General features: G+C 59.9%; 112 protein-coding genes and 2 tRNA genes (2 of these 114 only partly in view). 52 read left to right on the top strand and 62 right to left on the bottom strand.

Annotated elements, in window-relative coordinates; translation table 11 throughout:
- Window positions 1–169: the 3' portion of a methylmalonyl-CoA mutase family protein gene (locus BM399_RS03575; protein WP_092864301.1), read on the top strand. Its footprint begins 1,706 nt before the window's first position; the window shows 169 of its 1,875 coding nt (coding positions 1,707–1,875); the start codon falls outside the window, past its left edge; its stop codon occupies window positions 167–169.
- A 60-nt stretch (window positions 170–229) separates the two neighbouring features.
- Here BM399_RS03575 and BM399_RS03570 read toward each other — a convergent pair whose 3' ends face one another.
- From BM399_RS03570 to BM399_RS03555, 4 genes are all read right to left on the bottom strand, one after another.
- Window positions 230–1,039, bottom strand: coding sequence for a hypothetical protein (locus tag BM399_RS03570; RefSeq protein WP_092864298.1), 810 nt, complete (start codon window positions 1,037–1,039; stop codon window positions 230–232).
- 326 nt (window positions 1,040–1,365) lie between these two features.
- Window positions 1,366–1,569 carry a hypothetical protein gene (locus BM399_RS03565; protein WP_092864295.1) on the bottom strand — a complete coding sequence of 68 codons (204 nt, stop codon included), beginning with the start codon at window positions 1,567–1,569 and terminating at the stop codon, window positions 1,366–1,368.
- Between the two features lie 137 nt (window positions 1,570–1,706).
- Window positions 1,707–1,976, bottom strand: coding sequence for a hypothetical protein (locus tag BM399_RS03560; RefSeq protein ID WP_092866234.1), 270 nt, complete (start codon window positions 1,974–1,976; stop codon window positions 1,707–1,709).
- 91 nt (window positions 1,977–2,067) lie between these two features.
- On the bottom strand, window positions 2,068–2,967 hold the full coding sequence (locus tag BM399_RS03555) for a DUF817 domain-containing protein (protein WP_092864292.1): 900 nt from the start codon (window positions 2,965–2,967) through the stop codon (window positions 2,068–2,070).
- Between the two features lie 175 nt (window positions 2,968–3,142).
- Here BM399_RS03555 and BM399_RS03550 point away from each other — a divergent pair, with 175 nt between their 5' ends.
- The 3 genes from BM399_RS03550 (at window position 3,143) to BM399_RS03540 (ending at window position 6,272) form a co-directional block, all read left to right on the top strand.
- Window positions 3,143–3,652, top strand: a complete 510-nt coding sequence (locus BM399_RS03550) for a hypothetical protein (protein WP_143111320.1) — start codon at window positions 3,143–3,145, stop codon at window positions 3,650–3,652.
- A gap of 205 nt (window positions 3,653–3,857) precedes the next feature.
- Window positions 3,858–6,032 carry a methylmalonyl-CoA mutase gene (gene scpA, locus BM399_RS03545; RefSeq protein ID WP_092864286.1) on the top strand — a complete coding sequence of 725 codons (2,175 nt, stop codon included), beginning with the start codon at window positions 3,858–3,860 and terminating at the stop codon, window positions 6,030–6,032.
- Between the two features lie 33 nt (window positions 6,033–6,065).
- Entirely contained in the window at window positions 6,066–6,272 is a 207-nt protein-coding gene (locus tag BM399_RS03540; RefSeq protein ID WP_092864283.1) for a hypothetical protein, read from the top strand.
- 204 nt (window positions 6,273–6,476) lie between these two features.
- Here the strand turns inward: BM399_RS03540 and BM399_RS03535 are convergent, their stop codons facing one another.
- Window positions 6,477–7,064, bottom strand: a complete 588-nt coding sequence (locus BM399_RS03535; protein ID WP_177228034.1) for an HdeA/HdeB family chaperone — start codon at window positions 7,062–7,064, stop codon at window positions 6,477–6,479.
- 322 nt (window positions 7,065–7,386) lie between these two features.
- A complete protein-coding gene (locus BM399_RS03530) occupies window positions 7,387–7,821 on the bottom strand; it encodes a hypothetical protein (RefSeq protein WP_092864277.1) in 435 nt (144 codons plus the stop codon).
- A 302-nt stretch (window positions 7,822–8,123) separates the two neighbouring features.
- Here BM399_RS03530 and pip (BM399_RS03525) point away from each other — a divergent pair, with 302 nt between their 5' ends.
- A complete protein-coding gene (gene pip / locus BM399_RS03525) occupies window positions 8,124–9,077 on the top strand; it encodes a prolyl aminopeptidase (protein ID WP_244531046.1) in 954 nt (317 codons plus the stop codon).
- Between the two features lie 323 nt (window positions 9,078–9,400).
- A complete protein-coding gene (locus BM399_RS03520; protein ID WP_092864274.1) occupies window positions 9,401–11,245 on the top strand; it encodes a DEAD/DEAH box helicase in 1,845 nt (614 codons plus the stop codon).
- 153 nt (window positions 11,246–11,398) lie between these two features.
- On the opposite strand, the gene BM399_RS03515 is transcribed toward BM399_RS03520, so the two are convergent.
- The 5 genes from BM399_RS03515 to BM399_RS03490 form a co-directional block, all read right to left on the bottom strand.
- Window positions 11,399–12,025 (bottom strand): Spy/CpxP family protein refolding chaperone, encoded by a 627-nt coding sequence (locus BM399_RS03515; RefSeq protein ID WP_092864271.1) that lies wholly within the window; start codon window positions 12,023–12,025, stop codon window positions 11,399–11,401.
- A gap of 173 nt (window positions 12,026–12,198) precedes the next feature.
- Window positions 12,199–12,714: a hypothetical protein gene (locus tag BM399_RS03510; RefSeq protein WP_143111319.1), complete on the bottom strand. Its 516-nt coding sequence runs from the start codon at window positions 12,712–12,714 to the stop codon at window positions 12,199–12,201.
- Between the two features lie 363 nt (window positions 12,715–13,077).
- The gene (locus BM399_RS03500) at window positions 13,078–13,911 is read right to left on the bottom strand and encodes an HlyD family secretion protein (RefSeq protein ID WP_244531045.1); all 834 of its coding nucleotides are present in this window, start codon (window positions 13,909–13,911) and stop codon (window positions 13,078–13,080) included.
- A gap of 190 nt (window positions 13,912–14,101) precedes the next feature.
- Entirely contained in the window at window positions 14,102–14,320 is a 219-nt protein-coding gene (locus BM399_RS03495; RefSeq protein ID WP_092864259.1) for a DUF1656 domain-containing protein, read from the bottom strand.
- Entirely contained in the window at window positions 14,317–16,305 is a 1,989-nt protein-coding gene (locus BM399_RS03490; protein WP_092864257.1) for an FUSC family protein, read from the bottom strand. Before BM399_RS03490 ends, BM399_RS03495 begins: the two co-directional genes overlap by 4 nt.
- Window positions 16,306–16,766: 461 nt before the next feature.
- Between BM399_RS03490 and BM399_RS03485 the strand changes: the two genes are divergently transcribed.
- Both BM399_RS03485 and BM399_RS03480 read left to right on the top strand, forming a co-directional pair.
- Window positions 16,767–17,204, top strand: coding sequence for a CBS domain-containing protein (locus BM399_RS03485; RefSeq protein WP_177228033.1), 438 nt, complete (start codon window positions 16,767–16,769; stop codon window positions 17,202–17,204).
- Window positions 17,205–17,416: 212 nt separating this feature from the next.
- Window positions 17,417–18,550, top strand: a complete 1,134-nt coding sequence (locus BM399_RS03480) for an MFS transporter (RefSeq protein ID WP_092864254.1) — start codon at window positions 17,417–17,419, stop codon at window positions 18,548–18,550.
- A gap of 34 nt (window positions 18,551–18,584) precedes the next feature.
- Here BM399_RS03480 and BM399_RS03475 read toward each other — a convergent pair whose 3' ends face one another.
- Window positions 18,585–19,676 carry a glycosyltransferase gene (locus BM399_RS03475; protein ID WP_092864251.1) on the bottom strand — a complete coding sequence of 364 codons (1,092 nt, stop codon included), beginning with the start codon at window positions 19,674–19,676 and terminating at the stop codon, window positions 18,585–18,587.
- An 815-nt stretch (window positions 19,677–20,491) separates the two neighbouring features.
- Here BM399_RS03475 and BM399_RS03465 point away from each other — a divergent pair.
- From BM399_RS03465 to BM399_RS03455, 3 genes are all read left to right on the top strand, one after another.
- A complete protein-coding gene (locus BM399_RS03465; protein ID WP_092864245.1) occupies window positions 20,492–21,454 on the top strand; it encodes an NAD-dependent epimerase/dehydratase family protein in 963 nt (320 codons plus the stop codon).
- Window positions 21,455–21,586: 132 nt separating this feature from the next.
- Window positions 21,587–22,138: an isoprenylcysteine carboxyl methyltransferase family protein gene (locus BM399_RS03460; RefSeq protein WP_092864242.1), complete on the top strand. Its 552-nt coding sequence runs from the start codon at window positions 21,587–21,589 to the stop codon at window positions 22,136–22,138.
- Window positions 22,113–23,282, top strand: coding sequence for an NAD(P)/FAD-dependent oxidoreductase (locus tag BM399_RS03455; protein ID WP_092864239.1), 1,170 nt, complete (start codon window positions 22,113–22,115; stop codon window positions 23,280–23,282). Before BM399_RS03460 ends, BM399_RS03455 begins: the two co-directional genes overlap by 26 nt.
- Here BM399_RS03455 and BM399_RS03450 read toward each other — a convergent pair.
- Both BM399_RS03450 and BM399_RS03445 read right to left on the bottom strand, forming a co-directional pair.
- Window positions 23,279–24,385, bottom strand: a complete 1,107-nt coding sequence (locus BM399_RS03450) for a type III polyketide synthase (RefSeq protein ID WP_092864236.1) — start codon at window positions 24,383–24,385, stop codon at window positions 23,279–23,281. The genes BM399_RS03455 and BM399_RS03450 overlap by 4 nt on opposite strands.
- A 286-nt stretch (window positions 24,386–24,671) precedes the next feature.
- Window positions 24,672–25,031 carry a copper resistance CopC family protein gene (locus BM399_RS03445; RefSeq protein ID WP_092866225.1) on the bottom strand — a complete coding sequence of 120 codons (360 nt, stop codon included), beginning with the start codon at window positions 25,029–25,031 and terminating at the stop codon, window positions 24,672–24,674.
- Window positions 25,032–25,584: 553 nt separating this feature from the next.
- On the opposite strand from BM399_RS03445, the gene BM399_RS03440 reads away from it, so the two are divergent.
- Window positions 25,585–26,040 carry a VOC family protein gene (locus tag BM399_RS03440; protein WP_092866222.1) on the top strand — a complete coding sequence of 152 codons (456 nt, stop codon included), beginning with the start codon at window positions 25,585–25,587 and terminating at the stop codon, window positions 26,038–26,040.
- A gap of 518 nt (window positions 26,041–26,558) precedes the next feature.
- The gene (locus BM399_RS03435) at window positions 26,559–28,385 is read left to right on the top strand and encodes a methanol/ethanol family PQQ-dependent dehydrogenase (RefSeq protein WP_092864233.1); all 1,827 of its coding nucleotides are present in this window, start codon (window positions 26,559–26,561) and stop codon (window positions 28,383–28,385) included.
- Window positions 28,386–28,557: 172 nt separating this feature from the next.
- Here the strand turns inward: BM399_RS03435 and BM399_RS03430 are convergent.
- Window positions 28,558–28,647: transfer RNA gene (locus BM399_RS03430), tRNA-Ser, on the bottom strand.
- A gap of 130 nt (window positions 28,648–28,777) precedes the next feature.
- On the opposite strand from BM399_RS03430, the gene BM399_RS03425 reads away from it, so the two are divergent.
- Both BM399_RS03425 and msrA read left to right on the top strand, forming a co-directional pair.
- Entirely contained in the window at window positions 28,778–29,272 is a 495-nt protein-coding gene (locus tag BM399_RS03425) for a hypothetical protein (RefSeq protein WP_092864230.1), read from the top strand.
- Between the two features lie 101 nt (window positions 29,273–29,373).
- Window positions 29,374–30,027: a peptide-methionine (S)-S-oxide reductase MsrA gene (gene msrA, locus BM399_RS03420; RefSeq protein WP_092864228.1), complete on the top strand. Its 654-nt coding sequence runs from the start codon at window positions 29,374–29,376 to the stop codon at window positions 30,025–30,027.
- A gap of 110 nt (window positions 30,028–30,137) precedes the next feature.
- On the opposite strand, the gene mepA is transcribed toward msrA, so the two are convergent.
- A complete protein-coding gene (mepA, locus tag BM399_RS03415) occupies window positions 30,138–31,670 on the bottom strand; it encodes a penicillin-insensitive murein endopeptidase (protein ID WP_092866219.1) in 1,533 nt (510 codons plus the stop codon).
- 143 nt (window positions 31,671–31,813) lie between these two features.
- Between mepA and BM399_RS03410 the strand changes: the two genes are divergently transcribed.
- Complete coding sequence (locus BM399_RS03410; protein ID WP_143111317.1) at window positions 31,814–32,524, top strand: alpha/beta family hydrolase; 711 nt, start codon at window positions 31,814–31,816, stop codon at window positions 32,522–32,524.
- Window positions 32,525–32,615: 91 nt separating this feature from the next.
- The gene (locus tag BM399_RS03405) at window positions 32,616–34,268 is read left to right on the top strand and encodes a lysine--tRNA ligase (protein ID WP_092866213.1); all 1,653 of its coding nucleotides are present in this window, start codon (window positions 32,616–32,618) and stop codon (window positions 34,266–34,268) included.
- Between the two features lie 42 nt (window positions 34,269–34,310).
- Here the strand turns inward: BM399_RS03405 and BM399_RS03400 are convergent, their stop codons facing one another.
- Window positions 34,311–36,086, bottom strand: coding sequence for a DUF262 domain-containing protein (locus BM399_RS03400; protein ID WP_244531044.1), 1,776 nt, complete (start codon window positions 36,084–36,086; stop codon window positions 34,311–34,313).
- Window positions 36,087–36,272: 186 nt separating this feature from the next.
- Here BM399_RS03400 and BM399_RS03395 point away from each other — a divergent pair, with 186 nt between their 5' ends.
- The 4 genes from BM399_RS03395 (at window position 36,273) to pdeM (ending at window position 41,179) form a co-directional block, all read left to right on the top strand.
- Window positions 36,273–36,626 carry a DUF952 domain-containing protein gene (locus BM399_RS03395; protein WP_092864226.1) on the top strand — a complete coding sequence of 118 codons (354 nt, stop codon included), beginning with the start codon at window positions 36,273–36,275 and terminating at the stop codon, window positions 36,624–36,626.
- On the top strand, window positions 36,611–37,708 hold the full coding sequence (locus BM399_RS03390; RefSeq protein ID WP_092864223.1) for a quinone-dependent dihydroorotate dehydrogenase: 1,098 nt from the start codon (window positions 36,611–36,613) through the stop codon (window positions 37,706–37,708). Before BM399_RS03395 ends, BM399_RS03390 begins: the two co-directional genes overlap by 16 nt.
- Window positions 37,709–37,907: 199 nt before the next feature.
- Window positions 37,908–40,460: a ligase-associated DNA damage response DEXH box helicase gene (locus BM399_RS03385; protein WP_143111316.1), complete on the top strand. Its 2,553-nt coding sequence runs from the start codon at window positions 37,908–37,910 to the stop codon at window positions 40,458–40,460.
- Window positions 40,457–41,179: a ligase-associated DNA damage response endonuclease PdeM gene (pdeM, locus tag BM399_RS03380; RefSeq protein WP_092864220.1), complete on the top strand. Its 723-nt coding sequence runs from the start codon at window positions 40,457–40,459 to the stop codon at window positions 41,177–41,179. Before BM399_RS03385 ends, pdeM begins: the two co-directional genes overlap by 4 nt.
- Window positions 41,180–41,181: 2 nt before the next feature.
- On the opposite strand, the gene BM399_RS03375 is transcribed toward pdeM, so the two are convergent.
- The 3 genes from BM399_RS03375 to BM399_RS03365 form a co-directional block, all read right to left on the bottom strand.
- On the bottom strand, window positions 41,182–41,985 hold the full coding sequence (locus BM399_RS03375) for a TIGR02186 family protein (RefSeq protein ID WP_244531043.1): 804 nt from the start codon (window positions 41,983–41,985) through the stop codon (window positions 41,182–41,184).
- Window positions 41,982–42,908, bottom strand: coding sequence for a sulfite exporter TauE/SafE family protein (locus BM399_RS03370; protein ID WP_092864217.1), 927 nt, complete (start codon window positions 42,906–42,908; stop codon window positions 41,982–41,984). The genes BM399_RS03375 and BM399_RS03370 overlap by 4 nt, the downstream gene beginning before the upstream one ends.
- 192 nt (window positions 42,909–43,100) lie before the next feature.
- On the bottom strand, window positions 43,101–45,986 hold the full coding sequence (locus BM399_RS03365) for a tetratricopeptide repeat protein (RefSeq protein ID WP_143111315.1): 2,886 nt from the start codon (window positions 45,984–45,986) through the stop codon (window positions 43,101–43,103).
- A 363-nt stretch (window positions 45,987–46,349) separates the two neighbouring features.
- Here BM399_RS03365 and BM399_RS03360 point away from each other — a divergent pair, with 363 nt between their 5' ends.
- On the top strand, window positions 46,350–46,985 hold the full coding sequence (locus tag BM399_RS03360; protein ID WP_143111314.1) for a hypothetical protein: 636 nt from the start codon (window positions 46,350–46,352) through the stop codon (window positions 46,983–46,985).
- 45 nt (window positions 46,986–47,030) lie between these two features.
- Here the strand turns inward: BM399_RS03360 and pip (BM399_RS03355) are convergent, their stop codons facing one another.
- From pip (BM399_RS03355) to BM399_RS03345, 3 genes are all read right to left on the bottom strand, one after another.
- The gene (gene pip, locus BM399_RS03355; RefSeq protein WP_092864208.1) at window positions 47,031–48,002 is read right to left on the bottom strand and encodes a prolyl aminopeptidase; all 972 of its coding nucleotides are present in this window, start codon (window positions 48,000–48,002) and stop codon (window positions 47,031–47,033) included.
- Between the two features lie 69 nt (window positions 48,003–48,071).
- A complete protein-coding gene (locus BM399_RS03350; RefSeq protein WP_092864205.1) occupies window positions 48,072–49,910 on the bottom strand; it encodes a solute symporter family protein in 1,839 nt (612 codons plus the stop codon).
- 8 nt (window positions 49,911–49,918) lie between these two features.
- Entirely contained in the window at window positions 49,919–50,179 is a 261-nt protein-coding gene (locus tag BM399_RS03345; protein WP_092864202.1) for a DUF4212 domain-containing protein, read from the bottom strand.
- 283 nt (window positions 50,180–50,462) lie between these two features.
- Between BM399_RS03345 and mscL the strand changes: the two genes are divergently transcribed.
- Window positions 50,463–50,852 (top strand): large-conductance mechanosensitive channel protein MscL, encoded by a 390-nt coding sequence (mscL, locus tag BM399_RS03335; protein WP_092864196.1) that lies wholly within the window; start codon window positions 50,463–50,465, stop codon window positions 50,850–50,852.
- 79 nt (window positions 50,853–50,931) lie between these two features.
- Here the strand turns inward: mscL and BM399_RS03330 are convergent, their stop codons facing one another.
- The 3 genes from BM399_RS03330 to BM399_RS03320 all read right to left on the bottom strand — a co-directional run bounded on the left by BM399_RS03330 (window position 50,932) and on the right by BM399_RS03320 (window position 52,931).
- Window positions 50,932–51,249: a hypothetical protein gene (locus BM399_RS03330; protein ID WP_092864193.1), complete on the bottom strand. Its 318-nt coding sequence runs from the start codon at window positions 51,247–51,249 to the stop codon at window positions 50,932–50,934.
- Between the two features lie 186 nt (window positions 51,250–51,435).
- On the bottom strand, window positions 51,436–51,918 hold the full coding sequence (locus tag BM399_RS03325) for a CYTH domain-containing protein (RefSeq protein ID WP_092864190.1): 483 nt from the start codon (window positions 51,916–51,918) through the stop codon (window positions 51,436–51,438).
- Between the two features lie 149 nt (window positions 51,919–52,067).
- Complete coding sequence (locus tag BM399_RS03320) at window positions 52,068–52,931, bottom strand: aldo/keto reductase family oxidoreductase (protein ID WP_092864187.1); 864 nt, start codon at window positions 52,929–52,931, stop codon at window positions 52,068–52,070.
- A 294-nt stretch (window positions 52,932–53,225) separates the two neighbouring features.
- On the opposite strand from BM399_RS03320, the gene BM399_RS03315 reads away from it, so the two are divergent.
- A complete protein-coding gene (locus BM399_RS03315; RefSeq protein ID WP_092864184.1) occupies window positions 53,226–53,945 on the top strand; it encodes a hypothetical protein in 720 nt (239 codons plus the stop codon).
- A gap of 50 nt (window positions 53,946–53,995) precedes the next feature.
- Here BM399_RS03315 and BM399_RS03310 read toward each other — a convergent pair whose 3' ends face one another.
- Window positions 53,996–54,457, bottom strand: a complete 462-nt coding sequence (locus BM399_RS03310) for a hypothetical protein (RefSeq protein ID WP_143111313.1) — start codon at window positions 54,455–54,457, stop codon at window positions 53,996–53,998.
- A gap of 385 nt (window positions 54,458–54,842) precedes the next feature.
- Between BM399_RS03310 and BM399_RS03305 the strand changes: the two genes are divergently transcribed.
- Together BM399_RS03305 and BM399_RS03300 are read left to right on the top strand one after the other, a co-directional pair.
- Window positions 54,843–54,916: transfer RNA gene (locus BM399_RS03305), tRNA-Gly, on the top strand.
- Between the two features lie 297 nt (window positions 54,917–55,213).
- Complete coding sequence (locus tag BM399_RS03300) at window positions 55,214–56,881, top strand: NAD-dependent malic enzyme (RefSeq protein ID WP_092864177.1); 1,668 nt, start codon at window positions 55,214–55,216, stop codon at window positions 56,879–56,881.
- Between the two features lie 106 nt (window positions 56,882–56,987).
- On the opposite strand, the gene BM399_RS03295 is transcribed toward BM399_RS03300, so the two are convergent.
- The 6 genes from BM399_RS03295 to BM399_RS03270 form a co-directional block, all read right to left on the bottom strand.
- Window positions 56,988–57,377 (bottom strand): tautomerase family protein, encoded by a 390-nt coding sequence (locus tag BM399_RS03295; RefSeq protein WP_092866204.1) that lies wholly within the window; start codon window positions 57,375–57,377, stop codon window positions 56,988–56,990.
- Window positions 57,378–57,609: 232 nt separating this feature from the next.
- Window positions 57,610–57,972, bottom strand: coding sequence for a YybH family protein (locus BM399_RS03290; RefSeq protein WP_092866202.1), 363 nt, complete (start codon window positions 57,970–57,972; stop codon window positions 57,610–57,612).
- A 57-nt stretch (window positions 57,973–58,029) separates the two neighbouring features.
- Window positions 58,030–58,533 (bottom strand): SRPBCC family protein, encoded by a 504-nt coding sequence (locus tag BM399_RS03285; RefSeq protein ID WP_092864174.1) that lies wholly within the window; start codon window positions 58,531–58,533, stop codon window positions 58,030–58,032.
- Between the two features lie 53 nt (window positions 58,534–58,586).
- Window positions 58,587–60,959: a xanthine dehydrogenase family protein molybdopterin-binding subunit gene (locus BM399_RS03280; protein ID WP_092864171.1), complete on the bottom strand. Its 2,373-nt coding sequence runs from the start codon at window positions 60,957–60,959 to the stop codon at window positions 58,587–58,589.
- Window positions 60,956–61,450 (bottom strand): (2Fe-2S)-binding protein, encoded by a 495-nt coding sequence (locus tag BM399_RS03275; protein WP_092864168.1) that lies wholly within the window; start codon window positions 61,448–61,450, stop codon window positions 60,956–60,958. The genes BM399_RS03280 and BM399_RS03275 overlap by 4 nt, the downstream gene beginning before the upstream one ends.
- A complete protein-coding gene (locus tag BM399_RS03270; protein WP_092864165.1) occupies window positions 61,447–62,310 on the bottom strand; it encodes an FAD binding domain-containing protein in 864 nt (287 codons plus the stop codon). The genes BM399_RS03275 and BM399_RS03270 overlap by 4 nt, the downstream gene beginning before the upstream one ends.
- 247 nt (window positions 62,311–62,557) lie before the next feature.
- Here BM399_RS03270 and BM399_RS03265 point away from each other — a divergent pair, with 247 nt between their 5' ends.
- Complete coding sequence (locus tag BM399_RS03265; RefSeq protein ID WP_425284050.1) at window positions 62,558–63,322, top strand: TetR/AcrR family transcriptional regulator; 765 nt, start codon at window positions 62,558–62,560, stop codon at window positions 63,320–63,322.
- 33 nt (window positions 63,323–63,355) lie between these two features.
- Here BM399_RS03265 and BM399_RS03260 read toward each other — a convergent pair whose 3' ends face one another.
- Both BM399_RS03260 and BM399_RS03255 read right to left on the bottom strand, forming a co-directional pair.
- Window positions 63,356–64,003 (bottom strand): response regulator, encoded by a 648-nt coding sequence (locus BM399_RS03260; protein WP_092864162.1) that lies wholly within the window; start codon window positions 64,001–64,003, stop codon window positions 63,356–63,358.
- A gap of 2 nt (window positions 64,004–64,005) precedes the next feature.
- Window positions 64,006–65,370 (bottom strand): sensor histidine kinase, encoded by a 1,365-nt coding sequence (locus BM399_RS03255; RefSeq protein WP_092864159.1) that lies wholly within the window; start codon window positions 65,368–65,370, stop codon window positions 64,006–64,008.
- A gap of 186 nt (window positions 65,371–65,556) precedes the next feature.
- Between BM399_RS03255 and BM399_RS03250 the strand changes: the two genes are divergently transcribed.
- From BM399_RS03250 to BM399_RS03210, 9 genes are all read left to right on the top strand, one after another.
- On the top strand, window positions 65,557–66,114 hold the full coding sequence (locus BM399_RS03250) for a DUF3280 domain-containing protein (protein WP_244531042.1): 558 nt from the start codon (window positions 65,557–65,559) through the stop codon (window positions 66,112–66,114).
- A 62-nt stretch (window positions 66,115–66,176) separates the two neighbouring features.
- Window positions 66,177–66,956, top strand: a complete 780-nt coding sequence (locus BM399_RS03245; RefSeq protein ID WP_177228032.1) for a pentapeptide repeat-containing protein — start codon at window positions 66,177–66,179, stop codon at window positions 66,954–66,956.
- 36 nt (window positions 66,957–66,992) lie between these two features.
- A complete protein-coding gene (locus BM399_RS03240; RefSeq protein ID WP_092864153.1) occupies window positions 66,993–68,819 on the top strand; it encodes a pyrroloquinoline quinone-dependent dehydrogenase in 1,827 nt (608 codons plus the stop codon).
- Between the two features lie 177 nt (window positions 68,820–68,996).
- Window positions 68,997–69,578: a cupin domain-containing protein gene (locus BM399_RS03235; protein ID WP_177228031.1), complete on the top strand. Its 582-nt coding sequence runs from the start codon at window positions 68,997–68,999 to the stop codon at window positions 69,576–69,578.
- A gap of 169 nt (window positions 69,579–69,747) precedes the next feature.
- Window positions 69,748–70,047, top strand: a complete 300-nt coding sequence (locus tag BM399_RS03230; protein WP_092864150.1) for a hypothetical protein — start codon at window positions 69,748–69,750, stop codon at window positions 70,045–70,047.
- Between the two features lie 121 nt (window positions 70,048–70,168).
- Window positions 70,169–70,738 carry an HdeD family acid-resistance protein gene (locus BM399_RS03225; RefSeq protein WP_092864147.1) on the top strand — a complete coding sequence of 190 codons (570 nt, stop codon included), beginning with the start codon at window positions 70,169–70,171 and terminating at the stop codon, window positions 70,736–70,738.
- Window positions 70,739–70,807: 69 nt separating this feature from the next.
- Window positions 70,808–71,860 (top strand): patatin-like phospholipase family protein, encoded by a 1,053-nt coding sequence (locus BM399_RS03220; protein ID WP_092864144.1) that lies wholly within the window; start codon window positions 70,808–70,810, stop codon window positions 71,858–71,860.
- A gap of 4 nt (window positions 71,861–71,864) precedes the next feature.
- Window positions 71,865–73,316, top strand: a complete 1,452-nt coding sequence (locus BM399_RS03215) for a GntP family permease (RefSeq protein ID WP_092864141.1) — start codon at window positions 71,865–71,867, stop codon at window positions 73,314–73,316.
- A 56-nt stretch (window positions 73,317–73,372) separates the two neighbouring features.
- Window positions 73,373–75,139, top strand: coding sequence for a metallophosphoesterase family protein (locus BM399_RS03210; RefSeq protein ID WP_092864138.1), 1,767 nt, complete (start codon window positions 73,373–73,375; stop codon window positions 75,137–75,139).
- On the opposite strand, the gene BM399_RS03205 is transcribed toward BM399_RS03210, so the two are convergent.
- From BM399_RS03205 to BM399_RS03190, 4 genes are all read right to left on the bottom strand, one after another.
- Window positions 75,126–76,196: an AI-2E family transporter gene (locus tag BM399_RS03205; RefSeq protein WP_342028735.1), complete on the bottom strand. Its 1,071-nt coding sequence runs from the start codon at window positions 76,194–76,196 to the stop codon at window positions 75,126–75,128. The genes BM399_RS03210 and BM399_RS03205 overlap by 14 nt on opposite strands.
- Before the next feature lie 125 nt (window positions 76,197–76,321).
- A complete protein-coding gene (locus tag BM399_RS03200; protein WP_092864132.1) occupies window positions 76,322–76,540 on the bottom strand; it encodes a hypothetical protein in 219 nt (72 codons plus the stop codon).
- A gap of 326 nt (window positions 76,541–76,866) precedes the next feature.
- A complete protein-coding gene (locus tag BM399_RS03195) occupies window positions 76,867–77,694 on the bottom strand; it encodes a transglutaminase-like domain-containing protein (RefSeq protein ID WP_092864129.1) in 828 nt (275 codons plus the stop codon).
- A gap of 35 nt (window positions 77,695–77,729) precedes the next feature.
- A complete protein-coding gene (locus tag BM399_RS03190) occupies window positions 77,730–77,957 on the bottom strand; it encodes a hypothetical protein (protein ID WP_092864126.1) in 228 nt (75 codons plus the stop codon).
- Between BM399_RS03190 and BM399_RS21465 the strand changes: the two genes are divergently transcribed.
- Complete coding sequence (locus tag BM399_RS21465; RefSeq protein WP_280140518.1) at window positions 77,956–78,081, top strand: hypothetical protein; 126 nt, start codon at window positions 77,956–77,958, stop codon at window positions 78,079–78,081. The two genes, BM399_RS03190 and BM399_RS21465, sit on opposite strands and share 2 nt — an antisense overlap.
- 81 nt (window positions 78,082–78,162) lie before the next feature.
- On the opposite strand, the gene BM399_RS03185 is transcribed toward BM399_RS21465, so the two are convergent.
- Window positions 78,163–78,408, bottom strand: coding sequence for a hypothetical protein (locus tag BM399_RS03185; protein ID WP_092864124.1), 246 nt, complete (start codon window positions 78,406–78,408; stop codon window positions 78,163–78,165).
- A 386-nt stretch (window positions 78,409–78,794) separates the two neighbouring features.
- Between BM399_RS03185 and BM399_RS03180 the strand changes: the two genes are divergently transcribed.
- The 4 genes from BM399_RS03180 (at window position 78,795) to BM399_RS03165 (ending at window position 82,467) form a co-directional block, all read left to right on the top strand.
- A complete protein-coding gene (locus BM399_RS03180; RefSeq protein WP_177228030.1) occupies window positions 78,795–79,067 on the top strand; it encodes a hypothetical protein in 273 nt (90 codons plus the stop codon).
- 16 nt (window positions 79,068–79,083) lie between these two features.
- A complete protein-coding gene (locus tag BM399_RS03175) occupies window positions 79,084–79,281 on the top strand; it encodes a hypothetical protein (protein WP_092864121.1) in 198 nt (65 codons plus the stop codon).
- 370 nt (window positions 79,282–79,651) lie between these two features.
- Window positions 79,652–80,881 carry a D-arabinono-1,4-lactone oxidase gene (locus BM399_RS03170; RefSeq protein ID WP_177228029.1) on the top strand — a complete coding sequence of 410 codons (1,230 nt, stop codon included), beginning with the start codon at window positions 79,652–79,654 and terminating at the stop codon, window positions 80,879–80,881.
- 98 nt (window positions 80,882–80,979) lie between these two features.
- Window positions 80,980–82,467, top strand: coding sequence for an aldehyde dehydrogenase family protein (locus BM399_RS03165; RefSeq protein WP_092864115.1), 1,488 nt, complete (start codon window positions 80,980–80,982; stop codon window positions 82,465–82,467).
- A 36-nt stretch (window positions 82,468–82,503) separates the two neighbouring features.
- Here the strand turns inward: BM399_RS03165 and BM399_RS03160 are convergent, their stop codons facing one another.
- From BM399_RS03160 to BM399_RS03120, 9 genes are all read right to left on the bottom strand, one after another.
- Entirely contained in the window at window positions 82,504–83,952 is a 1,449-nt protein-coding gene (locus BM399_RS03160) for an NAD-dependent succinate-semialdehyde dehydrogenase (protein WP_092864112.1), read from the bottom strand.
- A gap of 9 nt (window positions 83,953–83,961) precedes the next feature.
- The gene (locus BM399_RS03155) at window positions 83,962–84,768 is read right to left on the bottom strand and encodes an alpha/beta fold hydrolase (protein ID WP_092864109.1); all 807 of its coding nucleotides are present in this window, start codon (window positions 84,766–84,768) and stop codon (window positions 83,962–83,964) included.
- Between the two features lie 10 nt (window positions 84,769–84,778).
- Complete coding sequence (locus BM399_RS03150) at window positions 84,779–84,988, bottom strand: tautomerase family protein (RefSeq protein ID WP_092864106.1); 210 nt, start codon at window positions 84,986–84,988, stop codon at window positions 84,779–84,781.
- Between the two features lie 42 nt (window positions 84,989–85,030).
- Entirely contained in the window at window positions 85,031–85,402 is a 372-nt protein-coding gene (locus BM399_RS21460) for a tautomerase family protein (protein ID WP_280140517.1), read from the bottom strand.
- Window positions 85,290–86,363 (bottom strand): flavin reductase family protein, encoded by a 1,074-nt coding sequence (locus BM399_RS03140; protein ID WP_092864101.1) that lies wholly within the window; start codon window positions 86,361–86,363, stop codon window positions 85,290–85,292. Before BM399_RS03140 ends, BM399_RS21460 begins: the two co-directional genes overlap by 113 nt.
- Complete coding sequence (locus BM399_RS03135) at window positions 86,360–88,402, bottom strand: ABC transporter permease (RefSeq protein WP_092864097.1); 2,043 nt, start codon at window positions 88,400–88,402, stop codon at window positions 86,360–86,362. The genes BM399_RS03140 and BM399_RS03135 overlap by 4 nt, the downstream gene beginning before the upstream one ends.
- Window positions 88,395–89,618 (bottom strand): quaternary amine ABC transporter ATP-binding protein, encoded by a 1,224-nt coding sequence (locus tag BM399_RS03130; protein WP_244531041.1) that lies wholly within the window; start codon window positions 89,616–89,618, stop codon window positions 88,395–88,397. The genes BM399_RS03135 and BM399_RS03130 overlap by 8 nt, the downstream gene beginning before the upstream one ends.
- 41 nt (window positions 89,619–89,659) lie before the next feature.
- A complete protein-coding gene (locus BM399_RS03125) occupies window positions 89,660–90,628 on the bottom strand; it encodes an ABC transporter substrate-binding protein (RefSeq protein ID WP_092864094.1) in 969 nt (322 codons plus the stop codon).
- A gap of 336 nt (window positions 90,629–90,964) precedes the next feature.
- Window positions 90,965–92,026, bottom strand: a complete 1,062-nt coding sequence (locus BM399_RS03120) for an LLM class flavin-dependent oxidoreductase (protein ID WP_092864091.1) — start codon at window positions 92,024–92,026, stop codon at window positions 90,965–90,967.
- Window positions 92,027–92,189: 163 nt separating this feature from the next.
- Here BM399_RS03120 and BM399_RS03115 point away from each other — a divergent pair, with 163 nt between their 5' ends.
- From BM399_RS03115 to BM399_RS20845, 3 genes are all read left to right on the top strand, one after another.
- A complete protein-coding gene (locus tag BM399_RS03115) occupies window positions 92,190–93,113 on the top strand; it encodes a LysR family transcriptional regulator (protein WP_092864088.1) in 924 nt (307 codons plus the stop codon).
- Between the two features lie 173 nt (window positions 93,114–93,286).
- Window positions 93,287–93,736, top strand: coding sequence for a hypothetical protein (locus BM399_RS03110; RefSeq protein ID WP_092864085.1), 450 nt, complete (start codon window positions 93,287–93,289; stop codon window positions 93,734–93,736).
- A gap of 1,128 nt (window positions 93,737–94,864) precedes the next feature.
- Entirely contained in the window at window positions 94,865–95,152 is a 288-nt protein-coding gene (locus BM399_RS20845) for a hypothetical protein (RefSeq protein ID WP_143111312.1), read from the top strand.
- Between the two features lie 132 nt (window positions 95,153–95,284).
- On the opposite strand, the gene BM399_RS21050 is transcribed toward BM399_RS20845, so the two are convergent.
- From BM399_RS21050 to BM399_RS03095, 3 genes are all read right to left on the bottom strand, one after another.
- Window positions 95,285–95,569 (bottom strand): hypothetical protein, encoded by a 285-nt coding sequence (locus tag BM399_RS21050; RefSeq protein ID WP_177228027.1) that lies wholly within the window; start codon window positions 95,567–95,569, stop codon window positions 95,285–95,287.
- 179 nt (window positions 95,570–95,748) lie between these two features.
- Window positions 95,749–95,979 (bottom strand): hypothetical protein, encoded by a 231-nt coding sequence (locus BM399_RS03100; RefSeq protein ID WP_092864083.1) that lies wholly within the window; start codon window positions 95,977–95,979, stop codon window positions 95,749–95,751.
- 16 nt (window positions 95,980–95,995) lie between these two features.
- Window positions 95,996–96,361: a hypothetical protein gene (locus BM399_RS03095; RefSeq protein WP_143111311.1), complete on the bottom strand. Its 366-nt coding sequence runs from the start codon at window positions 96,359–96,361 to the stop codon at window positions 95,996–95,998.
- Window positions 96,362–96,716: 355 nt separating this feature from the next.
- Between BM399_RS03095 and BM399_RS03090 the strand changes: the two genes are divergently transcribed.
- The 4 genes from BM399_RS03090 to BM399_RS03075 all read left to right on the top strand — a co-directional run bounded on the left by BM399_RS03090 (window position 96,717) and on the right by BM399_RS03075 (window position 98,848).
- On the top strand, window positions 96,717–96,911 hold the full coding sequence (locus tag BM399_RS03090; protein ID WP_092864077.1) for a hypothetical protein: 195 nt from the start codon (window positions 96,717–96,719) through the stop codon (window positions 96,909–96,911).
- A 194-nt stretch (window positions 96,912–97,105) separates the two neighbouring features.
- Window positions 97,106–97,330 (top strand): hypothetical protein, encoded by a 225-nt coding sequence (locus BM399_RS20840; protein WP_143111310.1) that lies wholly within the window; start codon window positions 97,106–97,108, stop codon window positions 97,328–97,330.
- Window positions 97,331–97,801: 471 nt separating this feature from the next.
- Window positions 97,802–97,948 (top strand): hypothetical protein, encoded by a 147-nt coding sequence (locus BM399_RS21045; RefSeq protein WP_177228026.1) that lies wholly within the window; start codon window positions 97,802–97,804, stop codon window positions 97,946–97,948.
- A 162-nt stretch (window positions 97,949–98,110) separates the two neighbouring features.
- Window positions 98,111–98,848, top strand: a complete 738-nt coding sequence (locus tag BM399_RS03075) for a lysophospholipid acyltransferase family protein (RefSeq protein ID WP_092864067.1) — start codon at window positions 98,111–98,113, stop codon at window positions 98,846–98,848.
- A 15-nt stretch (window positions 98,849–98,863) separates the two neighbouring features.
- Here the strand turns inward: BM399_RS03075 and BM399_RS03070 are convergent, their stop codons facing one another.
- Entirely contained in the window at window positions 98,864–100,066 is a 1,203-nt protein-coding gene (locus tag BM399_RS03070) for a class I SAM-dependent methyltransferase (protein WP_425284049.1), read from the bottom strand.
- 213 nt (window positions 100,067–100,279) lie between these two features.
- Between BM399_RS03070 and BM399_RS03065 the strand changes: the two genes are divergently transcribed.
- On the top strand, window positions 100,280–100,633 hold the full coding sequence (locus BM399_RS03065) for a DUF3175 domain-containing protein (protein ID WP_092864061.1): 354 nt from the start codon (window positions 100,280–100,282) through the stop codon (window positions 100,631–100,633).
- Window positions 100,634–100,663: 30 nt separating this feature from the next.
- Here the strand turns inward: BM399_RS03065 and BM399_RS03060 are convergent, their stop codons facing one another.
- Entirely contained in the window at window positions 100,664–102,181 is a 1,518-nt protein-coding gene (locus BM399_RS03060) for a glycosyltransferase (protein ID WP_092864058.1), read from the bottom strand.
- 140 nt (window positions 102,182–102,321) lie between these two features.
- On the opposite strand from BM399_RS03060, the gene BM399_RS03055 reads away from it, so the two are divergent.
- Complete coding sequence (locus BM399_RS03055; RefSeq protein WP_244531040.1) at window positions 102,322–103,176, top strand: ABC transporter substrate-binding protein; 855 nt, start codon at window positions 102,322–102,324, stop codon at window positions 103,174–103,176.
- Between the two features lie 99 nt (window positions 103,177–103,275).
- Window positions 103,276–104,649, top strand: a complete 1,374-nt coding sequence (locus tag BM399_RS03050; RefSeq protein ID WP_092864052.1) for a glycoside hydrolase family 3 N-terminal domain-containing protein — start codon at window positions 103,276–103,278, stop codon at window positions 104,647–104,649.
- Between the two features lie 36 nt (window positions 104,650–104,685).
- On the opposite strand, the gene BM399_RS03045 is transcribed toward BM399_RS03050, so the two are convergent.
- Entirely contained in the window at window positions 104,686–105,228 is a 543-nt protein-coding gene (locus BM399_RS03045) for a DUF4440 domain-containing protein (RefSeq protein ID WP_092864049.1), read from the bottom strand.
- Window positions 105,229–105,537: 309 nt separating this feature from the next.
- On the opposite strand from BM399_RS03045, the gene rpsU reads away from it, so the two are divergent.
- Window positions 105,538–105,921 (top strand): 30S ribosomal protein S21, encoded by a 384-nt coding sequence (gene rpsU / locus BM399_RS03040; protein ID WP_092864046.1) that lies wholly within the window; start codon window positions 105,538–105,540, stop codon window positions 105,919–105,921.
- Window positions 105,922–106,012: 91 nt separating this feature from the next.
- Here the strand turns inward: rpsU and BM399_RS03035 are convergent, their stop codons facing one another.
- From BM399_RS03035 to BM399_RS03005, 7 genes are all read right to left on the bottom strand, one after another.
- Entirely contained in the window at window positions 106,013–106,831 is an 819-nt protein-coding gene (locus BM399_RS03035; RefSeq protein WP_177228025.1) for an alpha/beta hydrolase, read from the bottom strand.
- A 12-nt stretch (window positions 106,832–106,843) separates the two neighbouring features.
- Complete coding sequence (locus tag BM399_RS03030) at window positions 106,844–108,232, bottom strand: YiiX/YebB-like N1pC/P60 family cysteine hydrolase (protein ID WP_092864043.1); 1,389 nt, start codon at window positions 108,230–108,232, stop codon at window positions 106,844–106,846.
- A gap of 125 nt (window positions 108,233–108,357) precedes the next feature.
- Entirely contained in the window at window positions 108,358–109,776 is a 1,419-nt protein-coding gene (locus tag BM399_RS03025; protein ID WP_092864040.1) for an NAD(P)(+) transhydrogenase (Re/Si-specific) subunit beta, read from the bottom strand.
- Between the two features lie 69 nt (window positions 109,777–109,845).
- On the bottom strand, window positions 109,846–110,310 hold the full coding sequence (locus BM399_RS03020) for a proton-translocating transhydrogenase family protein (RefSeq protein ID WP_092864037.1): 465 nt from the start codon (window positions 110,308–110,310) through the stop codon (window positions 109,846–109,848).
- Window positions 110,311–110,416: 106 nt separating this feature from the next.
- Complete coding sequence (locus BM399_RS03015) at window positions 110,417–111,556, bottom strand: Re/Si-specific NAD(P)(+) transhydrogenase subunit alpha (RefSeq protein ID WP_092864034.1); 1,140 nt, start codon at window positions 111,554–111,556, stop codon at window positions 110,417–110,419.
- A 110-nt stretch (window positions 111,557–111,666) separates the two neighbouring features.
- Window positions 111,667–111,810 (bottom strand): aa3-type cytochrome c oxidase subunit IV, encoded by a 144-nt coding sequence (locus tag BM399_RS03010; protein ID WP_092864031.1) that lies wholly within the window; start codon window positions 111,808–111,810, stop codon window positions 111,667–111,669.
- A gap of 170 nt (window positions 111,811–111,980) precedes the next feature.
- A protein-coding gene (locus BM399_RS03005) for a potassium transporter Kup (protein ID WP_092864028.1) crosses the window boundary here: on the bottom strand, window positions 111,981–112,422 show its 3' portion. Its footprint extends 1,475 nt past the window's final position; the window shows 442 of its 1,917 coding nt (coding positions 1,476–1,917); the start codon falls outside the window, past its right edge — the gene reads right to left on this strand; it ends in the stop codon at window positions 111,981–111,983.

Genomic DNA, 112,422 nt, shown 5'->3' with positions numbered 1-112,422 from the left:
CGCACCGGCAGCACAAGCGTTGAAGGCCGCGGGCGCCAAGTTCGTCTTGATGGCGGGACGGCCGGGCGAGCAGGAAGCCGCACTCAAATCGGCGGGCGTCGATCAGTTCCTGTTCGCAGGAGCCGACGCCGTGGCGACCCTCAAGGGTCTACAAGAAAAGCTGAGCTAGATCGCATCGGGAATTCGATAAGCAGAGACACGGCCGCAGAGCATTGCGGCCGTTGCTCTGTCAGCACCCGCAGAACGGCCCGAAACATTTCCGTTCGCCCTTCGCGCAGGTCGAGATCAACGGCTCCATCGACTGGCCGGGAATTCCGATTTGGAATTGTTGTTTCTCGATGTCGCCATTATAGGCGCCATCCGGCGCGTTCGCCGAATTGACCATCGGAGGCGCCGCAGCCGTTGCCAAGCGCCGGTTCGCGGCCTTATTGGCGCTCTTTTTCTTTGAGGGCTTCGCGGAAGGCGGGAACAGCGCCGCAGCATCATCCGGCTCGGCCATGCCGAGACCCATAGCGGGGCGGAAGCGCTTCTCCGCGCGCGGGCGGCTGGCGGTCGAAGGATTGCTCTCGGTCGCGGTCGCCTCAGTCTGCTGATGTTCCGCCTCGGCGGCTGGCACTTCCGCGGCTTCCGGCACGACAGTGATGACCTTCACAGGATCGGCGAGAGATTCTGCGGGCCTTTCAACCGGATCGGAAACCGGAGCCGCAAGGCTCAGCGCGCTTTCGATGATGGCCGGCGTTTGCCGGACCTGATGCAGGTCGACGTGCTGGACCTCGGAAGCCAAGGCAAATTTGGCGCTCAACGCTTCGGCCGCGGTACGATCCGACAGGCGGTTCGCCTCGGCGAACTGCTCGGTGGCGAGCACGAATTGGCTGAAGTTCAAGATCGGCACGAACTCCGGAACCGTAACGGCTTCTTGCGCCGTCTGTCGAATTCCGTCGGCCGCATCTGCGTTGGTTACGGGCCCGAATTTTGTCGGAGCGGAAAACGACGACGCAAAGATCGCGCCTCCGACGACGATGAAAGTCCTGAATTTCACGACGCATACCCCACGCGATACATGGGAGCACTCGTCGACTCCGGCCCGCACCGGTGCCGCGGCACCCTTTTACAAAAAAGCGAAAGAGGCTGGAAGCTCGCTTCCATAACCCCCCATTCCCCAACGACAATTGAACGTGCAACCAAGGCAGGACAATGGCCGCGCCACGTGCTCTGTTTGAGCGCAACACACTTGGCTTCAAGGCCGCATCGAACACAAAAAATGCCGGCTCCGATGAAGAGCCGGCAAAGTTGCACCGGAGAAGAGCCAAGAAAAGAAGCGAGGGAAGAAGCAAGCACGGAAAAAGTTTGCTGCGCAAGAACCCGCTATTCGCGGGCCGATGTCGCGAGCACGGCCATGATGCCGAGCATCGGAATGGAGGCCATCACCGAGATGGTGGCAATCGCATATTCGTTGCCGCCTTCGGTCAACGGCGAGAGAAGCGCCTGCGCATCGGGGAGAGCGGCGACCACGACAGTCGCAACCGTTGTGATTGCCGCGGCGGCGGATGCAATGACGATGCCCGACATGATCGTGATCCTCTCGAATGGCTGAAGACCGGCTGGGGTCTGATGAGAGGAAGAATGCGCGAAGCTCGCGGCCGTCGCTGTTCCGCCCGGAACACCTATCGAGGGACACGCAATCGGGTGACGCAGAATGCCGGAAATTACTTGTCGAGCTTTTCGATCTTGGCCGCCATGTCGGGCACGACCGTCATGCGGTAGGAACCGTTCTCGCAGGTGAGGATCCACACTTCCTCATTGGGTCGCGAAGCCGAGTCGTTCTTTTCGGCGCCCTGCGGCTTGTCGCAAGTAAAACCTTGAGTGCGAACCTGAGCGGCAAGATCGCTGGCGGCCAGTCCCGCCGCCGACGCATTCGTTGCAACGACGCCGACACCAAAGAGCAAAGCCGCTGCGAAATAGTGTGATTGAGCCATGGAATCCGCTCCGAACATGAGTGCCGTATTCTACGGCGAAGCGCTCCGGCAGAATGGCGCCACCCGAATTCGAGGTAAATAATTCACTTAGCTATTCCGAAGCTACCACAGCATTCGGCCGGTTGATCCACGCAACAAGCGTGTATGAAATAAGCATCAACAGAAACCACGATCCGAGCTTGCCGATCCCGACGAGTTCCCAGCCATGCCGCTGGTGGGGATAGGCCCAGGCCGCCGTGAACGTCCCGATATTCTCCGCAAACCAGATGAAAACCGCGACGAGAAGAAGCCCGACCAACAGCGGCATGTGCCGGTGCACCTTCCAGATCTTGTAGTAGACCGTGCACGGCCCGATGAGGATGATCGCCGCCGCAAAAAGGATGGGCCGCGCATCCCAAATGTAATGGTGTCCGAAGAAGTTCGCATAGATCGCCACGCTCAGGATACCGAGCGCCCAAACCGGCGGATACCGCGTAAATCGAAAATCGAAAAGGCGCCAGCACCGGGCAATATATGAGCCGATCGCGGCATACATAAATCCGGTGAAGAGCGGCACGCCGCCAATGCGGAGAATACTGGGCTCCGGATAAAGCCACGACCCGACGGACGTCTTGAAAACTTCCATCACCGTGCCGACGACATGGAAGACGCAAATGACCTTGACCTCGTCCATCGTTTCGAGCTTGAAAACGACCATCAGAATTTGAATGAGCACGGCTGCGATGACGAGGAAATCGTAGCGGGCGAGTTCTGCGCCTTTCGGATAGAAAAAATGGGTGGCGATCAGAAGCGTCAGCATCAGCGCGCCGAAAAGGCAGGCCCACGCCTGCTTGACGCCAAATCGAACGAACTCGTAGGCGAAGTGAGCTGCCGGACCTCGCGCCTCAGCAGCCTCTCCAAGCTCGGCTTCCCAATCGATAAAGCGCGCTAAGGGAGCCCAGAGCCGGGCCGCACTCGTCTTATGGTTCCTGTCGGGGACCTTGCGTTGCATGTCTGACCTTGGATGAGGCGGCAGGGCGGGTTTGGACATCATGCCGACGTTTGTGGCATTCTCGTTTCCGAAAGCGGCCCGCAGAAATGTCTTCGGATTAACGCCGCGGTTCCTCAATCCCGCCATCGGCATGCACATCGGCTAACGCTGACGGGAACCATCACAGGATGTCGTCATGGCCCCTTCTCCGACGCCGAGCCCTCGAAGAGCTTCGCTGTTGCGGCTGACGGCGATGGGACTGCTGAGCTCCATCATTTCCGCGCTCATCGCCGCGTCGACGGTGCTGGCGCTCTCCGACTACCAATCTTACAAGAACCCAATCGCCGGACAGGCCGCGGGATCGCCCTTCCAGAACTATGCCGATGATCTCCAGAGCGCGCTCATCGCGGCGTTTCTCTGGTACATTCCCGTCGGCACGTTCGTCTTCCCTCCGCTTGCGAAGTTTCTGGGCGCGAGCACGGGCAGCGGCGCAGTGAGATTGCTGAAGTTCGCGATGCTGGCAGCGCTCGTTTGGCTTCTAGTTGGCGAAGCAATCTACCTCGTCCTATCGCCCCTCGCCCCAGCGCCGCCCGGCGTTCAGACCCACGACCTGATAATGGCAGCCCTGAGCGGGGTGCTTTTCGCGGTCATCTACGACCTGCTTCTCCGCCGGAGGGACTACCTGCTCGGCCAAAGGTCCCGTTGAAGCGCCACTTTCCGGCGCCGGCGGCCGGCTCACCCGTAGGGGAGTCGCCGGCGCCAAACAAAAACTCCGGCCGGCTCCGCGCAGCGGAGTCGCCCGGCGCAAAGATAGAAAGTCGCACGGCGATTGTCTGAGCACCCGGTTTTGCCGTACCGTGCCCCGAACCACTCCAGGAACAATCCTCTCATACCGGATCAGTGCCCCTACAATGACCGCGATCCCGAATTTCGCACAGGTACCCCTCGACCCTCCCGCCACCGGTAAACCGGCCGCGAAGGCCGCCGCCCCGGAGGCGCCCGTCTGGGAAACGCCCGAAGGGATCCCGGTGAAGCCGGTCTTCACCGATGCCGACACGGCTGGTCTGGATTTCATCGACGGATTGCCGGGCATCGCGCCCTACGTCCGCGGCCCCTACCCGGCGATGTACGCGCTTCAGCCCTGGACCATCCGCCAATACGCCGGCTTCTCGACGGCTGAGGATTCCAACGCCTTCTATCGGCGCAACATCGCGGCGGGCCAAAAGGGCCTCTCGATCGCGTTCGACCTCGCGACCCATCGCGGCTACGATTCCGATCACCCGCGCGTCAAAGGCGACGTCGGCATGGCGGGCGTCGCGATCGACTCTATTTACGACATGCGCGTTCTCTTCGACGGCATTCCGCTGCAGGACATGACCGTCTCGATGACGATGAACGGCGCTGTGCTGCCCATCCTCGCGCTCTTCATCGTCGCGGGCGAGGAACAGGGCGTCTCGCCACAAAAGCTCGCCGGAACCATTCAGAACGACATTCTGAAAGAGTTCATGGTGCGCAACACCTACATCTACCCGCCCGCGCCCTCGATGCGCATCGTCTCGGACATCTTCGCCTACACCAGCGCGAACATGCCGAAGTTCAACTCGATCTCGATTTCCGGCTACCACATGCAGGAAGCGGGCGCGACGGCCGACCTCGAACTCGGCTACACGATCGCCGACGGCATCGAATACGCACGCGCAGGCGTCGCGGCCGGTCTCGATATCGACGCCTTCGCTCCGCGCCTGTCGTTCTTCTGGGCGATCGGCATGAATTACTTCATGGAAATCGCCAAGATGCGCGCCGCGCGTCTGCTCTGGGCGAAGCTGATCAAGGACGAATTCAATCCGAAGGACGCACGCTCCCTGTCGCTGCGCACGCATTCGCAGACGTCGGGGTGGTCGCTGACCGCGCAGGATATCTTCAACAACGCGACGCGCACGTGCCTAGAGGCGATGGCCGCAACGCAGGGCCACACGCAGTCGCTCCACACGAACGGCCTCGATGAAGCGATTGCATTGCCGACCGACTTCTCGGCTCGCATCGCCCGCAACACCCAGTTGCTGTTGCAGCAGGAAAGCGGCACCACCCGCACAATCGACCCGTGGGGCGGCAGCCACTACGTCGAACGGTTGACGTACGAACTTGCCAAGAAAGCCCTCACCCACATCGAGGAAATCGAAGAGCAGGGCGGCATGGCGAAGGCGATTGCCGCGGGCATCCCGAAGCTCCGGATCGAAGAAGCCGCCGCCCGCACGCAGGCCCGCATCGACAGCGGCCGCCAGACGATCACCGGCATCAACAAGTATAAAATTCAGGGCGACCGCGAGGTCAACTTCCTCAAGGTCGACAACCGCGCCGTGCGCGAAGCCCAGCTTGCGAAACTCGACCGCCTGCGCAGCGAACGCGACGAGGCCGATGTCGAAGCAGCCCTCAACGCGTTGACGGAAGGCGCGAAGGGCAACGCCAACCTGCTCGATCTCGCTGTGCAAGCAGCCCGCAAGAAGGCGACCGTCGGCGAGATCTCCTACGCGCTCGAACAGGTCTTCACCCGCCACAAGGCCGAAATCCGCGCCATCAGCGGCGTCTATAAGAAGGAAGCGGCGATGAACCCGAGCGTTGATCGCGTCAAGAAGCTGGTCGAAGCGTTCGACAAGAACGACGGCCGCCGGCCGCGCATTCTGATAGCGAAGCTCGGCCAGGACGGTCACGATCGCGGCCAGAAGGTCATCGCATCCGCGTTCGCCGATCTGGGCTTCGACGTCGATATCGGACCGCTGTTCGCAACGGCCGACGAAGCGGCCCGCCAGGCCGTCGAAAACGACGTGCACGTCGTCGGCGTGTCGTCGCTGACCGCCGGGCACTTGACGCTTGTGCCTGAGTTGAAAGCGGCGCTCGACAAGGAAGGCCGCGGCGATATCATGATCGTCGTCGGCGGCGTCATCCCGCCGTCTGACTACGACGAGCTGTTCCGCTCCGGCGCGAAGGCCGTGTTCGGCCCCGGCACCAACATCCCGGAAGCCGCAGCCGACCTCGTCGAGAAGCTCAACGCCCAGCTCGGCTACGCCGACAAGCAAGCAGCGGAGTAGTCGCCGCTTTTTCTCTTACAAAAGGTACCTATCATGGCTTTCGACCAGATCAAGCTGGAGATCTCGCGGCTTCTCACCGAGATGCAGAACGAGCCCCAGGATAGGCACGAAATCTATCTCTCGCTGAGAGAAAAGCTGAGCCAGATCAAAGCAACCGGCATGCCCCTTCCCGAGGACCTCGTGAAGCTCGAACACGAGCTCGAAGAAGAATTCGCCAGCGAACAGCGAGACGGGGAATAAGCCGGTATCACCCTAAACCGCCGGCCTCGTCGAAAAGCTGAACGCTCAGTTGGGATACGCTGGCAAGCAGGCGGTGGAATGAAAGAACAGCTCATTCATTCCCACCGTCATCCCGGCGAAGGCCGGGATCTAGCCAAGCCTCAGCATGGAATTGCCAATCGTTGGCTGGGTGTCGACCTAACCCAGCATTGAAGCTTTGAAGCCCTACTCTCCATCCCCTTCTTCACTCATGAATTTTTCGCTCGCGGTGAAGAGGCCCATCTGGGGATTCTCGGCGCAGTAGGTCGCCATCTTGCTGACGCTCTCGCTGAACTTGTCCATGTCGATGACCGTGCTCTTGGCAACGCTCGCGTGATAGCCCGCGAGCCACATCAGGATTTGGCCGAGCCCTTCGGTCTCGTCTTCCTTCGTGGTATTGACGGCCTCGCACTTCAGGATCGCAAGGTCGATGGCTTTGGACGTCTGGTCCTCGGCATTCTCACCCATGAATTTCTCGGATGCCGACATGACGCCGACGGTTGGGTTCTGCCCGCAGAACTCCGTCGTCTGACTGAATTCCTTCGACAGGTTGTCGAAGTCGACGACCGTGCCCTGCTCGGCGGTCGCCTGATAGCCAGCCATCCAATAGAGAACGACGGTCGCGCCATACACCGAAGCTTTCTCGGACGACGCAGCTGTTTCAATGAGGTCATGACAGGTCAGCGTCGACGCGTCGATCGTCTCGGCCGAAGCTGAATTGAAGGATGTTGCGAGCAACAGCGCAGCTGTAACCGCGCTCAAAAGAGTGCGCATGGAGGAAGCTCCGAATATGACGATGTGAGATAGACGACGAGGCATGGTCGCTGAAGTTTCACCTCGCGCTACGGACCGGACCCGCGTTGCGGCATGTCCCCGAGTGCGAATCAGCGATGAGATCAAAATACAACAAAATCCATGCCCAGCGCGTGTGAGAAATGCACCGGCCGAGCGTAATCGTGCCCAACTCTGGTCAGCCGGGCGGCAGCACGCTGGATTTCAGAGGACGAGATTTCAAAGGATGAGAAAGTGGGGCGGCAGTCGCCCAACGAACGGCGCGCAAACCTCGCGCGCCGCTGTCGCTTGATATCTTTCCGGCTCAGCGCTTGCTGAGATTGAAAACAGCCGTACCCGCTTCGCCCGAAAGCCGAACGTACCCGCTGCGGCCGTTGACGGTGATGCGGATCTGGCCGCCGGTATTGTATTGCTGATTGAAGAAGCTTCCGACGTAGCTATTTGCACCGACCCTGTTCAGCTCGGCAGACTGGTCGACCCTGGCTGAGGCGGTGGCGCACGAAGCCGACATAATGTAGCTCGTCGCGCCGGTCTTTGCGAAGTGCGCCCGGCATCTCGCGCCTTCCTTGGTGCCGGAAGAAAAGCTGATCGAGCCATTCCCGGCCCATGTCCCGACGAGCGCCGCAGAGTCTGCTGCGTGCGCAGCAGTTAAGCCCGCGAAACTCATGCCCAGGGCTGCTGCCAGCGTTACGCCTATCGCCGATGCACGGTGCGTATTCAGAAGTTCGCGCTGGACCATATTTTACTCCATTGAGATCGGCGGATGATCTTCATAACGCTCCACAATCCATTTTGTGGCGTGGGGGACGTAGGTATCGTGTCGAATTTCGTCAATTAGTCGGAACCTGGAAACCAGGGGTTTCGTGACGACGGACTGTCCGGCTATATGACGCATAAAAATCGCCTTCGGGACGCCGCAATTCCGGAACCTCGCATGCGCACCGTGACGGTCGTACGACGATCGGCGGAAGATCCGGTTGTCATTCCGTTTGCGATGGTTGCGAGCTTCTTACCCGCCAAACTTGCCGTTTATGAAAAAGCATGCTCAGCAAAGTGACGATGAAGACTCTACCCGAATCGTTCCGTCCTTTCGATGCCCGCATGCTGAGCGTCGGCGACGGCCATTGGATTTATGTTGAGGAAGTCGGAACGAAGGGCGGCCGCCCTATTGTTTTTCTCCACGGCGGTCCGGGAAGCGGCTCCCAGGCCCTGCATCGAACGCTGTTCGACCCCGCCCGAGATCACGTCTTCCTCATCGATCAGCGCGGCGCCGGCCGCAGCCATCCCTACCTTTCCTGCAAAGCCAACACGACGGCGGATCTGATCGCCGACCTCGAAATGGTTCGCGAACACTTCGCCATTGCGAAGTGGATGCTCGTCGGCGGCTCCTGGGGGTCGACCCTGGCCATCGCTTACGCCGAGCGCCATCCCGAACGCGTTTCGAGCCTCGTTCTGCGCGCACTCTTTCTGGGTACGGACGAAGAGGTTCGATGGGCCTTCGTCGATGGACCCAGGATCTTCCGGCCCGAAATGTTCGAGGCATTTTGTAATCACCTTCCGCCGGATGAGCGGAAAGATCCCCTGGCGGCCTATGTCAAACGCCTGACCGATCCGGACCGGGCCATACAGGCACCATCCGCACACGTCTGGTTCGCCTACGAACGCGCCCTTTCCGAACTCGCCCCGAAAAATACGGCTCTGCCCGACAACGTTCCGAGCGACGCCCGCTTGCCGCCGACGTCGATCATCGAGGCGCACTACATCAAGAACAGCTTCTTCCTCGAGCCGGGAGAGCTTCTATCGAATGCGCACCGCCTCGCCGGCATCCCCGGCACCATCATCCAGGGCCGCTACGACCTTCTGTGCCCACCGAAAAACGCCTACGCGTTGGCGGCCGCGTGGCCCGGGGCACGGCTGGAAATCATCGATCATGCCGGACATTCGATGACCGAGCCGGGCGTCATGGATGCCATGCGCCGGGCGATTAACGATTGAGACGTTTAATGGCGGATAATCGTGGACCGCACCCCGCGCCCGCTCCCCAGAAGGCCGCAAACGGGTGCTAACCTTCCGCGGCAGAGGCGCACGCGCGACCCGAACTGCTTGACTTTTAATACAAACACAGTGATACAGCGCCCATTGCTCTTCGATGGCGCTCGGGTCCTCGTGCCACTACAAGCGGTTCAATCACCGCGCTCGACCCTGCATTGAGATCAATCCTTATAGACAAGGCCGCACCCCGACAGCGCCGGTGTGGGCCATGGGACAAACCCCGGCACAGGATGCACGGGGCGAGAAGCCCTTGGGACTCTTTCACTTTGACAACACAGACTTTCGAGGAATTCGGTTTTGCCGAGCCTCTTTCGCGTGCCCTGACGCAGTGCGGGTACACGACACCGACTCCTATTCAGGTGCAGGCACTTCCGCCGCAGCTGGCAGGCCGCGACCTCCTCGGCATGGCCGAGACGGGCTCAGGTAAAACCGCAACATTCCTTCTTCCTATCCTCAACAAGATTGCGACCGACGCAATCGAGCCGGGCTGGAAGCAAGTCGTTGCCCTCATTCTCGCGCCGACCCGCGAGCTTGCCGTCCAGATCGACCAGGAAGTGGCAAAACTCTCGCGCAACATGAACATCCGCCGTGCCGTCGTTCTTGGCGGCGTCAGCAAAGGCCCGCAGATCAACGCGCTGAAGCGCGGTGTTCACGTCCTCGTGGCGACGCCGGGCCGTCTGCTCGATCACGTCAACATGCGAAGCTGCGATCTTTCCGGCGTGCAGACGCTGGTCATCGACGAAGCCGACCGCATGTTCGACATGGGCTTCATCCGCGACATCAACAAGATCGTATCGCTGATCCCGCAGAAGCGTCGTACCGCGCTGTTCTCGGCAACGATGCCGACCGAGATCAAGAAGTTCGCCTACGACATCCTGCACGACCCCTACCGCGTCGACCTCTCGTCGAAGACCATCGTCGTCGATCGCATCGACCAGAAGGTCATGATGGTCCGCTCGGCTGAGAAGCAGAGCCGCCTGCACACGATCCTCGCCGACGAAGAAGCCAAGCGCGTCATCGTCTTCACACGCACGAAGCGTGGCGCGGACCGCGTCGCCGACCGGCTCGGCATGGCGGGCATCAGCTCGTCCGCCTTCCACGGCAACAAGGCCCAGAACGCCCGTCAGCGCGCGCTGAACGACTTCACGCTGGGTCATATCCGCGTTCTCGTGGCGACCGACATCGCCGCCCGCGGTATCGACGTTTCGAACATCACGCATGTCGTCAACTTCGACATGCCGCTCGACCCCGAAACCTACGTGCATCGCGTCGGCCGTACGGCGCGCAAGGGTACGACAGGCATTGCGATCTCGCTTTGCGATCCGTCAGAGCGTGGCGAAATCCGCGCCATCGAGAAGATGATGAAGCAGCCGATCGTCGTCATGGACGATATCGGCGGCGAAGTTCTGCCGATGCCGGAACGCCGGCGGGATGACGACGCTCCGCGCCGTGAGGGTGCCCCTCGTGGCGGTCGTGGTGGCGCAGGCCATCGTGGTGGCGGTTCCCGCCCGAACCATCAGGCGGGCGCAGGCCGGCCCCGGTCCGAGCGCCCCTCCGGCGATCGTGATCGCTCAAATGGCGATCGCTCCGGCGATCGTCCGAACTTCGCGGCTTCACGCAGACCCTACACGCCTGCTGGCGCAAGCGATGCGCCCGCTGGTGCAGGCGCTGCCACATTCGGCGCCGCTGACCGCCCGCACAAGCCGCGTTCGCCGGAACGTCCCCATCAGGACGGCCCCCATCGCGGTCCGCGCCGCTCGCCCGATCAGCGCCCGGATCACCGAGCTGATCACCGCTCGGGCCCGCATCGCTCCGGCGACCAGCGCCCAGCTGAGCATCGTTTCGGTGAACGCCGCGGCGAGCACCGTCCGGATGCGCGTCCCGCACGCCATGCCGACGGAGCAGCACGCCCCGATCGCGGCCACGCACCGGCCGGACGTCATCGTGACGACGCCGGTCACACAAAGCGCGAGGGCGGACATGGACCGAGAAAGCCTCATAATGGCGCCGGCGAAGGCCGTCCGTCGTGGCATAGCGGCAGCGGTTCGGACGCGCCCAAGTTCATGAAACGGCGCGACGACAGTCGCGACCGCGATCGGACTGCAAGCTAAAAAAACTTCGGCCTTGGCGGCCCGCTCTCCGGACGGGAGCAGCCAAGGCCAACACAAAAAGCCCGACAGAAAAAGCCCGGCCCATAAAAAAGGCCGGGCTTATTTGTGCCCGGCCAAGTTGGAAAAGAGGAAGTCGGCTAGTCGAGCTGAGCCTCAGCCCTTCTTGTCGGGCGTAGGGGCTCCATGATCCTGGTCATCGTCGTCGTCATGCATCTGCGGGCCGCCTTTGCCGCCGTGGTCGGACCAGCCGCCATGACGGCCGCCAGGCCCCCATCCGCCGGCAAACTTGTGGCCATGATGACCACCCGGCATGAGTTGTCTCAGCAGCGGACGCAGCGCATCTTTCTGTTCATCGGACAGCGAAGCGTAGAACGGTGAGAACGCGGTCGCGAACGCCTTCATGCGGTCGGCGCGTTCCGTCATTCTCTCGCTCATCTTCTGGAAGCGGTCGGCAAGATCGGGACGCTTTTGCTCGCCACCCTTCTCTTGCTCGGCCTTGCGCTCTTCGCGCTTCTTCTTCCACTCTTCCATCCGGGCTTCGTGAGCTTTGAACCCTTCGCGAACCTGCGTTTCGACCGGAGCCCATAGCTTCTCCTGGTCCGGCGTGAGCTGAAGCGCGGCTTTCACCATCGCCAGTTTGCCCTCTTGGAGCCGGGCGCGAGTGTCGGGCGTCATCTGCCGCCAACCGGCGTTATCCGCCGACTTTGCAATGGCCACCGTTGCGGGAACTGCGACGACAGCCGCGAGCGCGATCCATGTGCCGCGCGATAAATTCTTCATGGGCGTTCTCCTTCGGCCGGGGATAGGCAAAAAATGCTGCCGGCCGTCGGGAATAACAACGGAGACCTATTCGTGATCCGTCGGCGCCCCGCGGATTACATCATCGCAATTATTCAGCTGAACAAGCTGAACAAAATGAACAAATCGAGGGAAATTGGCGAGTTCGCCCGGCGTCAGTTGGTTCGGCTTCCGTCCGCCCGGTTGATGACAGCGGGCGCATGCGGATCTTGCGACGGCATCAACTGCGTGTCTGCCGAAGCAGCCTTGCCTGGCTTCGCCGAGCGGTCGATCTTCTGACCGGGATTTTGCATCGGACCGGATACTGATGATTGCGAGGCGACCGGGATGCGAACGGGCTTATCGGCAGGCTGCGCATAGACGACGCGGTCGCGGTCGGAGAAGCATCCGGCCACGCAGATCACCAGATCTTCGTTCGGGCGCGACGCGATCAGCTTCCGTATGAAAGCATTGTCGGGTCCCGTGCGGTTTGGCGAACCCATCCCATCCTCGGGAACAGTGTTGAGATTGTTCGCTGTATTTTGCGGATCGGCGGCCGGTCCGGCCGGTGCAAGCTGCGAACCTTCAGCCGACGCACTTTCCATTTCGGCGTCTTCGGCGAGTGCCCCGGTCAGCGGCATGGCAAGAAGGATAGCCAGGGCGGCGGGACCCCACGACCGCGAACAACGCATCACAGATGACTCCAAAACTGAACAGATTTCGAACAACTGTGCCGTAGCGGAGTAAACAAAGGCTTACTCTCTGACCTGCGTGGCGGGGATCATGGAACGCGCCGAACAAAAGAAGAGCCGTATGCCCCTCTAGTCGTCGAGAAGACCGTTCGACCTGTGGCCCCGTTGAAAATTCACAACGGTGATCGTCCTCCCCCGCCGATCCTGGATCTCACTCGCGCGCTGTTGGCGTCGTGCATACCGCTCCGCCAATTCCTTACTCGAAGCAATTCTCAGTTTCTGGGCGATGCTTTGCGAAAATGGCGACATGGAACTGGTCCTCGGAGTTTGCCGGACAACGGCAGCAACCGACCGCAGTTCCATCTATTTTGAAATAAATAGCCGAATGTCGAACAACGGGCGCCGTATGAAGCTAGCGGGTTGCTCTTTCGGTTCGATCTCGATCGTTGCCGTCATGCCGATGACAAGGCGCAGATCCTTCGGGACCTTGTCGAAATGAATCCGCACGGGAACACGTTGCGCCAGTCTCACCCAGGTGAAGATCGGATTGACGTTCGCGAGCCCGCTGGTACCGGGCGTCGCATTGGACACCACGATACCGCGAGCAACGCTGTCGACGCGTCCGTATAAGACCTTGTTATAGCCGAGCAGCCAGATCTTCGCTGTATCGCCGTCGCGGATTTGATTGACCGCCGTCTCTTCGAAATAGCCGTCGAGCCAGAACGAATCCGCGTCGACGATGGACATGACCTGCTGCCCAGCCGTCGCATAATCGCCTTGCCGTATCAGAAGGTTCGTAATCCATCCGTTCACCGGCGATCTGAGCTCGGTGCGCTCGAGGTTGATGTTCGCCTGTGTAAGGTTTGCATTGCGCTGCGCAAGCGCGGCTTCAGCCATCTCCGCTGCCGAGGTATACGTTTGTTTCTCTTCGACCGAAGTCGCCAGATCGGTCAGACGATTCCGTCGCGCTTGCTGCGCGTTCTTGTTTTCTAGATCGGCCTGGGCCTGCTCGATGGCCGCCTTGGCGAGATCCACCGCAACATGGTAGTCGCGTGGATCGATCTTCATCAGCAATTCGCCCTTATGGACGTATTGATTGTCCTTGACGGGAAGTTCGATCACCTTGCCGGAAACCTCCGGCGCCAGCCGCACGACGTAGGCACGCACCGTACCGTCGCGCGTCCATGGCCTCCCCATATAATTTTGCCACAAGATCCACACGGCCCCCGCGGCGACTGCAGCGAAGGATAGCGTCGCAAGTATCGGCAGCACCCGAAGCCGCCTCTTTATCGACGGCGGATCATAGACAGTTGTCGTCTCACGGCCGGCTGGCTTGGTCGGTGGCAACTTCCGGGTAGTTGATGCGATCTCCGGCATGATGCCGAACCTAGTTATAGATTCTAAGGTTTCCAAAGATCAGGACGGTGGCCGTCAGGACGATCAGAAATACCGAAAACTCCAAGAGAGCCGGATGCCACACGTGTCGCAACCATCCGAACTCTGCCGCGATGACGCGCAATCCCATCGTAATCGCGAAGGCCAGCACCATCAGTGGCACAAACGGCGAAATAAGAACGCCCTCGATGTTGATTTCGACGAATCTCATGACGGCTGGCTTCCGAAATAATCGCCCTGGCGGTCTACGGCCTCCGATATGGCGAGCAGCATCGCCCGCGCTCGCATCCGCCCGCGCATGCCGGGTTGTTCATCCGGGATCGACGCGATCTCCTTGTCAAGCTCTGCCAATGTATGCTGAAGCCTCGGTAAATCTCCGGCGGCCAATGCGTCGAGAATGTCCGAAATTTCCGCGCCGATCCGGCGATCCACCGCCAAGTGCCGCAATCGAATGACCTGCACGCCGACCGTCAGTGCAGCCGCCAACCGCGATCGCTGAACCGGCTCGCAGTCTGGAGGTAGCGCGGCCAACCGCGAGTACATGCGCCCCTGCCACTGCATGAACGTCCAGCGTCGTCGTCCTGCAGCCAGACGCCGAAGGTCGCGAATGGATAGGTCGACCAGACGCTGCGCCCGGACTTTTGGAGACGGTTGAGGTATGAGCACCAGCGTAACCGCTCCCGTCGCGCAGCCGGCCAGAAGACTGGAAGCCGTATTCAGATAGACCTGCGGATCGAAAACCATCACGTTGGTTGGCGCAACGAGCGGTATGAAATTGACCGTTGCAGCGATGGCGTAAGGCGCGAAAGACGGCAAGGTAGATAACGCCCCACACGGTATAAGCACGATTGATAAGATGAGACTCAGTGCCAGAAACGTCTCGTGATTGATCAGAGCCGTGAACTTGAGCACGCCGCCAATCACCGCCATGACCAGCGTCCCGATTATCAGCCCCAACGCGGCTTTGGCGGACCCATCCAATATTGGCGCAAACAGCATGATCGACACCGCTGCGAACGTCACGGCGAAAAGTCCGTCCGGCCATTGAGAGATGATCCAATAGATGACCACCACTCCGACGCCGATGAAGACGCGCACGGCATTGATGAGAGCCGGAAGATAATCGGCGACAACGATGCTCGGAATCCGGAAAACATCCCGCGCATGCGCCGGATCGGACAATAGTGCGAGCCCGTTAGCTGCAGATTCGAGACCGGACGCGACTTCTGCACTCGCGTCTGCGGCAAGCCGCAACGACGCATCGTCAGTCTTGACGGCCATGAACTTGCGGACCAGCAGCGCTTCAGCATCGCGATCGCGCGCCAACCCGCGGCTCCACTCGGGAGGAAGCATGTCCGAGATCGCCGCCACGACGCGATGCGCTTCGGCCTGAGAAAGCGAGCGCAGATGCGTCTCCACGACGCGCGCGCCAGAAACTGCTGTATACAGGCCATCCAGCGCGACCCGGAGTATGGCTCTCCTCTGCATGATTTCCGCCGACTCGCCTGCCGCCTGATCGACGACCGGAACGAGAGCCGATATTCGCTTTACGAGAATGCGCCTCGTCTCAGGAGCCGTGGCGTTCCACGGGTCGGCAAGTATGCCTTCGAAATGCTGAGCAATCTCTTCAATGAGCTGCGACAACAGCATTCGCAATCGCTGAGGCGAGTCGCCGAGATCTGTCAGCGCGATCACCAGCGTTCCGCTGACGATCCCTAAGCTGATTTCTGAAGCGCGATTGATGGCGATGAAGAAGATCTGATCGGGATTCGGAATGGAATAGTTGGCGATAATGATGAGCGTATAACCCGCCAGCAACGCTCCATAGGATGCAAAGTTCTTCAACAACGTCGAAACGAAAGAGCATGCCGCGGCCCAGACGAGCATTCCGAACAGAAATCCGAAACGGTCCTGCGGAAAGATAGCCGTAAGCACCACCGCAGCAACCGCACCGACGAGCGTTCCGACCAACCGAAACACGCCTTTGAGCAGCGACGAACCGACGATCGGCTGGCAAACGATCGCGGCCGACGTTCCGGCCCAGTAAGGCGTATCGAGCTGGAGATAGAATGCCGCAAAGAGCGCCAGGCACACCGCCGTCGCCAATCGCAAACCGAAGAACAACGGCGGCCTTGCGGCGACAAGGACGTTCGTAAAACCGCTACCAGATCTTTCCTCACCGACCGAGGCTGTCATGGCAGTCCTTCGACATCGAGCCCCGTGGAGAACCGAGTGGACCGGACGAGCGACAACTGAGGAGAATTTCCGCTTCAGTTGTTAAGGGACTGTACTTTACGCGATCGCCTCGCAGGTTTGCATCAAATCGTTCGAAACGACGGCGCGCTGTCCGGCTATCATGCGGGCGTTGAACGCGGCGCCGGCTGATCGGGAAGGAAGCGAAGCGCTAAGCCTTTGCCGGCGCCTCCGCACCCACATTATTTATTCATTGCCGAAAATCGAAAGTATGTTGCGGCCGTCTCCAAACGCAATCAGATCGCATGCCGACGATCCGATTGCATCGGCGTTTCCCATCACAAATAAGTTGTCGGATTCGAGCGTAGCAAACTCTTGACCTTCACCCGCGATGAGGTCCCACTAGCGCTATCAGGTCTCTGCGGTGTCGATTATTGACACCGGCGCAAACCCGGAGGCGCGCCATGCTTGTTGCAAACATTTTGGAGGTGAAGGGGACCGAAGTGATGACGGTGCGCCCTACCGATACCGTCCGCAACGTCGCTCGCCGGCTCGTCCAGGAAAACGTGGGCGCTCTGGTCGTGAGTTCGGGCGGCAGCACCCTCGACGGCATCATTTCCGAACGAGATATTTCCCGCGGCGTCGCTATGCACGGTGAAAACGTCTGCACATTGCGCGTATCCGATATCATGACCGAGGGCGTCGTGACTTGCGCGCCGGACGATGCCATTTCGGACACGGCCCGAATGATGACGGAGCGCCGGATAAGGCACATCCCCGTGAAAGACGGCACGCGCATCGTCGGCATCATCAGCATCGGCGACATCTTGAAATACCGCCTCGACGAAGTGATGCTCGAGACGCGCGTGCTCCGCGATATCGCGATGGTGATAAACCGCTGAGCGCCTCGTCGCCGTGGCGAGGCTGCATGCCGCAACCTTGAAGCTCAGCACCCGACATCGAGATTCAGATTGAGCAACCTCGTGCCGAACGCACTCCCCCGGGATAACCCGCCGCAAGGAAAAAGAAATGAGGTTCCCCTAAAAGAGCTGAGCGATTCTCAGATACCTCATCCGGCGGCCCGGGTGCGACGAAACAAGGCAACACGGCAGTAATGTCCGCATCCGCACCCGGCAGAAAAGAACAATTTTCGACACGAGCTGCATTCTTCGTCTCCGGATTCACCCTCGCCGCCTGGGCGCCGCTCGTGCCTTACGTGAAAGATCGGAGCGAACTGAGCGACGCGGCCTTGGGCCTTCTTCTATTGTGCCTCGGCGCCGGTTCCGTCATCGCAATGCCATTAGCGGGCGTCTTGTCGAAGCGATACGGCTGTCGGCCGGTGATCCTGTTGGGCGCACTTTGCATCGTAGTGTCGCTGCCGGTTCTCGCACTAACGTCATCCGTTCCCTTGCTCGTCGTCATGCTTTTTATTTTCGGCTCAGGCCAGGGAACGCTCGATTGCGTGATGAACATCCAAGCAATCATCGTCGAGCGGGAAAGTGGCCGTGCAATGATGTCCGGCTTCCACGGCCTGTTTAGCGTGGGTGGACTAGCCGGCGTCGGCGTTATGACCCTCCTGCTTTCTTCGGGAGCAACACCGTTCATGGCCGCAATGACCGTTGTGGTCGTCGCAGTCGCAGCGATGGCTGCAGCAGCGCCCTATCTTCTGCCTTACGGCGCCGAAGGTGACGGCTCTGCCTTCGCAATCCCACATGGCGTCGTGCTGCTCATCGCCCTTCTCTGCTTCGTCATGTTTCTGGCGGAGGGCGCAGTCCTGGACTGGAGCGCGGTCTTCATGACCGACAATCGGAACGTCGATCCATCGATTGGCGGCGCAGCTTATGCCGCTTTTGCGCTTGCGATGACCATTGGCCGATTGACGGGTGACGCCGTCGTCGAACGGATCGGACGCAGAGTTGTACTGCTTGCGGGTCCGCTTTGCGCCGCTGTCGGCCTGCTTATCGTAACGCTGGTGCCGTACGCGTGGGCAACGATCCTCGGCTTTGGTCTTGTCGGCATCGGCAGCGCGAATGTTGTTCCGATCTTTTTCACGGCGATCGGACAGCAGACGACGATGCCCGAGCATATCGCCGTGCCGGCCGTGACTATGATCGGTTACTTCGGCATCCTTACGGGCCCTGCGGCCATCGGCTTCGTTGCGCAAGTCATCGGTCTGCCCATGGCGTTCGCCGCAGTCGCGATCCTCGTTATCGGCGTCGCCGTCGGCGGCCGTTGGCTGCGGGTCTGATCGACGAGCGTCGTACTCCCCAAGCGCCGCATCATCACGCGCGGCGCGGCCGTGCCTCTCCGGGGCGCGAGCTCTCAAGCATCCGCCGGAAGAATTTGCTATCGGCCACGCGGCATTGCACGAACGCGGAATACGTCGCGAACGCGGTCCGAAAATGCAAATCCATGAGCGACGTCCAAGCGGCCTTCCTCAAGAGAGCGTATCGGTTGCGCCGGCTTTGACCGAGATAACGCTCTTTCGCGAGCGCCGATATGGCGCGCGCCGCAGCGACTGTCATCGCTGCGCGGCGCTTCTCGAATATCGCATCGATAGCGTGATACGCCGTCCCGAGGTCCTGCATGATCGTGCCATGTTCGCCTGTCCGCGACATGAGTTCCTCGAAATTGGGAATTCCTGAAAGTCCATCACATGGGTCTGTGCCCGAGCGCGCCCTCTCCCGGGCAGCGTAGAGAGCAAGATCGCGGGAGAACGATTGGCGGGATCGAAACTGCTCCGACACCGCCTTCGCATGCACGCGGTGGTGCACGAACACATCCGCAAGGTTCTCAATGGGATGTCGCTCCGACAATCGCAGCCAGAGATCGAAATCCTCGGCATGCTCGAATGGTGCGCGGTAGGCGCCGCAAGCGAGCACGGCATCCTTCCTCATGACGACCGAGGGGTGAGACACGACGCAACGGCCGTGCTCATAGAGCTGCCTCCGCACCTCGCGACTGGTCAGCGGAAAGTTGGATGTATCCCCGGTCGGGAAACCGTCCGCGTCGATCAACAGCACTTGCGAGCCGACCGCAGCCACCTTTGGCGAGCGCTCGAGACAAGCGATTTGCGCCTTCAATCGACCGGGAAGGGAAACATCGTCGGCATCCATCCGCGCGACGAGCGCCGTCTCAGCGGCATTCAATCCGCCATTGAGGGCTCTTACGATCCCGAGCGGCGGCTGATGAATGATCTGGAGCCTTCCATTCCAGCGCAAATCGGAGAGTATGGAAGCAGTGCGATCGTTCGATCCGTCGTTGATGACGATCAGCTTGTTTATGAATTCCGCGTCCGGAACCAAGCTGGAAATGGCGCGAGCAATATATTTTTCGCCGTTTCGTACCGGCATGATCACATCGATTTTTGGCATTATCCCATCCCCAAAATCGTCATGGCTATTCAAGACATGCGATGTCGCATCGCCGAAAAATCCGCCGAACGGCGTGACGCACTTTGACTAAGGAGAACTTCAGTTACGCAACTGAGACCGGCCGCCGGCAATCGGCTGCGAAGGGATCAACGAATATTCAAGGGACCGTCCATGTTGCGCGTGCGACTGCGAGCTCAATGATGCTCCGTGATGAGGCGCGCGCCTCTGGCCTTACGAATGAATTTCGCACCGATGCGTCTCCGCACGAGCCAATATTAAGACAGTATATTTTTCAGGTGCACAGAACGCGCAAATAGCCCGCTCTGAAGTCTATGAAAAAATCGATGATCAAATATTCAGATTGCGAAGCATGTACGCACACGATCAATGCATCCGTCCTATCGGAAAGATCCGCATGCGTCCATGTTTTGGCGACTCACCCCCAAGACAATCGTCTCTTCGTCAACAGCACTTTTGCGACCGCGCTACGCGAGCGGCAGATCGACTCCGTTCGATGGCAACCGGGCGGTGATGTTCCCATTTAATTGGCAACCGGAATTTGATACCCGACCGGTGCACTCGGCGAGCAAAACGCCGCCTGTCATGAGCCTCGTTGCTTGAGACCCTTCCCTCACCCTTGCACGCCATCCCGGCATGCCGCTGGCAATCGTCACGTCGATCCGGACGAAAAACCTGCCCGCAACGTCAGGGACCCGGAAAAAGAGCGACGGCAGCGCCCGTGGTTCCGTAGTAAATGTGCGTGTGTCCGATACTTTCGCACCGTGAGGCGAACGGCGGTGGCTAACTTGGCTTCAATGCCGGCCCAAAAAATATTCATCGCAGGCGCAAGCGGCTTCGTCGGCACCTATGTCCTTCGCGCCGCTTTGGCCGCGGGCCACGAAGTCGACGCGCTGACCCGATCAAAAATCCACGCCGCTGCGCTTCGCGCGCAGGGCGTGAACGCGATTGTCGGCGACCTGTTGGATTCGGAGGGGGCGTGGAGGGAAGCCTTGCGCAATGCCGATGCCGTCGTCCATCTCGCGCAGCCACAGACTTTCGGCGGCCGCCTCACCAAAGCGCGCGCGACGCAGTATTGCGTCCTCCGGCTCGACATGGATCGCGCCTTGTTCGCAGCGATAGATCCGGCGAGGACCCGGCGGATCATCTACGTCGCTGGTACGAGCTATTATGGGGAGTGCGGATCTGAGATCTGTGACGAGAACGCGGTGCCTCACCCGCGGGGATGGGGACCCTATCTCGCTCCCGCGATCGAAGCCTTGCCCGGCTACATCGCGCGCGGACTGCCCATTGTCGCTGCGTTTCCAGGCTGGGTGTATGGCCCCGGCTCTTGGTTCGCGCAGTATGTCCTCGAACCGCTCCGCGATGGCAAACCGGTCTATGGCTTGCGGGGTCGCACCCGGTACACGTCTCCCGTGCACGTGCAGGACTGTGCCCGCGCCATCCTTCATCTGACCAGCAACGGCGAGATAGGAAGCCGCTACTTCGTCGTTGATGACGCTCCGGTGCCCGGGGAGCGGTTGGCCGAGATCGCAGCCGACGCGCTTGGCGTCACCGGCCACGGGCGCAAGCTGCCATTCATTCTGCTGGAGCTTTTGGTTGGCCCGGTCATTGCGGAAAGCCTTGCCTACGAAAACCGTCTTTCAAACCATCGGTTGAAATCCACCGGCTTTTCGTTCGAATTTCCATCGTGCGAGCAGGGCATCCCGCATGCCGTCAAGGCATGGCTGCAGGAAAACCCGGCCCATAATCTCAAATGACGTCACAACGCTGAACAAATTGAACGGTTCGATCACGGATCGATCAACCAATAGAAATTCTTTCAATAGGAATTGCGGCCATTCATTTGTAAAATGGTTGGAGTCATTTGTCAGCGTACGAGCGGCTAATCCATGATTTCAGATAGCATCGGTCTGCCGCAGATAGTTGCTTTGCTCATACTCTGTCAAAGAGGAGCCGAGGAACTCTACTCGGCGCGCAACACCCGGGCATTGATCGCCGCGGGTGCCGAAGAAGTCGGCCGATCCTATTACCCCGTCGTTGCCACGACGCATCTGGCATGGATCGCAAGCCTCTTTTTCCTGATACCCGCGAACGCACCGGCATCCTCTATTTTGGCGGCCGCCTATATCCTGCTGCAAGGCGTCCGCTACTGGGTCATTGCCTCGCTCGGGCGATTCTGGACGCACCGCATTTTCACGCTCAAAGACGCACCCATCGCCCAGCACGGGCCCTATCGATATTTCCGCCATCCCAATTATGCGGTCACGATTGCCGAGACGTTTCTATTGCCTGCTGTCTTCGGCGCATTGGCGCTCGGAATTATCATGTGCGCTGTGTGGACTGCCGTTCTCGCCTACAAGATCGAACTCGAGGACAAAGCACTTTCCGCCAGGCGCGCGCTTTCCGAGCAAAGCCTTGAAAAACAGCGGCCCCTCACCTGACGAAGCACCGCTTGGCGACGCCACGGCCGACGCCATAGCCGTCGGCGGCGGCCTTGCAGGCTCCGCTTTCGCGCTGGAACTCGCACGCCACGGCGCGAGCGTGATGATCTTCGAACGCATGGGCGGCCCGCATCACAAGGTCTGCGGCGAGTTCTTGAGCGACAGGGCGCAGGCTCTTCTGCACTACGTCGGCATCGACGTCCATCGCCTCGGTGGCAACTCAATCGATACGCTATGTCTCGCAAATGGCTCGAAGCGAGCGAGTGCCCGCCTTCCCTTCCAGGCGATCGGCGTTTCGCGTTTCCTCCTCGATGAAACGCTCGCGAAGGCGGCAGAACGCGCTGGCGCAAAGATTTTTCGCGCGACATCGGTTGAGGGAATTGAGGATAGCAGCGGCCGCGTCCGCGTGCGGACAGCTCGCGGGAGTTTCGACTGCCGCGCAGCGGCATTAGCGAGCGGCAAGCACAACATTCGCGGTCTGCCGCGGCCCGATGGACCGATGGTCGGCTTCAAAATTCACCTGCGCCCCGCGGAAGCGGCGCGCATCGCGCTGAACGGGATCGTTCATTTGATCGCGTTCGCGGGCGGCTATCTCGGCCTATGCATGGTCGAGGATCAAACGCTGTCGATTGCGTGGAATATCAATTCGGATGTTCTGCGTGTCATTGGAACAAGTTGGGCCGCTCAATCGGCCTACTTCGCGATGCAGTCGCGCATGTTCGCCGACCTCATAAACGGCGGGACACCTCTTTGGGAGAAGCCGCTCGCCGTCTCCGGACTTCCCTATGGTTTCATGCGGTCGGCAGCGATTGCGCCGGCGATCTACCCGGTCGGCGACCAGTTGGCCGTCATCCCATCATTCTCAGGAGATGGAACGGCGCTCGCTTTGGCATCGGGCATTGCAGCCGCGCAGGCTGTTCTCAAATGCGAGAGCGCGCCTGACTTCCAGGCCCGCATGCTCCCGAACTTCAAGCCGCAGTTTAGCCGCGCGGCAGCCCTCGATCGGATTATTGCCGGAGTGCTGCTTCGCCGCGTTGGAATTGCCGGCGCGCGCCTCTTCCCAAGCATGGTGACGATGCTCGTTTCCGCGACGCGGCTGCGCGGACTCGACGGCCTGATCGCGTCCCCTAAGGCACGGAACTAGAGATCGAGAACGACGAAATAGGCTGAAAAGCCGGGCCCAAAGGCTGCCAACAGATGCCGCCCCTTGTCTCCCGAGGCCATCGCTCTCTCGAGGATGAACAGCGCCGTCGCCGATGACATGTTCCCGAAGTCGCGCAGCACATCCCACGAATGCGCCAGCAGCGACCTCTCGATGCCGAGAACATCTTCCGCAGTCTCGAGTACCTTGCGTCCGCCCGGATGAAAAAGAAATCCCTTGAAATCGCGGAGCGTCATGCCGCGCCTGCCGATAAATTCCTTCACCACCTGGCCGAGATTGTTACGCATCAACGTCGGAAGCTCCGGACTGAGCACCACGCCAAAGCCGTCGCCTTTGACATCCCAGCCCATGATATGCCGCGTGTTCCGCCAAGTGTGCTCGCCGAAGGTAAGCACCACGGGCTTTTCGCCACTGCCGCCTTCACTCGCACCGTTTGCAGATGTCCTGAGCACGACGCCCGCAGCGCCGTCGCCGAATAACGCCGCCGCAACGAACATCGCCATGCTCGGGTCGTTAGGACGCGCGCAAAGGCTGCAGAGATCAACGGTGATGAACAGGACATTCCGGCCCGCCCGCCCTTGAGCGAAGCGCGCCGCGCGCGCGAGCCCCGCGACACCGCCGCCGCAGCCAAGACCGAAAATCGGCAGCCGCTCGACATTCGGCGAAAAAGGGAGGCGGTCCATAAGGAGCGCGTCGAGGCTCGGAATAGCGAGCCCGGTAATCGTATTGGTGACAAAGGCATCGATATCGCCGAGCGATAATCCCGCCCGAGCAGTAGCGTCTAGCGCGACCTGCTCGAGCAATTTCAACGCGTGCTCTTGGAAGACTTCGGTACGCTCTTCCCAGGTGTGCGGTCGCTGATACCAGTCGGTCGGCTGGCAGGTGTAGCGATAATCGATGCCCGTATTGGCAAAAAGTCCGTGCAGGCTTGCAAACTGCGGATAAATCATTGCCGCATTTGCGAGCGCATCCTTCTGGCTGAGTTTGTAGGGCGGATTGGCGGAAGCAATCGAGAGAATTTCGACCGGCAGCCCAAGGTCGGGCTTGTGCGCGTGCTTCGCGAGATCAACCGGCAGCACTGTCATGAATCGTTCCCATGGGTCGAAAAGGGCGATGTGCCGCGTACGCCGCTTTCGCCTAGGGCAACCTTAAGTCACTATACAGTATACTGCCAATTACCCTTTACCAGCATGCTTACCTGTGGACTAAGACGTTCGAATAAGGCCGAATTCGCTCGATGCTCCCGCGCAACCTCCGTCAAACGACATAGAACCAGAATTGAGCAAATCTCCATTTTTCATTCGATTGACCGCTGCGCCGGAACGCGCGTGAATGCGCCAGCGGCGTCAGCCACGTCGCTGACCTCACCAATTATTGGCCGACGCGGAAACTGAAGCTGCCCTGGGATTTGTGAGTATCAGTCGAAACCGCGTGCCACTTGACTATGTAAGATCCGGGCGAAAGACTTTTGACGCTGGCCTGCAACGTATTCCCGGAAGCGCTGCTGCCTCCATCGACTTTTTCTCCACTCGAATTTCGCACTTCGGCGCCGCTGGATTTCGGATCGAGCGCATCAGTAAAATACAGGGTCACGGAATCCGGAGAAGCGCTGACCGTGCTTCCGACATCGGGGCTCGCATGATCCAGCAGCACATGCGCCTCAGCAGTGGTGGTCCCTCCTGCAGTCAGCACCAATAGACAAGTGGCGATCGCGCATTTGGAATTTGCCATCGGCTTCTCTCGCTCCATTGATTGCGAATAAGGAGGTGCGAAATGGTCTCATAATAACTTGGTGCGACGTCATCGAGGGCCGCAGCAAGGTGTAATCGGACTGACTTTAGCACAATTGCAATTTTCTTGGATCGCGTCGATCACCCGACGTCTGTTCATTCGAGCTTTATGGTTTCGACGTCGATGCTTATCCGGCCATGGCACCTTTAAGCCGGCTCATAAGCGCCCTCCCCAGGCCGTCTCTCTGCAGCGTCTGTCGTCGACAACCGCCTGTTGACGCGTTCACGGGGCCTTCGCCTTTGGTTTACACACGCTGGGAACTGCGCTTATTGAGTATCGTTGTTGGACGTTAGTAGTGCAGTGCAGAACAAGTCGCCAGCATCGATGGCTTCTATAAAAATGTCAGCATTTTTGGCTGCTGATGATCATCAGTGGCGCGGAAGAATATTTGATCAGCACAGAGCGCAGTATCGCCGCCCATAACCTGTGTGGCTGTTAGGCCGACGATGCAGCATCACGTAGCGTAGAATTTCAAGCGTTTATGGAGGTGCATATGAGCCAGGTACAAGTCGACCAGCAAAGCTATCAGATGCCGCCGGAGGTTGGGTTTACCGTTTCACACTTTCTCACTGTTGCCGACATCGAACGGTCGGCTCGATTTTACGAAACGGTCTTCGGAGGTCGTATTCTGAGCCGAGGCGATAGCAGCGGCGCGCCGGGATACATCCAGATCGCGAATACGTGGCTCCTCGTCAACGTCGGGGGCGGTCCGACACCCGACAAGCCATCGGTGACGCTCAGCGTCCCCGCCGACCCCGATAAGGTCAGCAGCTTTATGAATATCCGTGTTGCGGACATTCAAGCATGCTTTGAGCTTTGGAAAAGTCGAGGAGCCGAGTTCATCACAGAGCCAAAGGAAAAGTACGGCGAAACGCGCTGCTACATTCGCGATCCTGACGGCTATATTATAGAAGTTGGACAAAGAAAGCCGGACTTCACTTACGGCTAAACAGCACGACACATGAAGGCATCAGTGGTGACCGTACACACTCCGGCGACGTGAGTGCGGGAGGTAGGATGCTTGTTTGCCGCCGCACTCGAACAGTCTGTAAATTTGGTAGCGGCGGGCCGAGAACGACGCTGCGCGAAGTGCGAAAAAAGGCGCGATAAAGAAGAGAACTTGAATTGGTCTTAGGTCAATTGGCGACGAAGCGTAATTTGACTGTTCCGAAGGCGGGAATACTTTTCTGACCGGCAGCGGGATCTCCCGTAAAAGACCTCGATGACTGGTGGTCCTCTGCGATGATGATTGCTCCAAGGAGCAGCTGGTGGTGGGTACGAAATGGTATTTCCGCCGCGAGCGTAGGTCTCTTTCATCATCTCGGAAGTTGAGGAATGAAAGTAGAGTGAGTGGGGCCGATGTGCTTTCCACGTTTGCAATTCAACTCCCCTCAAACTCTTCCATCCTCCCAGCGAAGTAGGCTGAACCGATGCCGTGTATGAGGCGTCAACAAGTGGAGGAAGCAAATGCAAAAAAGTGCGATCGCGTTCGGTTTGCTCGCAACTGCCGCGTTCTCCGCGCCTGCAAGGGCGAACGAGAGCGTGATAAAGTGCTCTGCAGATCCAAACCAGTGGTGCGTACAGTCCGGTGATTATGCTGGCACCCGCTACTCGAAGCTTGACCAAATCAACACCGACAACGTCGGTCAGTTAAAAGTGGCTTGGACGTTCTCCACGGGTGTTCTTCGTGGTCACGAAGGCGGCCCGCTCGTGATCGGCGACATGATGTATCTCACGACGCCTTTCCCGAATGACGTCATCGCGCTGAATCTTGCTGACGATCAGAAAATCGTCTGGAAATATACGCCGAAGCAAGATCCTTCAGTCATCCCCGTGATGTGTTGCGACACAGTCAACCGCGGGGTGCAGTATGCCGATGGCAAGATTTTCCTGCACCAGGCTGACACCAATCTCGTCGCTCTCGACGCGAAGACGGGTAAGGAGATGTGGAAGGTCGCCAATGGTGATCCAAAACGTGGTGAGACCGGCACCGGCTCTCCGCTCGTTACAAAAGATAAGGTGATCATCGGCATTTCGGGCGCCGAGTTTGGTGTTCGCGGTTCACTCACCGCCTACGATATCAACAGCGGCAAGAAGGTCTGGCGCGCTTACTCGATGGGCCCGGATGCGGAAATGCTGGTCGATCCGGAGAAGACCATGTCGCTCGGCAAGCCGATCGGCAAGGACTCCTCGCTCAAGACTTGGAACGGCGATCAGTGGAAGATCGGCGGCGGTTCGGTCTGGGGCTACATGGCCTATGACCCGGACCTCAATCTGATCTACTACGGAACCGCCAACCCCTCCACCTGGAACCCCGTCCAGCGCGCGGGACCGGATGGCAAGCCGATCGATCAGAAGTGGTCGATGACGATGTTCGCTCGTGACGTCGACAACGGTGTTGCCAAGTGGGCCTATCAGTTCACGCCGTTCGACGAGTGGGACTATGACGGCGTCAACGAGCCAATTTTGGCCGAGCTCGACTTCGGTGGCACGAAGCACAAGACGGCGACGCAGTTCAACCGTAACGGTTTTGCCTATACGTTCGACCGGGGAACGGGTGATCTTCTCGTTGCCGAGAAGTTTGATCCGTCGGTGAACTGGGCTACCGGCGTCGACATGGACAAGGCCAGCAAGGACTACGGCCGTCCGATCCGCGTCGCCAAGTACTCGACGTTCAAAGATGGCAAGGGTGCCGACGTGAACACGAAGGGCATTTGCCCGGCGGCGCTCGGTTCAAAAGATCAGCAGCCGGCTTCCTATTCGGAGAAGACTGGCCTGTTCTACGTTCCGACGAACCATGTGTGCATGGACTACGAGCCGTTTAAGGTTTCGTACACGGCTGGTCAGCCTTACGTTGGCGCCACGCTCTCCATGTTCCCGGGTCCTGATGAACCGAAGCGTATGGGTAATTTCATTGCCTGGGATGGTGCGAAGGGCAAGATCGTATGGTCGAAGCCCGAGCAGTTCTCGGTATGGTCGGGCGCTCTGACCACCGCTGGCGGCGTTGCCTTCTACGGCACGCTCGAGGGCTACTTCAAAGCCGTCGACCAGAAGGATGGCAAGGAACTCTTCAAGTTCAAGACGCCGTCGGGCATCATCGGCAACGCTATGACTTACACCCACGATGGTAAGCAGTACGTTGCAGTGTTCTCGGGCGTTGGTGGTTGGGCCGGCATCGGTCTTGCTGCTGGCTTGACGAACCCGACCGATGGTCTCGGTGCCGTTGGTGGCTACGCTGGCCTCTCGGAGTACACGAACCTCGGTGGGTCTATGACTGTCTTCTCGCTGCCGTAGCGCTTCCTCCAAGAAAGACAGCTAAGGGTCTGCGAGTAACTTGGCCGGCGCGCATCCGACGCGCCGGTCCTTTGAAGTCAAATTTTGTTCGCAGCAATTGACAAAGTAAGTGCCGGGGCCGTCATCCGGATTGGAAAGAGCAATTCGGCTGACCCGATGAGCGAGTGCGTCTTGGCGGAGGGGGTGGGATTCGAACCCACGAGACCCTTACGAGCCTACACGCGTTCCAGGCGAGCGCCTTCAACCACTCGGCCACCCCTCCATCGCAATCGCGAAGCAGCGCACTTAACCCATCCGCGCGCCAAGCGCAACGCCGCTCGACGAAGTCTTGAGGCTTGACCGCCGCCCGTCGCGGTCACACAAAGGCACCCGGTCAACGAGCAAGCGCGAATATGACCAGCTCAGTGCTACTGAAAATCTTTGCCGGACTGGCCGCATTAGGCGTAATTGCCTATTGTTGCCTATGGTACGCGACCGGCGAGCCAAGCAATCCCTGGCTCCTACGCCTCGCGCTGGCGGCCTTCCTGATCGCGCTCGTGATGAGCGTCGTTAACCCGGAAACCCGCCCCAGATTGATGCTGCGGTTTCTCGCCGCGCTCTTTGCGTTGTTTACGCTCATCGCCTTCGCGGCCGATGTTTCGCGCCCGGCCGCCGACGGCAGCTCCGGCGCCATCTCATTGATGCAGCATCTGCAAACGTGGTCGCCCGCGTTCGTGGCATCGCTTCAGAGGTCCGCCACGGCAACAGTCGATCCCTTCTTCTGGGACCCGGTCCTGACCTCGATATTGAACCTGCCGGGAACCGTGATCTTCCTCCTGCTCACGATTGCCTGCGGCTACCTCGGACGGCCGCGCCGCCGGATCCGTATTTTCGCCAACGACTACTGACCGGCCAAATGAACGGCGAGACCGTACCGACCCTGAAACGAAATGGGATGAGCCATCGTATACTCGGCATCATCCTAACAATAATAAGAAGGAGCCAATCCATGTTCGCCAGGAAGCAAGTCGCGATGCCGACGGCGGAGTCGGCCCCGAAGGGCCGCCCGACCCCAATTCTTAGCCCCGACGCCGAGCATTATCTCTTTTCGCAGCCGTTGAACCCGCCCTATCCCGCCGGGCACGAGGTCGCAATATTCGGTCTCGGATGCTTCTGGGGCGCCGAGCGGCTGTTTTGGGAGCTGGGCGACGGCATCTGGATCACCGCGGCAGGCTACGCAGGCGGCTATACGCCAAACCCGACGTATGAGGAGGTCTGCTCCGGCGGCACCGGCCACACGGAAATCGTGGTCGTCGTCTTCGATCCGAAGGCCATCTCCTACGACACGCTCCTGAAGACGTTCTGGGAAGCCCACGATCCGACCCAGGGCTTCCGTCAGGGGAACGACATCGGCACCCAGTATCGGTCAGCGATCTATACGACGACGCCAGAGCAGCAAGCTGCCGCCGGGGCATCGCGTAAAGCCTACGAAGAAGCGATCGCCGGCAAGGGCTATGGCCCGATCACGACTGAGATCAGACCGGCCGGTCCGATCTACTTGGCCGAAGGCTACCATCAGCAGTACCTCGCCAAGGTACCGCATGGATACTGCGGCCTCGCCGGAACCGGCGTCGCTTGCCCTAAGCCCGCAAGCGCCTCCTAGGCAGCGTATGCGTCGGGCGGCCGGGCTCCCCAGAGGGGAGTCGCGCGGCGCAATCAAAGACCGAAGCCAAGGCCGTCAGCCATGCCTGAAGGGGCTGGCCGGCGGCCTCTCTATTTCGGATCGACCGTCGCGGCCTTCTTGAGATGCGGACGAAGCGCCGGGCTATTGGCCAAATGCGCCGGAAGCCCCTTCGTCCCCGGCACAGGCGCAGCATTGGCAATTGTCGCGTGAACAGCGGCGGCCTTGGCCAAGGTCTTCTTGACTTGCAAAGGCGTCATCAGCGCCTCGGGAGGTACGGTGACGGGCTCAGGTCCGGACTCGAGCACGGCTTGGCATTCTTTCGGCAGCTCGGCCAGCATGAGCGGCGGCTTCGGCGGCTTTACGCCCGAAACTGGGGGCGGCACGGGCTCGAGCGGCGTCTTGGACGGAATCACTTTTGCCAGCCATTGATCGACTTCCTTCCCGCAACCGTCATCGCCCGTCGGCGGCGGTTGCGGCGCACACCCCGCGAAACCCTCCGGGCATTTGATGCGCATGTGGAAGTGGTAGTAATGCCCGAACCACGGCCTCACCTTCCCGAGCCACTTTCGGTCCGTATCTTTGGTCTGGCAAAGCGCCTTCTTGATCGCCGGATGAACGAAGATGCGCTCGACCTCGGGATAGGACGCCGCCCGCTTGATGAGCGCGGTCTGCTTTTCAGTGAAAATCTGCGGATCGACGGCAACGCTCGTACCGTCGAGCATCGACGTCGCCTGCATCTCTTCGCGCTCCTTCGGAGTGAGACGGCGATCGGGCATCGGCGTCAGCCAGATATCGGCATCGAGCCCGATCTGGTGGCTGGCGTGTCCGGTAATCATCGGCCCACCGCGCGGCTGCGCGATGTCGCCAACCAGCAGCCCCGGCCAACCGTCGAGCTTTTGCGCATCCTTGGCGAAACGCTCGACGAGCGCGATCAGCTTCGGATGGCCCCAGTTGCGATTGCGCGATAACCGCATCTCCTGCCAGGCAGGACCGTCGATCGGCAGCGGCACAGCGCCCGCGAGGCAACCGCGCGAATACGTCCCGATGGCGCGTGCTTCGAGCTTTGCCGGAACCTTGGCCGCGCCGAAAAGATTCTTTGCCCCGATGAATTTCGGCCAGACTGGCGTTTTGGATGGCTCCGCCTGTTCGGTTCCCGGAATAGGCTCGACCTTGATTGAGACGGTACGAGCCTTCGAAGAACTCGGCGCAGCACCCGACGGATGTTTCGTCGTCACGGATCCGGTGGTCGTGTCCGTCGATGAAGCAGCCGGCGTCGCGCTTGTCGCTTGCGACTCCTCGCCTTCCGGCCCGCTCTCGCTCGAATTCGTCAGCACACCGCTTCTCGGCACGAAAGCCGGTAGCGGCACGTGATGACCTGTATCCGCGTGATTGCCAGCATCGGGGCGAGTATCAGAACGAGCATCGGGACGAACCGGATCGGGATGCACGGGATCGGGCGCAACCGGAACGCCGCTCGAATCATCGACCTGCTGCGGCTCGGCACGGAGCGGTCCGATGAAATCCAATACTGAGAGCGGCACGCCCGGCCATTGGAGCAGCGGAGCCCAAACCATGGCCATCGCACAGAAGACCGCGAGCACCAGTAACCTTGCGGCCCTCATGCTTTGTCCCCGTTTTTTGACATCGCTCATCCTAGACCATTCTCGGGCGAAATTCCGACCCAAAAGCGATTTCAGTTGCAGTGTTGCCTGACGCCACATTAACGAACCATGGACAGCGGCATTAGCTCCTTTGCGAACACATTATGAAACGCCTTCAGAAGGTTACCGAACCCGTCAGCGCCGAGGCCACAACGAAGGCAACGCCCGCGTTTCGCATCGATTGCGGCCCGTCCGCTGCCGAATCTCGTCTGATTTTAGCGCACGGAGCCGGGGCGGGGATTACATCTTCGTTCATGGAATCGTTTGCCGCGCTTCTCGGTGAACGAGGCGTCACCCTCACGCTCTTCGAATTCGCTTACATGGCGAGCCGCCGCGAAGGCGCGCCGAAAAGACCGCCCCCCAAAGCCGAGAAGCTGATCGGCGAGTACCGCGACGTGGTCGACGCAGTCGCCCGCGAAAATCCGCGCCAAAAGCTCTTTATCGGCGGCAAGTCCATGGGCGGACGCGTCGCGAGCATGCTGGCCGGCGAGCTTTACGAAGAGCAGAAGATCAGCGGCCTCGTCTGTCTCGGCTACCCGTTTCACGCCCCGGCCACGCCGGACAAGATGCGCACCGAGCATTTGAAAAAACTTCGCTGCCCGGCGCTGATCGTCCAAGGCGAGCGCGATCCGTTCGGAACCAAAAGTGAAATCAAAGCAATGCGGCTTTCCAAGAAAATCACTTTTGCCTGGATGAACGACGGCGATCATGATTTCGGTCCGCGCGGAAATTCCGGGTTCACCCGAAAGGGCAACCTTGCGGCGGCCGCAGACGCCGTTGCGGCATTTATCGCGGAGCATTCCGCCGCGCGTTGACGCTGACCTCCGAGACACCTACGGTGCGCGCCTTCGCCGCAAAGCAAGCCTTTGTAATATCAGCCACACCCGACCGCAGCAGCAGCATCAGATGACCGCACTCGTCTTCACCCCCGAGCAGGCCGCAGCCAGCAAAGATTCCAAGGCTTGGCCGTTCGAAGAAGCACGCCGGCTCATCAAACGCCTAGAGCGCCTGCCCGACGGCGACACAAAAACCGTCCTCTTCGAAACGGGATACGGTCCTTCCGGACTTCCTCACATCGGCACCTTCGGCGAGGTCGCGCGCACGACAATGGTGCGCCATGCGTTCGAAACGTTGACCGAAGGCAAGCGCAAGACGCGCCTCCTCTGCTTTTCCGACGACATGGACGGTATGCGGAAAATTCCGGAGAACGTTCCGGACCGGAAGGCTCTCGAGCCCTACCTGCAGATGCCGCTGACGTCGGTCCCCAATCCGTGGGGCGGCGACTACGCAAGCTTCGGCGATCACAACAACGCCATGCTGCGCCGGTTTCTCGACACCTTCGGCTTCGACTACGAATTCGCGAGCGCCACGGAATATTACAAGTCCGGCCGCTTCGATGAAGTTCTCCTGCGCGCTGTCGAACGCTACGACGACATCATGAAGGTCATGCTGCCGACGCTCGGCGCGGAGCGGCAGGCAACATACAGCCCCTTCCTCCCCATTTCGCCGAAGAGCGGCCGCGTTCTCTACGTCCCGATGAAGAAGGTTGACCCAAAGACCGGAACCATCACGTTCGAGGACGAAGACGGCAAGGACATCACGCAGCCGGTCACCGGCGGTCAGGTGAAGCTCCAGTGGAAGCCGGATTTCGGCATGCGGTGGGTCGCCCTCGGCGTCGACTTCGAGATGTTCGGCAAGGATCACCAGACCAACGCGCCGATCTACGACAAGATCTGCGAAATCCTCGGCGGCGTTCCGCCTGAACACTATGTCTACGAGCTGTTCCTCGACGACAAAGGCGAGAAGATTTCGAAGTCGCGCGGCAACGGCCTGACGATCGACGAATGGCTGACCTACGCGTCACCCGAAAGCTTAGCGCTCTTCATGTATCAGAAGCCGCGAAGCGCCAAGCGGCTCTATTTCGACGTCATCCCGCGCGCCGTCGACGAATACCTGCAATTCCTGTCGGGCTATCGCAAGCAGGAAGCGAAACAGCAGATCGACAACGCAGTCTGGCACATCCACAACGGCGCGCCGCCGAAGCCCGAAATTCCGGTTACGTTCGGCTTGCTGCTGAACCTCGTTTCGGTTTCGCACGCGCATAACAAAGATGTGCTGTGGGGCTTCCTCGGCCGCTACGCCTCCGGAGCGAAGCCGGAAGACAATCCGATCATCGATAAGCTCGCAGGCTACGCGATCCGCTACTACGAAGACTTCGTGAAGCCGACGAAGAAGTTCCGCACGCCCGACGACGTCGAGATCGCGGCCCTCGAAAGCCTCGACAAAGCTCTCGCGTCGCTGCCAGCCGATAGCGACGGCGACACGATCCAGAACGCCTTGCTCGACGTCGGCCGCGCCATTCCGCGCTATCAGGACCCGACGAAGACCAGCCCAACGGGCGGACCGGGCGTCAAGCTCGATTGGTTCCAGGCGATCTACGAAATCCTGCTCGGACAGGAGCGCGGACCGCGCCTCGGCACGTTCGTCGCGCTGTACGGAATTCCGGAAACCCGCGCCCTCATCGCCAAGGCACTCAGCGGCGCGCTCGCCAACGCCTGACGGCGGCCGGGCTTTGGGAGAGACGGATCGCGATTTCCCGGCTTAGGCAAGCGGCGTCGCGGCCTCGGATTCTTCCGCCGCTTTTGCAGCCCGCGCTCCGGACCTCTGTCCGAGAATGTCGACGCGCCAGATCCGGTCGATCAATCCGACGAGCCGCTGCTCGCGCGTTTCGATCTGCCCGCGTCGCCATTCGCGCTCGCCGATGACATCGCGCGTAATCGCGAGCATCGAAGCTTGGCTCGACCCTTTCGAATAAATCTCTTTCTTGTCGTCCCACGACGCGTTGCGCGCGCGGTCGTTGTCCTGCTGGGTGATCAGCACGAGATTGCCGAGGCTTTCGACGAGCTGCGCGCGTTCCTCGGCACTCGGGAACAATTGCCGCCATGGGCTCGAGGCAGCGGGCCGCTGCGGCAGCACATGCTCGATCGTATATTGATCGGGATCGACGGCATCCATCCCGCCCGACAATTCGTCTCCGAGCCGAAGCAGAAGCAGCTTGCAAACCTTCGGATTGCGCTTGTGAAAATCCTTGAGATGAAACGCTATGCCGCGCACTTCGTCCCGCGTCAATTGCAGAACGGGATGCGATTTGTCGATCGGCTCGCCTGAGCGAATGACTTTGACGAATTCCGAGAACCGGCGAACGCGTTTCCCTGACCCCGCGCACAAAAGCCGGGTGAGCATGGCGAGCCGCTCTATCTCGCCCAGCAGAAATGCGGCCCGGGCAGGATCACGCTTCCAATCCTTGAGCGCGAAAATCGCGGCCGGCGCCCAATCGGCCTCCGGCAGGCGGTTGAGGTATGCAAGCGTGGACTGCATCTCTCGCGGCAGCACGCCGACGCCACCGCTGCGAACGATCGCATACGATTTGGCGAGCGGCAGGAAGACCTCCTTGAAGAAGGCCTCCGAGCCGCCGGAATCGCGAATGACCTGCCGCACCCCCGAAACGATCTGCAGCCGCCCGTGCCCGTAGATGGTTCTGAGATGTGCGAAAAACGCCTCGAACCCTTCCCCGAGTTCCGCGCTCATTTCATCCCACATCGCGACGGCCCATTTGGCGTCGTTCGCCGACATGCGCGCGAGGATATCGGACTTCAGGATGTCGTTGCGCTGCAGCTTTCTGCCTCGCTCGTTCAGAACGACAAACATCTGGTGGGAGCGATCGATATCATTGCCGACGATGACGACCACGAAGCAACGGTCCGCTATGAAATCGGCAAGCGCCGCGCGGTCGGTATTGGTCAGTTCCGCAAGCACCGCCCTGAAGCGGTCGCGCACCTCGAGAAGCGTCGCTTCGGGAAGCGAGGGCGATTGAATATTGGCTGGCAGCACCGAGCTGCCCGGCAACAAGACGTTGTCTTCGAAAACAGCGCGCTCACGGGTCGAAAGGTGCAGCCGGAAGCGCTCCGTCCGGAAAAACCGTGTGCCCAACTGGGCGACGAGCATTCCCTGAACGCGTTTCGATACTGTCTTTCGCGCGTCGGTTTCGAGGTCGCGCAGCACGGCAAGCAGCGTCATCAATGTGACGAGGCGCTGTTGACCGTCGATCACTCCGAATTCGCGGGGGGTCATCTTGGGCGATAGCTTCGCCGTTTCTGCCCCGGGCGCATCCATCAGCACCACGGCGCCGAGGAAGTAAGCAGGTTCCGGCTCGTCGTCGGACGAGATACCGGCGGCTTCCAGAAGATCGTCGAGGAGTTGTTCGGCCTGCTCTCGTCCCCAGGAATAGGGCCTCTGAAAAAGCGGGATATTCAGCAGGTAAGGACCGGACAACAATTCTGCGATGCTAAGCGATGCCGTAGGATACACGAATGCCACAACCCTCTTGACTGCCGTTCGCGGGCCCAAGTATTTCGCTTGCAGCTATTAACACGCACCCCGCCAAACTGTTGCGTGCCTAGCCATTCGTGATAGCAACGATCATGCACCAGCGCCACACCCCGGCCGATGCTTCCGATAATTGGATGATATCTTTTCGCACGCATCCGCAAAGTCCAAAATGGAATGAAAAAGTTCGTCTACAAAATTGCCACGGCTGCCGAATGGTCAGATGCAATTGCAAAAGGTAATTATGAAGGATCGCTCGACGACAAGCGAGACTGCTTCATTCATCTGTCACAACAGCACCAGTTGTCCGGCACATTAGAAAAACATTTCAAAGGCAAACGGGATCTCGTTCTCATCGCATTCGAGGCGGCCGCACTAGGCTCTGATCTCAAATGGGAACAATCTCGCGGAGGCGAGCTCTTTCCTCACCTCTACTCCGCTCTTCCGGTTTCTGTGGCTTTATGGGAGCGGCCATTGCCAAAAAATAACGACGGCGTTCATTGCCTTGACGAGGAATGGTTCGCGTGCTGACAGGCATCTACCGGCTGACGCGCCCCGCGCTTTTCGCGCTTGCTCCCGAGGAAGCACACGAACTCACTGTGCGCGCGCTCGAATGCGGACTTTATCCGCGCGCCTTCGGTGCCGACGACCGCGTGCTCTCGCAAACGGTGTTTGGATTGGAATTCAAAAATCCGGTCGGCATCGCAGCTGGTTACGATAAGGACGCCCGCGTACCCGATGCCGTGCTCGGCATGGGCTGCGGCTTCGCCGAGATCGGCACAGTCACCCCGCACCCGCAAAGCGGGAATCCGAAGCCGCGTGTCTTCAGGCTCGTCCAGGACAACGCCCTCATCAACCGGCTCGGTTTCAACAATGGCGGCCACGCGGCAGCTCTCGCGCGTCTCGAAGCGCGGATGAACCGTGGCGGCATCGTCGGCGTCAATATCGGAGCGAATAAGGACAGCGTCGACCGCGGCGAAGACTACGTGTTGGGCCTGTTGCGGTTCAATTCGGTCGCCAGCTACTTTACCGTCAACATCTCCTCTCCGAACACACCAGGGCTTCGCGATCTCCAGGCGCCCGCCGCGCTCGAAGCACTTCTCGCACGCATCATGGCCGCGCGGACAAGGCTGACAAACGACGGCGCGCAGCGGCGTCCGATCGTCGTCAAAATTTCCCCCGACATCGCGGCCGACGACATCGCTCCGATCGTCGAAAAGCTCGTCGCCTACGACGTCGACGCCATTGCGGTGTCAAACACGACCCTCTCGCGTGACGGCTTGAAGTCGCCTGAAGCACGCGAAGCCGGAGGCCTTTCCGGCCGCCCCGCCTTTCAACGCTCGACCGCCATGCTCGCCCGTATTTTCAAGCAGACCGAAGGCCGGATCCCGCTCATCGGCATCGGCGGCATCGACAGCGGCGAGCGGGCGCTCGAGAAAATCGAAGCCGGCGCCACATTATTGCAGCTTTACACGGGCCTTGTGTACGAAGGCCCGAGCCTGATCGGAGAGATCAAATCTTTCCTCGCGAAGACGCTGCACGCCGGGTCGCACGCGAACCTCGCCGCAATCCGTGGCCGCCGCGCTGACGACTGGGCGAAACGGCCGCTTTAATTGCCGCGATTTTTTTCGACGTCTTCGGAAGCTTCAGCAGGTATAACGGCCAAGTTGCCCACAAAAGCGATTTAGAGTGACCTGAGCCAATTTGCCGAAGCCCAAATTAAACGTGCCGCGCAAATCCGCCAAGAATCAGGAAACGGCCGAACAGCCTTCCGCAAAGGACGGCGTGCGCAGGCCGCGGAGCGCCGCGCTGATGGCATCGACGGCGGAGAAAAAGACGCGCCGCACGCGAGCGCCTCGCGTGTCCGAACCTCTGCCCGCCGCGATCGCCGCATGGTTCGCAAAGCGCGGCTGGAAGCCACGTCCTCACCAGCTCGCCCTTCTCGATGCCGCACGCGAGCGCCGCTCCACGCTGCTGATCGCGCCGACCGGCGCCGGTAAAACGCTCGCAGGCTTTCTGCCGAGCCTGATCTCGATCCACAACGGCGAAAGGAAGAAGATCGGCGCGGGATTATTCACGCTCTACATCTCGCCGCTCAAAGCGCTCGCAGCCGACGTCGAACGGAACCTGACGCACCCGATCGAGGAAATGGGCCTGAAGGTCCGCACCGAAACGCGCACCGGCGACACGTCCCTCGCACGCCGGCAGCGCCAGCGCGTGAAGCCGCCGCAGATCATGCTGACGACGCCGGAGCAGGTCGCCCTGCTCCTCAGTCATCCCGATGCGCCCTACCTGTTCGCCGATCTTGATACGATCATCCTCGATGAGCTGCACGCGCTCGCAGCTTCGAAGCGCGGCGATCTCCTCGCGCTCGATCTCGCCCGCCTGCGCAAGATCGCGCCAAACGTCATGACGATCGGATTGTCGGCAACGGTCGCGCGACCGAGCGAACTTCGCGGCTACCTCGTTGCGCAAACGGAGCCCGAAGCCGAAACGCGGCTGTCCGACATCGTCACCGTCAAAGGCGGCGCCAAGCCCGTCATCGAAATTCTCGAAGCCGAAAACGAAATTCCCTGGACCGGCCATACCGCCCGCTACGCGATGCGCGAAGTCTACGAAGCCATCGGCGCGCATAAGCTGTCGCTCGTTTTCGTCAACACGCGCATGCAGGCCGAATTCGCTTTCCAGGAACTCTGGCGCATCAACGACGACAACCTGCCGATCGGCCTGCACCACGGATCGCTCGAAGCGGCCCAGCGCAAGAAGGTCGAAGCCGCAATGGCCGAAGGGCGTTTGCGCGCCGTCGTCGCCACATCGACGCTCGATCTCGGCATCGACTGGGGCGATGTCGATCTCGTTATCCATCTCGGCGCACCGAAGGGAGCAAGCCGGCTGTTGCAGCGGATAGGCCGCGCGAACCACCGGCTCGACGAGCCATCCCAGGCGATTTTGGTCCCGGGAAATCGCTTCGAGGTTCTCGAATGCCGGGCAGCCCAACAGGCGGCGGAAGCCGGAGATCAGGACGCCACGCTATCGCGAGTCGGGGCGCTCGACGTCTTAGCGCAGCACGTTCTCGGCATGGCGTGCCAGGCGCCGTTCAATCCCGATGCCCTATTCGACGAAGTTCGCTCGGCGCTTCCCTACGCGGGCCTGACGCGAAGCCAGTTCGATCGCACAGTCGACTTCGTCTCGACAGGCGGCTACGCGCTGAAATCATACGAACGCTTTGCCAAACTGAGACCGGCGGACGACGGCAAGCTCCGCGTCGCCAACCCACGCATCGTGCAACAATATCGCTTGAATGTCGGCACCATCGTCGACGCCCCTCACCTCAAAGTGCGCCTCGTCTCAGGCCGCGGTGGCAAGAAAAACATCGCCCGCATCGGCGGCCGCGTGCTGGGTGAAATCGAGGAACATTTCGCCGAGCAGCTGACGCCGGGCGATACGTTCGTCTTTGCGGGGCAAGTGCTTCGCTTCGAAGGCATCAGGGACACCGAAGTCTTCGTCTCCCGCGCGACCGCCGAAGATCCGATGGTGCCGAGCTACGACGGCGGCAAATTTCCACTGTCGACGCATCTCGCAAAACGCGTGCGCGACATGCTCTCCGATCCGAGCGTCTGGTCGGGCCTGCCAAATCCCGTTGCAAATTGGCTGGAGTTGCAGACCGAACGCTCCGTCATCCCCGCGCCTGACGAAGTTCTCATCGAAACATTCCCGCGCGGCAATCGGCACTTCCTCGTCGCTTATCCGTTCGAGGGCCGCCTCGCGCACCAGACGCTCGGCATGCTGCTTACCCGGCGCCTCGACCGCATCGGAGCAAAGCCCGTCGGCTTCGTCGCCAACGATTACGCGTTGGCCGTTTGGGCGCACGACGACATTTCGAGCCTCATTTCCCACGGCCGGCTTTCGCTCGAAGAACTCTTCGACGAAGACATGCTGGGCGACGATCTCGACGCCTGGCTCGCCGAAAGCGCGCTCATGAAGCGAACGTTCCGCTTATCCGCCGTCATCGCCGGATTGATCGAGCGCAGGCATCCGGGCAAAGTCAAATCCGGCCGTCAGGTGACGATCTCGACCGATCTCATCTATGATGTGCTCCGACGCCACGATCCCGGACACTTGCTGCTGGAGGCCGCCTGGGCCGACGCTGCCACGGGGCTCCTCGATATCAAGCGGCTCGGCGCTTTTCTGGCTCGCATCAAGCACCGAATCAGACATCAAACTCTTGATCATGTATCTCCGCTCGCCGTGCCGGTGCTGCTGGAGATCGGAGTTGAGCTGGTTTATGGCCAAGACCGTGACGCAATTTTGCGCGATGCCGCTGACGAGTTGATCCGCGAAGCAACGGGGGACCTGCGGACATGAACATGCTGAAGCCGGAGCGCATCGGACTCGACGATTTTGCCGACCAACCTGTGCTCGTTTGCGGCAAAACTTTCGTCGCGCATAAATCGGGCGCACTTTACTGGCCGGCCGAGAAGGCGTTGATCGTTTCCGATCTCCATCTCGAAAAGGGCTCGTCCTATGCCGTGCGCGGCCAAATGCTGCCACCCTACGACACGCGCGAAACGCTCCATAAGCTCGCGATCCTTATCGACAGGTACGACCCTGAAACGGTCATCTGTCTCGGCGACAGCCTCCACGATCCGGCCGGCGCCGCGCGCATGGACGCGGCCGACGTTGAAAGCCTTCGCATGCTTCAGGAAAATCGCGATTGGATCTGGATCACCGGCAATCACGATCCGAGCATCGATCGCATGCTCGCTGGCCATGTGATACCCGAGATCGTCGTCGGCGGCATCGCGTTGCGCCACGAGCCGCACGCAGGAGCCTGCACGCATGAGATCGCGGGACACTTCCACCCCGCGGCCCGCCTCGTATTTCACGGAACGTCGTTGCGCCGTCCTTGCTTCGTCGGCAATCGCCTCCGCCTCGTGATGCCCGCATTCGGCGCATTCACCGGAGGCCTGAACATTCTCGATGTCGCGTTCGAACCGCTGTTCGATGCGGATGGCCTCGACGTCTGGATGCTCGGCCACGAGGGCCTCTATCCCGTCGCTCCGCGCCTGCTGCGCGAGGATTGAACCTACGCGGGCTTGCGGAATGCGAAGGCGGCCGTCAGCCCAGCTGCTGCCGCGAGCAGAACCGTCACAAGGCCATAGGCGAGCGGTTGCGAGATCGCGAAATTATGGATGAACCGCTCGATCCCTTCACGCTGCAGCATGACGCGGCTCTGGTACTGGCCGAGCAGCTTTCCCTCCTTGAAGAGGTAGACGCGCGCGGTCAGCGGGCCGACGGGCACGTTCGGCGGCAACGAAATCGTTGCACGAAAGAGGCTGCGGCCGATGAACGTCACGCCGAAGTCCCGTCTCACGTAAACGCCTTGCGCCTCCTTCAGACGGATCAGGGCGTCCTTGAACGACCTGACAGTGGCGGCATCCACGTCGGCATCCCGCGCATGGGCCATGCGCACGTGGTCGAAGCCGATCTGGTTCGCATCTAAAAGGGCCTTGTCGGCGATCTCGTCGATCGGCCGCGTCGAGGCGATCGCATAATAGCTCGGGACCGACGCGAACATCAGCGACGAGGTGTTGATCCAGATACCGGCCACACGCGATTTTTCTCGCACCACCACCGGCCCAGGCATGCCCTCGACGACGATGATGATGTCGTACGTTCCAGCCTCCGGACTTGGCTGCACGCTGTTCTCGACCGTGCCGAAAACCAGAATTTCCGTGCCCGTGAAACTCGACGTGATCGCGACCTGCCGCGTTGATGCGTCAGCCTCCACGCCCTCCTTCGGCCTGTCGGCAGCAGCAGCTCCGCCGGCAATCGCGAACATCAAGACTATCGCTGCGCAAAGGCGATTGAGCATCCGGATGTGCATCATGGCGCCCCCGGCACGAGCGCGAGCGAATATAAGTCGCTGGGCCGCACAGCGAGATCGAAAGCCATGCGGGCCGCAACAAGCAGGATCAGCGCACCGAGCAGAACGCGCAGATGCTCGCCACGAAGTTTCTCACCCGCCATCGTGCCGAATTGCGCGCCTAAAACGCCGCCCGCGATGAGGATAACGGCAAGTACGATATCGACTGACTTGTTTTCAACCGCGTGCAGCACCGTCGCCGTCGCGGAAACAAAGACGATTTGAAAAAGCGATGTGCCGATGACGAGTCCGGTCGGCACGCGTAAGAGGTAAATCAGCGCCGGGATCATGACGAAGCCGCCGCCGATGCCCATCATTGCCGAGATGAAGCCGACGAACATGCCGATGACGACCGGCGGTACAGCGCTGGTATAAAGCTTCGACCGCGGAAACCGCATCTTGAACGGCAAGCGCTCGATCCAGCTGTGCTGACCCGGCTTGCGCAACGAAGAGCCGCCCGGCGAGCGCGGCTTTCGCGAGGCGTTTATTCCCTCGAACAGGATAATTGTCCCGACCGTGCCGAGAAAGATCACATACGTCAGAGAAACCGTAAGCTCGAACAGGCCTCTCGCCGTCAGTATCTTCACGAAATTGACGCCGAGGTATGTGCCGACGAGACCGCCCGCCAGCATGACGAGCCCGAGCTTCACATCGACATTGCCGCGCCGATGATGCGTCATGGCGCCGGAAACGGATGACGCGACGACGTGAGACGTGCTCGTCGCGATCGCAACGCCCGGCGGTATGCCGAGAAACGTCAGCAGCGGGGCCAGCAGAAATCCACCGCCGACACCGAACAGCCCGGAGAGAAAGCCCACAGTCGCACCGAGTGCCAGAAAGGTGATGACGGAAACCGACATCTCGGCAATCGGCAGATAAAGGGTCATCCGGCGTTCCTGGGCGGCGAGCGGCGCAGAAAGGAAGCCGTCTCGGAAAGGTGGCGCTAAGGGACACCAATCGGCGAGGCGCGGCAAGCACCGGCGCCATTATGGCGTGTCACAACCCGTCACAAAATGATCGTCGATCTCTTCCACGGGTTGCAGCCTTCCCCGGCACCGTCGCCCCCGGAAAGAAAGCCGCTAGCCGTTCATGCCGTTTTTCGGGTTGTTCTTCCAGATTTCACCAGCCGTCCGGGCATCGTTGATATCGCGGCTCGACGGAGAAGGCTTCCAAGCTGCGATCATCTTGTCGGCGACCTTCACCTCTTCGGCAGTCAATTTGCCGCGAAGGATATCCCGCCGCCGCACCGCATCGGCGTCGCCGCCGCGAGCAGCGATCGAAAGCCACATGAACGCCCGCTTCATGTCCCGCGTCACGCCGAGACCGTTTTCGTACAGCACGGCAAGATTGAACTGGCTGTCCGCCAGGCCACGCTGCGCGGCTGCCTCGAACCACTGCGCGGCCGTCGTATAGTCGGGAGACTGGTCGTTCTGATTGGCGCTGAGCACCGCAAGATTGTGCATCGCCTTGATATTGCCCTGCGCCGCCGCGCGCTGATACCAGACCGCCGCCTGCGCCGCATCGGGCTTCAGCCCGAGACCACGCTCATAGAGCGTACCGAGCCGGTACTGCGACTGCGCGAAGCCCTGGTCCGCCGACCGCTGATACCATTTCGCGGCATCCTGGAAGCTCTGCGTCGTGCCCTTGCCTTCCGCGAGACGAGCGCCGACTTCGAATTGCGCCGAAGGATCGCCGTTCGCCGCCGCGAGACGGAGCGACAGCGGCCCGACAGTCGCGGGCGGCATATCGAGTGGCGACGACTTCGACGCGCTCGTCTGCGATGAACTCGTATTCGACGGGGCTGTCGAAACCGACCCCGTGGTGAGGTCGGCTTTCGCGCCTTCGGTCTGAGCCTCGCTCGGCACCATCGAAGCCGGAACGGAAGACCCGTCGCCCAACCGGGCAGCCGCATTGCCGAGCTGACCGGACATCTCAGCCATCGCCTGATGACGCTTCGCCTGTTCGAGCCCCGCTGCCGTTACAGGCTGATCGAGATCGACGGCCACGCCAAGCATCGGCAAAGCTGTGACGCGCCGGGGCGCAGCATCGGATGCAGTATTTTCGCGCCGGCCGTCGCCCGGCGCGAGATCGCCGCGCGGTCCGTTCGCGCCGAGCGATGGATCGGCCGCCTTGTCCTCATGACCTGCGGGAGACGAAGATGCTGGGACCGATTTGGCTGCATCCGTCGACCCGCCCGTCTCGCCGCCGTTAGCCTGCGGAGACATTCCAGGCTCGACCTGCTGCACGCTCGAAGGCTCACTCACGTGGCCTTTGCCGAAACCGAACGTGTACCAAAGGCCACCCAGCGCAATCAGAGCAACAGCGGCAATCACCATGAGCCGTGGCGATGGCGCCGACGGACCCGATGCCTTTTTCGACGGCACGGCAGCCGGGCGAATGGGCCGGCTTCCGGCAGGCGGCGCCGCCATCGGCCCCTCGGAGGCCGAAGACGAGATCGAGACGGACGCCGCTGGCCCGCCGGCAGTTTCGTCTTGCTCGGCAGCAAGGCGCATCTTGGCACGCCGCGCATCGGCAACGAAATCCTGACGGCTCTTCTCACCCTTGCGAATGGCCTCTTCCGACGATGGAGAAGCCTCGCGCGGCCGCGCCAGAACGGAAGCGACCGAAGGCCTCGCCGAAATTTCCGCAAAGACCGCGCCCAGCGCTTCGTCGATGTCGTCATCGTTGACTTCGACCAGCTCCGGCCGGCGCTGAGTTTCGCCGCCGAACGATCCGCTGCGATACTGGCGGCTGTCGGGTGTCGGCGAAGGTGCGGCCTGCTGAACGAATTCGATTGAATCAACACGATCCAAAAGGCGGATCATGGCTTGCTGCATCGTATCGAGAAGGGCTGCGGTCTGCTCTTCCCCCTGACGATTTTGCGACATCATCCGCTCGATCAGCGGACGCAGCTCGTCGGCCGCCGAATGCCGGTCGTCGGCGCGAAGATCGGCGAAACGCTGAGCCGTCTGTTCGGCCGCCGCCCGTGCGATCGCATCGACATCGGGAGCACGCTGCACCGGCACCGCGCCGGTGATCGCGTCGACCGGCACACCCTGGACGTCCGCGAGCGTGTGCGAAATGCTCGCAAGCTGCGCCTCGATGATGTTGAGCCGTTCCAGCTGATCCTGCGTCTGCACGAGATGATTGACCACCTCGGCGACATGCGACTCGATCAGGTGAACAGCCGCGAGATCGTCGTGCGTCGCGACGCCGGCGAACAGTTTCGCGAACTGCCGCTCGAACTGATCGAACCGTTGATTGATCTCCGAAATGCCGTTGTCGGGCCGCATCGCTGCGAGCGACTGCTCGATCCCCTGAGCGATCTCCGCGAACTTGCCCTCGAGCCACGCCTCGTCGATGCTCTGCCCGCTTCCTGCGCGCGCAACGGAGCCGCTGGAGTAATGCGCTTTCGGCGCGAAATTCACGTCACTAGTCTCGTAGAGGCCGGCCAAGGCATCGGCTGCCGCGCGATCCCAGGGATCGGTCGCATCGCCGGGCACGGAGTCGATGACGTCGAACGTATCGACGCCCGGCGCGCGCTTCGCAAATTCGTCATCGCGATCTCGCGCTTCGTTATGCGCCGAGCGCAGCGCCATCGGCATCATCGATCCGTAGGGGTCATTGAACCGCGACGAACCGGAGATTGTCCGCTTGTCATTTGCCGTCGTCTTTACGTCGGCCGGATCTGATAACCGCTGTGCCAGCTCCGCCATTGCGGCTTCGATGCGTACGAACGCCGGCGCGAATTCTTCCGGAACCCGAGGACGGAGCGCGTCCGCTTCACGACCCATTCCATCAATGCGCTCTTGCATTTCGGCGAGTGCTGCCGTGTGGCGCCTGTCCGCGTCTACGAGCTGAGCGGCGATCACATCGAGCATTGCCTTGAGCTCGACGCGGTTGTCGTCCCCGCTGCTCGCGTCCTGGTCTTGCGAGTAGCCAGCACTCAATTCCGAATTGGACATCTTCCCCTCGAGGCAACGCGATGCTGACGGTCCGGGAGAACGCAATGTCAGCGAGATAGGGACATTGCAGGCGTCCATACCGCGCGGGGCAAATTGCGAACGTGAGGACGCGGCACAAATCAGGCTCGAAGTAACAATCGAAGCAGGCCAGTAAACGCGGGGTTAAGGGCCGTGCTAAAATGATAAAAATAATCAATTACAATGTCTTATTTTGCCGGCCTGCGATGGTGCGAAGGACTCCAGTCGAACAAATTTCGCCGCGACCGGGCAATGATTCGGCAACTGCGAGCACAACCATGCCTTGTGATGCCGATACACCAAGAGCATTTGCGGGTCTTTAGTGCCTATGCGGAGGACCTGAAAATGAACCTAAGGACGAAGAGAGCAGCAACTCTCGCGCTATTGATTTTGCCGGCGCTGGCAAGTTTTGCAGCCGCGGGACCGGTAATGGACGAAGACGCGGACTCGAGTTCGAAACCGAGCGGCGGACGCTATTCGATGTCGCCCGTCGATGGAGGTGTCATGCGCCTCGACAAGGAAACCGGTGTCGTCGCGATATGCGCCCGGATCGGCAATGAAATAGCATGTAAGGGCATCGAAGATAAAACCGATGTCCCGAAGGCCGACGAGCTCTCGGCGCTCAGAGAAGAGAACAGGCAGTTGAAGCGCCGCATCAAGGCAATGATGGCGGCGATCGATACCAACGAGAACATGTTGATGGGGCCGTACGGGATGCATCCAGGCATGCATGAATATGGCCCACAAGCCGGGCCGCCCATCAGCAGATTTTCAATGCCGAGCGAGGAGGATGTTGATCAGGCGCTCGACTACATGACGCGCATCTACAAAAAGATCCGTGATCGCGCCAACGATCTCGATAGATCCTCGCCTCCAGCCAAAACGGCAACCGCCCCGGCAGCGGCGCCGCCGATCGGCCCCGGATCGCCGCCGCCTTCGGCTGCGCCCGCACCCGCGCCGACCCCGAAGGCTACGCCCTGAGCTGATCGTTCGGCTGAGCGTGACAGCTGCGACGGTTTACAAAGACTACGCCGGGCTTGCCGACGCGAACTTCCGCGTTGCGCGGATGAGTTCATGGACAATGCCGGGCTCCGTCATCGCGTGCCCGGCATCGGCGACGACACGCAAATCAGAAGCGGGCCAGGCCTTGTGAAGAAGCACGGCATTCTTCACGGGCGTCACGACATCGTAGCGCCCGTGTACGATGACACCCGGAATATCCTTCAGGCGCCCTGCTTCGAGCAGCAATTCGCCGTCGCGCGGGAAGAACCCCGCGTTGACGAAGTAATGGCTCTCGATGCGGGCGAACGCGAGAGCATAATGATCCGCGCCGAAACGCGCGACACGCTCCGGCTCCGGAATGAGCGAAAGCGTCGTGCCTTCCCAGATACTCCAGGCGCGGGCCGCCGCGTATCGCAAGCTGAGATCGTCGGACGTCAGGCGGCGATGATAGGCCGCGATCATATCGCTGCGCTCGTCGGGCGGAATGGGCCGCTGAAATTCCGCAAATGCCTCGGGATAGATCCAGCTGCAGCCGTCCTGGTAGAACCAGCGTAGCTCGGCCTGCGTGAGCAGGAAAATGCCGCGCAGGATCATCGAGCTCACGCGTTCCGGATGGGCCTCCGCGTAAGCGAGCGCCAGCGTCGATCCCCACGACCCGCCGAAAAGCTGCCAGCGCTCGATACCGAGCTCCGTTCGAATACGTTCGATATCCGCGACGAGATCCGGCGTCGTATTGTTATCGAGCGAAGCGTTCGGCGTGGAACGCCCGCATCCGCGCTGATCGAAGAGCACGATCCGGTATCGCTCTGGATCGTGAAAGCGGCGCATGGTCGGGTTGCTGCCGCCGCCGGGGCCGCCATGCAGGATCACGACGGGCTGCCCGTTAGGATTGCCGCATTCTTCGACGTAAATCGTGTGCCCCGCACCGACGGGAAGCCGATACTCGCGATAGGGCGCGAGGGGCGGATAGAGATCCAATCGATCACGAACGGTCATGAAGGCCCTTCAGCTTGGGAAAAGCTCGAGCCATCCTACCCGATGACGCCCGCTGATGTGCATGGGGAATTATGTGCGAGCGTGTTTCCTGAGCTGCAACCGCTGCATCTCACGATCGTAGATGATCTCCCCGCCCGGAACGCGCATATCCCGGACAATGGACAGCGCGTGGCGGCTGGCCTCGGGCCGCATCAAGCTCGTCATCAGCGCAAGACCGAGCGAAACGGGTAGACCGAGGATGCCGGCAATTGGGCTCGGCGTCGACAACGTACCCATCTCGCTCATCAGGATGGCGAATGACGCCGCGACGAAGCCCGCTATGACGCCGGCGATCGCTCCTCCGACCGTCAACCGCTTCCACCAGATCGATAGGATCATCGCCGGAAAGAGGCTCGCCCCCGTGATGGAAAGCGCCCACAGCACGAGCCGCAACGGATCGGTCGGCGCGGCAATCGAGAGCGCAGCGCCGCAAATGGCAACGACGGCGATGAAGCCACGCGCAACCCATACGCGGTTTTGCGCCGACGGCGGCTCCCACGACATGCCTTGCACGACATCTTCGCCGAGCACCGCCGCTAGAGAAACGGACGTGGCGCTGGCCGTGACCAGGGCGGCCGCGAGCGCGCCGGCAAGCAGAAAGTAAACGAAAGTTGAAGGTAGCCCGACCGCAACCGGAAGCGCGAAGAGCACGCTGTCGCGATCGAACTTCAAGCCCTCGAAGCCGAGACGTGTGGCCGCCTGATCGAAGGCGACGAAATGGTTGGCAGCCGCTTGAAACAGCCACTGCGGCAAGGGCCCGAGCCTTTCCGCCCGCACCGCGTCGAGTGTGAAATCGCGCATGAAGACAGCGACCGACGAAATCGTCAGAAGCGCCAGTCCCGAAAAGACCGTCGCCCAGCCGAGAGACTTCCGCGCTTCATAAACTCCCGGAGCCGCGGCCACGCGCGGCAACAGCCAAGGCGCTGTGCTGATGCCGGTCGCAATGGCGAACGTTCCGATGATGAAGGCCAACGGACCAATGGCGCCGAATGGCTGCGTGTAAGGCTTCGTCAGCGATGAGAAGCCGTCGGGCGGCAATTGAAATGCCAACGGCCAGACGTTCACCAGCTGCAAGCCCTCGTTCACTTCGTTTCTGACTAGGCCGCGCACCATCGGCCCGTTCGCGAGCTGGGGTATCGGCAGGCTCGTCACGATGACGCTGACCGTGGTCGCCACGGTGAACAACGCCAGAAAAAGCGCAATCGATTGCGCGACGCCGGACCAGGTGGACGAGCGCGTGCCGCCCGCCATGGTCGAGATTGCGATGGTCAGCGCGAGAAGGCAGATGAGCCCGTTCTCGCTGCCGCCGACCAGCCTCTGAGCGACGCTGCCGCCCATTTGAAGTTCGGCAGAAAGAACCAGAAGCATGGGAACCGCTGCAACGGCAGCCGTCACGACCCTGAGCGTCCGGCTTTCGAACCGCCGCCCGAGGTAGCTCGGAACGGTGAACGCGCCGAACTTCCGGTAGAAGGGCGCGAGCGCGATCGCCATGATGACGAAACCGGTGAGCGTGCCGATCAGCAGCACGAGAGCATCGAACCCGGTAAAGAAGAACATTCCCGTACCGGCGACGATCAAAGTCCCACCCAGCGCCGAAGCGCCAAGCAGCAGCCCAGTATAGGCTGCGGGCACCCGCCGCCCCGCCGCGAAAAAGCAGAGCGTCTCGTTCGTCGCGACCGAGAGACCCATCGCGCCGTAGATGAGAATGGGTCCGGCGAAGATCGCCAATCTCAGAAGGTGATCATCGAGACGAAGCTGCTCGAAAATCAAAACGAGCAAGAACAGCGCCGTATAGAGCGCCGCGAAAATGCTGAAATACGTGCCGAGCCGAGGATTGACCATCCTCGCACGGGGAGCGCCGAACGCCATATTCCGCCTCACATGTCTTCATGGGCGCCATGCCAGTGATCGATGGCATTTTGGCGATTGACGTAACTGGCGACCGTAACGAGGGCGACCACGAAGAACCCGTGAGCCGCAAGGAAGTACCCCAACGGAAAGCCGAGAAACCTGCTCGCGTTCAACTGCTCGGCATAAAGTGGCAAAATGATAACGAGGGCGATGAACGGGATGATGCTCGCCAGAACCTGCCATTTGGTGTGCCGCCAATAGGGCTTGCGTTCCTTGCGTTCAATCATTCGGCCGGATCTCCCCCTACCGCTCGGCGGACCCCCAAAACCTGTCCTGAGCTTTCGCCATTATGCCCGGCCGGCACAGCCTTTGTCCAACGATCCGATGGGCAAATCGCCCCGGCGCCTCGTTGTCGTGGCGGGCGCAATCCCTTAAGTTCGAGACGAGTCGTTGCAACACCGCACCACCTTCGGCTGCCGCCTTGCATTCGTTCGTCTCGTCATGACGACAACCCGGATCGTGGATTGCGGAAGATTCGTCCCGAAACATCAGCTGAGAAGGACATTCGCAATGGGCGTAGTCAATGAGTTCAAAGAATTTGCGATGCGAGGCAACGTCATCGACCTCGCTGTCGGCGTCATCATCGGCGCCGCGTTCGCGCCGATCGTTTCGACGCTCGTCGACAATATCATCATGCCGCCGATCGGCTATCTGATGGCAGGCATAGACTTCTCGAACCTGGCCATTGCGATCCCGACGCCGACTGAACCCGTCCTGATCAAGTACGGGATCTTCCTGAACGCGCTGGTCAAATTCCTGATCACGGCATTCGCGATCTTCCTGCTCATCAAGCTCATCAACATGATCCAGAAGCCGAAGCCGGCGGCACCTCCGGGCCCCACGCCAACCGAGATCTATCTCAAGGAGATTCGCGATCTTCTCGAAAAGAGAGCGGCCTAGCCCGCGAACGCATCCGGGCTCAGCGAGCGCAATGCAAATGCGCGCTCGCTGATCTCTCGCCCGCGGCGTCGGCTCGTTGTTATTGCTTGATGTTGTATTGCACTTGCTGGCTGACCCACCCGCTCACACTCAGGCTGACCGCCGGAGTTTTGCCCTGATCTCCGGCCGCACGCGTGGCTTCCAAGTCTTTGATCCGCGAATCGAGATCACCGGAGGCCGGATCGACGACGTTGCCTTGGGCCGCAGCCCGTTTGATGTCGTGATCGATATTCGCCGCAAGCCCCGGGCCTTTTGACGGCATTGCCGAGCCGAGATCCTCGGCGGATGCGACGGCACTGAGCGAGCACGCGGCAACAGCGGCGGCGATGCAGAGAGTTGCGGTGACCGGCTTCATCATGTCCCCCGATGAAAGTCCACAAACACTATCACGCTTCTCAAACGCAGATTCCAATAAATTCCGCCGTCGCGATCGTCCCCAAAAAACCCAAGCCCAACTTAGGCTCCAAAGTGTTTCAACCGCGCCTTCGTCCACCGGACGTCGCACGATGCGACGGGCCTGAGCGATCTCCCCGAGAGACGAACCTTAGGCGGATCGCAATTTGGGGTCGGGTAAGAATTGCTTTGCAAGGCTCCCTTTGCTGAAGCGGGGATCCCCTGTCACCTCTCGGCCAACCCAGCTTGGCAAAGCGAAGGTTTGATCCTCACGCTCCAACTCGACTTCAGCTAGAACCAAACCATCGAGCGTCCCCTCATAGACGTCGACAACCCACGTCAGCCCATCATGAGGAATGTAGTGGCGCGTCTTCTCGACGAGCGGGGGATGGCAAAGGGTATTCAAAATCTCCTCAGCGTCGAGACGCGGAATTTCGTATTCGTACTCGGCGCGGCTGAGACCCGTCCGAGGGCCTTTGATAGTGATCGTTGCGACAGGACCGGCGACGCGCACCCGGACCTTCCCTTCCTCGAACCGTGCCAGCAACCCATCGCGCAGCCTGCGCGTGCTCGTCACGGCATCGCGCCATGTTTCGCTTGCCACAAGGTACTTACGCTCAATCTCACAATTCAATTTTCGCGGCCTCCCGAGAATTTCATTCGGTCGTGCACGTGCAAGTTTGACAATTTTGCAGCGGATTTGCGCCGCGGCACCCCGCCTCAATCTAAACTTGACATCCGCGCGGTGCGATAAACCTGAGTTAACCAACGGATGAGCGGCGTTCACACGTTGATCATGTCCAGCCGCGCGACCACCTCGTCCGATAATTTGAGTTCGGCGGCCGCCAAATTCTCGAGCAGATGCGCCACCGACCCAGTGCCCGGGATCAACAGAATATGTGGCCCACGACGCAGCAGCCACGCGAGCGCGACCTGCATCGGCGTCGCCCCGAGCTCGGTCGCGATGTCCGACAGCCTCGACGACTGGATCGGCGTGAAGCCGCCGAGCGGGAAGAACGGCACGTAGGCGATGCCGAGGCTCTCCAATTCGTCCAACAGAGCGTCATCTTCACGATGGACAAGGTTGTAGAGATTCTGCACGCAGACGATGTCCGCGAAAGTATGAGCCTGCTTGAGCTGTCCGGAGGTCACGTTGCTGAGGCCGATCTGGCGGACGAGCCCTTGCCGCTGGAGTTCGGCCAGCGCTTCCAGCTCCGCCTCGAGCGGCCCCTCGATTGGCCGATCAAAGCCGCCGAGCCGAAGGTTGACGACGTCGAGCCTGTCGAGCTTGAGGTTCCGAAGGTTGTCATGAACCGCCTGCTTGATGTCGGTCGGCCTGCGCGCCGGAAGCCATGAGCCGTCATCTCCTCGCACGGCGCCGATTTTGGTCACGATCACGAGGTCATCCGGATAAGGATGAAGCGCCTCGCAGATGATCTGGTTCGTCACGTGCGGCCCGTAATAATCGCTGGTGTCGATATGATTGACTCCTGACGCGACAGCCGCTCGCAAAACGGCAATCGCCGCATCGCGATCCTTCGGCGGACCGAACACACCCGGCCCTGCGAGTTGCATAGCGCCGTAGCCCATGCGGTTCACGGTGCGGTCTCCCAAAGTGAAAGAGCCGGCGGCGGTGATGTCGGTCATGGCAAGGACTCCGGGGCTTCGTTCAAACGCGGCGAGCCGGCGAAGACTGTCGCTGGCCCTGCACCGCAATTTCGCGGCTGTTGGCGCGCGATGCCGCGCGCTTCCCAGTTAAGTAGGAAGGCCGCGCGACTAGTCAATTCCGAACGCAGATGATCACCGCGCGGCGCCACCAATCCCAGCGACCATGACGCTCATAAGAATAGCCCGCATCCCTAATGCTCGATTGACAGAGCAGAGTCGAAGATATCAATCATATTGGATCTATAATCGCATGACGCCATTTGCGGGGGCTAAATGTTCTGGGCATCGAGAAAACCGGCAGCTCTGTTGCCAATAGCAATATGCTGCCTCCTGGCTGGATGCTTCGAAATAGATACGGCCGCCAACTTCAATGAAAAGGGAGAGGCTAACCTAAAATTGGAATTTGCGATCTCTGCAGAATTGATGGCCATTGCTGCAAACCCGAATTTCCAAAAGGATGGTCAGTCTCCGATCGACATGATGAACAAGTGTGGGGAGGCGATACCTGACACAGAACGGCCCAAAGGAGTAAAGTCAGTAAAGTCCACGCCCGGCCAGCGATCTGGCATGTTCACTTGCACATTAGAGGTTGAGCTATCCGATCCTGTGGCGGCTTTCGCAAGTCTAAAGGAGCGGCAACCCGACGGGCCAACTTTGTCAATCGAAAAGCTACCGAGCGCCGACGCCTACAGAATTGCCGCCACCCTGACGCCAAGTAAGGATAGCCCCTTCAATTCAGACAAGCCCGAGGACCAAATAGCATCCTCCATCGCAACGGCGATGTTCGCAAACCGTTTCATTTCGATCGCTATTTCAGGTCTCCGGATTGAAAATCATAACGGAGAAGGAGTGCCGGACCAAACAAAGGCCATTTGGAAGATTCCTTTGCTGGGGCTCATCGGCCCAGGAGCTTCGAGGCCCTTCCAAGTCCAAGCCGACGTCATTTATTCAGAACCGTGGTACATCAAATTAAAACGTAAGTTCCTTGGCTAGAAGACGAGATGCGTTGCGTCGGAAGGGCTGGCCGGAGCCTTACTCGCAGCCTAGTTAGGTTTCACGGAGTGCGCCAAGATACCCGGCATAAAGCCGCTGATGTCGCTACGCACTTCTCCCTCGATAGTCGCGCGGCAACCACCCTGTGCGCAATTTGTGACGACCCATTTCCTCATTTCACGCGGAAGTTTCGAGATATCGACCATGACGCCATTCGAATCGATCGCCGTCGAAGCTTCGGTCAGGATAAACATATTACCGACGAGCATCCCCTTACCCGAAGTTCGAATTCGTTGGTTCTCGAGTTCCTTCATGTCGACTTTCACATCGACAAGGTTCAAATCCGTATAGGCATCACCTCCCGACCCGCTGTTACCGGAAGCTTGAATTTCGTAGGTGCCGTTCTCTTTGAGCAGGACCTGACGCCCGTCCGGAAGGGTGGCGGTTTGATCGGCCCACGCAATGGCTGAAGCGCCGGCTAGGAATAGAGCAGCGAGCGCGAACTTAGCCATTGAACCCTCACTTTTCTTATTGGCGGAAAATCCCCGTCCGATTGGCATATCGTCAATTGAACGATTCGCAAGCCGAACCGCATTTCGTCCGGCCTCAAACGAGGTCATGCGGATACGGGTGCAACGCCTCGGCAGTGATCTGGTTGGTCACCTGCGTGGCCCCTCGGTCGACCAAACACACCGGGGTCCGAGAGTTGCATGGCCTCATCGCCCATGCGGTTACCCATTTGAGTACGCTCCAAGCAGTCCTGTTTGGCACGAGCTACAAATTCTGACACGATCCTAGATCGAAGCGAGAGCACGACGCCCATCCGTGGCCTGCGCGTGCGCGTTCCGAAGCGGTTGCAGGAACGTCCAGAAAGTGTCAAAACGCGGCTTCCGGATCGCGGGCGTAGTTCAATGGTAGAACGGCAGCTTCCCAAGCTGCATACGAGGGTTCGATTCCCTTCGCCCGCTCCACGGATTTAAATGGCTCAGCTCAATCAGCGCGCTCTCCCGAAATCGCAACGAGTTTTGCGAATTCGTAGCAACTTGCATCACTGCGGGCCGAAAGAGGCTCTCCGAGCGGCCGGAAGCCGGCCCGAAGTGCTGGCCACGGTCACGAGCCCGAATTCCCATTAGAAAATTTTTTATGCTTCACGTTCTAAAGCCATATTCAATGGCGCCCCTCCGCCCCCGCCCCGGTTGATGATCGCTGCAGCTGATCGGGCTGATCCGAAGCAGCGGCAGTCGAAGATCATCACGGGAGCCTGAGCCATGGTCCGCAGACAAACGTCCGCATTCGCAGAGCTTAAGCCTTCGCAGCTGGAAGCGACCCCAGGCTCGGGTGCTTCCGTGCTTCATGATCCTGCCCTCAACAAAAGCACGGCCTTCACCGATGAGGAACGCACCGCACTTGGGCTCGACGGCCTGCTGCCCGTTTCAGTCGAGAATATCGACCGGCAAGTCGCGCGGGTGCTCCGCCATCTCGAACGCAAAGCAACGGACCTCGAACGATACATCTATCTGATCGACCTTAACGACCGCAATCAAACGCTCTTCTACAAGGTCGTGATGTCAGATCCCGTCCGCTTCATTCCGATTTTGTACGATCCGACAATTGCCGAAGCTTGCACAAAGTTCGACGAGATCTTCCGCCGTACTCACGGGATGTATGTTTCGCTACGTCACAAGGGGCGCATCCGGGAGGTGCTTCGTAATTGGCCGGTAAAGGATGTGCGCTTCATCTGCGTTTCGACAGGCGGTCGCATTCTCGGCCTGGGCGACATCGGCGCCAACGGCATGGGCATACCGATCGGCAAGCTTCAGCTCTATACCGCCTGCGCGAGCGTGCCGCCTCAATGTCTGCTTCCGATCCTCATCGACATCGGGACGACCAACAGCGCGCTGCGCGCCGATCCGTTCTATCTAGGCTTGCGACAGCTCCCGCCACCGGACGCCGAACTCGATGAGTTCGTCGATGAATTCGTTGAAGCCGTACAGGAGGTCTTCCCGGACTGCTGCATCCATTTCGAGGACTGGAAGGGCACGGATGCGATCCGCATGCTCGCCAGATATCGCGACAAGGTTCTCTGCTACAACGATGATATTCAGGGCACCGCAAGCGTTACCCTTGCTGGCCTCGAGACAGCGCTGCAGATCCTCAATGGAAAAATCTCCGATCAGCGCATCCTATTCCTCGGCGCCGGCTCCGCAGGCATCGGCATCGCCAATCTGCTTGTTTCGGCGATGGTCAAGGAAGGGCTATCCATCGCGGAAGCGCGCAAGCGGATCTCGCTGTTCGACATCCATGGACTTCTCGAACCTGGCCGGAGGGATCTCTCACCGTCGCAGCAGGTCTACGCTCATCCGGCCAAACCGTCGACAGACCTCGTCGAGGTTATCGAGGCCTTCAGGCCGACGGCGCTGATTGGAGTCAGCACGTCGGGTGGCGCATTCGATCAGACGGTCGTGGATGCGATGAGCCGCCTCAACAAGAGGCCGATTATCTTTGCGCTTTCGAATCCGACCGAGAAGGCGGAATGCACGGCGGAGGAAGCCTACCGGTGGTCGAAGGGCCGCGCGCTGTATGCGGCCGGCGTCCAGTTCCCCGATGTGACCATCGACGGCGAGACCTTCCACCCGGGCCAGGCCAACAACTTCTACATTTTCCCAGCCGTCGGCTTGGCCGCCTACGCCGCGCGCCCGACTCGCATCAACGACGAGGTCTTCATCGTCGCTGCGCGAGCATTGGCCGACCAGGTCACGCCGGCGCAGCGCGCGCTCGGCAGGCTCTATCCCTCGCAGGCCGACATTCAGTCCGTCGAGGTCAGCACTGCCGTGAAGGTCGCCGAGTATATGTTCGATAGCGGGCTCGCCACGGCGCCGCGACCCAACGACATCCGGAGCTGGATCGAAGGCCAGCTTTATAAGCCCCACTACTGATCCCGCACTCGTGGCTCGGACCCCCTGGTCCCGAGCCACGCCCTCTCGCCGGCTTCATCCGGTCACTCGCCTAACGGCTTCAGCGAAGCGCTAAGAGCGAGGCAACTCACAGCTCCTTAGTCAAAAACTGCGCACGCCCGAGCCCAAAGGACCAATCTTCATCCGTGTTGGTGACGAAGCTCATCATGACATCGGACGGTGCAACGCCGCAGTGTTTCTCAAGCTCCTCCACCATACGTCGATAGAACGTTTCCTTCATTTGCCGCGTGCGCGGACGAGTCGTGATCTGAATCATCACGAAGTTGTTGCTGCGAGGAATATTCAGTCCGGTGTCCTCGGCGATCATCCGCGACGGACGATGCTCATTGACGATCTGGTAGCGATCGCGTTCTGGGACCTTGAATGATTCCACCATGACGCGGTGCGCAGTATCGAGAAGTGTTTTCAGCTCCTGGTCGCTGCGACCCTCATAGAGTTCAAATCGAAGTAAAGGCATGTGATCTTCCTGGGCAACGAATGATGTTTCGCCTGCGTGACTGATGCTCGACGACAAAGTTCCGATTACCGCCGTAGCAGCAGCACCGGCAATTGTTTCGCGCCGTGTTAAAAGTTTTCCTGGCATAGAACACCTCCGACGGCGGCACGGCGACGAGGCCGTGCTGGGCTGGGGCTCCCTCCGCAACGGATGAGCGCCAAAAGCGTGCGCTCATCCGCTGAGCGGAATCCGCTCAGTTCCACGTGTGAAGCAGGATATCCCAGCGGTCGCCGTTGCGACCGAGGACATTGACCCAGTTTCCACCGTACTGTTGCGGCGCGCCGCCTTCTCCGGGCCCGGTCAGTTGCCATTTTCCAGAAGCGACGACGGTATCGCCCTTGTCGATAACGCTATCTACGCTGATCTTGTGATTGGAAAAGCCTTTCGACCGAAGATCAGCAAAGAATTTTCCGATTGCAGCGGGCCCGGCGACCGGCGCGCCGCCGGCGGGAATGACTAAGCCTTCGGCGGCATAGAAACTGCCAAGACCTGCTGTGTCGCCCTGATTGAATGTGTCATCCCACTTTGCTGCGTTGGCTTGTACATTGACCGTCATCGAGTTCTCCTTTGGTTTTCGTATATGCTCACCGCCCACGCGGATACCCGCATGGGTCTAGGTTGAATGTGCTTCCTGATCGGCCGCATCCGCCGTCTCGGATTGATCGGAGACTGCCGAAGCAATTCCGAGCGTTTCGGCAAACTTGGCGAAAAACTGGTCCGCAAGTTTTCGGGTTGTCGATTGGATGAGGCGGCTGCCCAACGATGCGATCTTACCGGCCAAGTCGGCTTTCGCATCGTAGGTAAGAATCGTGTCTGTGCCCTCGTCTGTCAGACGCACCACTGCGCGGCCTTTGGCGAAGCCGGCAAGGCCGCCGTTACCTTGTCCGACAAGGGTGTAGCCCGCGGGCGCCACGATGTCCTCGAACCGCACAGTTCCGGCGAAGGTCGCCGAAACAGGCCCGATCTTAAGGGCGACTTTTGCGGCCATCTCCTCCGGAGATTTCGCGTCTAGCTCCTTGCAGCCGGGAATGCAGCGGGCAAGCGTTTCCGGATCGTTCAATGCTGCCCACACGACCTCGCGGCGGGCGGAAATCCGGTACGTGCCAGTTATGTCCATTGCGGTGTCTTCCTAGGCTGGCGGATGGATGTTCGAGTTCATCGTCGATCGCTTCAAACGACACGCAGCGCTTTGAGGATGCGTTCGGGCGTCATCGGGAGCTGCGTGATGGAAGCTTTGAATGGCGACAGGGCATCGTTCACAGCGTTGAGAGCTGCACCTGACGCAGCCGCCGTTCCGGCCTCGCCGCATCCCTTCGCGCCAAGCTCGGTGTCCTGCGTCGGTGTCTCGACATGGCCAATGACGATGTCGGGCATCTCGCATGCCATCGGCACCAGGTAGTCCGCCATGGAGCCGTTCAGCAGTTGCCCAGACTTGCTGTAGAGGCATTCCTCGAAGAACGCAGCACCCAATCCCTGCACGACACCGCCGCGAATCTGCTCGTCTACGAGCAGCGGGTTGAGGATCCTACCGCAATCCTCGATCACCCAGTGCTTGAGGATCTTCACAAACCCGGTTTCGACGTCGACCTCCACGAGGCTGCCGTGGATACCGTTCGTAAAGGCGAAGGGATATCCGCTCGGTGCATAATGATGCGCCACCGTCAGTTCGGGTTGGATTCCCTTGGGGAGCAAGTCCGAGCGAAAGTACGCGAGATTGGCGAGCTCGCCGAGACTCATGCGGATGTTTCCGCCCTGGTCTAGAATCTGGCCGTCGCTGATGTCGAGCTTGCCCGGAGAGCATTGCAGAATCGCACCAGCGATCTCGAGTATCCGTCCCTTGAGCTTCTTACTGGCCTGTAGTGCAGTCTCGCCGCCGATCCCCGCGCCACGGCAGGCCCAGGTCGCTCCACCCACAGGCGTCATGTCGGTATCGCCGGTGATGACACGGACAAGATTGGGATTGATGCCAACGCCTTCGGCGACGATCTGGCCAACAATCGCCTCCGCTCCCTGTCCGAGCTCAGAGAGACTGATCAGGCACTGGATTCCGCCGGATGACGTCACTTTCAGCACGCAACCGTCTTGCGCAGAAATATGGGCGCCGCCCACCCCGTAGAACGCCGGCGAGGGATTTGTTATCTCGACGTATGTGGCGATCCCGATCCCGCGATGTATTCCTGCTTCACGCAGCCGGGCTTGGTCTTTGCGAAGAGCTTCGTAGTCCATCGCCTCATGGAGTTTATCGAGGCACTCCTCCAAGGAAAGGCGCTCGAAGCTGTACCCGCTCGGCGTCTTGTGGGGATACATGTCTTGCGTCACGTAGTTGCGGCGCCGGATTTCGAATGGGTCAAGTCCGACTCTGGCTCCTGCGAGATCCACGAGGCGTTCGGTAACCGCACAAGCGATCGGATGTCCGACGGCGCGGTACTGGCTCATCTGTGTCTTGTTCTGCGCCACAACCGTCAGGTCGGCGCGGTAGTCCTTAAGGCGGTAAGCTGCTCCGATGAGGCGAACAACCTGATTGCCTTCCACGACGCTCGTGCGCGGGTACGCCGAAAAGGGGCCAACTCCGGTAACATCGTCGACCTCGATACCGCGAAACATGCCGTCTGCAGATATTGCGAGCCGGGCGCGGACGCGGTGATCGCGCGCATGGATATCGGTAAGAAAGGACTCCATGCGGTCAGCAGTGAATTTGACCGGTCGGCCGGTAAGAATGCTGGCGCCGACGACTGCCATGTCCTCGTGATAGAGGTGGAGCTTCATTCCGAACGATCCGCCGACATCCGGCGCAACCACGCGAACATGGGCTTCCGAAAGCCCGAAGTGGCGCGCATAGATATCATGGAACTGGTAAGGCGTTTGGGTCGATTGGTGGACGGTGAGTCTTCCGTCGCTTGGATCGTAGTCCGCGAGGATAGACCGCAGCTCCATCGTTACCGCAGTATGACGGCCAAATCGGAATTCGGCCTCCACGACTTCGGCATCCTCGAACGCGGAAGCCGTCGAACCGGATTCGATACGCGTGCGAAAGATGACGTTGCTGCCCGCTTCTTCATAAACGAGAGTTGAATCCGGCAACTGCGCAGCGTCGATATCGACAACGGGCTCGAGTTCGTCCAACTCGACTTCGATGGCCTCGAGCGCATCCTCCGCTTGCGCTCTGGTCTCGGCGATGACCATCGCAATCGGGTGCCCGGCCCAGAGCACTTTCTCGGTTGCCAGTGGCAGTTGGGGTGCGGACTTCATGCCTGCAAAATGCGACAGCGTCCCAACCCAAGGTTTGCAGATCGCTGCAAAGTCTGCGCCGATGAAAACCCGATGCACACCCGGCATCGCGGCAGCGGCTTCGATGGAAATCGCTCCCAGGCGCGCGTGTGCGAACGGACTACGCCAAAACGCTGCGTAGAGCATGCGAGGAACCACGATGTCGTCCGTATAGCGTCCGCGCCCCGCCAACAGGCGCTTGGCACCAGGCCGTGGCAGTGACTTGCCAATATATTGGTTGGCGGCGCGAAAGGGGCTGTCGGATATCGCGGTCACTTGCTGCCCTCCGCGTTTGCAGCCCGCATCCGCGCCACGACTTCGATCGCATCCACGATGGCTTCGTATCCTGTGCAGCGACAGTAGTTTCCGGATAGGGCGTCGCGAATTTCGTCGCGCGAAGGAACACCACCAGTAGAAAGGCAGTCGCGAGCCGTTATCAGGACACCGGGAGTGCAATAACCGCATTGCAGCGCATTGCGTTCGAAAAACGCGGCCTGAAGATCGGCAATGGATCCATTTTCCGAAAGGCCCTCGATGGTCTCAACGCTGAGATCATCGGCCTGGACGGCAAGCATCAGGCATGAGTGAACCGCACGCCCTTCCAAACTTACGAGGCATGCGCCGCATGCGCCCATTTCACATCCGGCGTGGGTGCCGGTGAGTCCGAGATCGCGGCGCAAGAAATCGAGCAACGTCAGACGGGGTTCGACCATGCGCCGAACTATCGAACCGTTGACCTTGACGGTGATGGAGACCTGTTCGCTCATTTGTCCTCGCGCAGAAGAGCGTTCAGGCTGCGGCCGAGAAGGACGCGAGCAAGGTGCATGCGTGTTTCGGATGACACCTCGTCCGTCCCATCAGGAGACAGATCGTTGGCGAGTGCCGCCTGAGCGGAAGCTATTCCTTCGGCGCCGAGGAACGTTCCGATGAGCTGTGCTTCGGCCGTCTTCGCGCGAGTTGGGATCGGCCCGACAGAGGAAAATGCAAGGCGGATCTCTTTGACATTTGAATCATGAATGACCGCATTCACCGCCAATCCGACGATTGCATAGTCGCCGCGGCGACGCGCCAGTTCATCGAAATGAACGCGTTGCCCGTGCGACGGAGGCGGAATCAAAATCGCGGTCAGCAGCTCGCCAGGTCCAATGTCTGTTTCGTAGAGCGCGCGGAAATAGTCGTCCGCTCTGACCGTGCGTATCCCGTTGGCACCCGCGATCTCCAGACTTGCGTTGAGCGCGAGAATGCATGTTGGGAATTCGGCTGCTGGATCAGCGAGCGCAAGGCTTCCACCAATTGTCCCGAGATTGCGGATCGCGGGGTGCGCAACGAATGGCGCCGCTCGCGACAGGAGTGACGCATGCTCGGCGACGAGCGGCGAACGAAGGACTTCGACATGGCGTGTAAGCGCGCCGATGCGCAACCCGGAGCTGCTCACACTAACGCCGCGCATACCTTCAACGCGCGAGATGTCGATCAATAGATCCGGAGCATCGAGGCGCAGGTTCAATGCGGGCAAAAGGCTTTGCCCGCCAGCGAGAAAGCGCGCTTCTCCCTCGCAGGATGCGAAGGCCGCGAGCGCCTCCTCGACGCTTGTCACGCGCCGGAAAGAAAATGTTCTTGCCTTCACAGCATCATCCGAGACGCTGCAACCACCATATGCATCCGGTCGGACCTTTGGATTGAAACCATATGGTCTCAAATAGTGCGGACCGCTTCCGCGTGTCAAGACCAACTGGTCACAATGTCATCGCATGCGTTTGAGTGTGAGCCGGGCCGCAGCAAAGATTGCTACTTGGTCTTGAAACGACAGCGCGTTATCCGTTGCGCTGAGCGGCAACTGTGCCGGACTGGCAAGCAGGAGAGTTGGCCGGTAGATGACCAAGCAGCGAAGCAAAACCGGCAGGACGAGAGGCTCCAACCGGCCAAAGAGCTATATGCGCGCCAGCGAGCGCGAGCAGTTCATTCTTGATGAGGCTGTCCGCTTTTTTGCCGAGCACGGGTTTGAAGGCCAAACGCGAGAACTCGCCAAGCGAATGGGGATCACGCATTCGGCGATTTACAGACATTTTCCCAGCAAAGAGGCATTGATCGAACGTGTCTACGAGCACATCTTTTTGAGCCGCTGGAATTCGGATTGGGGCCAACTCATCAGGGATAGGGAACGACCGCTTGAAGCAAGACTAACGGACTTTTACCTGCAGTACGCAGACCGGGTTTTTCACTACGACTGGGTCAGGATATTTGTCTTTTCTGGCCTTAAGGGCTTCGGCTTAACTCAACGCTACCTCGAACTCGTCCGCTCGCAGATTATTGATCCTGCATGCCTCGAGTTGAGACACGAGCTCGGATTGCCAGGCACGGATCAATATCCCCTATCAGAGCGAGAGACAGAACTGCTGTGGGGTTTGCACGGACGCATATTCTATCTCGCCATTCGGCGCTTCGTATACGTCACTCCCACGCCCGAGTGCCTTGAGACGACCGTTCGCGACGGCGTAAAAACGTTCATGTCGGGAGGACCTGAGGTCGTTCGCTCGATGATGAGCGAGTCCTCAATAGATCGCAGTGGCTCGGCTCGCAGCCGAGCGACCGGGAAACGACCGAAGAGCGCCGCAGCAAGAGGGCGCGCGAGAGAATGACGGAGATGTCTCGCCGAGCTGCGACGCTATATTTTACGCGACTGGCGGCGTCGCAAGTCCTTGCTTCAGACAATAATAGACGAGCTCGATGTCGGTCCGGACGCCCAGCTTGGACTTGATGGCGTAATGGTAATTGGCAACGGTTTTGGGACTCAAGTTGAAGGCGTTCGCGATCTCATCGGTGGTTTTCTCGTCCAGGATCATCCGCAAGATTTCGAATTCGCGCGGCGAGAGCAATTCCAATGCAGACTCTTCTTGAAACAGCCGGTTGGCCGCTATGGCGCTGTTGATTTCCGCGCAAAGAGCTGGCCGGCCCGAAAACACCGTCTTGATTGCACTGATAAGATCGTCTGGCGGGCTGCTTTTCGTCACGTAACCTTGCGCGCCTGCTTTGAATGCCTGTTCGGCATACGATGCATTCGCGTGCATCGTGAACATGAGGATCCGCGCATCGGGGTCATAGCGCCGCAACTGCTGCACGACGTCTATTCCTCCCCGCCCCGGCATTGAGATATCGAGCACCGTCACGTCGGGCGTAAGATTTTTGTATGACTGATAGCCCGAGCTGGCGTCGCTTGCCTCGCCCACCACCTCGATTTCGTTTTGGCTTTCAATCAGCCGGCGATACCCCTGCCGCACAACAGCATGATCATCGACAAGGAGAACACGAATTTTCTTCATAATCAGCTTCCCGGCTGCGCGAGAAATTCAACACGCAGACCAAAACCACCGGACGGGTTAGGGCCGGCGGCGAAACGGCCGCTCAAGGCAAGAACGCGCTCTCGCATGCCGATGATCCCCCAGCTACCGAGCCCGCCTTTGCCTTCCGAGGTAATCCCGCAGCCGTCGTCATCGACAGCGAGCTCGATCTTGTCCGCGCCATTCTCGCGATATTTGTTGAGCTTCACGTGAACATTGTGGGCGCGGGCGTGCTTTGCTGCGTTGGTCAGCGCCTCCTGGACGATGCGGTAGACATGGGCGCTCGCTTCTGAACTCAAATCCGCCAGGTCGCCTTGAGCTTCCAATGTAAAGTGCGTCGTGCCCTGCGCGAGCGAGTTGTGTTTCTCGACCAGACCACGAAGGCTTTGGATCAAGCCAAGGTCATCGATCTCTGAAGGCCGAAGGTACGCCAGGGTCTTTCGGAGGGACCCGATTAGCTCTGATGTCATGGCTTCCAGCTCGCTGGCGTCTTCGGCTGCCGTCGGATCGTTGCGATGGAACTTACTGCGCACGCATGCGGCGACGGCATTGATGCCGCTAAGCTGCTGCGCAACGTCGTCATGAAGTTCCCGTGCGATGTGCAATCGTTCCTGTTCCTGAGCATCGACAAGCTTGCGCGCCAGTTCGGTACGGTCCGCCATCGCCTTGGAGAGATCGCGCGAAAGCGAGTTGAAAACTTCACTGATGCGGTTGAGCTCGGCAAGACGAAATGCCGGCAATCGGCATTCGAGGTCGCCTTGCGCTAATCGGTTCAATCCGGCGAGAATTTCCTTGGTAGGCGCAAGCGCTCGGTCGATGACCCAGTACGTCACGACGCAGAGCGTTGCGATAAGAAAAGCGGAGAGGCCCAGCATTGGAGAAATGGTGGTCCACGCCTGCGCCGCTGTCGCGATAGGATCCGAACTCGCGATCACCTCCCCCTGCGGCGTTCCCCGATAGGAAAGGTGCCGTGCAGCCGGCGCAGCCGCATTGAGAAGATGTCTGTACGCCGCGAAGAACCAATCTGGCGTTGATACACCGGCCGTGTTTACGCCTTCGCAGCTTGACCGGATCACCTTCCCATTGACGTCTGAGAGCTGAATGCACTGGCCAGGTTGTAGCGCGTACGTCGTCACGAGATCCCAGTCGGGAAATCTCTTCGGAATATCGAGAGCGGTCTGGATTCGTACGAGCTGCAGATCCAGCTGGCGACCAACCGACTCAGCCAGCAGCTCATTCTGACGCTTGGCCGCGATTGCAGACCAATAAATCGAATACGCCGATCCGAACGCGAAACACGCGAGTGCGACGAGAACGATGCGACGCACCAAAAGCAGCTTAAGATCCATACGAACCGCTCCCTTCCGGAGATAGACGGTTAGGCCAAGGTCCCGACGCTGTGAAGAAGGCCCAGCGCAGATCGTGGGATTTGCCCAAAAGTCTTCAGGGATTTCGCCATTGTATCAGACGCCGCAGAACCCCATTCTATTGGCAGGACGTTTAGCGCGAAATCCGCCAAGTTTAAGGGAAAATCCATGCCGAACATCATGACTTCTGCGGCGATGCGGGTACGAACCGGCTGGGTTAAGCATGCGCTGCAAATCATCTCCGCGTTCGCGATTAGCGTCTTCGCCGCGATGCCGGCGCACGCCGATCCGCAACGCATCGCCTTCCTCGGCATCCAAATGCAAAACGACAACGAGGGATACGAGCCAACGAGCGACGCGGAACGCAACCGAATGAGGCTTGTTTCGGCAGCGTTCAAGAAGATGCTCGCGGACTCAGGGAAATATACCTTCGTCTCCGTTCCAGCCACGGAACAACAAAAAATCGAAGCTGGTCAGGCGGTCGGAGTGTGCGGCGGTTGCGAGTTCGACTACGGCCGCAATCTCAACGTAGAGCGGGTCGCGTGGATCCGCGTTCAAAAGATTTCGAACCTCATCCTCAACCTCAACGTCTATATCGCCGACGTGCCGAACCAGCGCATTGGCTTCGTCCACAGCGTCGACCTTCGCAACAACACGGATGAATCCTGGATACGGGGCATACACTACCTCGTACAGAACTACCTGCTGCCGAACGCGCAGGGTTGATGCCCGTCGTCTCGAACGGACCTGTATCGGCAGAAGCCGGTACTGGGCTAGGCGGAAAGCAAATGAAGAAAAAATCCGGCTCGTTCACTCCTGCCAGGAGAGCGGCGGCGTTCCTTTTAGCCATGCTGTGTTGCGGCTCATCGGAAGCGGCAGATCTCTCCACCCGCGAGATCGTGCGCCAGCTTTTTTCCTCGACCGCGCAACGGCCAGTCGACCTGTCCGGCAAGAAGCTTGATAATCTTGATCTGGCCGGCGTCGACTTCAAACATGCAAACTTGAAGGGAGCCTCTCTCTTCGGAACAGATCTCTCCGGCGCCAATCTCGCCGGTTGCAATCTCGAAAGCGCCAACCTCGATCGGACCACGCTCACGAAGACAAATTTCGACGGCGCGAATCTTCGATCGGCGACTATTCGCCGGCCATCTGTTTTCTCAAGCATGTCGCCAACAATTGACGAAGCCCCTTCCTTCCGGAACGCCAATCTCGAGAGCGCGTGGCTCGAAGGAATCCTCGACTACACCGACTTCAGCGGCGCGCATCTCGCTGGCGCGCGGTTCGGCCCGCTCAACACCCGGGACAACCAGGGGACCGCCGCCGGACCCAAGTTGCGCTTTGCGAGCTTCGCGAATGCGGACCTAAGCGCTGTCACCCTTGAGCGCGCCGACCTGAGCTTCGCAAATTTTTCGAGTGCAAAGCTGGATGGAGCGAACTTGCGAAGCGCTGATCTCTCGAACGCGACGTTCCGAGACGCAAGTCTTCAAGGTGCGGATTTGTTAGCGGCACTTCCCGACAACACGGATTGGACAAACGCCGTGTTGCCCGCTCAGGATCTCAATCGCTAAGCCCGCATTCTTCGATCGCAGGCCTGGAGAGACGAAATGATTTCCCCGAAGAGCTTAGTCGCGTGTCTGCTTGCCGCCTCTGTGATATTCGCCGGAGGCGAAAAAGGTTTTGCGGGGACGATCAGCGAAGCCCGCTTGCGAGCGGCGGCTGATGACAAGGACAACTGGATTATTCCGGGCCGCGACTACGCCAATCAGCGCTTTTCGCCGCTCGATAAGATCACACCTGCAAACGTCGGAAAGCTCGTTCCCAAATGGATCTATCAAACCGGGATCGCGGGCACCTTTCAAACGACACCGCTGGTTGCCGATGGTGTGATGTACGTCACTACGCCTTTTTCCAATGTCGTCGCGCTGAACGCAGTCACAGGCCGGGAAATCTGGCGATACGATCACAAGGTCGCATCCGGCTACAAACTTTGCTGCGGCCCCGCCAATCGCGGCGCGGCGTTGGGCCAGGATCGCGTCTTCGTAGCAACCGTTGACGCTCGTCTGGTCGCTCTCGAATCCGCGTCGGGCCAAGTCGCTTGGGATATTCCGTTGGTCGATCCCGATACCTCCCATCCAGCAGGAATGAGCGAGGACAAATCGTCTTCTCTGGATAGCGGTGACCCGCGTCTCAAATCCAACGTCCAGGGACAGACCGGCGTCGGCTCAGCGGCGCCCCCTCTTGTGGTTGGCGATCTCGTCATAGCCGGCATCAACGGCGTCGGTTACGGTCTCCATCTCGACAGCAATCGGCCGGGATCTCCTCTCGGCACCGTGGTTGGCGTCGCCGGGCGGTTCGGCAGACCGGGATTCATCGCCGCCTTCGACGTCAAAACCGGCAAACGCGTCTGGCAATTCGATACGACTGAGCCCGGCTGGGAGGGAGAGTATTCTCCAACGACACCAGACGGTATTCCTCTCCATCGCGACATCGCCGGCGAGAAAGCCGCCGCCCCAAAGTTTTCTGATTCATGGCGCCACGGCGGTGGCAGCAGTTGGCCGACGCCCGCCTACGATCCCGCGCTTGGCCTGATCTACATCGGTGTCGGCAATCCCTCGCCCCAGGCGAGCGGAGAGACGCGTCCGGGAGACAATTTGTATACCGTTTGCCTCGTCGCGCTCGATGTGCACACCGGGAAGCGCGTTTGGCACTACCAGCTCGTGCCTCATGACGTGTGGGGATACGACGTCGCAAGCCCGCCCGTTTTGTTCGACGCGACCGTTGACGGCAAACCGGTTCCCGCAATCGGACACGCAAGCAAGCTCGGGTGGTATTACACCCTCGACCGTCGCGATGGCCGTCTACTATTTAAATCCGAGCCGTTTGTTCCGCAGCAGAACCTCTTCGCTCAAGCGACCAAGGAAGGCGTTTTAATCGCGCCTGGTGTGGGCGGCGGCACCAATTGGTCCCCAACTTCCTTCGACGCGACGAGCGGTATTGCGTATGTCGCCGCGATGCACATGCCCTCGCTGTATAAGAAGGGCACAATTCCCGCGACAAGCGACAGGCCTGCCGTCGACTTCGCAACCATTGAACCCGCTGACGTACCGTATTGGGGTACGCTCACCGCGATCGACGTCGCGAAAACCGGCAAAATCCTTTGGCAGAGGAAGACCAGCGAACCTCTTATCGGTGGCGTACTCGCGACTGCCGGCGGACTGGTTTTCACTGGTGAAGGATCCGGCGAGTTTTCCGCATTTGACGCCAAGACTGGCGACCATCTGTGGAGCTTCAATTGCGGAGCAGGTGTCAACGCACCTCCCATCGCATTCCAAATCGATGGCCGCGAGTACATCGCCGTCGCCGCCGGTGGCAGTCAGATCTGGGGATTCCGGCAAGGCGACGCCGTCGTCGTATTCGCATTATCGAATTGACTGATCTCGCGCGAAGCCGCGATCAAATTCGCAACCGTGTTCAAATCGGTCAAAACACCCAAACGTCGGCAGGAAAATCGCCATTGTTGTCGTCGGACGATTACGCGACGGTCTTTCCACCTCGTCACTCTATGCATCGCCCGCGCCCGGGCTAGAAGAATAAACTGGAGGAATTTGATGCCGAAATTCAACGACAGAAACATCGCCCTGCACACGTACGATTGGCTGCCAAAAAACAAATTCTATGCCTACGGCGCGGCAGAGAAGACCGGAATCGTCGATGTAACCTCGAAGTTCGCCGCGAAGAAACTGGCGAGAATTCTTTCTCTACTTATCCTCTTCGTGACGCCGGCATTTGGACACGAGATGCCGAAGGAGTTGGCGCCCGAAGATATCGTCTACAAAGACGATCCGGCCTTTCCGAAGGGGGCACAGACGGCGGTCGTTTTCGGCGATCCGTCGAAACCGGGGCTCTTTGTCATTCGCGCGAAGTTCCCTCCACATTACGTCGTACCGCCGCACATCCACCCGGTCTTCGAAGCCGTGACCGTCCTCAGCGGAACAATGGGTAGCGGCATGGGCGAAACCGTCGATAAGGCAAGCGGCAAGATCCTGCCGACGGGATCAATTTTGCTTCTTCCAGCCGATCATCCTCATTACGTTTGGGCAGGCGATACGGAGACCGTCGTCCAGGTCGTCGGCAATGGACCTTTTGATCTCATCTACGTGAATCCGGCAGATGATCCGCGCAAGAAATGACGTATAGCGTCAAATCCACATCGAAAAGCCGATGGCTTTTCGATGTGGGTAATTGCCGGATTAACGCTATTAGCCATTTAAAAAAATAATTTTTGGTACGGATAACGCATCATCTCTATACTGCGCAATAGACGGGGGACACTTGGAGAAATAACCAAGGAGTCCAAAGATGAAATATATTCTTGCGACTGCGGCGGCCACGCTTCTCTTGGGCGCGGCGTCTCTCCCGGCAACAGCTGAAGATACGCCCGCCGCAAACGGCTCATCTCATACCATGGGCGACAGCGGCAAGCTTCCGGCGACCGGCGCCGTCACTGGCCGCGTTCCGGATATGGGCGCCGGTACAGGCTCAAGCACCGGAACGGATGGCACCGCCCACAGAATGGGGGACGACGGGAAACTCCCGGCGACCAACTCCATGAGCAACGAGGTACCTAAAATGACCTCACCAGACGCTACCGATAAGTAACGAATTCCAAGCTCATCCTCGTCATCGCGATTGTAATCGGCGCCTCGTCGTGAAACGAGGAGGCGCCGATTGCAAGCAATCGTATCAACAGCCAACTTCTTCGAAGTTTCGGAGGTTCGTCATGACAGCCAGACCAATGCTTGAGACGCGTTCGGAAGCGGCAGATCCGAGTTGGTGGGGCGCTATTCTCGTCGGCGCCATCTTCCTTTTCGCCGGAATCTTCGTTCTCGGCGATGTCGTCGCAGCGACCGTTATCAGCGCCTTTCTCATCGGCATCCTGCTCGCCGTCGCGGGCGTGGCCGAGGTGTTTCAGGCCTTCTCCGCGCAGCATTGGCGCGGCTTCGCCTTCAGACTTCTCGTCGGACTGCTGTACGTCGTCTGCGGGCTGATGCTCATAACGGACCCTGCGCGAGCCTCCATCATTCTGACTCTTGTGTTCGCGATATCGCTGATCGCCTCGGGCTTTGTACGCATCTTCCAGGCCTTTCAGTACTGGGAATGGTTCGGCTCGCTTCTGCTTATCTCCGGTATCGTCGGCATCGTTGCGGGTCTCGTCATTCTCGCGCAATGGCCAGTTAGCGGGTTGTGGGTCCTAGGTCTTCTGGTCGGTATCGATCTCATGCTCCACGGCGTGTGGTGGATCTCGCTCGGCGGCCGCTTGCGGCAGGAAAGAAGTTCAGTCCCGGCGTGACGCCGTCTGCAGTTGAATGTTGCGGTCCGGCAGGCGGGCGACGGGTTTTTGGGTCCAGCGTGAGCGACGATGGCTGCTAAAAATTCTGACGCCCGCAGGAAAGCCGGCCGAGCTTCCTGTTCGATCGACCTCGCCTTGCAAGGCGGCGGATCTCACGGCGCCTTTACCTGGGGCGTCTTGGATCGCCTGCTTGAGGAAAGCTGGCTCAATATCGACGGCATTTCCGGCACATCTGCCGGTGCCATGAATGCCGCCGTTCTCGTTGATGGCCACGCCGAAGGCGGCGCGGACGGAGCGCGCGCCGCCCTGGAAAAATATTGGCGCAACGTATCGCACGCCGCTTTGCTTAGCCCCTTCCAGCGAACGCCTCTCGACGTGATGCTCGGACGTTGGACGCTCGACACCTCCCCGGCTTTCGTCGCGATGGATTTGATGTCTCGCGTGTTCTCGCCTTACGACTTGAACCCGGGAGGATCGAATCCGCTTCACGAGATCTTGCTCCAGAACATCGATTTCAACCGGCTGGCGCGTGCGCCGATCAAGCTGTTCGTCACCGCGACCAACGTGCGAACAGGCAAGGGCCGCGTGTTTCGAAACGCCGACATCTCTCCGGAAGTCCTCCTCGCATCCGCTTGCCTGCCGACGCTGTTTCAGGCCGTCGATATCAATGGCGAAAGCTATTGGGACGGCGGCTATTCCGGCAACCCGACGATCACGCCTCTCGTCCGCGAATGCACATCCAAAGATACGATCCTTATTCAGATCAATCCGATAGAACGGCCCGAAATACCCCAATCCGCGCGCGATATTCTCAATCGGCTCAACGAGGTTTCGTTCAATTCCGTTCTGATGAAGGAATTGCGCATGATTGCCATTTTGCGGCAGGTGGCCAATGCGGGCGACTGCGAGGGCGCACTTTGGGCCGGTATGCGCATTCATCGCATCTCGAGTGAGGCGATGGTCGCGCTCGGCTATTCCTCCAAACTCAACGCCGAGTGGCAGTTTCTGTGCATGCTGCGGGATGAAGGGCGCCGCGCGGCGGAAGCATTTCTCGAGAAGGACGGAAAAAACCTAGGCAAACGGTCCTCATTCGACCTCGATACTCTTCTCGAAGGAGTATGACGCGGTGGGTCTTATCGGCATCCTGATCGGCCTGGGCCTGCTCGTGTTTTTTGCCTTCCGGGGCTGGAGCGTACTCTTGCTCGCGCCCGCAGCCGCCCTCATTGCTGCCGCGTTCGCAGGCGAGCCGCTGCTCGCCCATTGGACGCAAACGTTCATGGGGAGCGCTGCGCAATTCCTGGCGCAGTTCTTCCCGATCTTTCTGCTCGGCGCGCTCTTCGGCAAGCTTATGGAAGACAGCGGCTCGGTCGCCGCCATTTCCGGCTTCATGACCAAGAAGCTCGGAGCGAAGCGCGCGATACTCGCTGTTGTCCTGGCCGGCGCGATCGTTACCTACGGCGGCGTCAGCCTTTTCGTGGCGTTCTTTGTATTGGCGCCGATGGCGAGAGCGTTGTTTCATGACGCTGGGATTCCGCTTCGACTCATGCCTGCGGCGATCGTCCTCGGTACATCGACTTTCACCATGTCCGCATTGCCGGGAACACCCGCGATCCAGAACGCGATCCCGATGCCGTTCTTCGGCACCACACCGTTCGCCGCGCCCGGACTTGGCATCATTGCGTCAGCTATCATGCTCGGCTTCGGCCTGTGGTGGCTCCGCCGTGCCGAAAACGCGGCACGCCGCGCCGATGAAAGCGGCGGCGCCCCGGTCGCGGACGTCGATACGGCAGTCGATAACGAACGTGTGCGCGAACTCGCAACGACCGCACGCGAATTCGATCCCGCTGAAATCCATCGGGGCCACCGCAGTGAGGCCTTGCCGCCGATCGCCTTGGCGGCGCTGCCTTTGATCGTGGTCGTGAGCTTCAATTTTCTGATGTCGATGTTCGTCCTGCCGCGCTTGAACGCCGCTTTCTTGGCCGAACCCCGGTGGGGTGAGACATCTCTTTCAGCAGTTGGTGGCGTGTGGGCCGTGGTCGTCGCGCTCTTCACCGCGATTGTGACGCTCGTCTTCATCAACCGGCAACGTCTGCCGGCCCTCCGCGAGAGCGTGGACGCGGGAGCCAATGCCTCCGTCTTGCCGGCCTTCAGCGTGGCAAGCCTCGTGGGCTTCGGCGCGGTCGTAGCGGCGCTGCCGGCCTTTGCGATCGTACGAGATTGGGTTTTATCGATCGGTGGCGGTCCGCTCGTCTCCCTCGCCGTCGCCACCAACATTCTTTCCGCATTGACAGGATCGGCGTCGGGCGGATTGACGATTGCGCTCGATGCGCTCGGCCCGACCTATATGACTCTCGCCGCACAACACGGAATTGATCCGGCGCTGCTGCACCGCGTCGCCGTGATAGGCTCGGGAACACTCGACAGCCTGCCGCACAACGGCGCCGTCGTATCGCTTCTCGCAGTCTGCGGAACGACGCATCGCGAAAGCTATTTTGACATCGTCATGGTCGCAATCGTTGGCGCAATCATCGCCTTGGCGGCGGTGATTGTTTTGGGTTCGACGTTTGGAACATTTTGATGGATTCCTCGTCACCCGCCGACGCACGGATCCAGTTGCATAGGAGGCATACGGCAATGCGCCCGATCGTCGACCCGCGCCAGGGTGATGTCGAGGACGACGCCTCAAGCACCAAACGGCGCACGCTCATTTCGTTGGCTGGAAGTCTGCTGGCCGAAATAAGCCTGCCGAAGCTCATCGCCGCGTGGGCAATTTTGATTGTCTTGCCGGCTTTGTTGCTCGGAGCGGGGCCTCTGCTCGCATCGATCTGGATCAGTTCCGTCTCTTCGAAAGCGGCTGAAATTTATACGGGCCTGTTGGCCCCCATCCTTTTGGCAATCCTTATCGCCATTGGATGGTTCGGCGGCAAGCCGCTGTGGCGCCTGATCGAGGCGAACTTCTGGTCACTGAACGCGCTCGCAGTTCAACCGGCCTACGCACTATCGCGCGAAGCGCTGCGCCAACTCGCGGAGCGCTTTCTGCCGGCCGACGTCGATCAACGCTCGCGCGACTTCGCACGCGCCGCCAGCGCCGCCGTAGCGGGCCTGTTGATTTGCGGCGTCTCGGTATGGATTATCGCGCTCGCTTGGCCGAACACCCGATGGACCGGATCGCTCGCCGATCTCTCGTCCCCATCAAATCTGGTGCACATCGCGCTTCACAATAGTGTCGTCATCGTCGCCGCCTATCTGGCCGTCGCTGGATTGGTTTGGGGTCTGGCGGACACCGTCATGCCGCAGCCTCGCGATCTTCCGCGCTATCCACCAACTCCGTCGACGGGACGAATTTGGCGGGTGGCACACCTTTCCGACATTCATGTCGTCGGGGAAAGATTCGGCTTTCGCATCGAGGGCGGACGGTCCGGTCCGAGAGGCAACGAACGCCTGAAACAAACGCTAGCGAAGCTCGACGCAGAACATAAAGAGCGCCCACTCGATATCATCCTGATCACCGGAGACATCACGGATGCAGGACGCTCACCGGAATGGGCGGAATTCATCGACGCACTGTCGCCCTATCCGCACTTGGCGGCATTGACGGTCATCCTCCCCGGAAATCACGATCTCAACGTCGTGGATCGCGCCAATCCGGCCCGCCTGGATTTGCCGACGAGCCCCAAGCGGCGTCTGCGTGAGATCCGGGCGCTCTCGACGATGGCGAGCGTCCAAGGCAAGCGCGTGCACGTCGTCGATGATGCGACGGGAAAACTTGGCGCAACGCTCGAAGAATTCCTCGAGGCCCACGCCGAAAAGATCGCCGAATTCTCAGACCGGGGAACAGTACGCCTGTCGTGGGATCTGGCGGGACTGTGGCCTGAGGCGTTTCCGATGGTGCTGCCTCCGGAAAAGGAGGACGGGATCGGCGTCATACTTCTCGATTCAACTGCGGAGACGCATTTCTCATTCACAAACGCGCTCGGCTTGGTGACAGAGGAGCAAACGCGCGCCATTGAGAAGGTCGTCGCGCAATTTCCTAACGCCCGTTGGATACTCGCGCTCCACCATCACATGGTCGAATATCCGAAGGCCGCGAAGGCAATGTCCGAACGCATCGGCACCGCACTCGTCAACGGAACCTGGTTCGTACGCCGGATGCAGCGACTATCGGGCAAAGCGATCGTCATGCACGGCCATCGCCATATCGACTGGATCGGCATGTGCGGAGGCCTCGTCATCGTCTCGGCGCCATCGCCCGTGATGGACGTGACGAACGACCGGGACACATATTTCTATATTCACCGTCTCGGCATTGGCACGGACGGCCATCTCGCATTGCTCGAGCCTAAGCGCATCGATCTCCCGGCGGACAATGATTCGCCGGTCGCGGCGCCTATGCCAAATTAGTCCGAGGCGCTCCGAAAAGGTCGGCAATCCATTGAGTCGACCGATGCTCCTCGCAAAGCGTGAGAAGAGCGATCACGATCGGAACTCCGATGAACGCTCCGGCGAGGCCCCAAAGAAAGGTCCAGAAGAAGACCGCGAACAAAACGACGAAGGGCGAAATCGACAGCGCGTTGCCGACGAACCGCGGCTCCAGATAGCTGCCCACCACGAATTGAATGACGTTGAGACACGCGAAGACAAGAACCGTCATCTGCCAAGATTCGAACTGCGCCATGGCAAATACCGTCGGAAACATAGTAGCGATAAACGGGCCTATGAACGGGATGAAGTTCAGCGCGAATGCGATGACACCCCATTCGGGCGCAAGCGGCAACCCGGCCAGCCAGGCAAACGCCCACACAAGCAGGCCTGTGACGACGCTCATGAGCGTTCGTACAAGCATGTACCGCCGCAGCTTGACGGCTGTCTTCGCGCCGCCGACAAGCAGCACTTCACCGATTTTTCCGTGCTTCCAGCCTTGGAGTTTAACGCGCGCGTCGTCCACCTCCAGCAACCCCAGCAAAACGTAGATGAAGACGATGACCGAGAAGCTGACAGCAGTATTGAGGCCCGCAGTGACCTGCTGGGCGACGCGGATCAATTGGTCCGCGCTGAAATAATTCGCCCACAGCCCGGAAAGCTCAATGCCATGACTTTCGAGCCATCCGGCAACCGAACGATAAAGCGCATGGAGGCGTTCAGCGTCGCTGGCGACGAAACGGGCAACGCGAGCCGTCGCCCAGCCGACCAATGACGCAAAAACGAACACCACGAGAATGGTTGCCGCCATGGTCAATGCGAGGGCGACAAGCTGCGGAACTCGGGTCTGTAAACCCTTCTGCAGCGGCCACGCGATCGCCATGATGAAGAGAGCGAAAGCCAGCGGTGCGAATACCGCCTGCGCGAGCGACAGCGCGCCGGCTACCAGCACAACGGTGCACAGGCCGAGCATCGCAAGAAGCGCACGGCCGGCCGGAGACTGAGCCGGGGGCTGAGGCGAGTGTTCAGGAACTATCACACGGGAGATTCTGAGCTTGCAGCTTCCGGCGGTCAAGTCATCCGTGTTCGAAGTCTGAATACTTTCTAACTCACCGGGAAGCTGCCTCTCCGCAGTTGCAGTTTCAACCGCTCACAGAAGCTAGCTCATATGGCAGACGCTGACAGCAGCTCGCTCTCGCGGGCAACGCGCTCGAACGCTTCAGCGATCGTCTTGATCCGGTATTGGCGCTCGCCGCCGTCCGTCGGAAGAACCCGCGTAACCTTGTAGAGCCTTGCCGATACGGCGAGGCCTCGCAGCGACGGAGAAAAATCGACCGTCTGCCCCACTCTGAATTTCGGAATTGACACTCTAGGATTGGACATTTCTTACCTCAAATCTCGCGCCCGATCCGCTTTGAGACCAGCGCATGCAAATTCAACGATTCATCGCGACACTTAACGCAGCACGCGTCGCCAATTCGGTGGTGGATTTTGCGTGCCTGTAGGCGATGAAGGACAAGCCTTCGACGGCCGTCTGCGACACTTCGATTAAGCAAGTTCCCGGGCGGATAATTCGCTTCGATTCCCTTGGGCGAAGAAACGACAGGCAACCGCACCTGCGACCGGCGCAACACATCTGCCACGATGAATATTCTTTTAGCACCCTATCGCCCGAAAACCTAATCACGGCTGCCAACCGAGATCCCAACTCAAGCCGGTAGCAACGCGCTGCCCGTTATTTCATCCGTCCACACACGGAAACCTTCAAGCGTATTGGGGCCGAACGTCGTCGTCATCGCAACGTCTGCAGCATCCCGCCCGCGCGCGACAAGGACTCGGCCAATCCGAGGAACATTGTTCCGTGGATCGAATGTGTACCAATGATTGCCTAGATAAACCTCGAACCACGCCGCGAAATCTCCGGGAGGGTACGGCGGCGGAGTACCAACGTCACCGAGGTAGCCGGTGCAATAACGAGCCGGAATGTTCAATGCCCGGCAGAACGCAACCGCCAAGTGCGCATAGTCGCGACAAACGCCCCGCCGTTCTTCATAGGCTTCCGAAGCTGTCCTCGTGACGCGCGCATGTTCGTAACCAAACGCTATATGGTTATGCACGAAATCGCAGATCGCCTGGACGCGTCCCCACCCAGGCGTCGCGTGACCAAATAGGCTCCAGGCTAAATCCAGCAATCGGTCGCTGTCGCAGAAACGGCTGGCGAGAAGGAAAACAAGCGCCTCTTCCGGAAGCTCTTCGACCGGAACCTGCCACGCATCGGCCATCACCGGATCGGGCAGACCGGAATCGCTCACAATCGCATCCGTCGAAATTCGCACGCGCCCCGCTGGGGCGACAATCCGGCTGCACCAATTACCGAACCCGTCACGGTAACCGGAGATAGCCACCGGCGGACTGACGATGATGTTGTCAGGCATCGCGAGGTCGGAAACGCGTGTGTAATGGATATTGAGCATTAGAATGGCGGGGGTCGGTTGAGGGAACATATAGTTCAGCTCGTAACCGACCCTAAGCTTCATCGAATGATCCCTGATGTCGACTGGCCTCGATGCGCTCAATGCTGAGCAAGGTCGGCAAGCGCGTGCCGTTTGAGGCCTGAAAGATCGCGCATGCCATTCGCCGATGCCTCGATGACGCGCAGGGCGAGCATGAGGCACATTCCGTCGGCCAGCGGCGCCGCATCCGGCTTCTCCGGTCTATTTTGAATTTCGAGTAACGCCGCTGCGTATGCCCGATAGCAAAGCGCGAACTGGTCGGGAGTGAACGGGGGTCGAGCGTACATGGCTTCCTCCAAGGGCGGGCGGGAGCACGAGCATCTCTCAGCCATCGACGCCGGCGACAATTTGCCGATGATCGAACAACATTGCGCGGTTGTGGCGCGCATAGCTACCTTTTTTATTGTTTGAGCCGCATGGCGCGCCAGCCGGCGCGCATTAAACGGCCGGCGCACGTTGCAATTGTCTAATGCTCAGACGAGCGTCGACCGATCAGGCTGAAGCTCGATGCGCATCCAGATCGATGATGTTATCGCCCGGCGGATTGATGGCGGAGAAGTCCGTCACCTTGTTGCTGTCGCAGACATAGAGCCACTTCGCGTCGAAGAGTTCGCCGTCCCGGATATAGCCGAGAATGGCTCCGTGCTTGGGACGCCAAAAAAGCGTCGGCGGCAACGCCGTTCCCAGTTTGACCCAATCTGGCTCGATGTATTCTCCGACAGGCTTCCACTGAATCATCGTCTGTCCTTAGCTTCCTTCATCATGAACCCAACCGGGCACACAGCCTCGGCCAAGAGTCGATAAGAAGGTACGGTTATAGGTCTCTTCCGCCAGGGTGTCCCGGCCGAATATCGAAACAAAGCGAGGGGATTAGCCCGATCGGCCCCCCTTGAAGTCGTCCAATCGTGGGCGCGCATTTGCTGACGCTCAAGCGGCGCGAAATGTCTCCGCGCACCTTGAAACGAACTATGCTCCAACGGCGATCCAATTGAAACGAGGCGGATTCGGCCTCCTCGCAAGAGCCGGCTGACAGTTTGGGGATTGCACAATGCGCCCCGAACCCCCATTTATGGCTCATGTGGAATTATCCAAAGCCCGTCCAGCATCAAACGGCAATTGATGCAATGAAACCCGAACGCGATCGCGAAGCTGCAAAATCGAGACTTGCTGAAGCGAAGCTACGTCGCCAGCGCGAGGCTATTCAGGCCGTTCAGGATCGCGAAACCGAACGGCTCGCAGTTCAGACCAAGACGCAGCGTTTGCGCGCCGAACGTCTGGCACGCGAGGCGCTCGAACCGCCGCCCGTCAAGAAAACGCGGGTCGCCGCTAAGAGCATTGCCAAGAGCCCCGTTAAGCAGGCCAAGAAGCCGGCTGCAAAAGTCGCGAAGCCAAATTAAATTCCCGGAGCGCCCGTTGGCCAAGTTTCTCGAATGCACTGAATTGGCCACCGGCGAAGCTATCAACGTCAATTTCGACAACGTTGAAGTGTTCGAGAAGGCCGACCAATCGGGCCGGTCCGGCACGAAAATTAGCTTCGTGGGCGGCCGCTATATCTTCGTCCAGCAAACAATCAAGCAACTCGCCGACAGCGTGAACGGCGACCGGTCCTAACGTTTTCAGCTGATCCTGACGGCTCGCATCGAGATGCGGGCCGTTTTGCTGTGCCCGCCGACCGCTCGCGGATTTCTCCGAGCGCAATTACGCATGATGAGATGCCCGGCCTGCGCCTTGCGCGCGCCCTCATCGCACGCGCCTCTCCGTACGCCATCAGAGCGAACGGTCGACAGTTTCAAAAATCCCAATTGTACATGTTGAATTATTCGTTTTACGGGCTCCAAGTTTCAAGCTTAGCCTTTCCTTCATCATCGTCTTCGGGGCGACGAGGGGTTTTGTAACTTCGGACATGGGGACGCGGTCCGTCAATTTTTTCGATCGGAATAGGCACGCCTGCGCGAGATGGAAACGCCGAGAAGGTTATGCAATGAAGCACGGCACGTGGACCAACTGGTACGGCAATCAAAGCTGCAACTCTTTCGTCGCCGACGCCCAGTCGGAGGATGACATCGTCGAAGCGGTGAGGTTCGCGAAGAACAAAGGCTTGAAAATCCGGGTGGCAGGGACAGGCCATTCCAACGTGCCTCTCATACCCAACTCCGGCGTCGTCATCCGCACCGATAATTTGAAGGGGATTGCCGCGCACGACTTCGAAAATAATACCGCGACCATCTGGGGCGGCACGAAAATTCACGATATCGGCGACGCTCTGTGGGAGCTCGGCCTCGGCCTCAGCAATCAAGGCGATATCGATACGCAAAGCATCGTTGGAGCGATATCGACAGGCACTCACGGCACAGGCCTGAGTTTGAAAAACCTGTCGTCGATGGTCGACGCGCTGCGCATCGTTGATGCCACGGGAACCGTTCGCACGCTCGACGACAGCAATCAAAACCAGATGCGCGCGGCACGCGTTTCCCTGGGTCTCCTAGGCATCGTCACGCAAGTCAAGATGAAGGTGACAAAAGCCTATCATCTCCACGAATGGGTCGGCATAATGCCCTATGCGGCGGTCGCCGAGATCGAAGCCGAGATGGTCAAGAAATATCGTCATTTTGGCTATTTCTGGTGTACGTCGGCCCCTTCGGTAAAGTGGCTCGGAGTGTCGGCGGAGGGTAACCTCGAACGCTTCGACGACTGTGCCTTTGTCCGCATCTTCGATCCAAATCCCATCGATGTCGGCGAGCTTTCGCGATACGAGATACGCCGGCGATACGACCGCAGTTACCGAATATACCCCGAGGTCTACACACCCGACTTCCACGAGATGGAATACATGGTTCCTCTCGACGTCGGCGTGGAATGCTTCAGAGAAGTGAAGACCACGCTTCGAGATCTGTTTGAGGTGGTGACGGTCCCCGCCGAGATGCGCTTCACGGCCGGCGACGATAATTATCTCTCGGAATATTACGGCGGTCCGCGCATCGCGATTTCTGCATCCGGCAGAATGGGCAAGGAAGATCTCAACTTCTTTCGAGCCCTCGACAAGATCTTCGAGAAGTACGACGGACGCTCCCACTGGGGAAAAATCCACTTTCTGAACCGCGAGCGGCTGGCGCGTGTCTATCCGCGCCACGGAGACTTCGTATCCGTGAGGCGCGAGATGGATCCCGAGGGAATGTTCCTCAACGACTATCTAGATCCGCTTTTCGCTTAGCGCTCCTTGCGGTCCCACCACTCTGAACCGGCCGTCTAATCGGCAGGCCGCCTCGACATGTCATTGCCAACTGAAAAACCGAGCCGACTGGAACCAAAATGAAAACAAAATCGGAATGGATCGACGCAGCTGCTCGCTTTCAAGCCGAAGCGAGATCATTCGTCGACGGTCGCTTCGTGTCATCCCCGAATGCAGCAACGCTCGAGCACGTGAACCCGGCAACAGGCCTGCCGCAATACGCGCTCGCCCTCGCCGATGACGATCTTCTCAACCGCGCCGTCGACGTGGCGCGCCGGCGCTTCGACGATGGAGCCTGGTCGCGCTGCCATCCAAGCAAACGCCGGGAAGCCTTCTTGAAGCTCGCGATGCTGATCGAAGAAAACTGCGAACGCCTGGCGCTTTGCGAAACGCTGGATACCGGCAAGGCGATCCGGGATTCATTCCTGCGCGATGTTCCGGGCTCAGCCACGACATTGCGGTGGTACGCGGAAGCCGTAGACAAAATCTACGGCGAGACGGCTCCAGTCGGGCCCGGCGTCCTCGCCACGATCAATCTTGAGCCCGTCGGCGTCGTGGGCGCGGTCATCCCTTGGAATTTTCCGATTGAGACGGCCTTCTGGAAAGTCGCTCCGGCGCTCATCCTCGGTAACTCGGTCGTTCTGAAGCCCGACGAAAAGTCATCCCGAAGCGCGTTGCTTGCGGCGGCATTGGCCGTTGAAGCAGGGATTCCCGAAGGCGTCTTCAACGTCGTTACGGGTGGCGCCGAGTTGGGACGCGCCATGGGCTTGCACCCTGGCATCGACGCTCTTTCGTTTACGGGCTCGACGGAAGTCGGCAAGAAATTTCTCGAATATTCCGCACATTCCAATCTGAAAATGATCAGCCTCGAGTGCGGAGGCAAGAGCGCGAACGTCGTGTTTGCCGATACCGCTGACCTCGATCGCGCTGCGAGTTCGGCAGCCGCCGGCATCTTCTTCCATCAAGGCCAGGTTTGCTCGGCGAATAGCCGGCTCTTGGTTGAAGACAAGATCGCGGACGAGTTTGTCGAAAGGCTTCGAAAGGAGGCGCTCGCGTATTCGCCCGGCGCCCCACTCGACCCCGAGACGCCAGCCGGAACGATGATCGGAACGTCCCACCGCGACGCCGTCCTCGCCAAGATCGCCGGCGGCAAACGCGACGGTGGCCACGTAATCGGAGGCGTAACGAAAACCGTCGAAGGCTGCGATAACTTCATCGAGCCGACGATAGTCACCGGCCTCACCGAGACGTCTGAACTCGTGCGCGAAGAGGTATTCGGCCCTGTCCTCTGCGTTCTTCCGTTCAACGGCGAAGACGCTGCCATACGCATGGCGAACGATTCACCCTACGCCTTGGCAGCTTCCCTTTGGACCGGATCATTCAGCCGCGCTCACCGCGTTGCAGCCCGGATTCGGGCTGGCACCGTCAGCGTCAACGCCGTCGATGCGCTCGATCCGGCATTACCGTTCGGAGGATTCAAGGGATCGGGCTTTGGCCGCGATCTCTCGCTCTATGCTCTGCGCAACTACGCCCAGCCGAAGGCCGTTTGGTTCGACTTTCGAGACTGAGCATAGGCCTGCAAGCGGACCGGCGGTGACGTCGCCTCAGGCCATCGTAACAAATCGACTGCTGAGGTAGGGTTCCATGGCGTCGGGCCCGCCTTCGCTGCCGTAACCGGAATCCTTCACGCCGCCGAAGGACACTTCCGGAAAGCTCAGGCCATTGTGATTGATCGTTAGCATCCCGGCCTCGATCCGGCTTGCGAGTTCGTGTGCCGTCGCCAGCGACTTGGTGTGAGCGTAGGATGCAAGCCCATAAGGCAGCCTGTTGGCCTCCGCAATCGCGTCATCCAAATCCGAATAGGGATTGATGATCGCCAGCGGTCCGAACGGCTCCTCGTTCATCACGCGCGCGCTGAGCGGCACGTGCGCCAGCACGGTCGGCTCGAAGAAATAACCCTTGTTGCCGATCCGGTGGCCTCCGGCCCGCAAGTCTGCGCCTTTTGAAACCGCGTCGGCGACGAACTCTGCGAGCGCTGGAATGCGCCGCTCGTTCGCCAGCGGACCCATTTGGGTGCTTGCGTCGAAACCGTTACCGACCTTGATGGCCTGTGCCGCTTGAACGAAACCTTTCAGAAAGCGCTCGAAGACGGTCTCATGAATGAGAAACCGCGTCGGCGCGATGCAGATCTGACCGGCATTTCGGAACTTGATTTGCGCGAGCGTGCTGACCGCGTTCTTGATATCCGCGTCTTCCGTGACGATGACCGGAGCATGTCCGCCAAGCTCCATCGTCACCCGCTTCATGTGCAGGCCAGCGAGGCCCGCGAGCTGCTTCCCAACGGACGTCGACCCCGTGAATGAAATCTTCCGAATGACGGGATGGCTGATCAGGTAACGCGAAATCTCGGCCGGGTCACCATAGACGAGATTGACTACGCCGCGCGGCACGCCCGCATCCACGAATGCGCGTGCGACCTCGGCGACGGACGCAGGTGTTTCTTCCGGGCCCTTGACGATGACAGGGCAGCCCGCGGCGAGAGCGGCCGCCAGTTTCCGCACGATTGCAACGATCGGGAAGTTCCACGGCGTGAAGGTCGCAACGGGACCGACCGGCTCCTTGATAAGAAGTTGGCGCACATGTGGCCAACGCGAAGGAATAACCTTGCCATACGTACGCCGGGCTTCCTCGGCGAACCACTCGATGAAGTCGGCCGAAGAGTTGACTTCGAGCAGCGCCTCCGCGAGCGGCTTTCCCTGCTCGCGCGTCAACAGCGGCGCAATCGTGGCCGCCCGCGCCCGCAACGTTTCGCCGGCCTTGCGAATGATCTTCGATCGCTCCGGAAGCGGAATTGCAACCCATGCGAACGCGCCGGTCTCCGTCGCGGCTAACGCCTCATCGAGATCACCCAACGTTGCGTGCGCGACCGAGCCGAATATCTCTTCCGTTGCGGGATCGATAACGCGGATCTTCCGGCCGTCGCTGCTATCGCGCCACTCACCGTCGATCAGAAGTTTCGTGTGGACGAATGCGTCCGGCAAATTGGCGGCCATGATGATTCCTCAACGTCCGGCGACGCGTTGCTTCGCTTCGCCGCCTGCGGTGTGTTTGAACAAGAAACGTTGCATGTGCGCAGCGACGCGGTCGGGTGCTTCGAGCGTGATCGCATGCTTCAAGCCGTCGAGAATGACGAGTTCCGAATTCGGAAGTGCATCGGCGATGAGGCGGTTCAGTCGTGGATTGCAACCACCGTCAAGCTCCCCGGTAATGACGAGAGCAGGCGCCGTGATTTCGTGAAGCCAAGGTCCCATCTCCGTCCCCGCATAGATGTCGAAGACGTTCATGAAGATTTCGGGAGGCGTATCGAGCACCTGCTGGGCGCGCCGCGCGATGATATCCGGGCGCGCGGCGCCGAACTCATCCGTGAACCAGCGCGCCGTCATGGTGTTGAGCACAGCACCAATTCCCTGCTCGTGCAGCATGACGCCGAGACCCTTCACCTTTGCGCTGTCGTCTTCCGTTCGGAAAGCGGCGGTTGAAAGAAGCCCAAGCGACTGAACGCGATCCGGAAAGCGGCGGGCATAGGCTGGCCCGATCATCCCGCCGAGCGAATGCCCGGCGAAATGCGCACACTCGATTCCGAGCTTGCTGCGAAGCGCCTCGAGATCATCGACAAGATCGTCCAATCCGAAACGGCCCTCGGGTATCGGAGACTCGCCATGGCCGCGCAGGTCATATGAAACGCATAAGAAATGCTCTTTCAAGTGATCGACGATTTTTGCAAATCCGGTTCTGCGCGCGCCGATGCCATGGATGAGAAACAGGGCCTGACCTTCGCCCTCGATCGTGTAATCGCAGTCGATTGCCATCTTGCGCGCCTCAGCCGGATTTCGCTGGCTCGGACGCGCGATCGGAACAGAGTTCCCCCGCGACGGCCCAGTCGGTGGGATCCACCTCGGTGAAGAGCACGTGTACCGCCTGGGGCTTGGCTCCGCAGATTTCGACCATGCTGTCCGTCAGGCGTTTTGCGATCCGGCGCTTCTGGTCGTTGGTGCGGCCGGGAAAGATTTCGACCGTAATGATCGGCATGGGAAGTCTCCTCGAGTTTGTCGATGTTCTGCGTTGCGGCTCTCAACCGGACTTTGCGGGCGTCACCGCGGGCGCGGGCGCGCGCAGCGAGAAGAGCTCGCCAGAGACGCCATAATCGCCGGGATCCATGTCTTGGAAAATCACCTGCACCGCTTGCGGCTTCAGTCCGCAGACGTCGGTGACCGTTTCAGTGAACGCCTTTACCAGGCGCTGCTTCTGATCGGGCGTCCGCCCTTTGAACATTTCAACTCGGATAATGGGCATGCGTAGTCTCCTGTCGTTAAGACGTTCGAATTGCGTGCTACTTTTGAGCGGCGGTGGTCGATTGCGAGGTCGAGTGACCGGGCTCCCATTCGCTCCAATGCCGGGCGCCGTTGCCGATGGGAGCGATGCGGCCGCCGTCCGCGGTATCACAATAAAGCCCGAAGTTGCCGGCGGCTTGCTCGCGAAAGAAGCGCCTCAGCATGCCTTCGATCATGTCGCCCTTGACGAGCTTCCATGGTTCGTCGGCCTCTCCGAATGCGGCGATCGCCGTACCGTCGGCGAGCGTTCCGCACTGAACCGGCGCCGTCGCTTCGACCGTAAAAATCATCGTTGTTTGCGGTTGGCCCTGCTCCTGAAAGACGGAGTAGGGAAAGAGCGGAGTGGCTTCTATCCCGAGCCGCAGGAAGAGATCGCGAATGACGCTGCTGTGGCGCTCGCCGGGACGCAGTGGCGCCAACGGGATTTCGAATTCGGACGATCCCGGACGCCGGCAGAGAACGACACGGCCATCATTCGCCAGAAGGCCGCCGACGAGCAGCGGCACCCCCAATCTCTCGAGCGACTGCTCAGCGAGGCCCAAGGCGACGTAGCCGCCTCGGAAATATCCAAGCGGCTGCCCGGCACCGTCTTTGAAGCTGCGTACCCGGCTGATGAGAACGATGTGATCACCCGCTTCAACAAGCTGCTCCCGCGTGCAGCACAGCGTAGCGAGACTGCGATCGAGCACCGGCGGATCGCCCGCGCTGAGATTGCCGAGCGCTTCGATTTTGGCAGCGCCGCGCGACGCGAAAGCGCTCGCCAGATCGCGCTGCCAGTCACCCAGGATGTTGATGCTGTAGGTATCCGCGCGTGCGAACGCTTCCACGCTCGAAGCCGTTTTCGCGATGCAGACGAGCACAAGCGGCGGATCGAGCGAGACGGAGGTAAACGAATTTGCGGTAAACGCGCGAAGTTCGCCCTGCTCGTCGCGCGTCGCGACAACGGTGATCCCGGTCATGAAGCTGCCGAGCAGATCGCGAAACTGCCGGCGATCGCAGATCTCGGCATCCACCCAATCGGCACGCGGAACCACGCCATCCTGTTGAGGCTGCTGCTGCATACTTCCCATCATCGCACCGCCATCCGCCGCATGAAGCGGTCCGATATCATCGCAATCATCGCGATGCTCAGACCCGCGAGCAGGCCCATCCCCGAATCGGCCTTGCTGAGCGCGATGTAGACGTCCTGTCCAAGACCACGTGAGCCGACGAGTGCGGCGACCGCCAGCATCGCGAGAGCCGCCATGATCGTCTGGTTCAGCCCAAGGATGATATCGCTCCGCGCGGCCGGAAATTTCACAAGGAAGAGCAGTTGCAGCGAGGTGCAGCCGGCAAGGTGGCCGGCATCGCTCTGCGTCGCCGGCACATGCCGCAACCCCTGTTCCGTGTATCTCGCCATTGGCACGATCGCGTAGGCGACGATCGCCAGATAGCTCGAGAAATCGCCGACCTGGAAAAACATGATCAGCGGAATGAGGATGACGAACGGCGGTATCGTTTGCAGGAAATCGTTCACCGGCCGCATCGTGCGCGATACCGGTTCGTATTCGGCTGCGAGCACGCCGAGCAACCCGCCGAGCACGATCGCTGTGATGATCGACGCCGCCATCAGGTAAGCTGAGAACATCGTCGACGGCCAAAAGCCGCTGACTGCTATCGCCATCAACCCGCCGGCAGTTATCGCAGCGAGGCGAATGCCACCAAGCCACCAACCGACCAGCGTCAGACCGGCTATCAGCGGCAGCCACGGCATTCCGGAGAAGCCCGTATAAAGCAGAAGCCCCGCGAACAGCACACCGAGAGCGGCGCCGACCTGCTGACGGAACGCCAAAACCAGCGCCGAGCCGCAGAAGACCGTGACGTAGATGGCCATCAGAGCGGGGCTCATTTCGAAACCCCAGATCGCAGGCGTCAGCGACCGTACCAATCCGATGCGGAGCGGCAGGAGAAAGTACGTTGTGATGACGCTTTTGAGGGTTGCCGTGACCGTTGAGAGATAGACGCTCACCGACATCAGGGAGTCATTGAGAACCGGCGCCAGATAAGGGCGCATCGAGAGCTGCGCAGGCGACGGCAACAGCGGCGCGATGACGACCCAGACGACGCCACCGGCGAGAACGGCAAGTCCCCAGAAGCTTGGCGCGGACAGTTTGTTTTGCGGCTGCCGCTCGCGCACGAACGCCGCCTCGCTGACCCGATCGAGCAGAATTGCGAGCAGCGTAACGACCAGTCCCGCAATAATGCCGTTGCCGAATTCGGCGCGGCGAGCCGCCCGCAGAACCTCCCAGCCGATGTCCTCGAAACCGCCGATGACGGCGGCAAAGATCACCATGCTGAGAGTCGCCATGATCGTTTGATTGAGGCCCATCAGAATCTGGCGCGTTGCCGCCCCGAGGCGCACCAGCGCAAACATCTGAAGTCTGCTACAGCCCGCAATCTCGGCGGCTTCGATGGTCTCGCGCGGCGTCTGATCCAGCCCCACCTTCACGTTGCGCGTCATTGGAGGAAGCGCGAAGAGCACGCTCGCGACAAGCCCGGCCACCGGCCCGAAACCGAAGAGCACGATCAATGGCGTGAGATAGGCGAACGCCGGAACGGTCTGCATGACATCGAGCACGGCATCGACGGCCGCCGCCACGTACCGGTTCGAGTGCGCGAGGATGCCGAGGGCCGCCCCGAAAATACAGGCAAGCGGCAATCCCAGAGACACCAGCGTCAGCGTGGCGATGCTTTCCTTCCAGTACCCGGCAAATACGATGTAGAGGCAGGTCGTAGCCGTGAGCGCGGCGAGCCCCGGTCCGGCAATCCGAAGTGCGCCGAGCGTCAGAACGACGATCATCACGCTCCACGGTATATCGAGGAGCACCGACTGCAACGTCTTCAGCTGCCAGTTGAGCGCGTCACCGACGAAGCGAAACAGAGAACGAAACTCGGTGCTGAATGTGGCAATAGCGGCGTTGGTCCAATTCGACACCGGTAAGCTGAACGATGCAGGAACCTGTGCGAGCCACGAGAGCTCACGTCCGAACATCACCGCCAGAACCGCCAGCGCGAGCGCCCCGAAGCACCCGAGCGCCGTCAAAGATTGGCGATTTGGAAACGCCTCAAGCATGACCGCTGTTCGTTCGACCCAGGAAGGACTTTATGAGGTTGTGATCGATCACACCGGCGATGGTCCCGTCGGCCTTGCGCACGACGACCCGCTGCGCACCGCCTAAGAAGCATTTGAGGGTCGACTCGATCGACTCGTCTGCATTGACGACCGGATCGCCTTGCGAGCTGAACGGCTCTTTCGCCGGCACCGCAATTTGACCCGCCTTGACGACGCGCAGCGCCGGCACGTCCGCAACAAAACTGCGGACATAGTCGTCCGCAGGGTTCAGGAGAAAATCGAGTACCGAGCCGATTTGAACGATTTTGCCGTCCTTCATGATGGCAATGCGGTCGCCAAGCCTCGCAGCCTCGAGGAAGTCGTGCGTAACGAAGATGATCGTCTTGTGGAGCTTCGCCTGCAGCCGAAGGAACTCGTCCTGCATTTGTTTGCGGATGAGCGGATCGAGTGCGCTGAAAGGCTCGTCCAGGAACCAGAGATCGGGATCGGTGATCAGCGACCGCGCGATACCGACGCGCTGCTGTTGACCGCCTGAAAGTTGATGCGGCAAGCAGTCTTCGCGACCCGCCAGCCCGACGAGTTCGAGCATGCCGCGCGCCTTCGCCAGCCGGTCGGCAAGGGCCATGCCTTGAACACGCAACGGAAACGCTACGTTATTGATAGCCGTCAGATGGCCCATCAAGCCGAAGTTCTGAAAGACCATGCCGATTTTTCGGCGGCGGATCTCAGTCAGGTCGGCCGGCTTCGCCTGCAGGAGATCAAGTCCTTCGAAGCGAACTTCGCCCGCTTCGGGCTCGATCAGACGCGATAGACAGCGCACCATCGTCGACTTTCCGGAACCGGAAAGCCCCATGACCATGAGGATCTCGCCGTTCCGGACATCGAGGCTGACGCCGGCGACTGAAGGATTGGCCCCCTCGGCGATGAGGCGTGCAATCTTCTCGTCGCGCGACGACCCTTCCGCAAGGATCGCGCGAACCCGTCGCGCGTCGCCGCCGTAGACCTTCCATAGATCGCGGCAGGAAAGAATTGGCTCGGCTTTCGCCGGCCGGTTTTCTTGCGGCGCAGGAACACTGCTCTGCGCCGCTTTCACGTCAGTGGATCGTCCACGCGAAGAATCCACACCTGCGGAACCTTCGGCCAAGGCGAACATCGGTTCTCCGGCAACGGGAATGGTGGCCGATAAGGCTGCTTTCCATGTTGCAAATAACTTCATTGCTTAACCTCGAAGCCGGATCACGCCTTTGCCGCCCGGCACTACTTCTCCGCGTCGGCAACCCAACCCTTCCAGGTTTTTTCGTTTGCCGCTAGCCAATCGGTCGTTACGGCGTCGAGGGATGCGCCGCCTTCATCGATCTTGGTTATCATCTCGATCTGCTCGTCGTTCGTGATACGCAGAGACGAAATGAGCTTCACCGCCGCAGGCCACTTCTCGGCCATCCCGACCCAGGCGACCTTCCTCACATCCCCACGAACGAAGTCGCAGTCGTATGTCGCATTCGGATTGAGGCCGACCTCGTGTTTGTCGAAACATCCATCCTCGTAGGGTGGCAGCTCGACTTGGCGAAGATCGTATTTGCCGTAGACCCAGTGGGGCTTGTACCACATCACGACCAGCGGCGTTTTCTTGGCGAACGCAGATTTGATCTCGGCGACGATCGCGCCTTCGCTGCCGGCGGGAATTGCAACGAAGGGCAGGTCGAGAGCTTTTATTCTATCCTTGTTCGTCGTGCCCCAATCGGCGGGATAATCGAGGAAGCGTCCCTCCGGCGCCGTATCAGGTGTCGCAAAGACCGCTGCGCAATTCTTGAGTGCCTTCCAATCGGGCAATCCCGGGCACGTCTCTTCCATGTAGGCGGGATAGAACCAGGTCTCGACGGGCTTAATGCCAAGGCCGCCCACATCGACGACGTTCTTCGTCTCAAGCGCCTTGTCGTAGGCATCGCCGATATTGGTCGTCCAGATCTCGAGCGCCGCGGTGACGCTACCGTCTTGCAACGCCGTCATCTGCGGAAAATAGCCGGCCACGACGTACTCGACGTTGTACCCCATGTTTTTCAGGATCTTCCCCGCGATGTGCGTGGTGATCGTCTGGCCGGTCCATTCGTTGATTGTAAGCTTGATGGGATCGGTAGACTCTGGCTTCCAATCGCCGGCAGAGGCTGCTGCCGCGAACCCGGACGCCGCAGTCACTATCGCAAGGGCACGCGTGAACTTCCTGATCATGTCCGCTCCATTTGGGCTTGACGTTGAAGGGTCGTACAGTTCCGGGCACGAACCGATTCCGCACTTTCCGCGGGCAAGCGGCTAGAATTGAGAAGGGGTTGGCGCTCGGCTGAAAAATCCCAATCGTTTCGCAGGGATTGGAATGGGTCGGCGAGATTTAACTCGATCACCGGTATTTTTTCGTCCGCAGCCGACGGCTTTGCCGGCACCGCGCGGCGACTGGAGCGCGCGCGGATGACGACGAGTTCGTGTTGAGGCGCTGCGGATGCCAATGCGTTACTACCTTATGGAGCTAGACCTGCGGGCAGAGTTTTCATTCGTCGCGACATGAGCGATTTATCCGATCTGGGCCGAGGAGACGGCTGCATCCAGACGTGCTGGTTTCGTCGGCTTGAAGTGGGGCATGATTTCCGTCGCGAAGCGTTCCATCATTTCGAGCATGTCCGCCTGCGGCAGACCGAACCCCGAACTCATGATGACTTCGTCAATGCCTGCTTCGGCGTACCTCGACAAGCTTTCAAGCATTCGCGATTTCGTACAGATCAGGAGATTGTCCATCATCTCCTCGAACTGCTGCTTGCGAGGCAATGCTTCGACCATGCCGTCGCGGAGGACACCCGGCCCGGTGAAGACGTTGTCGAAGCGCTTGTAATAATCGTAGACGGAGTGTCCGATGTGACGGGCTTCAGCGTCGTCGCGAGCCAGATAAATGACTCTCTGCAGCGACAGCTTCGGCGAACGCACACACGCCGGCGCCTCGCTCCTGCCCTTCCTGAAGGCATTGACCTGCTCGAGAAGCACTTCGAACGACGAGTTGAGCGGCGTCGTCTGAACGTCATACCCGCGCTTGGCGTAATTATAAATCGCATCGGGCGTTATCGTAGCGATCATGATTGGGACCGGCCGCTCCGGGCGCGGCATCACCGTTATCCCGTCGAACTTGTAATAGTCGCCGTCCCAAGAGACGTTTTCGCGCGTCAGCAGCGCCTCGAGGACCGATAGCGATTCAGTGAACCTTTGCGGTGTCTCCGCGAGAGGTACACCGAGGCCGGCCAGCTCCGCCGCGAACGCGCCACGTCCGACGCCCAGGACCAAGCGGTTATCGCAAAGAATGTCGGCCTGGACGACCTCACCGGCGAACACGCGCATATCGCGAATCGGCAGAACCGAGATCGATATGACGACGTCGACGTTTCGCGTCAACGTCGCGATTTTGGTCGCCATCTGGAGTGGCGACGGGATGATCAGAAGGTTGATGAGATGGTGCTCGGGGATCGAAACCGCATCGAAGCCAAGGGCGTCGGCATGAACGGCTTGCTCAATCACTTCCCGGTAAAGACGATCACCGCCGTAGTCTTTTCGGGGAAGGAACGTTGTGAGGAAGTAGTTGAAGCGCATCCACTTATCCAACCCTGCAAGCGATCATGCAGCGAACGTTATGAAGGCTTGAAAGATCGATAAAGCGATTTTATTGATATAAATCATTCGACTTTGTCGAACTGTCGATATCGCAGTGCAACACCCAATCGTGGGCGACGGCTACTGCCTAAGGATCGTGGGAATGCAGATCGAAGCCCTCGAGACGTTCGTGAAGATCGCCGAAGCGGGAAATTTCTTTCGCGCATCGGAAGTGCTTTGCGTCACGCCGTCGACCGTCAGCGCTCGCATCCAAATGCTGGAAGACAGTCTCGGCCAGCGCCTGTTTCGCCGTTCGCGCACAAGCGTAACCTTGACCCAGGCAGGAAGCGTGTTCCTGCCCTATGCCCAGTCGGTCGTGCGCAACTGGCACAAGGCGCGTCGCGAAATAGCTCTGCCGAACGGCTTCAACGGTATTCTGTCGATCGCCGCATCACCCGTTATATGGGGGGATTTGATGTCCTCCTATCTCGCGTCGTTTCAGCGCCACGAGCCGACCGTCGCGATCAACGCAATCGTCGCCGATCCAGCAACGACGGCGGCCAAGCTGAATGCCGGCGAAGTCGACGTCGCGATTTTTCATGAACCGGCGCTGAAAGCAGGCTGGTCGGCTACCAAGCTGTTGACAGATGAACTCGTGCTCGCGGCCACGATACGGCGAGAACTCGTGCGATGGGATCCGAAATACGTGTACATCGATTGGGGGCGCAAATTTAGTGATGAGGTTTTTCGTGCCTATCCCGTCGACGATACGCCGATCGTAACATTCAGCGATGGCGGCGCGGCACTCGAATATATCTTGCGTGTGGGCGGTTCAGCCTACTTGCCTCGCCGTTGGATCAACGCTTTGCCCGGACGGCTCCATCCCGTTCCTCGCGCACCCGTGTTCGACGTCGGCATCTACGCCGTCTTTGACGCAGCGCTGCTCGAAGCCGGCGACCGGCGGACTTTTGTCGACAATTTCATCTCCGCCATCAGCCGCCCTGCGGATGATGAGTTGGAAACAATTCCGTCTTCGGCAGCCAGGGCGCGAGCGAGCTTCGACCAGAAGGCCGGCACGCTCACCTGACGGCGGCGTCCGCCGCCGAAAATTGCAACTACCCGGCGGCGAGTTTCCCTCGACCTGACAATATTTGCGGATGCAGTATCAGCGTACATATTGTCGACATATGAAATGCCCAAAGCATTTGCTCCAGCGCGTCACGACTTTGCACTGATGAACGATAAAGAGGATCGCCAACCATGAAATTTCTGACCAAGCAAATTCTGATCGCCGTTGCCGCTGCGGCAATCCCGTTCTCGGTGCACGCCGCCGACGCGGATAACAACATCGAGTTGGCGTTTCTGCCGAGCGCAATGGATGTCACCTTGCTCAACGAAGGCGGCAAGTTCGTCACCGTCGACATGAAGAAACTCGCGAAGGGTGACAAGTGCCATCTGGACAAGGATGCGGTCATCATGAAGGTCGGTCCGGGCGCCGCTCCGGCGACGACTCGTGTCCGGTTCGCCGCGCCGAACCTCAGTCACGGCGGTTGCCCGTTCATGACGGAGTTCGAACTTCCGGACGCCGACTACACCGCCGCTCGCGCCGCCTTCACAGCCAAGACGGACGAAGCCTCCAAAAAGATCGACGATCTCAAGAAACAGCTCGGAGACAAGTGGAACGAGCTGACCACCCAGAAAAAAGAGTAGTGCACACGGAGCGAAAGGCCTGCCGGCTATTTGGCCTTTCGCTTCTTTCTCGCCGAGTCGTGCCTGAGAAGAGAAATCAAATAGATTCCTAAAACGAGTGGCACGCCCAGTGCCAAAACCATCTTGATATCCTCAAGCATGGCAGCTACCCCTCCAACGTAACCCCGACCGCTTCTAGCACGTGCACGCGCGAAACGTCGAAGCGTCTCGCGAAACAAAATAATTTGTCCGCTCCCTCGTTTTCTCGGCACCTGATATTCGGCGCCCCCGTCAGCCAACGGATCATACGTTGCAAGCTTTCCCGAAGAAAACGGCCGGGAAGACGTCACCGCCCCGGCCGCGAAACACGCCTTCGGCTGGCACCGATCAGCAGCCCCGTAGCCACATGCATCGATTGAACCAGAAGCCGCCCATGCCCCATTGATTGGTGCACATTTGCTGCACGGAATCGCATCCCCATGCAGGACCGCCCGGAGGAGGAGGAGGAGGTGGACCGACACCCGGCGGCGGAGGCGGCGGACCGCCCTGCGCCTGCTGAATCATTGGCGAGGCCGCAGGCGCCGTCGTGAGCCTAGGCTCTGCGACTGCAACCGTTGCAATCGCGATGCTGCTGAACGCAATAAACCCGAACACAATTTTTCTCATTGCGCGTCTCCATTGCTTAGAAGCACGAAGACCCTAACGGCGCCTCAGAGCGAGTATGGAATTCCCGGATTGGAAGCTGAACATCGGGTTCACGGCCGCCCTCCTTTGATCCGCCGACTGCGTAACCTCTCGCACTGAGATCCCGAACGCACGCGCCGTTACGGAAGCCGCATTTTTATCGAGTGCGGCCTCGCCAAACGAAACACCATCCGCCAGCAGAAGTTGTCGGCAGCAATCAACAACAAGGGCCGGAAAGGCGAACCCTCCCGGCCCCGGAATTCAATTGTCGATGTCCGCCTATAGGCAGCCATACGCCGCTACGCAGACGTTATACGGCTGGCCACCAGCAGCGGTCGATTGCGCGGCACACATTAGCTCTACGGAATCGCAAACGGTGCCCGCGGCCCATCCAGGACCTGGTTCAGGACCGGGACCACCCGGACGATCGGGCCAACCAAACTTTTGTGCCTGCTGAACCATCGATTGAGCAGCTGGCGCGGTTGGTATTTTTGGCGCGGCGATAACGGCCGTCGCGATAACGCCGCTGCTGATTGCGACAATCCCGAACACGATTTTTTTCATTGCGCCTCTCCTTTTCTTGGAAGCAGGGAGACTCTAATGGCTCTTCAAGAAGAGGATCAAAAACCGGTCCTCGAGCTGAAAATTGGGTTCACCGGCGCTCACCTTTGGGCCGCTGTCCATGACGCGGTGCACGCGATAAATCAACGAAAAACCAATTGCATTTCGATTGCCAAAGAGGCCGTTGAATGATCCGCATCCAAATGCAGCTCGAGCAGATTTACTTCTCGGATGCGAGATCGCAAAAACATCAGACGGCCGGATAAAAAAAATGGCCGGGAGGAAAAGCTCCCGGCCTCGAAATTGAAATTTTCCGGACCGCCGTTAGCAGCCGTGACGCCACATGCAGCGCCGGAATCCGGGGCCGCCCCAACCCCAACGATCGGCACACAGATGGCGAACGCCGTAGCAGCCGCCGTATCCATAGCCCCATCCAGGACCACCATAGAAGCGCGGGCCACCATGCCAACGGTGCCAGCGATAATAGTCGGCTTTCTGAACCATGGATTGAGCGGCCGGCGCCCTCGTCGAGAAAGCTGGCTCCGCCAACGCCGACGTCGCGATCAAGGTGCTGCTTATTGCAATAAATCCGAACACGACTTTTCTCATTGGGTGTCTCCATTGCTTAGAAACAAGGAGACCTCTAACGGGAAAATTCGCAGAATGTGTGCGCTTACGAGAATGTATTTAAGCTGAACATCCGTTCACGGACACGCCGCAATTTCACGACGCCGGAGACGTCGAGAAGCGCTAAATGGGAAGCTGACTTTTGGCGCACACATACCGCATCAAGGCTGCGCTTGCGGTGCAGTAGGATGAACCGCATCTGAGTGAGCCGCGGGCGCCGAAGCCGGAGCATTGATCGCCGCGGGCGCGACCCTCGGATTCATCTGGCCATAATAATAACTTCCGGCCGCCAAGGCGAACGCCACCAACAGCAGCGCGACAAGAACGTTCAACGTGTTGTCGGTTTTGCGAACGACTTCATCCAGGCCCCGGCCTTCGCTCCACAAAGCCATGATCCGATCTCCTCGGTTAATGCCTGCTACGCGCCGGTCCGTCGAGCGCAACCGACGTAGCCGGGATTGCCGAAACAATGCCCGCGTCATCGGTAAGGATGCGGCCGTACATCAACACCGAGAAAAGCACGACGCCCAGAACGAACAAGGCAAGGACGCCGACGAGGATCACCCGTCGTGCTTCGCGCCGCGCGATCGCTTCGTCTGCGACATCTATAAAATCGCGGTTTTGCTCTAACGCCATGGCGTTATCCTCCAAACGTTCCTCAGGAGGATAACGGCGCTGATTGAACGAGGTTCCTCGGCAGCGCCCCACATAATCCGTACAAAGAAAAAGAGAGCGGACATTTAAGCCGCTCTCTTCTTTGAGCTTATCGCTCATGGACAGAACCATTTGGGGACGGCGCGGTTCTGTCAGCTGCCGATCAAACCTCGGGGTAGAGATTGCCATGTAGATTCATGGGCAACAACTACTCAGCACATACGCTGCTGTCGGCATCCGCTAAGCAATCTGATTTGGGTACGGATGGTCAAGCCCAACCTGCGCGATACCTTCGTGCTGCGCTGCTGCGGCCACAGCAGATGCAGCCGGACGGCCACTCAGCGGGCGAAAACGCGCATGCGGGAACCACCGGTCATCGAAGGCGTTTTTGACCCCGGAGCGAGGCTCAAGCCCCGCTTGTTAGGGTGCCGGCTCGGTGCGAGCCGAGCCGGCATTCCGTTGGCTTAGGAACGACATGCAGAATACCTGTTACAGCTCAGACGAGTTGAAAAAGCTCGCGCACATCATCAATGAAATTCTCACCGAGGCACGGAGCCACCGCCCTGAACTTTCGACTGATGACGTCGTTCAGCGTCTCTGCGCCATTGCCGATCAAGGCGAGCGCGATATATCGAAATTCCGCGCCGCTGTAATGAACCAAGCAGCCTGAGAAACCGCGTCAGGATCCTCGCAGGCGCGGCGGTACGTTGGGACCGCCCGCCAAGGCCTTGATCGCCGGTGTTCCGCGGTGGTGCTGCGGCTTTAGCGAGCACGAACAGGTCCGAGGAACCCTCGTGGCCCTCACGCGTTGCCTAGCGAACGTACGCCGGAACGTGCGCCAGAACGTGCGAGTAGGAGCAGGCGATGACTTATGAAAGCATTGCGGTAAGCAATAATGAGCCGGCGGAGCTTTTCGATGCGCGCTCCCGCATCGCGCGCCTCGAAGCCAAACTCGAGCAGGCCGACTATCTTATTGCCGAAGCGCTCGAGTCTGCGGTTGATTACGAAGATATGATCCGCAAATTGCAGATGGCCCAGCAAACGCTCAAAGAGGCATTGAGCCAGCAAAGTGACCTGATGCGGGCGTAAAAACCTGCAACGATCCGGTGTTGACGATGCGATATTGGTACGGCAGCTCGGCGCAGTAGCGAACACCGGCCTTGTCGGCATCCTCCCACGACTCGAAGGCGCCATCGAGCAATCCAGTCCCTCCGCCGAAGCATCCCTCATCGTCACCGCTGCATGACTGACACCACACGACAACGCGAAATTTGTCCATTACGTCACCCCGTATAATGCTGCGCGCGAGCATGTTGAACGCCAAGCCGCGCCTGCTTCTCTTCTGATTTTGCTTCTGAATTTTGGATGAACGTCGCCGTGAGATTGGTTACGCGCCGATCACGAAACTCGATCGCAAGCGCTAATCGGACGAACATGCTCAGTGCGTGAATAAGTGCCGCACGTTCTCAGGCAATTCGGTCGCACCAACTTGAATGTAGGCAACGGGAGCTTTATGTCGCCGAGTTCGTTACGAGGCAGCAATTACCTTCGAGTTTCAGTATGCCAAAGCATGCAGGAAAAATCCGGTTCGACGAGGTCAAGCATCCAGCCTCCGACGGATACTATGTTTTCATCGCTCTGCTTTGCGTCGTAGCAGCAACAACGCTCGCACTCCTCATCAGCCTCGGCATTGAAATGCTCGGTTGAAGCGTTGTCGAAGTGAGCATTGTTGCGCGAAAGTTTTATCCCAGCACCTGCGACTGTTGCCAAATGCGGGACGATTGCATCCCCGCATGATTTCGCTAATTTTGGGTGGCCGCTAGGCTATTGCGGTGAAATCTCTCTACGCAGCTCGCTGGTTAAAACAGAATGGCCCGTGTATCGAAAAGAAATAAGATTCTGGCGGGGATCGCTGGCCGCATCGTAGCCGGATTGATCAACGCAGTTAAAAAGACATCGCGACCCGTCTACCAGCCCTCCACTTTTTTCGACGATCTGCGCGCCGAAGTGCCCTTCATCATGGCGATGTGGCACGGGCAATTCATGATGCTTGCCGATCTCAACACGCGCGAATACGCCGTAGCAGCTATGGTCTCGCGTCACGGCGACGGTGAGATCGTGGCGCATTTCTTGAGCAAATTCGGCATCTCGGCAATTCGTGGCGCTGGTGCCGGTCACCGAAAGAGGGATCGCGGCGGCGCATACGCGCTGCGAGCGGCAGTGCGGGCGCTCGAAGAGGGGTCCATCGTCGCGATGACGGCTGACGTCCCACCGTCCCGGCCGCGCCATGCGGGTAATGGCATCGTGACATTGGCCCGCCTCTCCGGCCGCCCCATCATTCCCGTTGCCGCCGCGACCTCGAGATTTATCGTGCTGAATTCCTGGAGCCGGATGACGATCAATCTTCCATTCTCCAAACTCGCCCTCGTCGCCGGCGATCCGATTTTCGTCGCACCGGACGCCGATGAAAACGAAATCGAACGCAAACGGCGCGAGGTCGAGAAGTCTCTGAACGCGGTGACGAGCAGAGCGTATGAAATTGCTCAGGCGGCCGAGCCGAGGGTAGATGTGGAGCCGTCTGGCAGGACGTCGAGTCGTAACGGCTGAAGCAGCACCGCGAAGTCACTCGGCGGCCACGCTTCGGCCCATGTCCTCTTCGCGCCGGCGCAACCTTTCCTCTTCGGCTGCCATGTAGTTGCGGACACGCGGAACGGCATCGATCGTCTTCGCAAGCTGTATCTGAAAGACCACAAGGCCCCCGTATCGGAAACCGGCTTCCGCCGCCGCCAGGTAGTATTCCCACATCCTGCAGAAACGTTCGTCGAGCACGGCGGCAGCTTCTGCACGCCGCGCCATGAACCGGCTTCGCCAGGCGGCGAGCGTATCGGCGTAGTGAAGCCGGAGGATCTCGATATCGGTGACGATGAGACCCGATCTTTCGATGGACGGAAGAACCTCGGCAAGTGACGGGAGGTAGCTGCCGGGAAAGATATACTTTGCGAACCAAGGATTGACCGCGCTTCGGCCGTCGATACGCCCGATCGTATGCAGCAAAGCAACGCCGTTATCGTTGAGGCTCCGCTGAACGATGTCGAAGTAAGTGTCGTAGTCCTTCGGACCGACGTGCTCGAACATTCCAACGGAGACGATCCGGTCGAATGACTCGTGAAGCTCCCGGTAGTCTTCCAACCGGAAGTGAACCCGGGAGCTGAGACCTCGCTCCCTGCCCCGCCGTTCCGCGACCTTCAGCTGCTCGGGCGATAGCGTCAAACCGGTGACGTCCGCGCCGTCGATATCGGCGAGATAAAGCGCCAATCCACCCCACCCGCTGCCGATATCGAGAATCTTGGCGCCTCCAGGCGGAATAAGAAGCTTTGCTGCTATGTGCCGCTTCTTGGCGAGTTGGGCGGCATCCAAGCTCTGCCCCGGAGCATCGAAATAAGCACACGAATATTGCCGGTCGGCGTCGAGAAACAATTCATAGATTCGATCGTCGATGTCGTAATGGTGATGGACGTTGTCACGCGCCAGTCGTTCGGAGTTCCGCCGCGTCCACCGCCCGACAGTTGTGCGCAAGACGTTGCGAAGGCGTCCGAACTGCGGTGGCGTCAGGCTGTGAAGGTTGCGCCCCAAGAGGTCGAGCAAATCGTAAATGGTGCCGCCCGAGACTTCCAATCGGCCATCGGTGAAAAGCTCGCCGAGCGCCATCTCTGGATGAAAGAAAAGTTTGAAAGCCGCTTTTGAATCCGTCAAGCGCACTTTGAGAGGCAGGCCCGTGCCGTCACCGGCCGAGACGCGATCACCTCTGGGAAATTCCAGCGTCAATGAGCCCTCACGGACGCATTGGCGTACAAGCGATTGCAACGCACGTTTCATCGGCCGGGCCGCTTAGTTTGCGCACAAACGACAAAGACAACGACCGGAAAGGCCTTTTGGTTCCTGGCCAAAGGCTCCCCGGCGGTCGGAACTTAGGCGACTAACTTCGGTTTTTCACCTGCATTGGATCAACGCGGTAAAATCAGTCTAAAGGACTATAGTTTGCCCCAGCGCGAAAAAAAATCCAAGCAGTCGCAAACGGATCGCCGGAAAGCAGAGCGCAAGAGCGGCGGACAGAGCCGCCCAAAACACCTCTGGTCCGCGGAGGTCACCGAGCACAGCGACGCGCTCGATCTCGAAAACCATGTGTTCGCGCGTAAACCGGCGGAAATCGCGCAATCACTGAAGCGTTCGGCCGAACGCAGCCACCGTCGAAAAACGACGCCATTTCAATCGGCGATGTCGATGCTCAACTTTTATATTAATCGTGCAGGCAAGAACCTGACCGCCAAACGCCGGCAGACATTGGATCGTGCCAAAGACGAATTGCGTAAGGCATTTGGCCGGACGAAATAATCAGACGAAATAATGATTTTCGCTTGGGCGTCAAACGCGCCTGCTGGGAGGTCGAACCCGGCTGACCCCGTGCGTGGTCTTCTCCCAATAGAAGGGCCGAAGCATCAAATCGAGAACCGCGCGATAAGCGGCAAATGAAATCGCGAGCCAATAGACCGGCAGAAAGAAAACCGAGAAGAGGCGTCGCAACGTGCCCGACCCTGCGGACGTAATAGCGATGAGCGAAGCCGCGGAAAGATAACCCGTCGCGAGGTTGGCTCCGCACAGCCAAAGCAAAAGCTCACTCTCGGGCAGAACCCCCATTCCCATCACGCTGTATATCGCGGCCAGAACATAGAACCATGGATGGCAGAGCATCGAGACGAGCATGGCGCAGATCGTCACCTGAAAGCCGGCAAACTTCCACGGACCGAGATCGCGCCAAAGCCGAGAGGGGCGGCGCATATGAACGAGATACGTCTGCATCCAGCCCTTGATCCAGCGCGTACGCTGACCGAGCCACGTGCGCCACGTCGTCGGGGCCTCTTCCATCGTCTCCGAGTCGACGAGAGACACTTCGTACCCGAGGCGAGCCAGTCGAATTCCGAGATCGGCATCCTCGGTGACGTTGAATGGATCCCATCCGCCGCATTTGAGAAGAACGTCGCGCCGGAAATGATTTGAAGTTCCGCCGAGAGGAATGGGCCACCGGAGATAGTCCAACGCCGGAAGCAAGCCCCTGAAGAGCGCCGCGTACTCGAGCGCGAACTGCCGGCTGAAAAAGGAGTCGTCCATGTTCGAGACCGACAGCCGCGCTTGCACGCACGCAAGACGCGGCCCGCCTTCGATGAAGGCATGAGCCGCGCGGCGAAGCTGGTCAGCGTCCGGAACGTCCTCGGCATCGAAGACCACCACGAGCGCGCCGCGCGCATCCTGCAACGCGTAGTTCAGCGCCCGCGGCTTCGTTTTGGGCTGCCCCTGCGGAACCGTTACCATTCTCATGTTCGGATAAAGTCCGGCGTTCGCGATCGCTCGCCGCGTCGCCTGATCGTCCGCCTCGGTGATGAAAAGTATTTCGAGGAGCTCGCTCGGATAATCGAGACGCGCAAGCGCATCGAGCAAGCCCGGCACCACGGCAACTTCCCGGTAGAGAGGGATGAGCACGGAGAACGTCGGCAACCGGCTGTCGAACCGCCGGTCGAAAGACCGCCGCTCCGGCCGTCCCTTCGGGTTCCTCCACGCCTGCCAAAACGCGACCAGCCGAACCGCGGAGATCATGAAGAACGGCAACGTGATGGTCAGCGACCAGAGAACGAGGCCGAAATCGTTGATCAGGATCAGCCCGGCCGTCAGCGCCGCCAGCGCCGAGAAGAGGAAGGCGCGCTGCCATAGAAGAAGCGGAGAAGCCGCGGAAAAGTCCGGCGCCCGCCGCCGCAAATCGTTGACCGCGCGGTCAAGTTGCCCAATATCGCGTTGAAACTGCGATTGCGACGAACCGAGCCCGCGGACAACAGCGCGCGACGTCCGTACGGCACGCGCAGTCGGTGTTTTTGACCGAGCCCCAAACATTCAGCCCCTGGTTGGCCCCCACGGCGACCGCCCTCGCCCAGCCAGTGACAAAGTATATGCTCAAGGTGTGCAAATTTGAAAGCTGGAAGACGCGCGGATTTGCGATCTGTCCGCGAGGGGAGCAATAAGAGCGGATGAAGATGCACAGACGAGTCCAGAACGCCCTCCTCGCCTTCACCGCCTTCGTGACATTGGCGCTCGGCAGTGCCGTCTCCGCCTTCTCCGAAAATGCGGGGCCGATACGGGTTGCAGCAGCGGCCACGGAAACAGCCACAGACACCGCCCCCACGCGCCGGGTCGTCATCCGGTTTCTGACCGACAGCGATTTCCCGCCCTTCAACTTCTATGATGAGGACGGAGTGCTGGTCGGCTTCAACGTCGATCTCGCACGCGCCATTTGCCTGGAGCTCGGTACGTCCTGCGATATCAAGGCCCGTCCTTGGGAAGTTCTCTTCGCAGGCCTGAAGAAGGGCGAAGCCGACGCCGTCATCGCCGCTCACAAGGTGACGGGCGCAGCGCTCAAAGACGTCGACTTCACGGATCGCTACTTCCACACCCCCGGACGGTTCGCCGGACGCAAGGAGCAGCCCCAAGTCGAGATGACACCGAGCGGCCTCGACGGAAAGCGCATCGCCGTTGCGCGCGGCACCGCACACGAAGCCTTCCTCAAGGCCTTCTTCCGCGATAGCCCGCTCGCGATCTACGAAAACGCCGACTTGGCCCGCGAGGCGTTGGCCGCCGGCAAAGCCGACTTCATCTTCGACGATGGAATATCCCTCGCCTTTTGGCTGAACGGAACGTTATCGCGTCAGTGTTGCGAAATGCGGGGTGGCCCCTTCTTGGAACCGAAGTTCTTCGGCGACGGCATCGCAATTGCCGTTCCGAAAACCGATCCTGGCATTAGGCTCCTGCTGAACAAAGCTCTGGAGCGAGTAAGGGCATCAGGGCGGTTTGAAGAACTCGTTCAACGCTACTTTCCCGTCAGAATTTATTGAGATTAATTATCGTCGAAGCTGGGCGTTACGCAAAAGCAAGCCTAATACTTTTGCATTCTCCCAGCGGACGGGTCTCAAAACCGCGAACCTTTGTCGAGCATGATTAAAACCATCGCCCGGGCCGTTGTTCTTGCGTTCCTGTCGGTCGCGCTTCTCGCGCCGATTGAAGGCGGCGGAGAAGCTCAAGCCGGATATTCCAAATCGGGAGCGCGTAAATATTCCGCGAGATCGGCGCGCGCAAAATATAAGGCGGCCCGCCTCTATCGAAACCGCTTGGCCCGGCGTGCGGCTGTTGCCGCCAAAGCGAAAGCCGCGGCGGCAAGAGCAGCTCAGGCAGCAACCAGGCGACCGCAGAAGCTCCTGACGAGAGCCGAGATCTTAGCGTCCGATCCTGCGCTCCTCGAACGGCTCGGCAGTCGCCTCGTCGTGGGTTTCGCGAGCTTCTCCGAGGTCAAACCCCTCGTCGAGAAAAAGGCCATCGCCGGCATCTTCATCACCGATCACAACGTGCGCGGCCGCAAGGCCGCCGATGTGGCCAAAGACATTCAAGACCTGCAGGACATTCGCAGAGCACAGGGTATGCCGCGTCTCATCGTGGCGGCCGACCAGGAAGGCGGTTACGTTTCACGGCTGTCGCCGCCGCTGAAATGGCAGCCCACGCTCGGAATGATCATCGCCAAACTCAAGACCGATAGCGAACGCGAAAAGGCCGTTCGCGAATATGCGGAAACGCAAGCTCGCGAACTCGACCGCCTCGGCATAACGATGAATTTCGGCCCCGTTGTCGATCTGCGGCTCGGCCAGTCTTCCCGTGACGATGGTGAAACACGCATCTTCTGGCGTGCCATCGACAGCGACCCCTACCTCGTCGCCAAGGTCGCAGGCTGGTACTGCGATACACTGACGAAATTCAACATCATCTGTACGCTCAAGCATTTCCCCGGCCTCGGCCGGGTGGCACGCGACACGCACGTTGCGTCAGGCGAACTCACCGCGAAGGAAAGCCAGCTTGAGCTGAGTGACTGGCTGCCGTTCCGCCGCGTCATGACCCAGCCCGGCATCGCGACCATGGTCGGCCATGTACGCGTCGACGCCATCGACAAGGAGACGCCCGCGTCCTTCTCCGATGCCATGATCAACACGGTGATGAGACCGCGCTTCGAAAACGACGGACTGCTGATCACCGACGATTTCAGCATGGGCGCGGTGACGGGTTCGAAAGACGGAGTTGGCGGCGCCGCGGTCAAAGCCGTCAACGCCGGGGTCGACTTGATCCTCCTCTGCGCGCTCGATGCGCACTTCGACATCCTCATGTCGGCATTGATCGAGGCCGACACCAAGGGCGAGATGGCTCACGCGCGCGAAGCGGAATTTCAAGAACGGCTGAAGCGATACGTCTTCGTCGATGACCGCGAAATTCCACCCTCGACGCCGGTTCAGGCTGAACAGCTCAGCCCCTCGATCTCGCCGTGATGCAGCGCCTGCCGTATGCAATCCGCTTGAGCTGAGCTACAGCGGCGGCGACGTATTGCTTGCCGCTCTGCCGATCGGATTGGCCGCGGTTCGCGGATCTGCAGCGAGGAAATGGCGCACGATCCACCAACGGCCGCCACGCAGGGCGTACTCCATCGAATAAATTCCGCCGAGCAACGTGCGGGTTCCCTTGCGCTCGCCGCTAAGCCGGTAGACGACCGGACCGCTGACCGTCGCGACACCACAGTCAGACGTCAGCGACGACGGCTTGATTGAAATCATCGGATGCTTGGCGAGCAGATCCTTGTAGTACGAGCGGATCGCCTCGGCACCGTTCTGAAGATTGCCCTTGCTCGTGGTCAGTGCCGCATCTTCCGCATAAAGCGCCGAGAGCCGCGCCGGATCGCCGCTCGCGAATTCCACCCTCCACCTATTGAGGAGCTGGACGATCTCAACATCCGAGAGCTTCGCGCACGCCGCATCCGCCTGCACAGGTGCCGCATGGATGCACATGGCACCCGCGATCGAAACGAAAGCCAGCGATTTGAGCGAGCGCCTGAAAATTAAGGATCCGTTCATGCCTTACTCCACCGAGCGGCTCAAACTTTTCACGATTCCCTGCCAAAAGGCGAACGTCGCGCGGCCAAACGCCCGCTCTCTTCATCGCCTGCGGCCGGCTCCCCGCAAGGGGACCAGCACGCGACGAAACAAGACACCTACACGCGACAAACAAACACCTGTCGAACGACCGCGCAGAGCCGATTGCCAAGCATCGTTGTGTTTGCTACAAGGCCCCCAGAAATGAAGCGCGGGCCCCGGCGGCAAAACCACCGGCGTCGGTGTTTTTGTGCATCCCGACAATCAGGATTCATTAGAGGATACAACCGCTTGCAGGTTCTCGTTCGCGACAATAACGTTGACCAGGCTCTCAAGGCGCTAAAGAAAAAGTTGCAGCGCGAGGGCGTCTTCCGCGAGATGAAACTTCGCGGCCATTTTGAAAAGCCCTCTGAAAAAAGAGCACGTGAGAAGGCCGAGGCGATCCGCCGGGCCCGTAAACTCGCTCGTAAGAAGCTTCAGCGCGAAGGCCTTCTTCCCAGCAAGCCGGCCGTGGCCCGTGGCGGTCCCGGTGGCAAAGGCGGCCCGGCAGGCGGTCGTGGCGGCGCAGGCGGTGGTGCCGGCGGTGGCTTCGGCGGCAGCAGCGGTGGCGGCTTTGGCGGCGGCGGTTTCCGCAGCGGCGGCGGCACGGGTGGCACTGGCGGAAGCGGCTTCTAAGCTTCGGCAAAGCTATTCAGATATTCAAGGGCTCGCGATTTTCGCGGGCCTTTTCGTTTTTCCAGCGCGCCAGTTTTCCAGCGCGTCAGTTCTATTTCGGCCGCGCGGCACGCAGCCGGCTGATCCAGTGATCGATAATGCCGAACGACGGCCCGTCATGGATGACGTGTCCGCCCCCCGGTATCGTCCTGATCTCCTTGGGTTCGTTGGCAGCCTGGAATAGCCGCTTCCCCATTTCCACCGGCACGACATCATCGGCTTCGCCATGCAGGATGAAAAGCGGCACGTGAACGTCGCGGATGTAGCCAATCGAGTCGTAGCGATCCTTCAGCAGCCAGCCGACCGGCAGCCACGGGTAATACATCGCAGCAAGTTCCACGATCGACGTATAGGGGCTGTCCAAAATCACGCCCGCCACTTTGTTCTCGCGCGCGACCTGAAGAGCGACGCCGCTGCCGAGCGATTCTCCATAAAGAATGATGTCGTCCGGGCTGACGCCCTCTTTGACCAGCGTGTCGTAGGCAAGCTTCGCATCGGCGACGTTCGCAGCCTCCGAGGGCGAGCCCGTGGACCCGCTGTAGCCCCGGTACGCCATCATGAACATCCCGCGTCCGCGCTCGAGATACCGGCGAATGGTTTCGCGCCTCAGCTCCAGCGCGCCGCCGTTGCCGGGGAAATAGAGAATGGTCGGCTGCCCGGGTTTCGCCTTGCCATACCAGGCGACGATCTTTTCGCCGTCCGGAGTCGATAGTATCCGCTCCGATACATGCGGCAGGCTCGCAGCCGCCGGCGTCGTTCGCGACGGATCGGGGAAATAGATGAACTGGCGCTGCGCGATGTACATGACTCCCACAGCTGCCGCGTAAATAGCCGCGCCAATCGCGACGACGACTTTGAGTATCAGAAGCATACCGAGCTTGTGCTAGCGACCGCGCCGGACAAGATAACCAATCCTGTTGCCCTCCCGCTCTCGAATTCTTTCGAGCGCCGCCATCACGTCAAGACCATGCAACGGCACACCGGTATCGGCGACCGCATCCTGGTTGAGCTTCATCAGTTCGTGATAGATGGGCTCGGCCGTCTTGTGCAGCATCGCGACGACGGCCACTGTTTTCCTCGGCATATTGATCGGAACGCGCGGAAATACCGAGGAAAGAACATCCTTTGCGCCCTCCGAAAAATGCGAGGCGAACCGCCCGAGCACCGAGACGAGCTTGATCGCAGCCGTCTCATCGAACCGGTAGTTGAAGCGCTCCATCCATTCGAACAGCTTGTCCATCGTGAAATCTTGAAGCCGGATGCCCGCGGTCTCCCGGTAGTCCTGCCATTCCGCGACGAGATCGAAACCCGATTCCATATCGATGTCGGCCGGTGCGAACGTCAGATCCGTCGCAACGCCGACGCGGTCGAGAAAGTCCCTGTTTTTCCGCGCGATCTTCGTCGGATAGGTCGGCAGTTTGAACATCCCGAAGCTGCCCTGCTCATAGGCAAGCCTGACGAGCTTCGAGCAGAACAGGTTGCGCGTGTCGTCGGTCCGCATCGAAAAATCGTAGAGGATGCGCTTGCCGCCCTTCGCGCGTGACGCGGCGACATAATCGAAGATGCATTTGGCGGCCCGGGCAGCAAGGTCCGCATCGCGATTGCGATAAAGCACCGCCCGGACGATGTTGTGATCGAGCGCTTTGGCCAGTGGATTGATGACCGCGCCGTCTTCTATCAGGCTTTCGACCATCCAGTGATCGCCGGCCGGATCGATGTACACGATGCCGATGTGGCTGAACTGGCTGTCGACATCGCCGATCCGCGCGATAGCGGCACTGTTGTGAGCCGTGCCGCGAACCAGAATGACGTCGCCCGACCGGAAATGCTGGGCGGTGCCGCTCCGGTAGAACGGATAATTCACGAGCGTGTTGTTGTCCGCGCCGGTGAACCCCCGCAGCAGATAACCGCCCTCGCCCACGCGCGGATGCCCCGTGGTGATCTCGCCGAGCATGTCGGAGACGTAGCGGAGCACGCGAAACACGTCGCGAAAGCCCTGCGTCACGTCAGGCGTCATCAGCCCAAGCATTTCGTAGTGCTGGAGATGATTGCGCAGGCCTACCCGGAGATCGAATAGCCGGTACATCAGGCTCTGCGCGTGCTTCGCGATCTCCGCGACCTCGTAATCGTCAAAACGTGCTTTGGCCGCGCGCTCGTAAATAAACTGGAGATTGCGCGCCAAGAGGTCCGCACTCGTGACCGGCGTCGCCGCAAGGATTTCGATGTGCTCGATATCTTTTTCGAAAGACGCCGACGCCACGGGAGCCAACACGGAAAAACCCTCAAACCTGCATTCAACTGATGCAGAAGCTATAGCAGACCAAATCCGGCGCTGCCGGGCAACCGATCGATCGGCAAACGCATGTTGCCGATCTGCCCCTAAGCCCGCCGGGATCTCTACTCAGCCAGAGCCTTAACGATCTCTTCCGTCATTTTCTTGGCGTCGCCGAGCACCATGACGGTGTTGTCGCGATAAAACACCGGGTTGTCGATACCAGCATAGCCGGAAGCCAGCGAGCGCTTGTTGAAGAATACCGTCCCCGCCTTCCAGACCTGGAGCACGGGCATGCCGTAAATAGGCGATGACTTGTCGTCTTCGGCCGCGGGGTTGACGACGTCGTTCGCCCCGATGACGTACACGGCGTCTGCCTGCGCGAACTCGCTGTTGATGTCCTCGAGCTCGAAAACCTCGTCGTAGGGGACGTTGGCTTCAGCCAGCAGCACGTTCATGTGCCCCGGCATGCGGCCCGCAACCGGATGAATGGCGTATTTCACTTCGACGCCGGCTTTCTTGAGCGCATCCCCCATTTCCCGAAGCGCGTGCTGGGCCTGCGCCACGGCCATGCCGTACCCGGGCACGATGATGACCTTCGCCGCGTTCTTCATGACGTAAGCCGCGTCTTCCGCCGACCCGAGCTTCACGGGCTTCTGTTCGCCCCCGCCCCCAGCGGCTGCGACTGTCTCACCGCCAAACCCACCGGCGATGACGGACAGGAATTGACGGTTCATGGCCTTGCACATGATGTAGGAAAGAATGGCGCCCGACGATCCGACGAGTGCGCCGGTGATGATCAACGCGACATTGCCGAGCGTGAAGCCGATGCCGGCGGCCGCCCAGCCCGAGTACGAGTTCAGCATCGACACGACGACCGGCATGTCCGCGCCGCCGATCGGGATGATGATCAACACGCCGAGCAGGAGGGCCAGGACGACGACCAGCCAGAACAGCCACGCCGAACCGGCGGACACGATGAAGCTGTAGATGACGAAAATCAAAAGCAGTCCCAGCGCAGCATTGATGACATGCCGCATCGGCAACAGGATTGGCTTGCCGGACATCCGCCCAGAGAGCTTTGAAAACGCGATCACCGAGCCCGTGAACGTGATGGCGCCGATGGCAACGCCGAGCGACATCTCGAGAAGGCTGCCGGCTTTGATGCCGAAACTCGGATCTGATGGATCGACGAGAATACCGAACGCCGATGGCGCATAAAGCGCGCTGGCCGCCACGAACACCGCCGCCAAGCCAACGAGCGAGTGAAACGCCGCGACGAGCTCGGGCATCATCGTCATCGGGATTTCGCGCGCCGTCTTGGCGCCGATGAAGCCGCCGATGCCGAGGCCGAGTACGATGAGGATCCAGGACGTCGCCGTCGGCTCCGCAAGGCCGAGCGTCGTCAGGATGGCGATCGTCATGCCGATCATGCCGTAGAGATTGCCCTGCCGCGAGGTCGCCGGGCTCGACAACCCTCTGAGCGCCAGAATGAAAAGAACGCCGGCGGCGAGGTAGAGCAGTGCGGCGACGTTTGCGGACATTGGAGCGATTCCCCGGGCCTAATATCGAATGTCTTCGGCGTTTCTCGTTGGGCAATTCAAGAGAGAGCGTCAGCCGTCCTTCTTCGCCGGCGCGTCCTTCTTCTTGTACATCGCAAGCATGCGGTTGGTGACGAGGAAGCCGCCGAAGATGTTGACCGACGCCATCGTCAGCGCGAGGAAACCGAACACCTTGGCAATGCTGCTGTCGGACGAGGTCAACGACACGCCGACCGCCAGAAGCGCGCCAACCACAATGACCGATGAAATCGCGTTGGTGACGCTCATCAGCGGCGTGTGCAGGGCGGGCGTAACCGACCAGACGACGTAGTAGCCGACGAACACCGCGATCACGAAGACCATGAATTCGTAGACGGAAGGGCTGATCAGCGCGCCTTCGGCCGCGAAAGCGGTGGTCGGTGTCAGTGCGAGAAGCAAACAGATCAGCGAAACCGGCACGCGCTTCAACTCCCCTCCCCTACGAGGGGAGGGGTCGGGGGTGGGGTGGAGAGCTTGGCGAACAGCCTCATTTGACATGTTGATACCCCAGTTGTCATCTCGCACTCGATCAAACGTCATTCTTGCATCCTCTCCCCACCCCGCCCCTCCCCGCTGGGGAGGGGGAAGCCGGGTCGCAAAATCTCTAGCTCGCTTTCGTCGCGAAATTCGGATGCACGAGCTGACCGTCCTTGGCGACCAAAGTCCCCTTGATCAGCTCGTCGTCCCAATTGACCGCAAGCGTCTTTTCCTTCTTGTCGATCATCGTTTCGACGAACGCCAAGAGGTTACGCGCGTACAAGCTCGAAGCATTGACCGCGATCGTGCCGGCAAGATTGAGCGGCCCGAAAATCTTCACGCCGTTCGGCGTCTCGATGGTTTTGCCGGCTTCCGTCAGCTCCGTATTGCCGCCCCGTTCGGCTGCAAGATCAACGATGACGGACCCTGGCTTCATGCTTTCGATCATGGCACGCGTGATGAGCTTCGGCGCCGGACGCCCGGGAATGAGCGCCGTCGTAATCACGAGGTCCTGGTTCTTGATGTGGTTGGCGATAAGCTCGGCCTGCTTCGCCTGATATTCGGCGCTCATCGCCTTCGCGTATCCGGCAGCCGTCTGCGCCTGCTTGAATTCATCGTCCTCGACCGCGATGAACTTCGCGCCGAGCGACTGAACCTGCTCTTTCGTCGCGGGACGCACGTCCGTTGCGGTCACCTGCGCGCCGAGCCGCCGCGCTGTGGCGATGGCCTGGAGCCCAGCAACGCCGACGCCCATGATGAAAGCCCTGGCTGCCGGAACCGTACCGGCCGGCGTCATCATCAGCGGCAGCGCCTGCCCGAACATCGCGGCACCATCGACGACGGCCTTGTAGCCCGCGAGATTGGCCTGGCTCGACAGCACGTCCATTGATTGGGCGCGCGTCGTCCGCGGCATCAGCTCCATGGAAAACACCGTACCGCCGCTGCCCGCGAGCGCTTCAAGACCCGCTCGCTCGCCGAATGGATCGATCATCCCGGCGACGATGGCGCCCGGCTTCAAGGCCCGGATGTCTTCGGCGGATGGCCGGCGCACGGCGAGCAGAATATCGGCGCCGGAGAGCGCGTCTGCCCGGCTGACGATCTCGGCCCCCTGAGCCCGGTAGGCATCGTCGGAGAAACGCGATCTGAGACCCGCGCCCTGCTCTATGCGCACGCGCGCACCGAGGGCTGAGAACTTTTTGACAGTGTCGGGCGAAACCGCAACGCGCGGCTCGTCGGCCGGTTCACTGGTAACAGCTATCGTAACCATGTCTCGGTCCAATTGAGCGGAAGGGACTGCGCGGCCGATATGAAAAAAGGGCAGTCCTTATCCGGCCCGCCCTGTTTTGAGTCTGTCTGTTGTGCCTGGGAAACCGAGCATCAGACCAGGAAGAACTTCATTCCGGCCAGCAGGATGACACAGAAAACGACGCCGTACTTCGTCAGACGGAGAAACGTCTGGTAGGTCTCGACGTGCTGCTCATAGTCCATTGACGGACTGCCCTTTGACGTATCGATGCTCAAGGCTTTCTCCCCTAGGCGGTTGGTTCGTTTCCTGGTTGGTATCTTAAGTCGCCGCGAGCTTCAAGGTGTCGCAGATCAATGGTCGCGGATGAGGGTTGGGCAGCCGTTGCCGCTCAAACTGCAGAATCACCAAGCGAGAGTGAGAAATCGACGTGGACCGGCGTGGAGCGCTAGACCGCGACTTGTGTACCCACCTCGACGACCCGATCGGTCGGAATCTGGAAATAGGTTGTCGCATCCTCGGCGCTGCCTGCAAGCGCGATGAACAGACGCTCCTGCCACCGCGGCATTTCGGATTTTGCCGTCGTCCGCAACGACCGCCTCGACAGGAAGAATGAGGTCGAGCCGATATCGATGTTGCAGTCTTTCCGGCGCGCATGCTCGAGGATCTTTGGAACGCTCGGCGTCTCCATGAAGCCGTAACGCGCAATGATGCGGATGAAATGGTCCGAAATCCGCTCGATCGTCAGCCTCTCGTGGCGGGGCACGCGGGGCGTCTCCTCGGTCCGGATCGAGAGCAGGATGTTCCTCTCATGCATGACCCTGTTGTGCTTCAGGTTGTGCATCATAGACGTCGGCGCGGCATAGGGATCACCGGTCAGGAAGACGGCA

The organism is Hyphomicrobium facile, from assembly GCF_900116175.1.
GTDB lineage: Bacteria > Pseudomonadota > Alphaproteobacteria > Rhizobiales > Hyphomicrobiaceae > Hyphomicrobium_B > Hyphomicrobium_B facile.
This window is presented reverse-complemented; position numbering and strand designations above follow the sequence as displayed.

What these genes read in the sequence shown, in the direction of transcription:
- BM399_RS03460 (WP_092864242.1), top strand. Translation starts at nt 21,587, where the DNA reads ATGATTTCAGATAGCATCGGTCTGCCGCAGATAGTTGCTTTGCTCATA.
- BM399_RS03240 (WP_092864153.1), top strand. Translation starts at nt 66,993, where the DNA reads ATGATTTCCCCGAAGAGCTTAGTCGCGTGTCTGCTTGCCGCCTCTGTG.
- BM399_RS03405 (WP_092866213.1), top strand. Translation starts at nt 32,616, where the DNA reads ATGACCGCACTCGTCTTCACCCCCGAGCAGGCCGCAGCCAGCAAAGAT.
- BM399_RS03440 (WP_092866222.1), top strand. Translation starts at nt 25,585, where the DNA reads ATGAGCCAGGTACAAGTCGACCAGCAAAGCTATCAGATGCCGCCGGAG.
- BM399_RS03565 (WP_092864295.1), bottom strand. Translation starts at nt 1,569, where the DNA reads ATGTCGGGCATCGTCATTGCATCCGCCGCCGCGGCAATCACAACGGTT.
- BM399_RS03260 (WP_092864162.1), bottom strand. Translation starts at nt 64,003, where the DNA reads ATGAAGAAAATTCGTGTTCTCCTTGTCGATGATCATGCTGTTGTGCGG.
- BM399_RS03200 (WP_092864132.1), bottom strand. Translation starts at nt 76,540, where the DNA reads ATGTCCAATCCTAGAGTGTCAATTCCGAAATTCAGAGTGGGGCAGACG.
- pip (WP_244531046.1), top strand. Translation starts at nt 8,124, where the DNA reads ATGCTCAGCAAAGTGACGATGAAGACTCTACCCGAATCGTTCCGTCCT.
- BM399_RS03410 (WP_143111317.1), top strand. Translation starts at nt 31,814, where the DNA reads ATGAAACGCCTTCAGAAGGTTACCGAACCCGTCAGCGCCGAGGCCACA.
- BM399_RS03045 (WP_092864049.1), bottom strand. Translation starts at nt 105,228, where the DNA reads ATGAACGGATCCTTAATTTTCAGGCGCTCGCTCAAATCGCTGGCTTTC.
- BM399_RS03220 (WP_092864144.1), top strand. Translation starts at nt 70,808, where the DNA reads ATGGCTGCTAAAAATTCTGACGCCCGCAGGAAAGCCGGCCGAGCTTCC.
- BM399_RS03535 (WP_177228034.1), bottom strand. Translation starts at nt 7,064, where the DNA reads ATGCGCACTCTTTTGAGCGCGGTTACAGCTGCGCTGTTGCTCGCAACA.
- BM399_RS03540 (WP_092864283.1), top strand. Translation starts at nt 6,066, where the DNA reads ATGGCTTTCGACCAGATCAAGCTGGAGATCTCGCGGCTTCTCACCGAG.
- BM399_RS03560 (WP_092866234.1), bottom strand. Translation starts at nt 1,976, where the DNA reads ATGGCTCAATCACACTATTTCGCAGCGGCTTTGCTCTTTGGTGTCGGC.
- BM399_RS03060 (WP_092864058.1), bottom strand. Translation starts at nt 102,181, where the DNA reads ATGTTTGGGGCTCGGTCAAAAACACCGACTGCGCGTGCCGTACGGACG.
- BM399_RS03090 (WP_092864077.1), top strand. Translation starts at nt 96,717, where the DNA reads ATGCAGAATACCTGTTACAGCTCAGACGAGTTGAAAAAGCTCGCGCAC.
- BM399_RS03490 (WP_092864257.1), bottom strand. Translation starts at nt 16,305, where the DNA reads ATGACAGCCTCGGTCGGTGAGGAAAGATCTGGTAGCGGTTTTACGAAC.
- BM399_RS03125 (WP_092864094.1), bottom strand. Translation starts at nt 90,628, where the DNA reads ATGATCAGGAAGTTCACGCGTGCCCTTGCGATAGTGACTGCGGCGTCC.
- BM399_RS03350 (WP_092864205.1), bottom strand. Translation starts at nt 49,910, where the DNA reads ATGGCGTTCGGCGCTCCCCGTGCGAGGATGGTCAATCCTCGGCTCGGC.
- BM399_RS03550 (WP_143111320.1), top strand. Translation starts at nt 3,143, where the DNA reads ATGGCCCCTTCTCCGACGCCGAGCCCTCGAAGAGCTTCGCTGTTGCGG.
- BM399_RS03290 (WP_092866202.1), bottom strand. Translation starts at nt 57,972, where the DNA reads ATGACGGTCAATGTACAAGCCAACGCAGCAAAGTGGGATGACACATTC.
- BM399_RS03170 (WP_177228029.1), top strand. Translation starts at nt 79,652, where the DNA reads ATGAAGCACGGCACGTGGACCAACTGGTACGGCAATCAAAGCTGCAAC.
- BM399_RS03075 (WP_092864067.1), top strand. Translation starts at nt 98,111, where the DNA reads ATGGCCCGTGTATCGAAAAGAAATAAGATTCTGGCGGGGATCGCTGGC.
- BM399_RS03110 (WP_092864085.1), top strand. Translation starts at nt 93,287, where the DNA reads ATGAAATTTCTGACCAAGCAAATTCTGATCGCCGTTGCCGCTGCGGCA.
- BM399_RS03390 (WP_092864223.1), top strand. Translation starts at nt 36,611, where the DNA reads ATGGTTCGCGTGCTGACAGGCATCTACCGGCTGACGCGCCCCGCGCTT.
- BM399_RS03025 (WP_092864040.1), bottom strand. Translation starts at nt 109,776, where the DNA reads ATGTCCGCAAACGTCGCCGCACTGCTCTACCTCGCCGCCGGCGTTCTT.
- BM399_RS03155 (WP_092864109.1), bottom strand. Translation starts at nt 84,768, where the DNA reads ATGGCAATCGACTGCGATTACACGATCGAGGGCGAAGGTCAGGCCCTG.
- BM399_RS03235 (WP_177228031.1), top strand. Translation starts at nt 68,997, where the DNA reads ATGCCGAAATTCAACGACAGAAACATCGCCCTGCACACGTACGATTGG.
- BM399_RS03485 (WP_177228033.1), top strand. Translation starts at nt 16,767, where the DNA reads ATGCTTGTTGCAAACATTTTGGAGGTGAAGGGGACCGAAGTGATGACG.
- BM399_RS03285 (WP_092864174.1), bottom strand. Translation starts at nt 58,533, where the DNA reads ATGGACATAACTGGCACGTACCGGATTTCCGCCCGCCGCGAGGTCGTG.
- BM399_RS03165 (WP_092864115.1), top strand. Translation starts at nt 80,980, where the DNA reads ATGAAAACAAAATCGGAATGGATCGACGCAGCTGCTCGCTTTCAAGCC.
- BM399_RS03050 (WP_092864052.1), top strand. Translation starts at nt 103,276, where the DNA reads ATGATTAAAACCATCGCCCGGGCCGTTGTTCTTGCGTTCCTGTCGGTC.
- pdeM (WP_092864220.1), top strand. Translation starts at nt 40,457, where the DNA reads ATGAACATGCTGAAGCCGGAGCGCATCGGACTCGACGATTTTGCCGAC.
- BM399_RS03495 (WP_092864259.1), bottom strand. Translation starts at nt 14,320, where the DNA reads ATGAGATTCGTCGAAATCAACATCGAGGGCGTTCTTATTTCGCCGTTT.
- BM399_RS03245 (WP_177228032.1), top strand. Translation starts at nt 66,177, where the DNA reads ATGAAGAAAAAATCCGGCTCGTTCACTCCTGCCAGGAGAGCGGCGGCG.
- msrA (WP_092864228.1), top strand. Translation starts at nt 29,374, where the DNA reads ATGTTCGCCAGGAAGCAAGTCGCGATGCCGACGGCGGAGTCGGCCCCG.
- BM399_RS03055 (WP_244531040.1), top strand. Translation starts at nt 102,322, where the DNA reads ATGCACAGACGAGTCCAGAACGCCCTCCTCGCCTTCACCGCCTTCGTG.
- scpA (WP_092864286.1), top strand. Translation starts at nt 3,858, where the DNA reads ATGACCGCGATCCCGAATTTCGCACAGGTACCCCTCGACCCTCCCGCC.
- BM399_RS03465 (WP_092864245.1), top strand. Translation starts at nt 20,492, where the DNA reads ATGCCGGCCCAAAAAATATTCATCGCAGGCGCAAGCGGCTTCGTCGGC.
- BM399_RS03435 (WP_092864233.1), top strand. Translation starts at nt 26,559, where the DNA reads ATGCAAAAAAGTGCGATCGCGTTCGGTTTGCTCGCAACTGCCGCGTTC.
- BM399_RS03140 (WP_092864101.1), bottom strand. Translation starts at nt 86,363, where the DNA reads ATGATGGGAAGTATGCAGCAGCAGCCTCAACAGGATGGCGTGGTTCCG.
- BM399_RS03115 (WP_092864088.1), top strand. Translation starts at nt 92,190, where the DNA reads ATGCAGATCGAAGCCCTCGAGACGTTCGTGAAGATCGCCGAAGCGGGA.
- BM399_RS03425 (WP_092864230.1), top strand. Translation starts at nt 28,778, where the DNA reads ATGACCAGCTCAGTGCTACTGAAAATCTTTGCCGGACTGGCCGCATTA.
- BM399_RS03160 (WP_092864112.1), bottom strand. Translation starts at nt 83,952, where the DNA reads ATGGCCGCCAATTTGCCGGACGCATTCGTCCACACGAAACTTCTGATC.
- BM399_RS03530 (WP_092864277.1), bottom strand. Translation starts at nt 7,821, where the DNA reads ATGGTCCAGCGCGAACTTCTGAATACGCACCGTGCATCGGCGATAGGC.
- mepA (WP_092866219.1), bottom strand. Translation starts at nt 31,670, where the DNA reads ATGAGGGCCGCAAGGTTACTGGTGCTCGCGGTCTTCTGTGCGATGGCC.
- BM399_RS03480 (WP_092864254.1), top strand. Translation starts at nt 17,417, where the DNA reads ATGTCCGCATCCGCACCCGGCAGAAAAGAACAATTTTCGACACGAGCT.
- BM399_RS03515 (WP_092864271.1), bottom strand. Translation starts at nt 12,025, where the DNA reads ATGAAGAATTTATCGCGCGGCACATGGATCGCGCTCGCGGCTGTCGTC.
- BM399_RS03210 (WP_092864138.1), top strand. Translation starts at nt 73,373, where the DNA reads ATGCGCCCGATCGTCGACCCGCGCCAGGGTGATGTCGAGGACGACGCC.
- BM399_RS03265 (WP_425284050.1), top strand. Translation starts at nt 62,558, where the DNA reads ATGACCAAGCAGCGAAGCAAAACCGGCAGGACGAGAGGCTCCAACCGG.
- BM399_RS03300 (WP_092864177.1), top strand. Translation starts at nt 55,214, where the DNA reads ATGGTCCGCAGACAAACGTCCGCATTCGCAGAGCTTAAGCCTTCGCAG.
- BM399_RS03095 (WP_143111311.1), bottom strand. Translation starts at nt 96,361, where the DNA reads ATGAGCGATAAGCTCAAAGAAGAGAGCGGCTTAAATGTCCGCTCTCTT.
- BM399_RS03295 (WP_092866204.1), bottom strand. Translation starts at nt 57,377, where the DNA reads ATGCCTTTACTTCGATTTGAACTCTATGAGGGTCGCAGCGACCAGGAG.
- BM399_RS03250 (WP_244531042.1), top strand. Translation starts at nt 65,557, where the DNA reads ATGCCGAACATCATGACTTCTGCGGCGATGCGGGTACGAACCGGCTGG.
- BM399_RS03130 (WP_244531041.1), bottom strand. Translation starts at nt 89,618, where the DNA reads ATGAAGTTATTTGCAACATGGAAAGCAGCCTTATCGGCCACCATTCCC.
- BM399_RS03020 (WP_092864037.1), bottom strand. Translation starts at nt 110,310, where the DNA reads ATGTCAAATGAGGCTGTTCGCCAAGCTCTCCACCCCACCCCCGACCCC.
- BM399_RS03370 (WP_092864217.1), bottom strand. Translation starts at nt 42,908, where the DNA reads ATGACCCTTTATCTGCCGATTGCCGAGATGTCGGTTTCCGTCATCACC.
- BM399_RS03225 (WP_092864147.1), top strand. Translation starts at nt 70,169, where the DNA reads ATGACAGCCAGACCAATGCTTGAGACGCGTTCGGAAGCGGCAGATCCG.
- BM399_RS03185 (WP_092864124.1), bottom strand. Translation starts at nt 78,408, where the DNA reads ATGATTCAGTGGAAGCCTGTCGGAGAATACATCGAGCCAGATTGGGTC.
- BM399_RS03345 (WP_092864202.1), bottom strand. Translation starts at nt 50,179, where the DNA reads ATGATTGAACGCAAGGAACGCAAGCCCTATTGGCGGCACACCAAATGG.
- BM399_RS03255 (WP_092864159.1), bottom strand. Translation starts at nt 65,370, where the DNA reads ATGGATCTTAAGCTGCTTTTGGTGCGTCGCATCGTTCTCGTCGCACTC.
- BM399_RS03315 (WP_092864184.1), top strand. Translation starts at nt 53,226, where the DNA reads ATGTTCTGGGCATCGAGAAAACCGGCAGCTCTGTTGCCAATAGCAATA.
- BM399_RS03015 (WP_092864034.1), bottom strand. Translation starts at nt 111,556, where the DNA reads ATGGTTACGATAGCTGTTACCAGTGAACCGGCCGACGAGCCGCGCGTT.
- BM399_RS03395 (WP_092864226.1), top strand. Translation starts at nt 36,273, where the DNA reads ATGAAAAAGTTCGTCTACAAAATTGCCACGGCTGCCGAATGGTCAGAT.
- BM399_RS21045 (WP_177228026.1), top strand. Translation starts at nt 97,802, where the DNA reads ATGCCAAAGCATGCAGGAAAAATCCGGTTCGACGAGGTCAAGCATCCA.
- BM399_RS03450 (WP_092864236.1), bottom strand. Translation starts at nt 24,385, where the DNA reads ATGACAGTGCTGCCGGTTGATCTCGCGAAGCACGCGCACAAGCCCGAC.
- pip (WP_092864208.1), bottom strand. Translation starts at nt 48,002, where the DNA reads ATGACCGTTCGTGATCGATTGGATCTCTATCCGCCCCTCGCGCCCTAT.
- BM399_RS03360 (WP_143111314.1), top strand. Translation starts at nt 46,350, where the DNA reads ATGAACCTAAGGACGAAGAGAGCAGCAACTCTCGCGCTATTGATTTTG.
- BM399_RS03180 (WP_177228030.1), top strand. Translation starts at nt 78,795, where the DNA reads ATGAAACCCGAACGCGATCGCGAAGCTGCAAAATCGAGACTTGCTGAA.
- BM399_RS03135 (WP_092864097.1), bottom strand. Translation starts at nt 88,402, where the DNA reads ATGCTTGAGGCGTTTCCAAATCGCCAATCTTTGACGGCGCTCGGGTGC.
- BM399_RS03310 (WP_143111313.1), bottom strand. Translation starts at nt 54,457, where the DNA reads ATGGCTAAGTTCGCGCTCGCTGCTCTATTCCTAGCCGGCGCTTCAGCC.
- BM399_RS03190 (WP_092864126.1), bottom strand. Translation starts at nt 77,957, where the DNA reads ATGTACGCTCGACCCCCGTTCACTCCCGACCAGTTCGCGCTTTGCTAT.
- mscL (WP_092864196.1), top strand. Translation starts at nt 50,463, where the DNA reads ATGGGCGTAGTCAATGAGTTCAAAGAATTTGCGATGCGAGGCAACGTC.
- BM399_RS03195 (WP_092864129.1), bottom strand. Translation starts at nt 77,694, where the DNA reads ATGAAGCTTAGGGTCGGTTACGAGCTGAACTATATGTTCCCTCAACCG.
- BM399_RS03275 (WP_092864168.1), bottom strand. Translation starts at nt 61,450, where the DNA reads ATGAGCGAACAGGTCTCCATCACCGTCAAGGTCAACGGTTCGATAGTT.
- BM399_RS03120 (WP_092864091.1), bottom strand. Translation starts at nt 92,026, where the DNA reads ATGCGCTTCAACTACTTCCTCACAACGTTCCTTCCCCGAAAAGACTAC.
- BM399_RS03555 (WP_092864292.1), bottom strand. Translation starts at nt 2,967, where the DNA reads ATGCAACGCAAGGTCCCCGACAGGAACCATAAGACGAGTGCGGCCCGG.
- BM399_RS03230 (WP_092864150.1), top strand. Translation starts at nt 69,748, where the DNA reads ATGAAATATATTCTTGCGACTGCGGCGGCCACGCTTCTCTTGGGCGCG.
- BM399_RS03330 (WP_092864193.1), bottom strand. Translation starts at nt 51,249, where the DNA reads ATGATGAAGCCGGTCACCGCAACTCTCTGCATCGCCGCCGCTGTTGCC.
- BM399_RS03375 (WP_244531043.1), bottom strand. Translation starts at nt 41,985, where the DNA reads ATGATGCACATCCGGATGCTCAATCGCCTTTGCGCAGCGATAGTCTTG.
- BM399_RS03320 (WP_092864187.1), bottom strand. Translation starts at nt 52,931, where the DNA reads ATGACCGACATCACCGCCGCCGGCTCTTTCACTTTGGGAGACCGCACC.
- BM399_RS20840 (WP_143111310.1), top strand. Translation starts at nt 97,106, where the DNA reads ATGACTTATGAAAGCATTGCGGTAAGCAATAATGAGCCGGCGGAGCTT.
- BM399_RS03365 (WP_143111315.1), bottom strand. Translation starts at nt 45,986, where the DNA reads ATGTCCAATTCGGAATTGAGTGCTGGCTACTCGCAAGACCAGGACGCG.
- BM399_RS21465 (WP_280140518.1), top strand. Translation starts at nt 77,956, where the DNA reads ATGGCTTCCTCCAAGGGCGGGCGGGAGCACGAGCATCTCTCAGCCATC.
- BM399_RS03100 (WP_092864083.1), bottom strand. Translation starts at nt 95,979, where the DNA reads ATGGCTTTGTGGAGCGAAGGCCGGGGCCTGGATGAAGTCGTTCGCAAA.
- BM399_RS21050 (WP_177228027.1), bottom strand. Translation starts at nt 95,569, where the DNA reads ATGAGAAAAGTCGTGTTCGGATTTATTGCAATAAGCAGCACCTTGATC.
- BM399_RS03510 (WP_143111319.1), bottom strand. Translation starts at nt 12,714, where the DNA reads ATGCGTTGTTCGCGGTCGTGGGGTCCCGCCGCCCTGGCTATCCTTCTT.
- BM399_RS03035 (WP_177228025.1), bottom strand. Translation starts at nt 106,831, where the DNA reads ATGCTTCTGATACTCAAAGTCGTCGTCGCGATTGGCGCGGCTATTTAC.
- BM399_RS03500 (WP_244531045.1), bottom strand. Translation starts at nt 13,911, where the DNA reads ATGGGGAGGCCATGGACGCGCGACGGTACGGTGCGTGCCTACGTCGTG.
- BM399_RS03445 (WP_092866225.1), bottom strand. Translation starts at nt 25,031, where the DNA reads ATGGCAAATTCCAAATGCGCGATCGCCACTTGTCTATTGGTGCTGACT.
- BM399_RS03385 (WP_143111316.1), top strand. Translation starts at nt 37,908, where the DNA reads ATGGCATCGACGGCGGAGAAAAAGACGCGCCGCACGCGAGCGCCTCGC.
- BM399_RS03475 (WP_092864251.1), bottom strand. Translation starts at nt 19,676, where the DNA reads ATGCCAAAAATCGATGTGATCATGCCGGTACGAAACGGCGAAAAATAT.
- BM399_RS03150 (WP_092864106.1), bottom strand. Translation starts at nt 84,988, where the DNA reads ATGCCGATCATTACGGTCGAAATCTTTCCCGGCCGCACCAACGACCAG.